The organism is Comamonas testosteroni ATCC 11996, from assembly GCF_000241525.1.
GTDB classification, from domain to species: domain Bacteria; phylum Pseudomonadota; class Gammaproteobacteria; order Burkholderiales; family Burkholderiaceae_C; genus Comamonas; species Comamonas testosteroni.
On record NZ_AHIL01000012.1, the window covers coordinates 57672 to 170127 of the forward strand.

Here is a 112456-nt window from a genome sequence, read left to right on the forward strand (position 1 = left end):
TGTGCCTGCAGCTCATGCCATAGGCGCTGCGGCCCCATCTGGTCCAGCATCCATTTCTCGAGGAATGGCTTGGCCGTGCTCCACAGATCGAGGTTGGGGTCGAGCTGGCGCCCCAGACCCTCGATATTGAGCAGCGTCTTTTGCAGCAGCACCAGCTGGGGCTGGATCTCGACCTGGAAACGGCGCGAGGTCTGGAACAGGCGCATCAGCACCATGCCCAGCGAGATTTCGGCCAGCGGCCGGTCAAAATAGGGCTCGCAGACGGCGCGGATGGCTGCCTCCAGCTCCTCGACGCGCGTCGTGGCAGGTACCCAGCCGCTTTCCACATGCAAGGCGGCAACGCGCTTGTAGTCGCGGCGAAAGAAGGCCAGGAAGTTCTGCGCCAGATATTCCTTGTCGAACTCGGTCAGCGTGCCGACGATGCCGAAGTCCAGCGAGATATAGCGCCCGAAGGTATCGGGCTCCAGGCTGACCATGATGTTGCCCGGGTGCATGTCGGCATGAAAGAAGCCGTCACGGAACACCTGGGTAAAGAAGATGGTCACGCCATCGCGCGCCAGCTTCGGGATATCCACGCCAGCTTCGCGCAGGCGCTCGACCTGGCTGATGGGCACGCCCTTCATGCGCTCCATCACCATCACATCCGTGTGGCAGTAATCCCAGTGGATCTCGGGGATCAGCACCAGATCCAGCCCATCCATATTGCGGCGCAGTTGCGCGGCATTGGAGGCTTCGCGGATCAGGTCCAGCTCGTCATGCAGATAGTTGTCGAACTCGGCAACCACTTCCCTGGGCTTGAGCCGCTTGCCATCATGGGAGAGCCTTTCCAGCCAGCTCGCCATCATGTGCATCAGCGCCAGATCCTTGTCGATCACGGACTTCATGCCCGGGCGCAGCACCTTGACGGCGACATCGTGCTCGACGCCAGCCTTGTCGCGAACCCTGGCAAAGTGCACCTGGGCGATGGACGCGCTGGCCACGGGCTCACGCTCGAAGCTGATGAAGATCTGCTCCAGCGGCTTGCGAAAGGAACGCTCGATGGTGTCCACCGCGATCTGGGAATCGAACGGCGGCACGCGATCCTGCAGCTTGGCCAGTTCCTCGGCCACATCGGGCGGCATCAGGTCGCTGCGGGTGGACAGAACCTGACCGAACTTCACGAAGATGGGCCCCAGCTCCTCCAGCGCTTCGCGCAGGCGCACGCCACGTGGCTTGTCCAGCTTGCGACCGAAGGTCAGCACGCCGCGCAAGCTGCGCAGGCGCGGATGCGGAATCCCGGAGAGCACCAGCTCGTCGAGTCCATAACGAAACACCACCCAGAGGATGGCCCAGCCTCGCAGAAAGCGGCTCATGGCTGTGTGTAATCGGCTCCGGGCATGGCTGCCACGGGTGCCGTGCCGGCAGGATTGGCCACATCGGCAGCAGAGGCAGACTTGCTGCCCATGCGTGCGCCGACGAACTGACGCAGCCCCTGTGCGGCCGTGCGTGCAACCTTGCCAATGGTGTGGGCCGGCACATCGCCAATCAGGCGAGCCAGATCTTCCTCCACATCCCACTTGACGTTATCCACCAGCCAATTGATCTCGGCGGCAAACTGCACATCGCCTTCAATGCGAATGCTGGGCTTGTCGCCACGCAAGGCCGTCTGAGCCAGCGACAGAGGTGAGGTCTCGGTGACTTCCAGCATCAGATCGGGGGCTGCCTCGGCAGGAGCCACGTCGAACAGGCCTGCAGGAGTGACCAGCAAGGCGACCGAATACTGGCGCCATTGCACACGCGCAATACGCCCCTTCTGGCGCACGAGGCGATCCGTGGCCTCTTTTTCCTGCATCAGCACATGATTGAGGAAAAGCACCAGACGCTGGTGCATTTCACTCACCAGCCATTCAGGAGCTTGGGGACCGGCCATCACGCGTTCGACGAGACCGCCCAGAAAAGAAAAAGGGGACTGTGTTGCCATAGTCCCCGATTATTCATGAAATTGATTCCCCCCTGTGGCGCTTTGCGCCTTCCCCCTGAGGGGGACGGCAGCTTCGCTGCGCGGCGGCGCTTGCTTGCTGCCTCTGGCACAGGGTGCGCCAGACAGTAGGGCTTACTGCAGCGCCTGCACGCCGGCGACCAGCCAGCCGCTGGTGCCACTCTTGGGCTTGGTCATGTTCCAGACTTCACGGAAGGGGCTGGGGCCTGCCGATGCCTCCTCGCGGATCATGCCGGAGAACTCGACGCTGGCCATATAGCCATTGCCCAGGTCTTCGATGCCCAGCAGTTGCGCATCGATCATCAACACATCGGTGTGGTTGGGCTCGCCCGCGCGCTGCGTCTCGCGCTCGGACAGCTGGCCGCGGATTTCCGTGAGCATCTCGTCGGTCATCATGGAGCGCAAAGTGGTGATGTCGGAACGATCCCAGGCCGACTGCAGCGTCACGAAGTTGCGCTTGGCTGCAGTGAGAAAGCCTTCGGCATCGAAGTCTGCAGGCACGCCCCAGTTCTGCGAACCCGACAGGGCAGAGCCGATCATGGAGCCGCCAGCTGCAGCTGCGGCTTCAGGAATATGGTTCTGTTCCCAAGGACGAGCCGACGCATCATTGCCCACTTTTTCGGGGTTGTACTGACGTGCCTGAGGTGCATTCACATCACCGCCCAGATTGCCTGCGCCCTGAAAGGCGAATGGACTGCTAGCGCTTTGCACGGCAGGCGCTGCCTTGCGACGGCGCATGATCATGCCGACCACCACCATGATCACCATGGCCAGCAGACCGAACATCAGCATATTGGCAAAGGCTTCGCCCATGCCCAGCGAGTTGGCCAGCCAGGCCAGGCCCAGGCCTGCGGCCAGGCCGCCCAGCATGGCGCCCCATGGCTTCTTGGGTGCAGCGGCCGGAGCCGCTGCAGGTGGAGCAGCACGGTTTTGCTGCGCTGCATTCTGCTGCCCAGCCTGCTGGGCATTCTGAGCGGGAGCACGAGACGCTTCGCGTTGAGTGACGTTGCCCGACTGCTTGCCCAACGATGAGCCACCGCCCATGCGTTTTGCATCGGCCTGACCATGTGCCACCACCAGCATTGCCACCAAGGCGATTGACCAAAGTTTCTTCATCTCATCTCCCTTCTTATAGAAAGTCGCTACAAATCTGCGCACAGGGCGCACTTAACACTTGATTCCCACATGCAAGGCACAGACGCCTCCTGTCATGTTGTGATAGTCCACATGGCCAAAGCCGCATTGCTGCATCAGGGCCTTGAGCTCCTTCTGGCCCGGGTGCATGCGGATGGACTCAGCCAGATAGCGATAGCTTTCGGCGTCGCCGGCAATCATCTTGCCCATGGTCGGCAAAATCTTGAACGAGTACCAGTCATAGACCTTCTCCAGCGGTTTGGCCACCTTGGAGAACTCCAGCACCAGCAGCTTGCCGCCGGGGCGCAGCACGCGGTTCATTTCCTTGAGCGCTGCATCCTTGTGCGTCATATTGCGCAGGCCGAAGGCCACGCTGACCAGATCGAAATAGTTGTCGGGGAAGGGCAGCTTTTCAGCATCGCAGACCAGCGTGGGCAGGATCACACCCTTGTCGGTCAGACGGTCACGCCCCACGCGCAGCATGGCTTCATTGATGTCGGTGTGCACCACCTGACCGCTGGCCCCCACCTTCTTGGAAAAAGCCAGGGACAGATCCCCTGTGCCGCCCGCGATGTCCAACGCCTTGTCGCCTTCCTTGAGGTTGGCCACCATCAGCGTGTAAGCCTTCCAGGCGCGGTGCAGTCCACCCGACATCACGTCGTTCATGACGTCGTACTTGGACGCCACAGAGTCGAACACACCGCGTACGCGCGATGCCTTCTCGCTTTCATCAACAGTCTGGAATCCGAAGTGTGTGGAGCTCATAACAAAGAATGCTAAGCAGGCAGTGCTTGCGCGTACAGCGACAACCCCGTATGGCTACAGGCTTTGAAGCACTATGGTTTTTTGAAAGAATTCGCCTTGAGCGCTTATTTCACGAGCGCTTAAAGCTATTGGAAATATAGCACCAGCCTCAATAACCCTGTGCCGTACGCATGGGCTATGTGGCGTGTACGGGACGTTGCTGCCGGCTTTTGAGCCGACATGCAAGCCCCTGACAGTCAAAGCTCAATGCACGCTGCAGCCATGACCGCCGGCGCCCTTCTCGGGCATGGGCGTATCGCGATCCATCCCGGCTTCTTCAAGGCGCTGCAGATATTGCTGCCACAGAGCATCCTGCTGGCTACCCAACTGGTAGAGGTATTCCCAGGTGTACAGACCGCTTTCGTGCCCATCGCTGAAGAACGGCTTGATGGCGTAGTTGCCCACCGGCTCTATGGTGTTGATGCCCACATCGCGCTTGCCGGTCTGCAGCACTTCCTGGCCCGGGCCATGACCTTGCACCTCGGCCGAGGGCGAGTACACGCGCAGCAACTCGAACGGGATGCGGAAAGTCTTGCCGTCCGAATAAGAGACCTCCAGCACGCGCGATGCACCATGCACGGTCAGCGACTGGGGGGTGGGAGTGTTGGCTTGCAGTCCTGCCATGGCTTTCTCCTAATCAATGCATAAAAGGGCAGCCTCAAGCTGCCCTTTGAATCTCCCGACGGAGACGAAAAACATCACGCGGCCCAGAGGGTCAACGCCTTTTGCAGCACTTCATCCACCTGCGGCAGCTGGCGGGCAATCTCAGCTTCGCGCTCTTCATTGCGCTCGCGCTGGGCCGCAGCCCAGACCGAAGCGGGAAAGTGGCTGTCCCAGTCATAGCGCGCAATCACATGCCAGTGCAGATGCGCCACCATGTTACCGAGAGCCGCCAGGTTGATCTTGGTCGGGGCCAGCTGCTCGCGCAGCACGCGCTCCACCAGGGCCACGGCATCCATGCAGACAATGCGATCCGTCGCGCTCAGATCCGAGAACTCGGCCGCATGATCATTCCAGACCACGCGATAGAAGGCCGGAAAGCCCTGCTCGGCGGCCCGGATCACACGCAGCTTGTCGCCGCGCCAGACCAGCGCACCGCCGTCGGCAGTGCACAGAGGACAATTTTCAACCAACATCTGAAATCTCCATTGCAATGCGTCTTACCCACATCACTGCGATGTGACCCCTGCGCAGGCCACAGACACCGAGCAAGGGCCTATGCCGGCCCCGCCGCCCCGCGCCGAGGGTGTCGCCCTCCTTTGGGAGAAGGCGCGAAGCGACTCAAGGGGCATCACACCAGCACGCGCTCGATACCGCCCTGGTTGGCGCGATTGACATACTCGGCCATCCAGTTCTCGCCCAGAATGTCGCGCGCCATCTCGACCACGATGTAGTCGGCTTCGAGCAGCCCGTTGTTCAGGTCGTTGCCATAGCGGCTCAGGCCCTGCAGGCAGCTGGGGCAGCTGGTCAGGATCTTGACGTTGTCCTGAGCGCCCAGCTGACCGTTGTCGCGCAGCGCGGCCTCGCCCTTGCGGATTTCCTCGGTCTTGCGGAAGCGGATCTGCGTGGAGATGTCGGGACGCGTCACGCCCAGCGTGCCGGACTCGCCGCAGCAGCGCTCGCTCTTGAGCACGTTGTCACCCATCAAGGCCTTGACGGTCTTCATCGGGTCCTGCTGCTTCATGGGCGTATGGCAGGGGTCGTGGTACAGGTACGAGCCCTTGTTCTGCAGCGTGATACCCTTTTCGAGCAGATATTCGTGGATGTCGATGATGCGGCAGCCGGGGAAAATCTTGTCGAACTGGTAGCCCTGCAGCTGGTCATAGCAGGTACCGCAGCTCACCACCACGGTCTTGATGTCCAGATAGTTGAGCGTGGTCGCCACACGGTGGAAGAGCACACGGTTGTCCGTGATCATCTTCTCGGCCTTGTCGAACTGACCCGAGCCGCGCTGTGGATAGCCGCAGCACAGATAGCCGGGCGGCAGCACGGTCTGCACGCCGGCATGCCAGAGCATGGCCTGCGTGGCCAGACCCACCTGACTGAACAGGCGCTCGGAGCCGCAACCAGGGAAGTAGAACACCGCCTCGGTATCCGACTTGGTGGCCTGCGGGTCGCGGATGATGGGCACGTAATCCTTGTCTTCGATATCCAGCAAGGCGCGCGCCGTCTTGGTGGGCAGACCACCGGGCAGCTTCTTGTTGATGAAGTGGATCACCTGCTCCTTGATGGGAGCCGTACCCACCGATGCGGGCGGATGCGCGGTCTGCTTCTTGGCAACAGCCCCCAGCACGTCGGCCGCCAGGCGCTGGGCCTTGAAGCCCACGCCCACCATGGCCGTGCGCATGAACTTGATGGTGTCGGGGTTGGTGGCATTGAGCATGGCCATGGCCAGCTTGTTGCCGGGACGGAAGCTCTTCTTGTCCATCTTGCGCAGCAGATTGCGCATATTCATGGTCACGTCGCCGAAGTCGATCTTGACCGGGCAGGGGTTGAAGCACTTGTGGCAGACCGTGCAGTGGTCGGCCACATCTTCGAATTCCTGCCAGTGCTTGATGGACACGCCACGGCGTGTCTGCTCTTCGTAGAGGAAGGCCTCCACCAGCAGCGAGGTGGCCAGGATCTTGTTGCGCGGCGAGTACAGCAGATTGGCGCGCGGCACATGGGTGGCGCACACGGGCTTGCACTTGCCGCAGCGCAGGCAGTCCTTGACGGAGTTGGCGATGGCGCCGATGTCCGACTGCTGCATGATGATGGATTCATAACCCATCAGGCCAAAGCTGGGCGTGTAGGCGTTGGTCAGGTCGGCAAACATCAGCGACTCGCGCGGCGAGCGACCGTCGTGACTCTGGTGCGCCAGGGCATCCCACTCTTCGTTGCGGATCAGCTTGCCCTTGTTGAAGCGGCCTTCGGGGTCCACACGCTTCTTGTAATCGGCAAACGGTGCCAGCTCGGCATCCGAGAGGAATTCCAGCTTGGTGATGCCGATGCCGTGCTCACCCGAGATCACGCCGTCCAGACTGCGCGCCAGCTCCATGATGCGGGCCACGGCTTCGTGCGCGGTCTGCAGCATTTCATAGTCGTCGGAGTTGACAGGGATGTTGGTGTGCACATTGCCGTCACCGGCGTGCATGTGCAGCGCCACCCAGACACGGCCCTTGAGCACCTTCTGGTGAATCTCGTTGACGGACTCGCGCAGCGGCTGGAAGGCAGCGCCCGCGAAAATCTTGGACAGCGGCTCCTTGAGCTGGGTCTTCCAGCTCGCACGCAGGCGGTGATCCTGCAGCTCGGGGAACAGCGTGGCCACGCCGTCCAGCCAGCCCTGCCAGAGCTCGCGCACCTCGGCCACCAGCGCCAGAGCCTGCTGCACGCGGTCTTCCAGCAGCTCGGCGCTGGGGATGTCTCCGGCATCGTCGCTCTTGCCCAGAGGCAGGTCGGAGTGCCTGAAGAAACCGCTCAGCTCGTCGCAGAGCTTGAGCTTGTTGCGCAGCGACAGCTCGATATTGATGCGCTCGATGCCATCGGTGTACTCGGCCATGCGCGGCAGAGGAATCACCACGTCTTCGTTGATCTTGAAGGCGTTGGTGTGGCGCGAGATCGCGGCCGTGCGCTTGCGGTCCAGCCAGAACTTCTTGCGCGCCTCGGCGCTGACGGCGGTAAAGCCTTCGCCGTTGCGCGAATTGGCAATGCGCACCACCTCGGCCGCCACGCGGGCCACTTCGTCGGCGTCGTCACCGGCGATATCGCCCAGCAACACCATCTTGGGCAGATGGCCGTTGCCCTTCTTGCTCTTGGTCGCGTAGCCCACGGCCTTGAGGTAGCGGTCGTCCAGGTGTTCGAGACCGGCAAGCAGCACGCCCGAGCGCTTTTGCTCGGCGAACATGTAGTCCTTGATCTCGACGATGGAGGGCACGGCATCCTTGGCATTGCCGAAGAATTCCATGCACACGGTACGCGTATGCGCCGGCATGCGGTGGACCACCCAGCGCGCGCTGGTGATCAGGCCGTCCGTACCTTCCTTCTGGATGCCGGGCAGACCCGAGAGGAATTTGTCGGTCACGTCCTTGCCCAGGCCTTCCTTGCGGAAGGTGTGGCCGGGAATGTCCAGGCGCTCGGTGCGCACATGGGTCTTGCCGTCCGCCTCGAAGTACTTCAGCTCGAAGCAGGCCATCTCGGCATCGTGAATCTTGCCGAGGTTGTGATCCAGACGCGTGACTTCCAGCCACTGCGCATCGGGCGTGACCATGCGCCAGGACACCAGATTGTCCAGGGCCGTGCCCCAGAGCACGGCCTTTTTGCCGCCCGCGTTCATGGCGATGTTGCCGCCGATGCAGGAGGCCTCGATGGAGGTCGGATCCACGGCAAACACAAAGCCGCCGCGCTCGGCCGCATCGGCCACGCGCTGTGTCACCACCCCGGCTTCGGAGTAGATGGTGGGCACTTCGTGATCCACGCCGGGAATCATGCGCATCTCGACTTCGCTCAGCGCTTCCAGCTTCTCGGTGTTGATGACCACCGAGCGCCAGGTCAAAGGTATGGCGCCACCCGTATAGCCGGTACCGCCTCCGCGCGGAATGATGGTCAGACCGAGTTCGATACAGCCCTTGACCAGACCGGCCATCTCGGCTTCGGTATCGGGCGTCAGCACGACAAACGGGTACTCGACGCGCCAGTCGGTCGCATCGGTCACATGGGCCACGCGCGACAGACCGTCGAACTTGATGTTGTCCTTGGCGGTGTATCGACGCAGCGTCTTCTGCGCACGGCGGCGCAGCTGCTCTGCCTCGACAAAAGTGGCGTTGAATTCATGCACGGCGCGGTGGGCCGCTTCCACCAGCTGGCCCACCAGCTGATCGCGCAGCGCATCCTCATTGGGCTCGCGACGCTTGTCGATCTCGGCCAGGCGATGCTCCAGCGCCTCGACCAGCGACTTGCGGCGGTCGGGGTTGTGGATCAGATCGTCCTGAAGATAGGGATTGCGCTGCACAACCCAGATATCCCCCAGCACTTCGTAGAGCATGCGGGCAGATCGGCCGGTTCGGCGTTCCTGACGCAGCTGATTGAGCACATCCCACATGGATGAGCCCAGCAGACGAATCACAATCTCACGGTCAGAGAACGATGTGTAGTTATAGGGAATCTCGCGCAGTCGTGCGGGTTCGGCAGCCTGTGCCTGGAGGGCGGCAGCCAACGCAATCGGTACATTCATGGGGGTAGACCGTGTCGGGCGCCCTCTGTGTGGCACCCCTAAGCCAGTGGGATGACGATTTTAAGCGACGGCGGCTCAGCCATGCTTTGCTATGGGTTCTGAGTGGCCAGCCCTGCTATCGCCAAAGCAGCAAGCCCCTCCGGCATTCCCCAGGCGATTCGCCGCATGGCAGTGCACAAAGGCGCTGCGAACCCGTTCACCGCTGCACGCAGCCCAATGGTAGATGAATCTTCCATAGGCTATTTAGACAAAAATCATACATTTCCGAATCAAAAACAACTCAATACGAAAGACTACCAACAACAAACGAAATGCCGTTGACCTAGAATGGCGCAGCTTCGCGCACCATCAGATGTCACCGGATCGTCATACAAAGGCTTGTGACTGCGGGTTCTGCCCATGGTGCGGCGCGTTGCCCATGCAAACAATGACATCCATATGTCATACGGATGACTTAGTGTGCATCACCGCATATTTCGTCAACGATCGTTAGAGGAGCCTTCATGCAATTCAAGCAACTGGCCATGGCCGCCGCCGTCGCCGCTACTACTTTCTCGGCACAAGCCGTCACCGAAATCCAATGGTGGCACTCGATGACTGCCGTGAATAACGAGTGGGTCAATGACCTGGCCAAGCAGTTCAACGAAAGCCAGAAGGATTACAAGGTCGTGCCCACGTTCAAGGGCGTGTACGACGAATCCATGACAGCCGCGATTGCAGCCTTCCGCTCGGGCAACGCCCCTCACATCCTGCAGGTGTTTGAAGTGGGTACAGCCACCATGATGGCCTCCAAGGGCGCGACCGTGCCCGTGGGCAAGGTGATGCAGGACGCCGGCGTCGCTTTCGACCCCAAGGCCTATATCCCCGCCGTGGCCGGTTACTACACGGCCCCCAACGGCCAGATGCTGAGCTTCCCCTTCAACAGCTCGACAACCATCTTCTACTACAACAAGGACGCCTTCAAGAAGGCCGGCCTGAACCCCGACGTCGCCCCCAAGACCTGGCCCGAAGTCTTTGCTGCCGCCAAGAAGCTCAAGGAAAGCGGCCACAGCTGCCCCATGACCCTGGCATGGCAAGGCTGGACCCAGCTGGAGTCCTTCTCCACCTGGCACAACGTGGAATTCGCCACCGAGCACAACGGTCTGAGCGCCAACGGCTACAAGGCGCGCATGAAGATCAACTCGCCTTTGCACGTCAAGCACATCGACAACCTGGCCGCAGCGGCCAAGGCCGGCGAGTTTGTCTACAAGGGTCGCGCCTCCACTTCCCAGGCTTCGTTCACCGCGGGTGAATGCGCCATGATCCAGACTTCGTCCGGCTTCTACGGCGATGTGGCCAAGAACGCCAAGTTCAACTACGCCCTGGCTCCCCTGCCCTACTATCCCGATGTCAAGGGCGCTCCCCAGAACACCGTGATCGGCGGCGCTTCGCTGTGGGTCATGGCCGGCAAGAAGGCCGAAGAGTACAAGGGCGTGGCCAAGTTCTTCGAATTCCTGTCGCAGACCAAGGTGCAGGCCGCTTCGCACCAGCGCACCGGCTACCTGCCCGTGACCATGGCGGCCTATGACCTGACCGAAAAGTCCGGTTTCTACGCCAAGCACCCCGGCACCGACACCGCCGTGACGCAGATGATCCGCAAGGTGACCGACAACTCGCGCGGCATCCGTCTGGGCAACTACGTGCAGATCCGTACCATCGAGGATGAAGAACTCGAACAGGTGTGGGCTGGCAAGAAGACCGGCAAGCAGGCGCTGGACTCCATCGTGAGCCGTGGCAACGAACTGCTGGCTCGCTTCGAGCGCTCCTACAAACAGTAAACCCTCCAGGCACCCGCAAGGGTGCCGCCAAGGCCTGCGGGGCCTTCAAACAAGGCTCTGCACCCCCAAATACCCCGTTGACTGCACCCAGGCTCCGGCGGTTTTTTTATTTGTAACTCCTCATGGAAAAACGCGTTCTTTTCCGATCCAAGTGGCTTCCCTGGGTGCTGATCGCCCCCCAGCTACTGATCATCGGCATCTTCTTCTTCTGGCCCGCCGGTCAGGCTGTGCTCCAGTCATTCCAGATGGAAGACGCGTTCGGCATGAGTACCGAATGGGTTGGCCTGGACAACTTCCGCCAGTTGTTCGCCGACCCCACCTATCTGAATTCCTTCAAACGCACGGCACTGTTCTCCGTGCTGGTGGCCGGCGTCGGCATTGCCGTTTCGCTGGCTCTGGCCATCTTTGCGGATCGCATCATCCGCTTTGCCATGGTCTACAAGACCTTGCTGATCATCCCCTACGCAGTGGCTCCCGTGATTGCGGGCGTGCTGTGGGTCTTCATGTTCTCGCCCTCCATCGGTGTGGTGACCCATTACATGGGCAAGCTGGGCTATGAATGGAACCATCTGATGAACGAAAACCAGGCCATGGCCCTGATCGTCATCACCTCGGTGTGGAAACAGATTTCCTACAACTTCCTGTTCTTCCTCGCCGGGCTGCAGTCCATTCCCAAGGCACTGATCGAAGCCGCGTCCATCGACGGTGCCGGCCCATGGCGCCGCTTCTGGAACATCCAACTGCCGCTGCTCTCGCCCACCACCTTCTTCCTGCTGGTGATCAACGTCGTCTACGCCTTCTTCGACACCTTCGGCATCATTGATGCAGCCACGCAGGGCGGCCCCGGCCAGTCGACATCGATTCTGGTCTACAAGGTCTACCAGGACGGTTTCAAGGCGCTGGACCTGGGCGGCTCCGCAGCCCAGTCCGTGATCCTGATGCTGATTGTTGTCGTGCTGACTGTGATCCAGTTCCGCTATGTTGAAAAGAAAGTGCAGTACTGATCATGGTCGATCGTAATCCCTGGCTTGCCTTCATCTCCCACGCCGTGCTGCTGCTGGGTGTGGCCATCGTGGCCTTCCCGCTGTATCTGGCGCTGGTCGCATCCACCCATACGGCGGACGCCATCGTGCAGTCCCCCATGCCGCTGCTGCCCGGCTCGCACATGTGGGAAAACTACCGCGAAGCCCTGCTCGGCTCGGGCAAGCTCGGCTCCAACACCAATGTCGTGCAGATGATGTGGGTGAGCTTTGTCGTGGCCATGGTCATCACCGTGGGCAAGATCGCCATCTCGCTGCTGTCGGCCTTTGCCATCGTCTACTTCCGCTTCCCGTTCAAGATGGTCTGCTTCTGGGCGATTTTCCTGACCCTGATGCTGCCCGTGGAAGTGCGTATCCTGCCCACCTACAAGGTCGTGGCCGAGCTGGGAATGCTCAACAGCTACGCCGGCCTGACCCTGCCGCTGATTGCTTCGGCAACCGCCACCTTCCTGTTCCGTCAGTTCTTCCTGACCGTGCCGGACGAGCTGGTGGAAGCTGCCCGCATCGACGGCGCCGGCGCCATGCGTTTTTTCAAGGACATTCTGGTGCCCTTGTCCAAGACCTCGATTGCCGCGCTGTTCGTGATCCAGTTCATCTACGGCTGGAACCAGTACCTGTGGCCGCTGCTGATGACCACCTCGGAGGACATGTACCCCGTGGTGATCGGCATCAAGCGCATGCTGGCCGGCGGCGAAGCCGCTGTGGACTGGAACATTGTGATGGCGACCGCCATTCTGGCCATGCTGCCCCCGACAGCCGTGGTGATGCTGATGCAAAAGTGGTTCGTCAAAGGCCTGGTGGATACCGAGAAATAAAGCTCGCCCCCACTGCCTCCACCACCTTCTTTTGACCCATTGAACGAATACCTGGAATACCTCTCATGGCATCCATCTCCCTGAAGAACATCGTCAAGCGCTACGGCACCGGCAAGTCCGCCGTACCCGTCATCCACGGCATCAACGTCGAGATCAACGACGGCGAATTCATCGTGCTGGTCGGCCCCTCGGGCTGCGGCAAGTCCACCCTGCTGCGCATGATCGCGGGCCTGGAAGAAATCACCGACGGCGACCTACTGATCGGCAGCAACAAGGTCAACGACCTGGAGCCCGCCAAGCGCAATATCGCCATGGTGTTCCAGAACTACGCGCTCTACCCCCACATGAGCAACTACGAGAACATGGCCTACGGCCTGAAGCTCGCCAAGGTGCCCGAAGACGAGATCAAGCGCCGTGTGGACAAGGCCGCCAAGATTCTGGAACTGAGCCACCTGCTGGACCGCAAGCCCCGCCAACTCTCTGGCGGCCAGCGCCAGCGCGTGGCCATGGGCCGCGCCATCGTGCGCCAGCCCCAGGTGTTCCTGTTCGACGAACCCCTGTCCAATCTGGATGCCAAGCTGCGCGGCCAGACTCGCCTGGAAATCCAGAAGCTGCACGCCGAGCTGGGCATCACCAGCCTGTTCGTGACCCATGACCAGGTCGAGGCCATGACCCTGGCCCAGCGCATGGTGGTGATGAACGGCGGCAATGTGGAGCAGTTCGGCACGCCCGAAGAGGTCTATCACACACCCGCCTCCACCTTTGTGGCGGGCTTTATCGGTTCGCCTCCCATGAACCTGCTCAAGCACTCGCCCAACGGCAAGCCCGGCATGATTCTTGGCATCCGTCCCGAGCATATCGACCTGGTGGAAGCCGGCGGCGTGGAGTTCAAGGTCCAGACCGTGGAACTGCTGGGCGCCGAACGCCTGCTCTACGGCAAGGTGGGCGACGAAGACGTCACCGTCCGTGTGGAAGAAGGCAAGCCCTATCCCAAGCCCGGTGACACAGCCCGCATCTCGGCGCGCGAAGACCGCCTGCACTGGTTCAACGCCGAAACCGGCAAACGCGCCTAAATCGAAACTCCCCCTGAGCGGCTGCGCCGCTTCCCCCTCTCTCGCTACGCGGGAGGGGGACGACACCTTCGCCGCAAGGCGGCTCTTGCTCGGTGTCTCTGAGATGGGTTGCGCCAGTTCTCATCGACGCGCCCAAAGCTACCCTGAAGTATGAAGCCGCAAACTTTGTTGGACTCACTATGACGAATGCTTTGAAACCCTGGCCCTACCCCCGTTGGGTGGCCCACCGCGGCGCCGGCAAGCTGGCACCGGAGAACACCATGAGCGCCTTCCGTCTGGGCGCGCAACATGGCTACCGCTTCTTTGAATGCGATGCCAAGCTCAGCCAGGACGGCGTGCTGTTTCTGATGCATGACGCCACGCTGGAGCGCACCACCAACGGCCACGGCATTGGCGGCGCACTGAGCATGGGCGAGATCGCCCAGCTCGACGCCGGCAGCTGGCACTCACGCGCCTATGCAGGCGAAGCCCTGCCCACGCTGGAAGCCCTGGCGCGCTGGTGCCTGGCCAACCATCTGCACCTGAATGTGGAAATCAAGCCGACCCCGGGCCAGGAGCTGGAAACCGGCCGCGCCTGCGGCGAGCTGATGCAGCGCATCTGGCCGCAAGCCGAGGTGCAGCCGCTGTTCACCTCATTCAAGTCCGAATCGCTCAAGGGCGCCCGCGAGACCGCACCGCATATCCCGCGCGGCCTGCTGGTGGACAAGCTGGCCGACGCCAGCGGCGACGCCGACCTGAAGCTGGCCCTGGAGCTGGACTGCAGCGCCATGGTGCTCAACCATGCGCTGTGGACGCCCGAGCTGGTGGCCAAGGTACATGGCGCAGGCCTCTACTGCAGCAGCTACACCGTCAACGACCAATGGGCCGCACAGCGCCTGATCGACCTGGGCACGGACGGGATCATCACCGACCGCGTGGACCTTTTCAGCCCCGCGCAGACAGGCGAGCAGCTGTAAATCAGTAGCTGCTTACGCAGATCCACTAAGAACTTCAGCATCAATCAATGCTGAATTCCTTTCAAATCAAGCGTAAACAGCTTCTATATTCATAGCAAAACAAAAGCCCGGCCACCCAAAGCGGCCGGGCTTTTTTGCGTTCACCACCTCCAATACTGGCACTGACAAATCAGGGCGGCCGCGCAAGGGCCTAGGCACAGCGCCTCAGGGGGTGTCAATCCAGTTTCGTGCCGGAGGCCTTGACGGCGGCCGCCCAGCGCGGAGTCTCGGTGGCCAGGAACTTGCCGAAGGCCTCGGAGCCCAGGAAGGCCGGATCGGCGCCCTGCTCCACCATGCGGCTCTTCACATCGGGCAGGTTCATGACCTGCTGGAAGGCGTTGCTGAGTTTGGCCGTCACGTCCTTGGGCAGACCGGCAGGGGCGAGAAAGCCATAGAAGCCCACCACCTCGAAGCCCTTGAGGCCAGACTCGATGGCGGTCGGCACCTCCGGCAGTGCGGGGTTGCGCTCCTTGCTGGTCACGGCCAGAGCGCGCACCTTGCCCTGCTTGTGATAGGCGGCCGCCTGCGGAATGCTCTCGGCCATGAACTGCACCTGGCCGCCGATCAGATCGGTGAACGCAGGCGCGCTGCCCTTGTAGGGGATGTGCACCAGATCCACGCCTGCGGCGCTCTTGAACATCTCGGGCACCAGATGGCTGATGCCGCCGTTGCCGGCCGAGCCGAAGTTGATCTTGCCGGGGTTGGCCTTGGCGTAGGTTGTGAACTCGGTCAGCGTCTTGGCCGGCACCTTGTTGTTGACCAGCAGCGCCAGCGGCTGCATAGCAGTGCGGGCAATCGGCGTGAAGTCCTTGAGCGTGTTGTAGGGCAGCTTGCTGTAGAGCGCAGGGTTGATGACCATCACGCCGGTGTTGGCCAGCATCAGCGTGTAGCCGTCGGCGGGCGAGCGCATCACGTCCTGCGCCCCCACGGAGCCGCCCGCTCCTGGCTTGTAATCCACCACCAGCGGCTGACCGAGCACGCCCTGCAGCTTGTCGGTCAGCAAACGGGCATGCTGGTCCAGCGGGCCGCCGGCGGGAAAGCCCAGCACGATGCGAATCGGCTTGGTCGGAAAGGCGTCCTGAGCCTGTGCGCCTGCGGACAAAAGCAGGCCTGCGCCAGCCATCAGGCCGGCCAGTATGTTCATTGAAGTCTTGTTCATTGTTGTCTCCTTGGTTTTAGAAATCATCGGCCGCACAAAACGCTGTCCGGGAAGTCTGATCGGCAGCCTGCCTGCGCTGGATAACGGCATTCGAGCCATGATTTGAACCATGACGGGAGCCGGCCGGCATAAAAAAGCGCTTCTCGAGGGAAGCGCTTGGGTGCCTGAGTGCAAAGCGGCAATCAGCGCTTGGGTTGCCAGGCCAGCGCCTTGTTCTGCTGCTCGGCCACCTGGGCAATGCTGAGCTTGTTGGCTGCTTCATCGCGGCGCTTGGCGGCATCACCACCCAGCTCCATGGCCGCCAGGTTGTACCAGAAGTAGGCCCTGGCATTGTCACGCGCCACGCCCTGGCCCTGTGCATAGACCATGCCCAGGTTGTACTGGGCAGCGGCATCGCCCTGCTCGGCCGCACGCTGATACCACTGCACGGCCTTGCCGTAATCGCGCGCAGCGCCCTGGCCTTCGGCGTACATCACGCCCAGGCGGTTCTGCGCACCGGAATGGCCTTGCTCGGCTGCCGCGGCATACCACTTCATCGCCTGAGCAGGGCTGGCTGCACTGCCCTGGCCGTCCGCATACAGACGCGCCAGATTGAACTGAGCCGAGGCATCGCCCTTGTCGGCCGCGCGGCGGAACCACTGCATGGCCGTCGCATAGTTCTGCGCAACGCCACGGCCTTCGGCGTACAAGGTGCCCACGTTGTTGATGGCCGCTGCATGGCCTTGCTCGGCCGCCTTCTGATACCACTGCAGGGCCGTGCCGTAGTTCTGGGGTGTGCCCAGACCTTCGGCATAGATGGTGCCCAGGTTGTACTGGGCATCGGCGTGATTCTGGTCGGCCGCGCGCTGGAACCATTGCGCCGCATAGGCTGGGCTTTGTTCCACACCCAGACCGTAGAGATAGAGACGGCCCAGATGGTTCTGACCGTCGGCATTCCACTGCTCGGCACTCTTCTGGAACCAGGATGCCGCCAGCTTGTAGTCACGCGGCACACCCACGCCATCCATATACATGCGGCCCAGGCTGTTCTGGGCCCTGGCGTCGCCCTGCTCGGCAGCGCGCTGCAGCCACTGGGCGGCCTGAACGGGATCCAGCTTCACGCCCACGCCGTCGGACAGCATGGAGCCCAGCTGGTTCTGCGCTTCCGCATGACCTTGATCGGCGGCTTTCTTGAACCAGTCTGCAGCCGTCATGTAGTTCACGGCCACGCCATTGCCCTTGATGTAGCGCTGACCCAGCTCGAACTGGGCCGTCACATGGCCTTGCGCAGCGGATTTTTCCAGCCACTGGGCAGCGGTGCTGAAGCTCTGGGGAACGCCCAGGCCTTCCTGATAGAGGTGGGACAGGTTGTACTGCGCCACGGCATTGTTCTGCTGCGCCGCGCGGCCGTACCACTGGGCAGCCTCGCGGTAGTTCTGCGGCAGACCCTGGCCGTTGGCATACAGCGCACCCAGGCTGTTCTGGGCGCCCGCATGTCCCTGGGCTGCGGCCTTGCGGAACCACTGGGCAGCGGTGGCTGCATTCTGGGGCACACCCTGGCCATGCACATACATCTCGCCCAGCTGGTTCTGCGCCTTGGCATCGCCGCGCTCGGCAGCCTGCAGCGGACCGGCCGTGGAGGCCACGCGCGCGCCTGCAATCGGCAGCGGGCCGTATTGCAGACGGCTGAATTCAAACTGGGGGCCCGATGTGGCGGCTCTGGAATCGCGCAAAAAATTCATGCGACCTTCCGCACCGGTTTGCGCTGATGCGCTCTGGGCAAAGGCCGCCAGACTCGACATGACCAGCGCTGCGATGGGAGTGAACTTCATTCCGGTACGATTCCTAGACGCTTGTTGTTACATCAGACATACGATGACACCAACCTGCGAGCGTAACTGATTCTGATAGCAGCTTCGATAAGGAATCCCTCAATCGCGGCATCCTAGCCACAGTTTTTTGACATTTGGCCGTGACATGAAAAAGCCCGGCAAAGCCGGGCCTGGAGCGATGGACAGGTTTCAGCCTCTGCTCATCTGCTGGCGCACATAGTCCGCCAGCACCTGCATGAGCTCGGCAAAATGCATGCGCAGCGGCTCGAAGCCCGCATTCGGCTCGCGCGTGTCCTCATCCATATAGACGGGGCGACGGATCTCGATCTGCATCGAGTGGCGATTGAGCTGCGGCTGGCCTATGCGCCCGATCAGCTCCACGCCCTTGTAGGGCTCGTTATAGGCCACGCTGTAGCCAAAGCCCTTGAGCGTATCGCCCACCAGATGGATGAACTCGGGCGCACAGGTCGTGCCGTCGCGGTCGCCCAGCACGAAGTCGGCCAGCGGCGGTGCATCGCTGCGTCCCAGTCGCTGATACACATCATTGGGCATGGAGTGCAGATTCAGATGCCACACAGCCCCGAAGCGGGCCACGCTGTCGTCGATGGCCTGCGCCAGCGCCGCGTGATAGGGGCGCCAGTAGCGCTCGATACGGTGCTGCACCTCGGCAACGGTGCGCTTGCGTTCATACAGGGGCGTGGCCACACCGGCCTTGCTGATGCGCTGCCAGATCAGGCCCAGCCCCTGCTGGGTCTTGATGCTGGGCGACAGCGGCACCGGCCACTCGCCCTCGATCTGCGCGGGGTCCAGGTCAGACTCGTTGCGGTTCGGATCGACATAGGTACGCGGAAAAGTCGCTTCCAGCAGCGTGGCACCAAACTCGGGCCAGCGCTCCCAGAGCGCGGCCACATGCGTGTCCTCGCCACGGCGCAGCAGACTCATGGGCACGACGGCGCCGAAGTCCTCGGGATAGGCCGTGCCGCTGTGCGGCGAGTCGCAGACTATGGGCAGAACCTCGCCCCGGGCCGGGTGCACCAGCACCGGCTCGGCCGGTCTGGCTTGCAGAAAATCAGGCAAAGACATTGATGCCTTCATCAGTCCAGCTTGATATTGGCGCGCTTGGCCACGGCCGTGTAGCGCTCGATCGCAGTCTTGATCTGCTTGGCAAACTGCTCGGGCGTGTTGCCCATGGACTCGCCGGAGATGGACTTCTGCTTTTCCAGGTAGTCGGGCGAAGCCATGACCTTGTGGGCCGCAGCATTGAGCTTGTCGATGATGGGCTTGGGTGTGCCCGCAGGCGCCACCAGGCCGAACCAGCCGCCGTCGCCCATCTGGGGATAGCCCAGCTCGGTATAGGTGGGCACATCGGGCAGCACATCGCTGCGCTTGAGGGCCAGCACGGCCAGGGGACGCAGCTGGCCAGCCTTGATATGCGGCAGGGTCGAAGGCAGGTTGTCCGTCATGGCATTGACCTGTCCGCCCAGCGCATCGGTAATGGCCTGGCCCGCTCCCTTGTAAGGAATGTGCAGCAGCTGGATGCCCGCCAGGTTCATGAAGTTCTCGATATTGGCATGACCGAGCGATCCCGTGCCCGGCGAGGCAAAGGTGTACTTGTCGGGGTTGGCCTTGGCCAGCGCGATGAATTCCTTCATGGTCTTGGCGGGCACGCTGGCGTTCACCACGAAGACGCTGGGCACGCTCATCACATTGGTGATGGGAGCAAAGTCCTTGATCGCGTCATAGGGCAGCTTGCGGAAGATGGCCGGGTTGGAGCCATGGGTGGACACCGTGGCCATACCGATGGTGTAGCCGTCGGGAGCGGCCTTGGCGATTTCCGAAGCGCCGATGGAGCCGCCGGCTCCGCCGCGGTTGTCCACCACCACGGCCTTGCCCAGTATCTGGCCCATCTTGTCGGCCAGCAGACGCGCCACCATATCGGTGGAGCCGCCCGCGCCAAAGGGCACGATCAGGCGGATGGGGCGATTGGGGTAGTCCGCTGCTGCATTGGCAGCGAACGCGGGGGACAGCGCGGCGGCCGCTGCGCAGGCGGCAATGGACGACAGAACGGTACGACGAATGGCCATGCGGCTTCTCCTTGGATCTCGTGAAAGACTGGTTATGGGTCGGCTCGGAGCGCTTCACCGAACGCTCCGACCTTTGTTTCATTCTGTGCCGCAGGCCGCATGGCGAAAAGCGACAAGACGGCACGCAAGTATTACCAACCGTCATAATTCAAGCCGTCATGCGCATGCACTCTCCGTCCCTGTCCGAACTTCACGCCTTTGCCGCGGCCGCCCGCCTGGGCAGTTACTCGCTCGCCGCGCAGGAGCTGTATGTGACGCAGGGCGGCATCAGCCGGGCCATTGCCAGGCTTGAGGAGCATCTGGGTTTTGCCCTGTTCGAGCGTCTGGGCAGACGCAACGCGCTCACTGCGGCAGGACAGGACTATCTGCAGGCGATAGAGCCTGCCGTGATGGCGATCGAGGCCGCATCAGCCGCCGCGCGCAGGCGCCGCCACGGGCCCCAGCTGCGTCTGTCGGTCATTCCCACGCTGTTCAGCCACTGGCTGATTCCGCGCCTGCCCGACTTCAACCGCCGTCATCCGCAAATCATGCTCTCCTTCGCGCCCTACCGGCGCGACGATCCGCTCAATGCGCCGGAGATCGATGCCTGGATTCGCGTCGGCAGCCAGCACTGGCCGGCAGGCGTGGAGGCCGAATATGTGATCGGCCGCGACCTGATACCCATCTGCCACCCGCGCGAGCTGCAGGGGCCGAACCCCATCCGCAGCGAGCAGGATTTGCTGAACCGCCCGCTGCTGTTCCACACCAACTACCCGGGCAACTGGGCCAGCTGGATGCAGGCCCGGGGCCTGAGCCAGCCCTGCCCCGCCCCGGTCGCGGACTTTGAGACCGTGGCCCTGCTGGTGCAGGCCGTGGCAGCCGGCATGGGCACAGCCATGGTTCAGCGCTGCCTGGTGGAAGAAGATCTGGCATCGGGGCGCGTGGCTCTGGCGCTGGATGCCCCGGTGCATATCGAGCGCGGCTACTTTCTATGCCAGCAAGGCAGCCGCCCTCCGACGGAGGCCTTAAAGCAGTTTCGCCGCTGGATACTGGAGCAGGCCGGTCCCGGCGCCGTCAGCGACTGAGGCCCGGCCGGACACTGGCGCGAATACAACAGACACTCTTGAGTCATATCAAGATTTCACGCAAAACTGCTTTCCAGCCAATGCGCCAATCAGCGCCAGGCTCTGGAAAGCACCCACTGGCAACAGGCACTTGTGCAGACCAGTGCGGCATAGCCGAGCATCTTGCCATCGCGTGAAAACAGCCAGAGACTGGCCAGCAAAACCGCCGCACCCAATATGAAATTGATAGCTACCTGCACAATGAAGGATTGGGCTCCAGCCTTGTTTTTCTTGAATATTCGAGCGCAGACCGCCAGGCCCAGCGCGAGAAAAAAAGCCGGGGCGACGAAGTTGAGTAAATGATTCACGCTCGCAACAAAATCCATGGCAACAATCGATTCCAAGGCTTTGAGACCGGGGGGTGCCCAATCCGGTTCTAAATTTTATAATCCCCTGTTATGGCAGTCTGGGCTTTAGGTATCAATCACCACACGGCGCCGCTCGATATGCGGGGCCGTTTTGCGTTCGCGCTCGATCAGATCGCGCCGACGCTGCAAGGCCTGCGCGCATCCCTGTCCCACGCGGGCCGGGCTCACAGTGCCGTGGAAACCGCCATCCTCTCCACCTGCAACCGCACCGAGATCTACTGCGCTGCCGACGCCCCCGCCATGGATCACACCATGCACTGGCTGGCCAGCAGCGGCGGCGTAGCGCCTGAGCTGCTGCGCCAGCACTCGTATCTGCTGCAGGACGGCTCGGTCGCCCGTCACGCCTTCCGCGTGGCCTCGGGCCTGGACTCCATGGTGCTGGGCGAGGCCCAGATCCTTGGCCAGATGAAGAACGCCGTGCGCGCTGCCGAGACCGCAGGTGCCCTGGGCACCACGCTCAACCAGCTGTTCCAACGCAGCTTTGCCGTGGCCAAGGAAGTGCGCAGCTCTACCGAGATCGGTGCGCACAGCATCTCCATGGCTGCCGCTGCCGTGCGTCTGGCCGGCCAGCTGTTCGAAGACCTGAGCAAGATCCGCGTGCTGTTCGTGGGCGCGGGCGAGATGATCGAGCTGGTCTCCACCCACTTTGCCGCCCGCAACCCCAGGCAGATCACCATCGCCAACCGCACCATGGAGCGTGGCGAAAAGCTGGCGGCCCAGTTCGGCGCCGGCACCATGCGCCTGGCCGACCTGCCCGAGCATCTGCACGAGTACGACGCCATCATCAGCTGCACGGCATCCACCCTGCCCATCATCGGCCTGGGTGCCGTGGAGTCCGCTCTCAAGAAGCGCAAGCGCCGCCCCATCTTCATGGTGGACCTGGCCGTGCCGCGCGATATCGAATCCGAGGTCAAGAACCTCAACGACGTCTATCTCTATACCGTGGACGATCTGGCAACCGTCGTGCGCACCGGTCAGGCCCAGCGCCAGGCCGCCGTGCAGCAGGCCGAGGTCATCATCGACACCGGCGTGCAGAGCTTTATGCAATGGATGGACCAGCGCAACCCCGTGGGCGGCGCGGTCTCGCTGATCCAGCAGGTCAATGCCCAGGCCGACGAATGGCGTGCGCTGGAAATTGCCCGCGCCAAAAAGCTGCTGGCCAAGGGCGAAGACATTGACACCGTGCTGGAAGCGCTCTCGCGCGGCCTCACACAGAAAATGCTGCACGGCACCATGGCCGAGCTGCACAAGGGCGACGCCGAAGAGCGCGCCCAGACAGCGGACACCGTCTCCCGTCTGTTCCTGCGCGCCAGCCGCAACCCCAGCAAGCTTTAGCGGCGCTCGCCCGCTTTGGCGCTGCCGTCCTCGTGCAGCGCATGGCCCGGCCGTGGCCTGCCCTCCCTCCTTCCTGACTCCACAAAGGTGAGCACCCTCACCTTTCTCAAGCCCTAGGTACCCCCTATGCAAGACTTTTTGCGCAACCAGCTCGAACGCTACGCCCAACGCCTGCAGGAGCTGGATTTCCTGCTCTCGCGCGAAGACATCATGGGCGACATGAAGCAGTACCGCACCATCTCGCGCGAACATGCCGATGTGACGGCCATTGCCAGCCGCTACACCCGCTACCTGCAGACCGAAGCCGACATCGCCGCTGCGCGTGAAATGCTGGACGACCCCGACATGGCCGAAATGGCGCAGGAAGAGATCGGCAGCGGCGAGGCCGAGCTGATCAAGCTCGAGGACGAGCTGCAGCGCCTGCTGCTGCCCAAGGACCCCGACGATGCCCGCCCCGCCTTTGTCGAAATCCGCGCCGGCACGGGTGGCGACGAGTCGGCCCTGTTTGCCGGCGACCTGATCCGCATGTACACCCGCTACGCCGCCAACGTGGGCTGGAAGGTGGAAGTGATGAGCGCCAGCGAAAACGAAATCGGCGGCTACAAGGAAGTCGTGCTGCGCATCGAGGGCGACAATGTGTACGGCGCGCTGCGCTTCGAGTCGGGCGGCCACCGCGTGCAGCGTGTGCCCGCCACCGAAACCCAGGGACGCATCCACACCAGCGCATGCACCGTGGCCGTGATGCCGGAGCCCGACGAGGCCGAGGCCATCACGCTCAATCCTGCCGATCTACGCATCGACACCTTTCGCGCCAGCGGTGCCGGCGGCCAGCATATCAACAAGACCGACTCCGCCGTGCGCGTGGTCCACCTGCCCACAGGCATCGTGGCCGAATGCCAGGACGGCCGCAGCCAGCACAGCAACAAGGCCAAGGCCCTGCAGGTGCTGCAGGCCCGCATCCAGGAAAAGGAACGCAGCGAGCGGGCCGCCAAGGAAGCGGCCATGCGCAAGGGCCTGATCGGCTCGGGCGACCGCAGCGACCGCATCCGCACCTACAACTTCCCCCAGGGCCGCCTCACCGACCACCGCATCAACCTCACGCTGTACAAGCTGCTGGCCGTGATGGAAGGCGATCTGGGCGATGTGATCCAGGCCCTGCAACATGCGCGCGAGGCCGAGCTGCTGGCGGAGCTGGCCGCATCCTGAGGCCACAGGCATTGCCCTGCGACAGGGGCCAGCCAGGCTGCAGCCGGCTCGAACCCGGCCCACTCGAACGACTCGCCAGAAATGGGGACAATTTCAAGATGACACAGCGCTTTTTGCCGGTTCTGGTTTCTGCCCTGCTATCGGGCCTGTTGTTCGCATCGACCGCCGCCCAGGCCCAGGCCTTGCGCAAGCCATCGGCCTATGACTCGGGTGCGGGCAGCCCGGTCGACGCCAGCGGCAACCGCAACGCTCCTGCCAGCCTTCCGGCCCTGGCCAGCCGCGCCGATTTCGACCGCGTGGCCCGCATCTTCGACCCAGCCAGCGCCATGCCCCATGTGCTGTTTGTGATCGACCGCCAAAGCAAAAGCACGCCGCTGCATTTCATCAACACGCCGCGCTATGCGTTTCACGAAGATTTTCTGCGCGCCAAAGGCCTGCTGCAGGGCGGCAAGCCTGCGCTCAACCGCAATTACCGCGAACCGGGCCGCCGTTTCATTCTCGGCACTCTGAGCTGGCAGCCCGCGCTCAAGGACTACAGCTACGAGTTCTGGGAGGGCGACCAACTCACGCCCGAGCTGCTGCAGACCACGGCGGCTGCACTGAAAACCGGCTTCTTCGCCCCTGTGCGCTTCAAGGCCAACTCCACTCAGCAGGAAGCCGTGGCCCAGCAGGCCGGTGTTGCAGCAGTCACCCAGGCCCAGTTGCTGGGTGCCCAGACCTATCTGCCGCTGAATCAGGGCCAGGCCGTGGGCCGGCTGCGCATCCTGAACCAGGACGAAGAGGTGAATGATCTTGAGCCCAGGGACATCGTGCTGCTGCGCGAAGTGCCCATCAGCCTGCCGCCCGTGGCCGGCGTGGTGACGGAAAGGCCGTCAACCGTGCTGTCTCATGTCAATTTGCTGGCGCGCGGCTGGGGCGTACCCAATGCCTATGTGCAAAAAGCTGCCGAGCAATATGCTGCCTTCAACGGCCGCTGGGTGCATATCGACGTACAGCCCACCGGCTTTGCGCTGCGCGCCGCCACGGCCGCCGAACAGCAGAGCGCCGAAAAGCAGGCCCTGCACCACCCCGCCAAGCGCCGCAAGGTCTTGCTTCAGCCCGATCTGCGCCGCAGCGAGCTGGTTCCCCTGGCCGCCCTGCGCAGCGCAGATCGCCGCCGCTGCGGTGCCAAGGCCGCCAATCTGGGCGAGATCCAGTCCGCTCGTCTGGCAGACGTCAGCGTGCCCGATGGCTTTTGCATTCCGTTTGCTGCCTATGCCGACTTCATGCGCGCCAACGGCCTGGCCGAGCGCATTGCCCGCATGCGCCAGCAGCCCGGCTTCGCGGCGGATGCAGGCATCCGAAGGCAAGCCCTGTCCGCGCTGCAGGCCGAAATCGAGCAATGGCCCGTCAGCCCGGCCGTGGCCGATGCCTGGACCCAGCGCTGGTCCGCCCAGCTAGGCAGCCAGGGCGTGTTCGTACGCAGCTCTTCCAGCTCCGAAGACCTGCCCAACTTCAGCGGAGCAGGCCTGTACACCACCGTGCCCAATGTGCGCAGCGGCACGGATCTGGCCGCCGCCGTGCGCAAGGTCTGGGCCTCGGTCTACAACTTCGAGGCCTGGGAAGCCAGACAGGCAGCGGGCATAGACGACGCGCAGGTGATGATGTCGGTGTTTGTGCAAAAAGCCGTGGACTCCTCTGCATCGGGCGTGATGATCACCCGCGACCCCTTCGATGCCTCGCACCGCTACATGAGCTATATCGCCGCCAAGCGCGGCATAGGCATCCGCGTGGTCGAGGGCCGGCGGGTTGCAGAGCAGATCCTCTACTCCAGCCGTAGCAAGGCTGTGCAGGTGCTCAACCGCTCCCAGGACGATGTGGCGCTGCAGCTGGATGCCAAGGGCGGCGTGCGTGAAGTGGCGGTAACTGCCGGCCGCGCCGTGCTCAGCGACGCACTGGTGCAGCGACTGGCCCGCGCCGGAGCCGGTATCAAGCAGCGCTTTGGCGGCAAGGACCAGGACATCGAGTGGGCCGTGCAGGGCGATCAGCTCATCATCCTGCAGGCGCGCCCCTTCATCTCGGCGCCCGGACGTTAAGAGTTCGCCATGCTGAAATTCGACTCACCTGTCGTGGTTGAGCTGCTGCAAGCCCAGGGCTGGACCTCGCAGCGAGAGGTCGCCATACCCGCGCCTGTGCAAAGCGCTCTGGACCGTCAGCCCCGACTGGCCGGCCATCCTGCCGTGGCTGCACTGCAGAACCTGGCGGGCTTGCACATCGGCCAGGTGGGCAAGGGCCGGGAATGCGCAAGCAGCGATATAGAGTTTGACTGGCTCGAAGCGCATTTCACCGGCGAAGATGCGGACGACGCCCTGCTCTCTTGGGAACAGCGCCTGAACACCCGGCTGATACCACTTGCCGAAGTTCACCATGCGCACGGCCAGCTGCTGATGGCGGGCGATGGACGCTGCTTTTCCTGGTCCTTTGTAGGTATGAGCTTCGAGGGCGAGAATCTTCAGCAGGCGCTGGAGCATCTGTTGCTGGGCATACGTTCGCGCCCCATGCTGGAGCCCGGCCAGCCATCGTCCCAGCTGTACGGCACGCTCTACAAGGCGGACGCCCCCGAGATATACCCTTACTGAATTTCCGAAGAAGATGGCCGCCGGCCAAGCCATGACCGAATTCTCGCCCCCCTCTTTCTCCGTCGCTCAAGCCCTGCAGCAAGCCGCCAGCCAGGGTCTGGCGCGTGTCGATGCACAGATGCTGCTGCTGCACTTGATGCAGCAGCCAGCGCATGCCCGCGCCTGGCTCATCACCCATGACGGTGATCTACTGAACGCAGAGCAACAGGCCCGCTGGAGCCAGCTGTGCGCCCTGCGCCAGCAAGGCACGCCAGTCGCCTATCTGACGGGAAGCAAGGAGTTCTACGGCCTGGATCTGGCCGTGGACAGCAGGGTGCTGGACCCGCGCCCCGATACCGAGACCCTGGTGGACTGGGCGCTGGAACTCATGCCCCAAGGGCAGCCCGCTCGCGTCGTAGATCTGGGCACGGGTAGCGGTGCCATTGCCCTGGCCCTGCAAAGCCAGCGCCCCGCAGCCCGGGTCATCGCCGTGGATGCCAGCGCCGATGCCCTGGCCGTGGCCCGCAGCAACGCCGCCCGGCTCCAACTGCCCGTGCAGTTCGCCCATGGCAGCTGGCTGGAGCCTTTGGACGGGCATGAACCTGTCGATCTGATCGTCAGCAATCCGCCCTATATCCGCGCCGACGACCCGCACCTGGCGGCGCTGACCCACGAACCGCTGTCGGCCCTGGCCAGCGGCGCGGACGGACTGGAGGACATACGCAGCATCATCGACCAGGCTCCGGAGCGACTGAAGGCGGGCGGCTGGCTGCTCTTCGAGCATGGCTGGGATCAGGCCGAAGACGTGGCGCGGCTCATGCAAGCGGCCGGCTTCGAGCAAGTGCAGCACCGCCACGACCTGGCCGGCATTGCGCGCTGCACAGGCGGCTGCCGAAGCGGCAAGGCTTGATTTCCAGACCTCCACCCCAAAATATCCAGTCAGCAAGATTTCCTCACAGCATCGCATTGCTTGCGGTCGGTGAAATAATTGCAGACATCGCGGCTGGTACCGCCATTTCCAAAATCCGGAGCCCACTATGAGCAACACTCAACAACGCATCGACGACCTGGTCAAGAACAACGACATCCTGCTGTTCATGAAGGGCAACGCCAGCTTCCCTCAGTGCGGCTTCTCCGGCCGTGCCATCCAGATCCTCAAGGCCTGCGGCGTGGATGCCAAGTCCATCGCCACCGTGAACGTGCTGGAAGATCAGGAAATCCGCCAGGGCATCAAGGACTACAGCCAGTGGCCCACCATCCCCCAGCTCTACATCAAGGGCGAATTCATCGGCGGCTCGGACATCATGATGGAGATGTACGAATCGGGCGAGCTGCAGCAAGTGCTGGCCGCCAAGTAAGCCCAAGCTGTCTGCAAGCCACCGGCCCCCGGTGGCTTTTTTCATGCCGCCCCCCAAACCCGCGCCTGCCCATCACTGCTGTATCCATATCGATGGCAGCGCCCTGCCCAACCCCGGCCCCATGAGCCTGGGCGTGTTGCTGCAGCTGCCCGACGGCAGCCGCCATACGCTGTCGCAGGATCTGCACCGCAGCGGCTGCAACAACGAAGCCGAGCTGCGGGCCCTGATGGCAGCCCTGACGCTGGCACGCGATCTCGGCGCGCGCAGCCTGACCGTGCGCACCGACTCCCAGGTGCTGCTGGAGCAGCTCGGCCCGCCCACGGCCAAGCCGACGCGGCCGATTGCACGGCTCAGCCAGCTGTTCGAAGCCGCCCGTGCACAGATGCAGGGCTTTGACGAGCTGGTGCTGCAATGGGTGCCCAGGCACCGCAATACCGAGGCCGATGCGCTGGCACGCATGGCCCATTCAGCAGCCGCGCTTCAGCACTGAAGCCAGTACAGCTGCCTGCCACAGGCTTTATGTGGTCGAATAGAGACTCCTTGATAACCGGCCGCAGGCACGTCGGCGTGCCGCAGCAGCCCTGCCTATGAGTGTGTCCCAAAGCCTTGCGGTGATTGTTCTGCTGATTGTGCTCAGCGCCTTTTTCTCTGTGGCGGAGATTTCTCTGGCCGCCTCCCGTCGCCTGCGCCTGCGCCAGATGGCCGACGACGGCAACGAGGGAGCCGAGCATGCGCTGCGCGTACAGGAGCAGCCGGGCGAATATTTCACCGTGGTGCAAGTGGGACAGAATGCCGTCGCCATCCTCGGCGGCATCGTAGGCGAGGGTGCGTTCAGCCCTGCGCTGACCGAGTTCTTTTCGATATGGTGTTCGCCCAGCCTCTCGACAACGCTCGGCTTCCTGCTCTCGTTTTTCATAGTCACCTCGGCCTTCATCCTGCTGGCCGATCTGTTGCCGCGCCGCATCAGCATGAACGAGCCCGAGCGCTATGTGGTGCGCGTGCTGGCGCCCATGCGCTGGTTTGTGGTGATCTTCAAGCCCATCATCTGGTTCTACAACCTGGCGACCGACACCCTGTTTCGCCTGCTGGGCCTGCCTGCCACGCGCGACGAGCGCATCACCAGCGACGACATCCTGGCCATGACCGAAGCGGGCACCAAGGCCGGCGTGCTGGCCGCCCGCGAGCAGCAGGTGATTGCCAATGTGTTCGAGCTGGACTCGCGCACCGTGGCCTCGGCCATGACCCAGCGTGACAGCGTGGCCTTTTTCTACCGCGACGACAGCGACGCCATCATTCGCGCCCGCATTGCCGAAGAGCCCTTCTCCACCTACCCGGTCTGCGACGGCGATATCGACCATGTGATCGGCTATGTGGATGCCAAGGACCTGTTCCAGCGCGCGCTCAACAACCAGCCGCTGTCGCTCAGAGACGACAGCCTGATCCGCAAGGTGCTCATCGTGCCCGACCGCCTGACGCTGGCCGAGGTGCTGGAGCAGTTCCGCATGGTGCACGAGGACTTTGCCGTCATCGTCAACGAATACAGCCTGGTCGTGGGCGTGGTGACGCTCAACGACGTGATGAGCACGGTGATGGGAGATCTGGTCGGCCCGACCGACGAGGAACAGATCATCCGCCGCGACGAGCATTCCTGGCTGATCGACGGCATCACGCCCATCGAGGACGTGATGCGCGTGCTGCATCTGGACGATATGCCGCATGACGACGAGTACGAAACGCTGGCCGGCTTTCTCATGGTCATGCTGCGCCGCGTGCCGCGCCGCACCGATACCGTTACCTGGGGCGGCTTCAAGTTCGAGGTGCTGGACGTGGACAGCTACCGCATCGACCAGGTCATGGTGACCCAGCTGCCCGAGCCCGCGGCCGAATCTGCCGCACCTTCGGCGGCCGCTGCGGCCAAGGTACAGGGCAGCGCTGCCCAGGCCCAGGCTGGCAAAAGCAGCCACTCCTAAATCAGCAGCATCTTTCGCTTACCCCAAAAGGACTTCAGGTTCTTTTCTTGCTGAAAACAATGAAAAGAGAGCGCTAGGTGCTCTCTTTTTTTCTGTATATCGCCACGGTATCAGGCCGACTGGGGCTCTTCCACCAGCCAACGCCGCTGGGCGCCGAACACGGCATTCGGATACTGGGGCTGGCCCCGGCTGCCGTTGTAGCGGCCCAGTGCCATATAGGCATCGCCCTTTTCGCGATCCATGTAGTGGCGCAGGATCACGCAGCCGAAGCGCAGATTGGTCTGCATGTGGAACAGCTTGCCGATATCGCCGTCACCGATCAGCCGCATCCAGAACGGCATGATCTGCATATAGCCTCGCGCACCCACACTGGAGATGGCGTATTTGCGATAGCCGCTCTCCACCTGAATCAGGCCCATGACCATGGACACATCGAGGCCCGCGCGCTTGGACTCATACCAGACGGTCTGCAAGAACTCGCGCCGGGCCTGAGGATCAGGCTTGCGCTTGGCCAGCTTGTCGCTGCAAGCCACCAGCCAGCGCAGATAGCTCATGCGCGCCTCGGTGGAGGTGAATTCCAGCTCGGGCGGAGCCCCTGAGCCAGCCACCGCTGCACTCAGAGCCGTACGTACCGAATCCGCCAGCGGCTCCTCGAGCTGCCCGCCGGCCCATGCCGTTTGCGGCAGCAGCCAGCTTGCCGACGGAACGGCAAACGAGGCTGCGGCAGTCAGGCAGGAGCGACGGTTGAGAAGGGCTGCTGGCATTGATACGGCAGCTTACAGGCCCAGGCGGCTCTTGAGGTGGCTCAGCACCTCATTCGTCGCCAGCTTTGTGGCTTCCGTGTCGCGGCGCTGCTGGTACTCGACCACGCCTTCCTTCAGGCCACGGTCGCCCAGCACCACGCGGTGGGGCACGCCGATCAGCTCCCAGTCGGCCAGCATGGCACCTGGGCGCTCGTCGCGGTCGTCGAGGATCACGTCCACGCCCAGTGCCAGCAGCTCGCCATAGAGCTTCTCGGCCTCGGTCTTCACGGCCTCGCTGCGCCCCATGCCGATGGGGCAGATCACCACGGTGAACGGCGCAATCGCATCGGGCCAGATCATGCCGCGCTCGTCGTGGTTCTGCTCCACGGCAGCAGCGGGCAGGCGGGTCACGCCAATGCCGTAGCAACCCATCTCGAAGTGCTGGGGCTTGCCGTTGTCGCCCAGGAAAGTGGCGTCCATGGCCTTGGAGTACTTGGTGCCCAGGTAGAACACATGGCCGATTTCAATGCCGCGCTCGATCGCCAGCTCGCCCGCGCCGTCGGGCGAGCGGTCGCCAGCCACCACATTGCGCAGATCCGCCACCACGGCGGGCTCGGGCAGGTCGCGGCCGAAGTTCACGCCGGTGATGTGGAAGTCTTCCTCGTTGGCACCGCAGACCCAGTCGGCCATCACGGCCACATCGCGGTCCACCACGATGTTCACGGGCTTCTTCAGACCGATGGGGCCCAGATAGCCGGGCTTGGTGCCGAAATGCTCCTCGATCTCGCCCACGGTCGCGAAACGGAAGCCCGCCAGGCCTTCGACCTTGCCGACCTTGATCTCGTTCATCTCGTGGTCGCCGCGCAGCAGCAGCAGCCACACCTGTGTCTTGACGATCAGACCCTTGTCGTCGAGCTCGTCCGTGGCCAGCACCAGCGACTTCACGGTCTGCGTCAGGGGCAGACCCAGCTGCTCGGCCACGGCTTCGCAGGTGCTGTTGCCGGGTGTGGCGACCTTTTGCAGGGCCTGGGCGGCGGCAGGACGGACCTGGGCGGGCGCCAGGCTCTCGGCCTTCTCGATATTGGCTGCGTAGTCGCTGTTCGGGCAGTAGACGATGGCGTCCTCGCCCGTTGAAGCGATGACCTGGAACTCTTCGCTCAGATCGCCGCCAATGGCGCCCGAATCGGCACGCACGGCGCGGTACTGCAGGCCGAAGCGGTCGAAGATGCGCTTATAGGCTTCGCGCATGGTCTGGTAGCTGATCTGGGCCGCATCGCGATCCTTGTCGAAGGAATAGGCGTCCTTCATGATGAACTCGCGACCGCGCATCAGGCCGAAGCGCGGACGACGCTCGTCGCGGAACTTGGTCTGGATCTGGTAGAGGTTCTTGGGCAGCTGCTTGTAGCTCTTGAACTCCTGGCGCGCGATATCGGTGACCACCTCTTCGGAAGTGGGCTGGATCACGAAATCACGGCCATGGCGATCCTGGATGCGCAGCAGCTCGGGGCCCATCTTCTCGAAGCGACCGGTTTCCTGCCACAGCTCGGCAGGCTGCACCACGGGCATAGTGGTTTCGATGGCGCCGGCGCGGTTCATTTCCTCGCGCACGATGGCCTCGACCTTGCGGATCACGCGCAGGCCCATGGGCATGTAGTTGTAAATGCCAGCACCCAGCTTTTTGATCATGCCAGCCCGCATCATGAGCTTGTGGCTGACCACTTCGGCGTCGGCCGGAGCTTCTTTCAGGGTGGAGATGAGAAATTGGGAGGCTTTCATGGAACTGGCAATTCAGTGGAAATAGGCATGGCCCGCTTGTCGATCACAAGGGGCCATGCATAATGAACACAATTCAAAAATTTGGGGTTTGATTATGCTTGACCGGGACGGATTTCGCCCGAACGTCGGCATCATCCTGCTCAACCAAAGAAACCAGGTGTTCTGGGGAAAACGCATTCGCACCCACAGCTGGCAGTTTCCGCAAGGTGGCATTGATCGGGGTGAGACACCCGAGCAAGCCATGTTCCGCGAGCTGCACGAGGAAGTGGGGCTGAAGCCCAATCACGTTCGCGTGGTTGCCCGCACCAGGGACTGGTTGCGCTACGAGGTGCCAGACAGGTACATCCGCCGCGACGCGCGCGGGCATTACAAAGGCCAGAAGCAGATATGGTTTTTGCTTCAACTGGTCGGGCATGACTGGGACTTGAACCTGCGTGCCACCGACCACCCTGAGTTTGATGCCTGGCGCTGGAATGACTACTGGGTTCCTCTGGATGTGGTGGTCGAATTCAAACGCGGCGTCTATGAAATGGCGTTGACCGAGCTGGCGCGCTTTCTGCCGCGCGGCGAGCAGCAGCGCAACCGCTATCTGCGCAGCGGCATGCGGCCGCGCGAGCAGGAGGCAGGCCAGAGCACTGGCGGCACTGCCCATCCGGGGCAGCACCATCAGGTCATGTACCCTGCCCGTACAGGGAGCTTTCGCATCAACCCCGGCATAGAGCTGCCGCCTGGTGCCAGTTTTGACCCGGACCCGCAGACCGGCATAGACAATCCACCCGATCACAAGCCTCTGCAATGAACAAAGCCGTAATGCCTCGCAGCATTACGGCTTTTTTGTCGGCGGCCTAGGCTCAGTGTCCGGCCACCACCATATTGTCGCGGTGCATCATTTCGGGACCGGCCGAGTAGCCCAGCAGCGCTTCGATCTCCGAGGAGCTCTTGCGGCACAGCAGCCGCGCCTCGGCGCTGGCATAGCTGGCCAGACCACGGGCGATCTCGGCGCCGTTCTCATCACGCACTGCAATCACTTCACCACGCGAGAAATCGCCTTCCACGGTGATCATGCCTATGGGCAGCAGGCTCTTGCCTTCATCACGCAGCTTGGAGACGGCACCTGCATCCACGGTCACCGAACCACGCAGTTGCAGATGGTCGGCAATCCACTGCTTGCGCGCCTGCATTTTGTGCGTGTTGGCAACCAGCAGCGTGCCAATGGACTCGCCACGCGTCAAGCGCAGCAGCACGTCTTTCTCACGCCCCCAGGCAATCACGGTGGAAGCACCGGAGCCCGCCGCACGCTTGGCCGCCAGGATCTTGGTGATCATGCCGCCGGTGCCGATGGACAGACCCGCTCCGCCGGCCATGGCTTCCAGCTCGGGGTTGCCGGCTTCGGCCACGTCGATGAACCTGGCATCGGGGTTCTTGCGCGGATCGGCGCTGTACAGGCCTCGCTGATCGGTCAGGATGACCAGTGCATCGGCCTCGACCAGATTGGCCACCAGCGCGCCCAGGGTGTCGTTGTCGCCAAAGCGGATCTCGTCGATCACCACCGTGTCGTTTTCGTTGATGACGGGCACCACGCCCAGTTGCAGCAGCGTCAGCAGCGTGGTGCGGGCGTTCAGATAGCGCTCGCGATCGGCCAGATCCGCATGGGTCAGCAGCACCTGGGCACTGGGCACGCCTTCGCCGCGCAGCTTGGTCTCGTACATCTGGGCCAGCCCCATCTGACCGACGGCAGCAGCGGCCTGCAACTCATGCACCTCGGTCGGACGCGTGGCCCAGCCCAGTCGCTTCATGCCTTCGGCAATGGCGCCGCTGGAGACCATAATGACTTCGCGCTTGACGCCGTCTTCACCATTCACCAAGGCCGCCAGCTGGCGACTCCACTCTTCAATGGCGGCCTCATCCAGACCACGACCTTCATTCGTAACCAGGCTGGAGCCGACTTTGACGACGATGCGACGGGCATCACGCAGCACATTGGAAGACATGAGAATTTACAGTGTTTTAAGCCTCTAATGCTTATGGGAAAAGCGCAAGAAGCTATTAAATTCAAAGCAAAACAGCGCACCAAGTGCGCTGCTGGGTTATACCCTCTAGCTTATTCCGGATCGTAAGAGGCGAAACGCGGATCGGTCATATCCAGACCAGAATCCTCACCTCCCGCAAAACGAGGATCGATCTCCTTGGGAGCCTGCTCGGCCAGCTGCTGGTTGTGCACATGCTCGTAGATCTTGCGGATCAGCGGTTCGCAGCCTTCGCGGGTCAGCGCCGAGATCTCGTAGACCGGACCCTTCCACTTGAAGCGCTTGACGAAGTCCTTGACCTTGGCGGCACGCTCTTCCACGGGAACCATGTCCAGCTTGTTGAGCACCAGCCAGCGCGGCTTGTCGTAGAGCTCGGCGTCGTACTTCTTGAGCTCGGCCACGATGGCCCTGGCCTGCTCGACCGGGTCCACGCCCTCGTCGAACGGTGCAATGTCCACGATATGCAGCAACAGTCGGGTGCGCTGCAGATGGCGCAGGAACTGGTGACCCAGGCCCGCACCTTCGGAGGCGCCCTCGATCAGACCCGGGATGTCGGCCACCACAAAGCTCTGCTCGGCAGCCACGCGCACCACGCCCAGATTGGGATGCAAGGTGGTGAAGGGATAGTCGGCAATCTTGGGACGGGCGTTGGAGACAGCCGTGATGAAGGTGGACTTTCCCGCATTGGGCATGCCCAGCAGACCCACATCGGCCAGCACCTTGAGCTCCAGCTTGAGGTTGCGGCGCTCGCCGGGATAGCCGGGAGTCTTCTGGCGCGGCGCACGGTTGATGGCGCTCTTGAAACGCAGATTGCCGAAACCGCCGTCACCGCCCTTGGCAATGGTGATGACCTGGCCGGGCTCGAGCAGCTCGAACAGCACCTCACCGGTATCCGCATCGCTGATGATGGTGCCCACAGGCATGTTCAGTGTGATGTCGTCGCCGGCTGCGCCGAACATGTCGGAGCCCATGCCGTGCTGGCCGCGCTTGGCCTCGTGGCGACGCGAATAGCGGTAATCCACCAGCGTGTTCAGGTTCACATCGGCCACGGCGTACACATGACCGCCACGGCCGCCGTCACCACCGTCGGGGCCGCCAAATTCCTTGTATTTCTCGTGCCGGAAAGACACGCAACCATTGCCGCCGTCACCGGCTGCAATGTCGATAAAAGCTTCGTCAACGAACTTCATGAGGCATCCAGTCTACAAAATCGGTGCGCCCCAGAAGCCCCGGGCCACACTTGAGTGCTCTATTACCATGCCCCATCTGCCAGAAATCTGCTGCCTGGAGCCTTTTCAAACAACAAAGCCCCGACAAGTCGGGGCTTTGTTGGAGTCACAGACGACTTATGCAGCCGTGATGTTGACTGTTTGCTTGGACAGAGCGCCCTTCACACCGAACGACACGTGGCCGTCAACCAGTGCAAACAGGGTGTGATCCTTGCCCACGCCAACGTTCTCACCGGGGTGGAACTTGGTGCCGCGCTGACGCACGATGATGGAACCAGCTGTCACCAGCTCGCCACCAAAGGCCTTCACGCCCAGCATTTTTGGCTTGGAATCACGTCCGTTACGCGTAGAGCCGCCGCCTTTTTTCTGTGCCATGACTTAGCTCCTAAAATTAAGCAGCGATTGCCACGATTTGCAGTTCGGTGAACTGCTGACGATGGCCTTGGCGCTTTTGATAGTGCTTACGACGGCGCATCTTGAAGATGTGCACTTTGTCGTGCTTGCCGTGAGCAACCACAGTTGCCTTTACAGATGCACCGGACACCAGGGGGGCACCAACCTTGATTTCAGCGCCGTTGCCGACGGCCAAAACTTGGTCGATCACGATTTCCTGGCCTACGTCCGCAGCAATCTGTTCTACCTTGATCTTTTCGCCAGCTGCAACGCGATACTGCTTGCCGCCGGTTTTTATGACTGCGTACATTGAAAACCTCTAAAGTCTGAGAGTTCCATGAAATGATTTCCACGGAGCCGGCAATTCTAGCACGCATGCATTTTCTCTGCTGCCATACCCCCAGGAAGCGCTTCGAGATCTCCGCAAGCGCGACCGTGGCCGCGCACAACGGGATGCCAGGCGCAAGCATGCGGCAAGGCCTGCTCCTTGTAAGCGACTGCAATGCCACAGACCGCCCGCAAAGCCTCTGTTCACTTGAACGGGCTCTGAGGACACCACGCAAAACCCTGTTGCATCTTCCTATAATCGTGAGTCCACTTGGCGGTTCATCACCTTGACTACAGAAATTTCCACATCCAATCCGCTTGCCTTGATCGCAGATGACATGCGCGAAGTGGATATCGTCATTGCTCAGCGACTGACAACCAGCGTCCCCCTGATCGCACAGATCTCCCAATACATCATTGCCGCCGGCGGCAAGCGCCTGCGTCCGGCGCTGCTGCTGCTGATCGCCGGCGCCCTGGGCCATCAGGCCAAGAGCAAATACATCCTGGCCGCCGTGGTGGAGCTGATTCACACCGCGACCTTGCTGCACGACGATGTGGTGGACGAATCCACGCTGCGTCGTGGCAGGGCCACGGCCAACGAGACCTTTGGCAACCCTGCCAGCGTTCTGGTCGGAGACTTTCTGCACACCCGTTCCTTCCAGATGATGGTGGAAGTGGGCAGCATGCGTGTGCTGCAGATTCTGTCCGACGCCACCAACGTGATCGCAGAAGGCGAAGTCCAGCAGCTCATCAACACTCATGATGCTTCGCTGAATGAAGCCGGCTATCTGCACGTCATCCGCTCCAAGACCGCCCAGCTATTCGAGGCCAGCGCACAACTGGCAGCCGTGCTGGCCGATGCCACGCCTGAAGTGGAGCAAGCCTGTGCAGCCTATGGCCAGGCACTTGGAACGGCATTCCAGATCATTGACGATGTGCTCGACTACACCGGCAACGCTCAGGAAATGGGCAAGAACCTGGGCGATGACCTGCGCGAAGGCAAATGCACCCTGCCCCTGATCGCTGCCATGCAACGCGGCAACGCCGAGCAGGCCGCTATCGTGCGCAACGCCATCGAACAAGGCTCTACGGATCAGCTGGATGCCGTGGTGGAAATCGTGCGCAGCACCGGCGCCCTGGACGTTGCCCGAGCCGCCGCGCACGCAGAAGCCCAGCGCGCCATTGATGCTTTGACTGCGCTGCCAAGCAATGCATACACCGCAAGTTTGCTACAATTGGCTTCTCAGCTTTTGGAGCGCCGCACCTGAATCGCCAGGTGCACCACGGTGCTCGGCAAACAAAGCCTGCGGGGTGTAGCTTAGCCTGGTAGAGCGCTACGTTCGGGACGTAGAGGCCGGAGGTTCGAATCCTCTCACCCCGACCAATTTCATTTTTTTCACAGTTTCTTGCGCCATGTTCAATGACGCGGCATTGGCGCATGCCTGCGCCTCTGGCGAGCTGCCGTTTGTCACAACAAGAATGGTAGGATAGGTCCTCTCCCACCTCTCCCAGACTTGGATACATGGCCGCTGCCGACAATCTGCAAAAGAACGCCTCTGCGCCCATCGCCATCCCAGGTTTAGGCAGAGCCCTGATTTCTGCAGGAAAGGTTTCGCAGCAAGCCGCCGAGAACGCCGCCAAGAAAGCCGCCACAGGCAAGACCCCGTTCATTACCGAGCTCAGCCAGTCTGGCGAAATCAGCGCACTGGAAATTGCCGAAACCATTTCCATGATGTTCAGCACTCCGCTGCTGGACCTCAACGCCATCGACGTCCAGCAACTTCCGCGCGAACTGCTGGACCCGAAGATCAGCAACGCCTATCGCGTGCTGGCACTCAGCAAGCGCGGCAATCGGCTCACTATCGCCACGGCAGACCCCACTCAGCAGGAAGCTGCCGAACAGATCAAATTCACGACCCAGTTGCTGGTGGACTGGGTGGTTGTCGAGGCCGACAAGCTGCAAAAGCTCGTCGAGCAGACCAGCAAGGGCGTCAGCGAATCCCTGGACTCCTATTCCAGCTCCGGGGACTTTGACTTTGACGACGTCAAGATCGAGGATGCCCCCGAGGAAAAGGACAATGCCGTCGGCGCCGAGGTCGAGGATGCGCCGGTCGTCAAGTTTCTGCACAAGATGCTGCTGGACGCCTTCAATATGCGCGCGTCCGACTTGCACTTCGAGCCCTACGAACACAATTACCGCGTGCGCTTTCGCATCGACGGCGAGCTGCGCGAGATTGCCTCTCCCCCAATTGCGATCAAGGACAAGCTGGCTTCGCGCATCAAGGTGATCTCGCGCCTGGACATCTCGGAGAAACGCGTTCCGCAGGACGGCCGCATGAAGCTCAAGGTCGGCCCCGACCGCGTCATCGACTTTCGTGTCAGCACCTTGCCTACGCTTTTTGGCGAGAAGATCGTGATCCGTATCCTGGATCCGAGCTCGGCCAAGATGGGCATCGACGCCCTGGGATACGAGCCCGAGGAAAAAGAGCGCCTGCTCAAGGCCATCAACCGCCCCTACGGCATGATTCTGGTCACCGGCCCCACGGGCTCGGGCAAGACCGTGTCGCTCTACACCTGCCTGAACCTGCTCAACCAGCCGGGCGTGAACATTGCCACCGCCGAAGACCCCTCCGAAATCAACATGCCTGGCGTCAACCAGGTCAATGTGAACGAGAAGGCAGGCCTGACCTTTGCCGCTGCGCTCAAATCCTTTCTGCGCCAGGACCCGGACATCATCATGGTCGGCGAAATCCGCGACCTGGAAACCGCCGACATCTCGATCAAGGCTGCCCAGACCGGGCACCTGGTGCTGTCCACGCTGCACACCAATGACGCTCCGACCACGCTGACGCGCATGCGCAATATGGGCATCGCCCCTTTCAATATTGCCTCCAGCGTGATTTTGATCACCGCCCAGCGCCTGGCGCGACGCCTGTGCGCGCAGTGCAAGGAGCCTGCCGACATACCGCATGACGCCCTGATCGAGGCGGGCTACGATGAAGCCGAACTCGACGGCAGCTGGGTCAGCTACAAGCCTGTCGGCTGCCCGGCCTGCAACAACGGTTACAAGGGACGTGTCGGTATCTATCAGGTGATGCCCATCAGCGAAGAAATTCAACGCATCATCTTGCGTGACGGCAGCGCCCTGGAGATTGCCGAACAGGCCAAGGCCGAAGGAGTACGCTCTTTGCGCGGCTCGGGCCTGCATAAAGTCAAGCTGGGTCTGACCTCACTCGAAGAAGTGCTGGCGGTCACCAACGAATAAAACCAGTATCAGTGAGGGAACGCCATGGCAAGCGCAGCGTCCAAGGGAATCAAGGAATTTCTCTTCGAGTGGGAAGGCAAGGACCGCAACGGCAAGATCGTTCGCGGCGAGACTCGTGCCGGTGGAGAAAACCAGATCCAGGCCATGCTGCGCCGCCAGGGCGTGACTCCGTCCAAGATCAAGAAGCGCAGGACCCGCGGCGGCAAGAAGATCAAGCCCAAGGACATTGCGCTGTTCACGCGCCAGCTGGCCACCATGATGAAGGCCGGCGTGCCGCTGCTGCAGTCTTTCGACATCGTGGGCCGGGGCAACACCAACCCCAATGTCACCAAGCTGCTCAACGACATCCGCTCAGACGTGGAAACCGGCACCTCGCTGAGCGCGGCCTTTCGCAAGTTTCCGCTCTATTTCAACAACCTCTACTGCAACCTGGTGGAGGCCGGCGAGGCCGCAGGTATTCTGGAATCGCTGCTGGACCGTCTTGCCACCTATATGGAAAAGACGGAGGCCATCAAGTCCAAGATCAAGTCGGCGCTGATGTACCCCACGTCGGTCATGATCGTGGCCTTTGTCGTGGTGACCGTGATCATGATCTTCGTGATCCCGGCCTTCAAGGAGGTCTTCACCTCCTTTGGCGCCGACCTGCCCGCGCCCACGCTGCTGGTGATGGGCATCAGCGATTACTTTGTCCAGTACTGGTGGCTGATCTTCGGCGTGCTGGGTGGCGGCATCTATTTCTTCATGCAGGCCTGGAAGCGCAACGAGCGCGTGCAGCAGTTCATGGACCGCACCATACTCAAGCTGCCCGTCTTCGGCGTGCTGATTGAAAAGTCCTGCGTGGCCCGCTGGACGCGTACGCTGTCCACCATGTTTGCTGCCGGCGTGCCGCTGGTCGAGGCGCTGGACTCCGTGGGAGGCGCCTCGGGCAACTATCTCTACAAAAACGCCACCGACAGGATTCAGTCGGAAGTCTCCACGGGCACCAGCCTCACGGTTGCCATGGCCAATGCCAATATCTTCCCTTCCATGGTGCTGCAGATGTGTGCCATCGGCGAGGAGTCGGGCGCCATCGACCACATGCTGGGCAAGGCCGCCGATTTCTATGAGAGCGAAGTCGACGAAATGGTGGCGGGTCTGTCCAGCCTCATGGAGCCCATCATCATCGTCTTCCTTGGCACCTTGATCGGCGGCATCGTGGTGTCCATGTATCTGCCTATCTTCAAGTTGGGTCAAGTGGTCTGATGATTTCCGAACTGGTGTTGAATGCCGCTGCCGGCGGCGTCCTGGGCTTGCTGATCGGCAGCTTTCTGAATGTGGTCATCCACCGCCTGCCGCTGATGATGGAGCAGGAATGGCATGCCGAAGGCGCGCAATGGGCCGAAGAACAAAAGGACAAGGGCGCCAGGATCGAGCTGCCGCCGGCCAAGCCTGCTGTCACGCTGAGCCAGCCTCGTTCGCGCTGCCCGCATTGCGGCCATCAGATTGCCTGGTACGAGAACATTCCCGTGCTGAGCTATCTGTTCCTGCGCGGGCGCTGTGCCGAGTGCAAAAAGCCCATCAGCCTGCGCTACCCTGTGGTTGAACTGGTCTGCGCCGCGCTGTTTGCCTTCTGTCTGGGCCGCGACGGCCTGACCGTCACCGGCTTTGCCTGGTGCGGCTTCAGCGCGGCGCTGCTGGCGCTTGCACTGATCGACTGGGACACCACGTTCTTGCCGGATTCCATCACTCTGCCCCTGCTCTGGGCCGGCCTGATCGCCTCCGCACTGCAATGGACCAGCGTGCCTCTGCAGCAATCGCTGTGGGGCGCCGTCGCAGGTTATATGTCGCTATGGCTTATCTTCTGGGCCTTCAAGCTGGCAACGGGCAAGGAAGGCATGGGCTACGGCGACTTCAAGCTGTTTGCCGCACTCGGTGCCTGGTTTGGTTGGCAGGCACTGGTACCCATCATTCTCATGGCATCGGTCGTGGGCGCCGTCATCGGTATTGCGCTCAAGATCAACAGCAAGCTGCGCGAAGGTGGCTATGTACCCTTCGGCCCCTTCCTCGCCGGCGGCGGTTTCGTCAGCCTGATCTGGGGCCCGCAAGCGGTGCTCAGCTTTGCAGGCCTGTAAGCCATGAAAGTCGCACCTGAGCGCTCACCATTCAGACTGGGGCTGACGGGCGGCATCGGCAGCGGCAAAAGCACGGTTGCGGCCAGGCTGCAGGCACGCGGCGCAACGCTGATTGATGCCGACCATATCTCGCGCAGCCTGACGGCAAGCAGCGGCATCGCCCTGCCCCTTATCGCCCAGGCTTTTGGTGCCGATCTGATCGACGCGCAGGGCGCCCTCAACCGCGTCCGCATGCGCGAGCTGGTCTTCGCCGACCCGTCCGCGCGGCAACGCCTAGAGGCCATACTCCACCCCCTGATCGCCGATCAGACCCGGCAGCAGCATGAAGCGGCCGTTGCAGCCGGCAGCAAGCTCGTCGTGCACGACATTCCGCTGCTGGTCGAGTCCGGCCACTGGCGAACACGCCTGGATGGCGTGCTGGTCGTGGACTGCCGCGAGAGCACGCAGACAGAGCGTGTCATGGCGCGCAGCGCCCTCACACACGAGGCCGTGCAGGCCATCATCGACGCCCAGGCCACGCGCACCCAGCGTCTGGCCACGGCCGACTGGGTCATCTATAACGATGACGGGGTCACAATCGAAACTCTCCACGCATATACCGATCAAATCGCTGCATGGTTCGGGCTATGATGCAGGCCATGGCTTGGCCTGTGCGTGTGATCGCCGCATGTGCACGTTGACCGCTGATTCCTGTGCACCCCGAGGAGCCCAGCAAACGTGATCCTGTACGAATATCCTTTTAACGAGCGTCTGAGAACTTATCTGCGCCTTGAGCAGCTGTATCGCCGTCTGCGCGAGCTGCTGACCCGCGCGCATTCGGTCGATCATCATTTCGCCCTGATCACCATCTTCGAGATCATGGACGTGGCCTCGCGCAGCGATCTGCGAGCCGACATCATCAAGGATCTGGAGCGCCAGAAGCACCTGCTGGACGTGTTGCGCGACAACCCCGATATTTCCCAGCACATGCTGCATCAGGTGGCGCGCCAGGTGGAGAGCTGCTTTGCCACCATCAATGCACAGACCGGCAAGACCGGCCAGGCGCTGACCGAGAACGAATGGCTGATGTCCATACGCAGCCGTGTGGGCATACCCGGCGGCACCTGCAGCTTTGACCTGCCGGCCTATCACGCCTGGCAGAACCTCGATCCGCGCTATCGCCAGCGCGACCTCGAAGACTGGGCCGGCGAACTGACCCCGCTGGGTCAGGCGCTTGAGCTGATCCTGCAACTGCTGCGTGAAACCGGCATTCCCCAGCGCGTGGTGGCCGAGCAAGGCGTGTTCCAGCAGGCCATGCCGGCCGGCCGCAGCTTCCAGCTGCTGCGCCTGCGCATAGACCCGCACCTGAATCTGGTGCCGGAGATCAGCGGCAACCGCCTGCTGGTGTCGGTGCGCCTGCTCAAGCTGGCCCATGGCAGCAAGCCCCAGCCCAGCAATGACGACGCCACTTTCGAGCTCACGCTCTGCGCATAAGCAAGTCCCCGACAGTCTTCTCGCCCCCGATTGAGCCGCACATTGCGGCTCAATGGCTTTCAGGGTCGGCCACCCGTGTTTTCCAGCTGTGATACATCTACGCCATGAGCACTGACAAGCAATCCCCCACCATGGTGAAATGCCCGACCTGCGGCGGCCCCAGCGTTTTTTTGCCCAGCAACAAATTCCGCCCCTTCTGCAGCGAGCGCTGCCGCAATATCGATCTGGGCGCCTGGGGCAATGAAGAGTTCCGCGTTCCGGCTCAGACGCCTCCCGAAGATGCGCCGTTTGGTGATCCACGCACCGAAAACCAATAGTCTCTAACAGAAAAACAAGAGCGCCTTCCACCCGTCACCTCTTGATTTCAGCTTGTTTATCCAAGCAAATCGAGACTCAACAGGCGCAAGGCGCTCTCCATTCAGGAGCGTAACGCTTCAATTCTCAGGCTGCTGCGCCTCGTAATGGCTTTGATCAAAGACCAGGCCGCGCTCCTCGCTCAGCCATTGCAGCACGGGATAGGCGCCCGGCAGGACGGGGTGCACATCAAGCGGCAACTGCTGCCAGGCCATCTGCTGGCCCTCGCGCATCTCGAACTCGCCCGTCCACTGCGTCACCTTGCACCAGTGCAGACGGACCAGCGCATGCGGGTAGTCATGCTCCGTCACCTTCCAGGCATGGGCCTGGCCGATGGTCACGCCCAGCTCTTCGATCAGCTCGCGGCGCAGAGCCTGCTCCACGCTCTCGCCTGCCTCCAGCTTGCCGCCAGGAAACTCCCAGTAGCCCGCATAAGGCTTGCCTGCAGGGCGGCTTGAAATCAGCAGCGCCCCATCGGATTCGCGCAACAGCACGCCCACGGCCACTTCCGTGTGCTTGCGCTGCGCCTGTGTTTCAGCAGTCACTTCCACAAGGCTCTTTCTTCATTCCAGGTCTGCTTCTTCAGCCAGACCGTCCACATCTTCAATGCGCTTCTTGACCGTCACGGGACGCTCGTTGCGGCCCGCATAGTCGCGCGCGAACTGGTGGGCCACACGGCCGCTGCGCGAGCCGCGCTCCAGCGCCCAGACCAGGGCTTCGGGCCTGGCCGCCTCAATGGTGGCCTGGTCCATGCCCAGCGCGGACAGCCACTGCGCCACCACGCGCAGGTATTCGTCCTGGCTGAAGGGGTAGAAGCTCACCCAGAGACCGAAGCGCTCGGACAGGGAGATTTTCTCCTCCACCACCTCGCCGGGGTGGATCTCGCCGTTCTCGCTTTTTTGCTGCGCAAGGTTGTCCGTCATGTACTCGGGCAGCAGATGGCGGCGGTTGCTGGTGGCATAGACCAGCACATTGGGCGTGGCCGCGGAAACCGAGCCGTCCAGCATGGATTTCATGGCCTTGTAGCCGGGCTCGCCCTCTTCAAAGCTCAGATCGTCGCAATAGATGATGAATTTCTCGCTCCGGCCGGCGACCACGTCGACGATGTCGGGCAGATCGGTCAGATCGGCCTTGTCCACCTCGATCAGACGCAGACCCTGGGGCGCATAGCTGTGCAGGCAGGCACGGATCAGCGAGGACTTGCCCGTGCCACGCGCACCCGTCAGCAGCACGTTGTTGGCCGTGCGACCGCTGACGAACTGCTCGGTATTGCGCGCAATCTTTTCCTTTTGCACATCGATGTTCTGCAGATCGGACAGCTGCATGGCGCCCACATGGCGCACCGGCTCCAGCACGCCGCAGCCGTTCGCGCGCTTGCGGTAGCGCCAGGCAATCGCCGCATCCCAGTCGGCAGGCGCCTGCAGGGGCTGGGGCAGCACGGACTCGATGCGCTGCATCAATTGCTCAGCCCGCTCGACCAGGCGCTCCAAAGGGTTCATCACATCTTGCACGACCAAATCTCCATCTGTTTTTATAGCTGCTAGCGCTTGATGGATATTGATTTCAGATTAAAAAGCAATCAAAACTCAATATAGACAAGCGAAAACAGCTCCTGAAATTAAAGCACCCAAATAGGGGCGCTCACCAGCAAGGGACAGCGAGCAAGCGCCGCCGCGCAGCGAGGCTGTCGTCCCCCTCCCATAGCGCGCAGCGCGTAGAGAGAGGGGGAAGCGGCGGGGCCACCCAGGCGCCGCCGCTCAGGGGGTGCTCAATTACGACCGGTAATCCGCATTGATGGTCACATATTCGTGACTCAGATCGCAGGTCCACACCGTCTGCGCGGCATCGCCACGACCCAGCACCACGCGCACCACGATCTCCTGCTGCTTCATCACGCGCTGACCGTCTTCTTCCTTGTAGGAAGGGTTGCGTCCGCCGTCGACCACCACATGCACGTCGTCCAGGTACAGATCGATCTTGGTCTGATCCAGATCGGCAATGCCGGCATAGCCCACAGCGGCCAGGATGCGGCCCAGGTTGGGGTCCGAAGCAAAAAAGGCCGTCTTGACCAGGGGCGAGTGGGCAATGGAGTAAGCGACCAGGCGGCACTCATCCTCATTCTTGCCGCCCTCGACCTTGACGCTGATGAACTTGGTGGCGCCCTCGCCATCGCGAACAATGGCCTGCGCGAGCTTTTGCGCCACTTCCAGCAATGCAGCCTTGAGCTGCTCGCCCTCGGCGCTGGAGAGCGCCGTGATTTGTGCGTTGCCTGCCTTGTGGGTGGCGATCAGCACAAACGAGTCATTGGTGGAAGTGTCGCCATCAATGGTCACGCGGTTGAAGGAGCCGTCTGCCAGCTCCTTGACCAGGGGCTGCAGCAGCTCGGGTGCGATCGCCGCATCGGTAGCCAGAAAGCCCAGCATGGTCGCCATATTGGGACGGATCATGCCCGCACCCTTGCTGATGCCGGTGATGGAGACCGTCTTGCCGCCAATGCTGACGCTGCGGCTGAAAGCCTTGGGCAAGGTGTCGGTGGTCATGATGCCTTCGGCTGCCGTGGCCCAGTTATCAGCCTTGGCGGCAGCAATGGCCTTGGGCATGCCCGCCACGATGCGGTCCACGGGCAGCTCTTCCATGATCACGCCGGTGGAGAAAGGCAGGATCTGGCCCGCGCTCAGGTCCAGCTCCTTGGCCAGAGCCGCGCAGGTGGCACGGGCATTGGCCAGACCGGCTGTGCCGGTGCCGGCATTGGCATTGCCGGTGTTGATGACCATGGCGCGGATGCCGGTGCCGGCCGCCAGATGATCGCGGCAGATCTGCACGGGAGCGGCGCAGAAACGGTTCTGGGTGAACACGCCGGCCACCGAGGCGCCTTCGTCGAGCAGGAACACCGTCAGGTCCTTGCGATTAGCCTTGCGCACGCCGGCTTCGGTAACACCAATGCGAACGCCATTGATCGCCAGCAGATCAGCGGCGACGGGAGCGGAAAGATTCACGGACATCTCTGTATGTTCCTAGAAAAGTAGAAGACACCCCCTGAGCCGCTGCGCGGCTTCCCCCTCTCTCGCCTGGCGGGAGGGGGACGACATCCTCGCTGCGGGGCGGCCCTTGCTCGATGTCTCTCGCCTGGAGCACGCCACTGATTCACAGTCCGCGGGGCAAGTTCGGACTGCAAGCAAAACGTTCCCCATTATCGGAACAAACAGAGGCCTGATCGGACTTGCCGGATTTTGTTGCGCAAAAAGCTGCGCCCCAATGCAAACACGGGCCGCAGCCCGTGTTGTTCGATAACGCATGCTCCAAGCCAGAGACGGCCAGCAAGAGACGCCCCACAGCAATGAGCCCCCTTCAAGGGGAAGGCGCCCAGCGCCTCAGGGAGTCAGGACAGCTTGCCGTGGCAAAGCTTGAACTTCTTGCCGCTGCCGCAGGGGCAAGGGTCGTTGCGGCCCACATGCACGCCTTCGGGCATGGCCAGAGGCTCGGCCAGCATCACGTCGTCTTCGATGCTCATGCCTTCGGTTTCCGAGGGCGAGGCATAGTTCATGTGCTCCAGGCTCTGCGCGCCGCGCTCGTTCATGGCAACGGCGGCTTCGTCCATCTCTTCGCGAGAGCGGACCTGCACCGTCATCAGCACGCGGGTGACTTCGGTCTTGACCTGATCGATCAGCTGGCGGAACAGCTCGAAAGCCTCGCGCTTGTATTCCTGCTTGGGCTGCTTCTGGGCATAGCCGCGCAGGTGAATGCCCTGGCGCAGATAGTCCAGCGCAGCCAGGTGGTCGCGCCAGTTAGTGTCGAAGCTCTGCAGCAGCACGGCACGCTGGAATTGCGTGAAGTTCTCCTGACCGATCAAGGCCACCTTGGCATCGAACAGATCGTGGGCTGCCTTGACGACCTTTTCCAGAATGTCTTCGTCGGTGATGGATTCCGAACCCGCCACGTCCTGCTGCAAGGAAAGATCGATCTGCCATTCGCTGGCCAGAGCCTTCTCCAGGCCGGGCACATCCCACTGCTCTTCCATGGAATCGGCCGGCACATACTGGCGCACCAGGTCGGTGATCACGTCCTCGCGCATGGCGGCCAGCATGCCGCCCAGATCGGTCGAATCCAGAATGTCGTTGCGCTGCTGGTAGATCACCTTGCGCTGGTCGTTGGCCACGTCGTCGTATTCCAGCAACTGCTTGCGCATGTCGAAGTTGCGTGCTTCGACCTTGCGCTGCGCCGACTCGATGGAGCGGGTCACGATGCCTGCCTCGATGGCTTCGCCTTCGGGCATCTTCAGGCGGTCCATGATGGCCTTGACTCGGTCCCCCGCGAAGATGCGCATCAGCTGGTCGTCCAGGCTCAGATAGAAGCGCGAGGAACCGGGGTCGCCCTGGCGGCCCGAGCGGCCACGCAGCTGGTTGTCGATACGGCGCGACTCATGACGCTCGGTGGCGATGATGCGCAGACCGCCCAGCGCCACGATCTTGTCGTGGGCCACCTGCCAGTCGGCACGCAGCTGCTCGATCTGCTGCTGGCGCTCGGTCTCGCTGAGTGCCTCGTTGCTCTCGATGGCCTTGAGCTGCTTGTCGATATTGCCGCCCAGCACGATGTCGGTACCACGACCGGCCATATTGGTGGCGATGGTGATCATGCCTTCACTGCCCGCCTGGGCAATGATGTCGGCCTCGCGCTCATGCTGCTTGGCGTTGAGCACCTGATGAGGCAGCTTTTCGCGGGTCAGCAGCTGGTCGATGATTTCAGAGTTCTCGATCGAGGTCGTGCCGACCAGCACGGGCTGGCCGCGCTCGTAGCACTCGCGGATGTCCTTGATCGCCGCGTCGTACTTTTCCTTGGTGGTCTTGTAGACGCGATCGAGCTGGTCCTGGCGCTTGCTGGGCTTGTTGGGCGGCACCACCACGGTTTCCAGGCCATAGATTTCCTGGAATTCGTAGGCTTCTGTGTCGGCAGTACCGGTCATGCCCGACAGCTTCTTGTACAGACGGAAGTAGTTCTGGAAGGTGATCGAGGCCATGGTCTGGTTCTCGGCCTGAATGGCCACACCTTCCTTGGCTTCCACGGCCTGGTGCAGGCCATCGCTCCAGCGGCGGCCTGCCATCAGACGGCCGGTGAACTCGTCCACGATCACGATTTCGTCGTTCTGCACCACATAGTGCTGATCGCGGAAATACAACTGGTTGGCACGCAGCGCGGCGTACAGATGGTGCACCAGAGAGATATTGGAGGGGTCGTACAGGGACGAGCCTTCGGCGATCAGGCCGGCATGGGCCAGCAAGCGCTCGGCCGCTTCATAGCCTTGATCGGTCAGGTAAACCTGATGGGATTTCTCATCGACCGTGAAATCGCCGGGCTTGGTCACGCCTTCACCCGTGCGGGGATCGGCTTCGCCCTCCTGGCGCACCAGATTCGGCACGATCTGGTTCATGGCCACGTACATGGCCGTGTGATCTTCAGCCGGGCCGGAGATGATCAGCGGAGTACGCGCCTCGTCGATCAGGATGGAGTCCACCTCGTCGACGATGGCGTAGTTCAGCACGCGCTGCACGCGGTCGCCGGGCTCGTACACCATGTTGTCACGCAGGTAGTCGAAGCCGTATTCGTTGTTCGTGCCGTAGGTGATGTCGGAGTTGTAAGCCTGCTGCTTTTGCTCGCGCGACAGATTGGGCAGATTGATGCCCACCGACAGACCGAGGAAGTTGTACAGGCGAGCCATGGTCATGGCATCGCGATTGGCCAGGTAATCGTTGACGGTCACGACATGCACGCCCTCGCCCGACAGGGCATTGAGGTACACGGGCAGCGTCGCGGTCAGCGTCTTGCCTTCACCGGTGCGCATTTCGGCAATCTTGCCATCATGCAGCGCCATGGCGCCCAGCATCTGTACATCGAAGTGACGCATCTTCATGACGCGCTTGGAGCCTTCACGCACTACGGCAAAGGCTTCGGGCAACAACTCGTCCAGCGCCTCGCCCTTGGCAACGCGGTCCTTGAACTCCTGCGTCTTGGCGCGCAATGCCTCATCGCTGAGCTTTTCGTACTCAGGCTCCATCGCATTGATGCGAGCGACTGTTTTACGGTATTGCTTGAGCAGCCGGTCATTGCGGCTGCCGAACAGTTTGGTGAGGAAATTGGTGGCCATGCGTGCGAAGGCACATTGCTTTTTTGCATGTTGCGCAAAGCAATGTGTCCAGAATCCCTTGATTGTTGGTCTTCAGATGGGGCCGTCCCTGCGGCAGTCAAGAGCCACACCCGAAATGGGTGAAAAAACCTCCTGACGCACCCCAAACAGGGACAGGACCAAAAAATGATTCTAACCGCGCAAGCCGGCCTTGGCTTTTCGCTACTCCAGAGCACGTATGGGATTGCACTGCACGCGCAAATAGCCAGCACTGCGGCGTTCATTCCCGGCTGAGCTAAGCTCGGGCTTGCCCTTGCCCAACTGTTTGCCGCTCGCATGACCATTGTTCGCCGCCATCACGCCGTAACTGCCATCAATGCCATGGAGTCTTCTCCCACATTGGCGCGCCTGGCAGCACTGACTCAGGACTCCAGCAACCGGCTCAAAGCCGTTTTGCCCCTGGTTCCGCCCATGCTGCGCGCCAGCTTGCAGGCTGGCCCCATCGATGAAGACGGCTGGTGCCTGATCGTGAAAAACAACGCAGCGGCAGCCAAAGTGCGCCAACTGCTGCCAGCCATGGCGGCTCATCTGCGCACCAAGGGATGGGCTGTCACCAGCATCCGCATCAAAGTTCAGGCCCGATAAGGCTTTTTAGGTACTAAAAAACAAAAAAGGCCTCCGAAGAGACCTATTTGTTTGGTGCCGGTTGTCGGATTCGAACTGACGACCTACCGCTTACAAGGCGGGTGCTCTACCAACTGAGCTAAACCGGCGAAGACTGAATTCTAACGTAGAAATTCAGCCCCAAAAGAAGAATCCTGAAATTTCCCGATCTACCGGCAAAAACACTGGCCGGACTACTTCACACGCTTGAGCGCCGGACGGCCGCCTGCGGGTGGCGGCGTACGAGGCGCATCATCTTCGTCGGAAGCTTCTGCTTCCGCCTTGACAGGAACCAGTTGCACCACGCGCTCGGCCGAGGACTCCTCTTCCGACTCCATATCGGGCTCGACATCCTCCATCGATGGCGCATCGCCATCCTCGGGGACTTCGTTCTCCTCGGGCGGGAAGGCCATGCCCTGGCCGGTCTCGCGGGCATAGATGGCCATGACGTTCGCCACAGGCACCATGATTTCCCGGGGCTGGCCGCCAAAGCGCGCCTTGAATTCAACATATTCATTGCCGATCAGCAGGCCGCTGGTCGCGTCATAGCTGATGTTGAGCACGATCTGACCATCACGCACAAACTCCATGGGCACCTGGGTGCTGCGATCCACACGCACGGCGATATGCGGCGTCAAACCATTATCGGTACACCATTCAAACAGAGCCCGCAGCAGATACGGACGGGTTGAAGTCGTTTCAGGGGCTGTCATCTCGTTTCCTGACGAATCAAATCCAGAAGATTGCAAAGACAAAAAAGCGGGCAGATGAAGGAAATCCCTTCAGCATGCCCGCTCTGCGCTCATGTGCAATTACTTGCGCATGACCTTTTCCGAAGGCGTCAGCGCTTCAATGTAAGCGGGACGCGAGAAGATGCGCTCGGCATACTTGAGCAAAGGAGCGGCATTCTTGGACAGCTCGATGCCGTAGTAGTCCAGGCGCCACAGCAGCGGAGCAATGGCCACATCCAGCATGGAGAAGTTCTCGCCCATGATGTACTTGTTCTTCAGGAAGATGGGGGCCATCTGGGTCAGGCGGTCACGGATATGGGCACGAGCCTTTTCCAGAGCCTTTTCATTGCCCTTGACGTTGCGCTCTTCCAGAGCGCTCACGTGCACGAACAGTTCCTTTTCGAAGTTCAGCAGGAACAGGCGCACACGGGCACGGTCCACAGGGTCGCCAGGCATCAGCTGAGGATGGGGAAAGCGCTCGTCGATGTACTCGTTGATGATGTTGGACTCGTACAGAATCAGGTCGCGCTCGACCAGGATTGGCACTTGACCATAGGGGTTCATCACGGCGATTTCTTCGGGCTTGCTGAACAAGTCCACATCGCGGATCTCGAAATCCATGCCTTTTTCAAACAGCACAAAGCGGCAGCGGTGTGAGAAGGGGCAAGTCGTTCCCGAATAAAGCACCATCATGGTGGAGACTCCTAAAAATCAAAAAGAGTGGGTTGCCCACGGCACCCCACTCTGCACTAACACGGTTTGGCTGCAGACAACTTCTGCACGGCGGCAAAGCTTATTTCACGTCTTTCCAGAACGCGGCATTCAGGCGCCAAGCGATAAAGATGAAGAAGGCCAGGAAAATCAACACGCCCACCCCGATACGGGTTCGGGTGTTCTGAGCCGGCTCCCCCATCCATTGCAGGTAATTCACCAGATCGCCAACTGCCTGATCGTACTGCACTGCGCTCATCTTGCCAGGAGACACCTGCTCCCAACCCTTGAAGACCTGGGTCTTAGTTCCATGGTCGTCATGTTCTTCGAAGATGGCGCGACGCTCGCCCTGCAGCTCCCACAGCGCATGCGGCATGCCTACGCTGGGAAAGGCGAGATTATTCCAGCCTGTGGCCTTGGTGTCATCCCTGTAGAAAGTACGCAAGAAGGTATACAGGTAATCAGCTCCCGAGCCGCCCGAGCCGGCGCGCGAGCGCGCGATCACGGTCAAATCGGGAGGGTTGGCACCGAACCACTCCTTGGCTTCCTTGGGATTGATGGCTGCCTTCATGGTCTCGCCCACCTTGTCGGTGGAGAACAACAGGTTGTCCTTGATGTCCTGATCGGTCAGACCGATGTCCTTCAGGCGGTTGAAACGCATGAAGGCAGCGGAGTGGCAGCTCAGGCAGTAGTTGACAAAGATCTTGGCACCGTTTTGCAGGGATGCCGTGTCGCTGGTGTTGACCGGCGCCTTGTCCCAGTGGATGCCGCCTTCGGAGGCTTGCGCGGCACCGGCAATACCCAGGGCCGCAACCAGGGTCAGAATCAGTTTCTTCATTCTTGTTCTCTCCTGCTTCAGTGAGGCTTGAAGGTCACACGCTCGGGCACGGGCTTGGTCTCGCCCAAGCGACTCCACCAGGGCATGAGCAGGAAGAAGCCGAAGTAGAACAGCGTGCCGACCTGAGACACCTTCTCGCCAATCGGCGATGGAGGCTGCACACCCAGATAGGCCAGGACGACGAAATTCACCACAAACACTGCATACACATATTTGTGCCAGCTGGGACGATAGCGGATCGACTTGACCGGGCTGCAATCGAGCCAGGGCAGGGCAAACAGGATGATGACCGCACCACCCATGACGACCACGCCCCAGAACTTGGCGTCGATGGACAGCATCATGGCGATGGCACCCAGCGCCACGATGGCCACAGCCCCCTTGGCAAAACCGGGCAGGCGCGACTTCAGAATGCCGTAGCCGGCACCCAGCACCACGCAGGCGATCAGCACATACATCATCTCGCCGGTGATGGCACGCAGCATCGAATAGAAGGGCGTGAAGTACCAGACAGGGGCAATGTGATTGGGCGTCTTGAGCGGGTCGGCAGGGATGAAGTTGTTGTACTCCAGGAAGTAGCCGCCGAACTCGGGCGCAAAGAACACCACGGCCGAGAACAGGAACAGGAACACCGTCACGCCAAAGATGTCATGCACCGTGTAGTAAGGGTGGAAGGGCACGCCATCCAGAGGGCGACCCTTTTCATCCTTGGGCGCATTCGGACCCTTGATCTCGATACCGTCGGGATTGTTGGAGCCCACATCGTGCAGCGCCAGCAAATGCGCCACGACCAGACCCAGCAGCACCAGGGGCACGGCGATCACGTGGAAGCTGAAGAAGCGGTTCAGCGTCGCATCGCCCACCACATAGTCGCCGCGAATCAGCAAGGCCAGATCGGGACCGACAAAGGGGATGGCGGAGAACAGGTTCACGATCACCTGGGCGCCCCAGTACGACATCTGGCCCCAGGGCAGCAGATAGCCCATGAAGGCTTCGGCCATCAGCACCAGGAAGATGGCGCAGCCGAAGATCCAGACCAACTCACGCGGTTTGCGGTAAGAGCCGTACAGAAGACCGCGGAACATATGCAGATAGACCACCACAAAGAACGCCGAGGCGCCCGTGGAGTGCATGTAGCGGATCAGCCAGCCCCAGGGCACATCACGCATGATGTATTCCACGGAAGCAAACGCCTTTTCGGCGTCGGGCTTGTAGTGCATCACCAGGAAGATGCCGGTGACGATCTGGATCACCAGCACCAGCAGCGCCAGCGAGCCGAAGATGTACCAGAAGTTGAAGTTCTTGGGAGCGTAGTACTCCGACATATGGACGCGGTACGCATCGAATGCCGTCGGAAACCGGTTCTCCAGCCAGTTCATGGCCTTCGCTCCGGTCGTGGAGTTCGGGTCGATTTGCTTGAATTCGTGGGCCATTGTTCTTGTCTCCCTCAGGCTGCCTTGGTGTCTTCACCAATCAGCAGCTTGGTGTCGGACAGATACATATGTGGCGGCACCTGCAGGTTGTCCGGCGCTGGCTTGTTCTTGAACACCCGGCCGGCCATGTCAAAGGTGGAGCCATGGCATGGGCACAGGAAACCGCCCTTCCAGTCTGCGGGCAGCGAAGGCTGGGGCCCGGCAACGAACTTGTCGGTGGGTGAGCAGCCCAGGTGGGTGCAGATGCCCACGACTACCAGGATTTCAGGCTTGATGGAGCGCGCTTCATTTTGCGCATAGGGAGGCGTGAACTCTTCGGGATGACGCGCCGATTTCGGGTCCGCCAGTTCGCCATCGAGGCCAGGCAGGTCCTTGAGCTGCTCGGGTGTGCGCTTGATGATCCACACCGGCTTGCCACGCCACTCGACGGTGAGCTTCTCACCATCCTTGAGATTGGAGATATCCACCTCTACCGCAGCACCTGCTGCTTTGGCTTTTTCAGAAGGCTGGAAGGAGCTCACAAAAGGGACGGCCGTTGCCATACCGCCCACGGCACCAGCACATGCTGACGTGATGATCCACGTGCGCTTGCTGGAGTCGACTGGAGAGTCACTCATGGATTTCCTCGAAGTACATCGCTTGATTTGGGGTCAACTGCAAATTCTAGCGGTGGGGTTATGGTTATTCCAGCCCCAGTCCGACGTTGACAACCGCCAAAGTCACGCAATACTGCGCTATCTCAAACTCTTAGTGACTGGAACTGCTTATGGGCATGATGCAAGAATTCCGTGAGTTCGCAATCAAGGGAAACGTCATGGATCTGGCCGTGGGCGTGATCATCGGCGGCGCGTTCGGGAAAATCGTTGACTCCGTGGTCAACGACCTCATCATGCCTCTGGTGGGCCTGTTCTTTGGCAAGCTGGATTTCTCCAACCTGTTCGTCGTTCTGGGCACCATGCCCGAGGGAGTTCCTCGTACTCTGGATGCACTGAAAAAAGCCGGCATTCCTGTGTTTGCCTACGGCAACTTCATCACGGTTGCCGTGAATTTCGTGATTCTGGCGTTCATCATTTTCATGATGGTCAAGCAGATCAACCGCCTCAAGCGCGAGGCACCTGCGGCACCGGAGCAAGCACCCGCTACCCCTGAAGACATTCAGCTGCTACGCGAGATCCGCGACAGCCTCAATCGCAAGGCTTGAGATCCTTCAGGTCTGATGACTGCAAGCCTGCCGGCCCGGCAGGCTTTTTTCATGGGAGCGCATGCCGTGCATGCATCCGGACGGCCAACGCACTGAGCCGCCGCTGAGCAAGCGTCAGCTCGCCAGACTGCGGGCCATGTGCACGGCTTCGAGCAGGCTGGCCTCGTCGGCCACGCCCAGGCCGGCAATGTCAAAGGCTGTGCCATGGTCGGGACTGGTGCGCACCAGCGGCAAACCCAGGGTCACGTTGACACCTTTTTCCACACCCAAATATTTGACTGGGATCAACCCTTGGTCGTGGTACATCGCCAACACCGCATCGAATTCACCCGGGTGATCTGGCGTATTTCGCGCCCGCATGAAGACCGTGTCCGGCGCAAACGGCCCCTGCACATCCATGCCTTCGGCCTGCGCTGCCGAGATCGCTGGGGCAATGATCTCGATTTCTTCACGTCCGAAGATGCCGCCCTCGCCCGCATGCGGATTGAGCCCTGCCACGGCAATGCGAGGCGCACGCCCCAGGCTCCTGCTCAGCGCCTGATGCGTGATGCGCAAGGTCTGCAGGATCTGCGGCCCGGTCACGGCCTCAATGGCCTCGCGCAGCGAGACATGGATGCTGACCAGCACGGTGCGCAACTCGTCGTTCGCCAGCATCATGCGCACCGGCATCTGCTCGAGCGAAACGCCCGCATGGGCGGCCGCCTCGGCCTGCAGGAGTTCCGTGTGCCCGGGGAAAGTCACGCCTGCCAGATGCAGCGCCTCCTTATGCAAGGGCGCCGTGACCAGGGCGGCAATCTCGCCACGCAAAGCTGCTTGCGCGGCCCAGACCACGCATTGCGCAGCGGCCTGCCCGGCCGCTGCGCAAATCTGGCCATAGGGCTGAGGCCCCGCCAGCCCCGGCAGGTTCAGCAGTGCGACAGCACCTTCTGGAACAGACCAGGCTTCGCCCGGCTCATCGATCACCACCACGGGCTGGGCGATGGCCTGATCGCCGTCGGCGGCCCGGGCTGCCAGCGCTGTCGCCCGGCGCAGAGTCTGCAACTCGCCCACTACAAAGCAGCCGCGCATGGCCTGTGGTGCAGCCCGAAAAGCCTTGGCGATGATTTCAGGCCCTATGCCTGCGCAGTCGCCCTGGGTGATGGCGATGGTTTGGGTTGAAGCAATGACGGACATAGGCATCCAAAGCGCCGCAAGCTCCTCGGTTCCCAAGTGCTTGCAGCCATCAAAAGTGAGAGACGAAGGTCCGGGAACTGATCAGGCCGGGTTGTCGATATCGATGAAGCAGTGCTCCAGCCCGCACTCCTGGGCCACATGGGCCGCCACGGCAGGCGCGCCGTAGCGCTCAGTGGCGTGATGGCCGGCAGCGATAAAGCTCACGCCCATCTCTCGCGCCAGATGCATCTGGGGCTCGGAGATCTCGCCAGTGATATAGGCATCGGCGCCGGCGGCAATCGCGGACTCGAAAAAGCCTTGAGCACCTCCGGTACACCAGGCCAGCTTGCGAATCGGCCTGCGCTCTTGCGCACCGGCCAGCGTCACCTTGCGCCCCAGCACGCCTTGCACATGTTCGGCCAGAGCGGCGGCATCGGCAAAATCCACATCGGCCAGCCAGCCCAGGTTCTGATCGCCGAATGCGGCCTGACCCTGCGCGCCCAGCCTGGCACCCAGTTGCGCGTTGTTGCCCAGTTCAGCATGGGCATCCAGCGGCAGGTGATAGGCAAACAGATTGATGTCATGCGCCAGCAGCAGGCGGATGCGCTCCTTGAGCCAGCCCGTGATGCGCCCATCCATGCCGCGCCAGAACAGGCCGTGATGCACGAAGATGGCATCGGCCCCGGCCTCGATCGCAGCTTCGATCAAGGCGCGGCTGGCCGTCACACCGCTGACGATGCGACGAATCTCGCTCTTGCCTTCGACCTGCAGGCCATTGGGTCCGTAGTCCTTGAAGCGTTCGGGCTGCAGCAAGGCATCGAAGGCCTGCAACATGTCTTGGCGGGTGGTCATCATGACCATGATTGTCGCACCCTGATTGTTTCAAAGTAAGGAGCATCTATCGCATGCCGTACAAGCATTTCAACACTGATAATTGCTGAAAATATTGGACAGCATGCGACAGCAGCTATGCTTTTCAAGTGAACAGACTTTGGTACTGGTCACGCAGCAGGTTTTTCTGCACCTTGCCCATGGCATTGCGCGGCAGCTCCGTCACGACAAAGCAGCGCTTGGGAATCTTGAAGTTGGCGAGCTGCGCTTTCAGTTGCGCGACGATCGCCTCGCTGCCGGGCGAATGCCCCGGCCTGGCGACCACCACCGCCACACCCACCTCACCGAAATCCGGGTGCGGCACACCGACCAGAGCGCTCTCAGCCACACCGGGCATGTCGTTGATAAAGCCTTCGACCTCCGCCGGGTAGACGTTGTAGCCGCCGCTGATGATCAGATCCTTGCTGCGACCCACAATGGTGATATAGCCGCGCTCATCCACCCTGCCGACGTCGCCGGTCCTGAACCAGCCGTCTGCAGTGAACTCCTGCGCTGTTTTTTCAGGCATGCGCCAATAACCTTTGAAGATATTGGGTCCGCTGACCTCGATGGCACCGACTTCGCCCGTGGGCAGCGGCTGGCCGCTGTCGCCCGCCACGCGTACCCCCACACCGGGCAGCGCAAAGCCCACGGTGCCGCCGCGGCGCTCGTCCTGCCCGCCGTGGCGAGCATCGGGACCGTAGGGATTGGAGGTAAGCATGATGGTCTCGCTCATGCCATAGCGCTCGAGAATGGTGTGGCCGGTGCGCTGGCGCCACTCGCCAAAGGTCTCGATGAGCAGCGGTGCCGAGCCCGAGATGAACAGCCGCATCCGGCTGGCCGCCGCCCTGGTCAGCGTCGGCTCGGCCAGCATGCGCACATACAGCGTGGGCACGCCCATGAACACGGTGGCGCGCGGCATGGCCGCGATCACGGCCCTGGCATCGAATTTCGCCATCCAGATGATCTTGCTGCCATTGATCAGCGCGCCATGGATGGCGACGAACAGCCCGTGCGCATGAAAGATCGGCAAGGCGTGGATCAGCACGTCGCCGCCCTGCTCGCGCGTGCGCCAGCCCCAGTACTGCTTGAGGATGAGCGCGTTCGAGAGCAGATTGCCATGCGAGAGCATCGCTCCCTTGCTGCGCCCTGTGGTGCCACTGGTGTAGAGGATGGCGGCCAGATCGTCGGCCTGGCGCGGCACAGGCGCATGCTCCTCGTCGAAGCGCAGCGCCTGCTCCAGCAGGCTGCCGTCCTGCGCTTCGCCCAGCGTGAAGACATGCTGAGTGCCGCAGTCCGCCGCCACCTTTGCCACCCAGTCCGCATTGGCGGGCGTACAGACCACCACGGCGGGCTCGGCATTGCCGATGAAATATTCGATTTCGGCGCTCTGGTAGGCAGTGTTGAGCGGCAGGAACACATGGCCGGCGCGCAAGGTGGCCAGATACAGCATCAGCGCCTCGACCGATTTTTCCACCTGCACCGCGATACGGCTGGCGGCGGGCAGATCGAGCGAGGCCAGTAGATTCGCCATGCGTGCGCTCATGCGGTCCAGGTCGCGCCAGGTATAGAGAAGCGGCGCGTCGGCCGGAGCCTGGGGCGATACGGCCTCGATGGCGACCTCGTCCAGATCGGCCGGGAAAGCCGCGCGCAGTGCGGCGAACATGTTCATGTCAGACATATGGATAACTCTCTTTGCTGGAAACCGCTTCATTGCCCCGCCATGGCGCGCTCGGCCACGGCTTTTTGCTTCTTGCCGTCGGCCTGGGCCCAGGCCTCGAACTCCTGGGGCGATGCCGAGGGATAGGCCACGACGCCCTGCTTTTCGAGCTTGGCCTTGACTTCCGGGTCGCTCAAGGCCTGGCGGCTGGCCTCGAACAGCTTTTGCGTGATCTCCCTGGGCAGCTTGGCCGGCCCGTAGAGACCGAACCAGAGCGTGAAGTCCGCCCCATCGATGCCGGACTCCTGCATGGCCGGCAGATCGGGGAACAGCTGCGAGCGCTGGGCCGTCGTCACGGCCATGATGCGCAGCTTGCCGCCAGCGGCCATGGGCATCACCGAAGGCGGCGTGCCGAAGGTCATGTCCACATCGCCCGCACCCACGGCCTGAATCGACGGCGCGCCGCCCTTGAACGGCACATGCAGCATGTCGATGCCGGCGGCATGTGCAAACGAAGCCCCTGCCAGATGCGTGACCACGCCCGTGCCAGACGAGGAATAGCTGAGCTTGCCGGGGTTCTTGCGCGCCCGCTCTATCAGGCCGGCCACGGATTTCTCGGGAAAGTCCTTTTTCACCGCCAGCAGCATCGGCGAATCGCTCCAGCGCATGATGGGCGTGAAACTTTTGACGCCGTCATAGCGCGCACTCTTATAGAGAATCTGGTCCGTGCCATAGAGATTGGCGGAGCCCAGCAGCAGGGTATAGCCATCCGCAGGTGCCCGCGCCACCATATCCGACGCAATCGTCGTGCCTGCACCGGGGCGGTTGTCCACCACCACCGCCTGGTTCAGCACCCGCCCCAGCTTCTCGCTGACGATGCGCGCCACCGCGTCGGCACCGCCGCCGGGCGGAAAACCCACCATCAGCGTGATGGGGCGCGACGGGTAGGCGTCCGCCAGCGCCAGGGCGCTGGCGCTCAGCAGGCAGGCCGATACCAATGCTTTCTTGAACATGCTTGTCTCCTTGATGGAAGCTAGGGTTGTTTTTTCGGCGCCAGTGAGGCGCTAGCAGCCTTTGAAAACCGGTACGCGCTTCTCGCGCCAGGCCAGGCCGCCTTCGCGCAGGTCCGCGGACTCGACCGAGCGCTGCACGTCGCGCGCAATCGCCTCGCGATCTTGGCGACCACTTGCAATCAGGTTCAGGTGTTTCTTCATGCCGGACAAAGCCAGGGGCGCCATTGCGCTGATCGTCTCGGCCAGAGCCGCCACGGTCTCGTCGAGCTGCTGCGGCGCCGCCAGATGCGTCAGAAAGCCGCAGGCTTTCATCTGCTCGGCATCCAGGCGCTCGCCGGTCAGGAACAGGCGCTTGGCGGTATCGAGTCCCAGGCGGCTGACATAGCGCTCCATTCCCGAGGCATAGAAATGCAGGCCCAGCCGCGCTGCAGGCATGAACATGTCCGCCGCCATCGAGCCCACGCGAAAGTCGCAAGCCAGCGCCAGATCGGTCGCGCCGCCATAGACGCCGCCCTGGATGGCGGCGATGGTCACCGCACGGCACTGCTCCACCACGTCCACCATCTCGCCGAAGCTGCTGCCTTCGCTCTGGCTGTTTTCGATTTGTGATATATCGTAGCCACTGCAGAAATACTTGCCTTCGCTACGCAGTACCAGCACCCGTACATCCTTTCTGCGATTGACGCTCTGGATGGATTCCATGAGCACCGGCAAGTCATCGGGCGCCAGGCGGTTTGCCACCGTGGGACGCTGGAGAGTAATGGTTGCGATATGGTCTTGGTAGTGCAGCCTTGGATTCATGCGTATCAGACATATAAATAGATATATCTAATATTGAACAATGAACCTCAAATCTTCACCAAGGGAAGAAACCCTAGACGCACCCAGCATGCAGGACCGCATCCGCCTGGCGCTGGAGCAGGATCTGCGCAACGGCGCGCTGCTGCCCGGCGCTGCCATCGACGAGCAGGCACTGTGCGAGCGCTTCCAGGCTTCGCGCACGCCGGTCCGCGAGGCCTTGCTGCTGCTGTCCGCCAAGGGGATGGTGAGCATTCTTCCGCGCGTGGGCATTTATGTACGCCATCTCGATCCCCGCGAACTGGTCGCGATGATGGAGGGGCTTGCCGAGCTGGAAGGCGTGCTGGCGCGCCTAGCGGCCCGGCGCATCAATGCCGAGCAGAGAGCGCAGTTGCAGGCAGCTCTCGCGCAGACTGCGGCCCATGCCCAGAAGGCCGATTCGATAGCCTATGAGCAAGCGAATGCCAGGCTGCATGATCTGATATATCAATCCAGCGGCAACACCTTTATCGTCGAGCAAACCCGCGAGGCCAGACTCCGGGTCGCACCGTACCGCAGCAAGATGTTCGAAAAGCCAGAGCGGCTGCTGCACTCCCAGGCCGAGCATGAAGCCGTGGTGGCCGCCATTCTGGCGGGCCACAGCGAAGTCGCTGCCGAGGCCATGCGCAACCATATATCGGCGGGCGGCAGCGCCTTTGCCGACATGGTGCTGAGCGCCGTGTCGGCACAGGTCATACAGCCGCGCCGCCGCAAACGCGCGAGCAGTGAAAAAAAAGGCAGCCACTGCTGACTGCCTTTTTCATCCGTCTGTGCAGACTCACGCCTTGCGCGGCTGCCAGCCCTTGCAGGCCAGCGGCCAGAAGCCCATGGCCATGCCCAGCACGCCCATGGCCGCCACATAGTGGGCAGGAGCCATCACATCCACCTGCTGCCACACGGACACCAGCATCGGGGTCAGGCCGCCAAACACGGCATAGGCCATGTTGTAGGAGAAGGACAGACCGGTGAAGCGCACTTCAGGCGGGAAGGCCCGCACGCCCACCACAGGCAGCAGCGAGATGGAGCCCACGAAGAAGCCCACGGTCGCATAGTTGCAGATCAGCGATGCCTCGTTGCCGGGCAGGTTCAGATAGAACAGATAGGCAGTGGCCGTCATGCCGCCCCAGCCGATGAGCATGGTCAGCTTGGTGCCGATCTTGTCGGACAGCCAGCCCCAGAACACGCAGCCGATGGTCAGCGTCACGGTCGCCACGGCATTGGCCTTCAGGGCCATGGCAGGCTCGATGTGGAACACCTTTTGCAGATAGGCCGGCGTGAACAGGATCACCACCACGATCGCCGTGGACAGCACCCAGGTCATCAGCGCCACGACAACACAGGCTTCGCGGTGGTCGCGCAAGATGGTCTTGATCGGCAGTTCGCGGTCAGCGGCCTTGCGGGCCTGCAACTCCTGGAAGATGGGGGTCTCGTGCAGGAACTTGCGCAGATACACCGACACCAGACCGAAGACACCGCCCAGAATGAAGGGCAGACGCCAGGCCCAGTCGTGGATCTCGCCCTGGCTGTAGGTGCTGTTGAGCCAGACCCCGATGATGGAGCCCAGGAAAATGCCGCCGGTAATGCCGGAGGTCAGTGCGCCGATCGCAAAGCCGTAACGCTTCTGGGGAGCATGCTCGGCCACGAACACCCAGGCACCGGGCATTTCACCGCCGATGGCAGCACCTTGCATCACGCGCATCAGCAGCAGCAGGATGGGAGCGGCCAGGCCGATGGTTTCATAAGTCGGCAGCAGGCCGATGACCAGGGTGGGCACGGCCATCAGGAACACCGACAGCGTGAACATCTTCTTGCGGCCCAGGATGTCGCCGAAGTGGGCAATCAAGATGCCGCCGATGGGGCGCGCCAGATAGCCGGCCGCAAAAATGCCCAGAGTCTGCAGCTGGCGCATCCACTCCGGCAGCGAAGCAGGAAAGAACAGACTGCCAATCACATTGGCAAAAAAGACGAACACCACGAAGTCATAAAACTCCAGCGTTCCGCCCAGGGCCGATAAGCCCAGGGTCTTGTAGTCCTCCCGGTTCAGGAGACGATTCGTCGCTGCAGCCGGCGTGTCAGCCGATGCAGCGTGGTCAAGCGTAGTCATGGTGTTTCCTAGATCGAACAGCAGGACAGCGCGGATAAGGCCGCTGATCACGGGTCAACGTGCAGTGGCAGACCGATTGCGGCGGGCTTCAGATACAAAGCCACACCAGACCGAATATGAGCACCTTGTGGGCAGTCACTTCAGTAACGGCGGCGTAAGCGCAGTCGAAAAAACATTCTAGGGTTTTCACTCATAGCTCCTGGCCGCGCAAAACTACAGATGCCTGCAGTCCTATAGCCATCGCTCCTGCAATCTGCAAAGCTTTGCGTTAAGCAATTGCGTGCAAGCAAATGTTCGCTTCGACGCCCGGTGCAGCCATGCTTCACAATGTGGGCTTGTTCCCCTCACTACCTATACGCATTACATGAAACGCACCTGGTTGCTGTTTTCGCAGGTCGTCACCGTACTGGTGGCTATCTATTTTGTAGTGGCTACCCTACAGCCCACATGGCTTCAGCGCGGAAACATCCGCAGCAGTGCCGGTGTTTCGCTGCTGCAGGCTCCATCCACTCCGGCTGGTGAAGTCGCTCCCGGCAGCTTTGCGCCTGCCGCGCGCAAGGCTTCGCCCGCCGTGGTCAGCATCAACACCAGCAAGGCGGTTCGCCACCCGCGCGCCAACGATCCCTGGTTCCAGTTCTTCTTTGGCGATCAGGGTCCGCAAGAGCAATCTGGTTTGGGTAGCGGCGTCATCATCAGTCAAGATGGCTACATCCTCACCAACAACCATGTGGTGGAAGGCGCCGACGATATCGAGGTCACGCTGACCGATAGTCGTCAGGCCAAGGCCAAGATCATAGGCACAGACCCAGAGACCGATCTGGCCATTCTCAAGATCGAGCTCGACAAGTTGCCCGTCATCGTGCTGGGCAACTCCGATCAGGTCGCCGTGGGCGACCGCGTGCTGGCCATCGGCAACCCCTTCGGCGTGGGCCAGACCGTGACCAGCGGCATCATCAGCGCTCTGGGCCGCAGCCAGCTGGGCATCAACACCTTCGAGAACTTCATCCAGACCGACGCTGCCATCAACCCGGGCAACTCCGGCGGGGCGCTGGTGGATGCCAACGGCAATCTGCTGGGCATCAACACGGCCATCTACTCGCGCTCGGGCGGCAGCATGGGCATCGGTTTCGCGATTCCCGTCTCCACAGCCAAGATGGTGCTGGACGGCATCGTCAAGGACGGCAAGGTCACGCGCGGCTGGATCGGCGTGGAACCCAACGAGCTCTCGCCCGAGCTGGCCGAGACCTTTGGCGTCAAGGCCGATGCCGGCGTCATCATCACCGGCGTGCTGCAGGCCGGCCCCGCCGCCCAGGCCGGCATGCGCCCTGGCGACGTGATCGTCAAGGTGGGCGAGACTGCGACCCGCAATGTCTCCGAACTGCTGACGGCCGTGGCCTCGCTCAAGCCCGGCGAAGCCGCCAAGTTCGATGTGCGCCGCGGCGACAGCGAAGTGGTGCTGAACATCACTCCGGGTGCCCGCCCTGCAGCCAGCACCCTGCAGCAGCAGAGCCGCCCACGACGCTGAGTGCAGTGTCATTGAGCCCACAAGCCAGCGCTAGTCGCTGGCTTTTTTCATGCTCCGGCCGGGCCAGACACCACTTCTCCAACAGGACTCGTCAAGAAAAATGGCTAAAGCGCCGATGGAAAAAGCACCGGTAGCCATCAAAACAAAAGCCCTTGAATTGCTTCAAGGGCTTTGCAGGAGGTCGGGGCGAAGATCAGTGGCCGTCCGTGGATTTCTCCACTTCCGTGCCTGTGCCTTCCTCGGCATCGGGCGCACGCGATACCCGGCTGAACCAGCCGGCTCCCAGAATGCCGATCTCGTAGAGCAGGCACATGGGCAAGGCCAGGGCCAGCTGGGAAATCACATCGGGCGGCGTGATGACAGCAGCAATCACAAAGGCCAGCACCACGAAATAGCCGCGGAAGGCCTTGAGCTTCTCGATCTCCACCAGACCAAAGCGCACCAGCAGCATCACCACGATGGGCACCTGAAAGGCCGCCGCAAAAGCGATGTAGAGCGACAGAATCGCTTCCACATACGAGGCGATGTCGGGCGTGGCCGCCACGCTGGCCGGCGTGAAGTGCTGGATGAACTTGAACATATTGCCCAGCACAAAGAACTGCACGAAGGCAATGCCGGCGTAGGCCAGCAGGCTGCCGAACATGATCAGCGGCAGGGCGAACTTCTTCTCGTGGCTGTACAGGCCCGGCGCCACAAAGGCCCAGATCTGGTACATGATCCAGGGCAGCGCCAGCAGCACGGCCACCATCATCAACACCTTGAGCGGCACGAAGAAGGGCGAGAAAACGCCCACCGCAATCAGCTTGGCGCCGGGCGGCATGTGCTCCTTGATGGGCAGGGCGATGAAGTCGATCAGGCCATCAGGGCCCGGCCAGAACATCAGCAGCCCGACGCCGATCAAAACGCCATACAGGCTGTAGAGCAGGCGATCACGCAGCTCCATCAGGTGCTGGACAAACGGCTGCTCCGTGCCGGCGAGTTCGTCTTCTTTAGAGGGTTCGGACATGGTGCAAAACCGCGTCGGAGCCCGATCGGCTCCACACGCTTGAGAAACAACAACGCCCGCGGATCACGGGCAAAGAGCGACATGCGGGCAGCCAAGCCGGCCCACTGGGGCCGGCCATGGCCGACCTTGCGGCCGGCAGGCTGCTGAGCTGCATGTTCAATGGAACTTCTTGGGGCGAAAGCGCGCCACGCGTGCCGCGCCCGACTGGACCTTGCTGCGTACCCCCGCACGGGCCTTGTACCACTGGGGCACGGCACCGCGCTTGACGCGCCAGTTCTTGCGCGGATGGCGATAGCTGGGCACCACGCTGCTGTGCGTATCCAGACCTGTGTAGCCACCTTCCGCGTCATAGGAGCCGAAGGACGAAGCCGAAGTCATGTTCGAGTCGTCGCGCAGATCCTTGGTCGCATCGCTCCAATCCTTTTCAAGATCGGAGGCCTGATTGCGCATGCTGGACTCCACGTCCCGCGCGGCGGTCTCGACCGTGTCCTTCATCTTGCGCAGCTCATCGAGCTCCATGGAGCGGTTGACCTCGGCCTTGACGTCGGACACATAGCGCTGTGCCCTGCCAAGCAAGGTGCCCACCATGCGGGCCACGCGCGGCAACTTCTCGGGACCGATGACCACCAGGGCCACGGCACCGATCAGCGCCATTTTGGACAGGCCAATATCAAACATCTAAATGTCAGTCCTGCCGCGATCAGCTCTTTTGCTTGGCTTCCACGTCGATGGTGGCCTTTTCGGCGGCCTGCTGGTTGGCCACTTGGCCGGCTGCAGCGTTGGCGTCGGCGTCAGTCGCGCCGTCCTTCATGCCGTCCTTGAAGCCCTTGACGGCACCGCCCAGGTCGGAGCCGATGTTCTTGAGCTTCTTGGTGCCGAACACCAGAACCACGATGAGCAGCACGATCGCCCAGTGCCAGATAGAAAACGAGCCCATGAGAATCTCCTAGAAATTGCAAACCATTTTAGACGGGGCTTGTGACAGATACGAATCAATCACCCAAAAAGCCTGCAACGCACGGCTCTATCGCCGTGTGCAGCCCTCGCCTGCGCCTGATCAGCCCTTGAGCCAGGGGCGCGGGCCGCCCATGACGTGCAGGTGCAGATGGTGCACTTCCTGGCCGCCTTCGCTGCCGGTATTGACCACGATGCGGAAACCGCCATCGGGATAAGGGTTGCAGCCCTGCTCCATCGCCAGTTTTGGCGCCAGCGCCATCATGCGGCCCAGCAGGGGTGCATCCTCGGCACCAACCTGGGCCATGGAGCGGATGTGCTTCTTGGGAATCACCAGGAAGTGCACGGGCGCACCCGGGTGAATGTCATGAAAGGCGAACAGTTCCTCGTCCTCATACACCTTGCGCGAAGGAATCTCCCCCTTGGCGATGCGGCAGAAAATGCAATTGGCGTCGTGATCGTGATCGTGATCGTGATCGTGGTCGTGGTCGTGGTCGTGGTCGTGGTCGTGGTCGTGCATGGTCTCTTGTATCTCTACGGTTCGGTACTCCGGGCGCCCTGCCCATGACCCGGGAAGCCAGAAAGCAGGCAATGGCGTCGCCCCCTGCGGAGGCTACCCCTTATTCTCGTTGAATCGCAGCGTCTGCTTGACGCCAAGGTGCTCGCGGTTGAGCTGCAGCCATTGCTGGCCGCGCTCGCGCCCCAGCTCGAACAGCTTGCGCACCATGCCCATGTCTGCGCGCACCTTGCTCGAGGCGCCAAAGGGCTTGAGCACCGAGCCGCCATCGATGCGGTGCATCAGCACATGCTTGTAGCGCTCGGGGTCCAGGCGCTTTTGCTCCAGCAGCTTGACCACGAACTCGATGGCCCGCAGCTCGGCCAGCAAGCTGGCGTTGAAGGTTATTTCGTTCATGCGGTCCATGATCTCGCGTGCCGTATCGGGCGAGACATCGGACTCCTTGGGATTGATCTGCACCAGCAGGATGTCCCGGCTCCTGGTCTCGTAGATCAGCGGATACAGGGCCGGATTGCCCGAAAACCCGCCGTCCCAGTAGCACTCTCCGTCAATCTCCACCGCCTTGAACAGCTGCGGCAGGCAGGCCGAAGCCATGATGGCGTCTGCCGTCACCTGCTCGCCCTTGAAGATCTTGCCGGCGCCCGTGCGCACATTGGTGGCGCAGATGAAAAGTTTGGGCACCACGCTGGGGTGCTCGGGATGCGCCAGCATCTCGAAGTCCACCACCCGGGTGAGCAACTGGCGCAGCGGGTTGATATTGAGTGGATTGGTCTGATAGGGCGACAGAAACTGGTTGAGCACGCCCATGAACTGCTTGCTGCCCGGCAACGGCGCGGCCCAGAACATCTTGCCCACGCTGCCCATGGTGCCCACGCCCTCCCACAGCTCGCGCAGAGACTGGCGCGCCAGCTGCCGCCCCAGGTAACGGGCATCGTCCACCTTTTTTTCCTGCGCGGCCGCCTGCGCGAAGCCATGGGCCAGCGCCACGGCATTCATGGCACCGGCGCTGGTGCCGCTGATGCCTTCGAAGATCAGGCCGTCATCGTCGAGCAATGCATCCAGCACGCCCCAGGTCAGCGCACCATGCGATCCCCCACCTTGCAGGGCCAGGTTGAGGGTATGGGAAGTCTCTGCAGCCATGGCACGATCCTGTGAAGGTTGAGGAACCAGGTAAGGGGCTTGGAACTGTCGCTACGAACGCACAGCGGACATATCCAGCGAATCTGCGCAATTTCCGCAGCTTATCCAGCACTGCGAGCATTGCACAGGCCCGGCACCCGTGTCAGCCTGCCGTTCCGAATCTGTTGCAGTGCAGCAAAACCGCTTGCAAAAACAAAAAAGCCCCGGCCGTAAAGCAGGGGCTTGGGTGTCTGGCAAGTTCTGCTCAGGGCTGGATCGCACGATTCTTGTTCATGGCGATCATGCCGCTGACGATGCGGTAGAGGAACCAGATGGAGATCAGCACCCAGGCGGGGTTGAAGATCAAGAGGCCCAGCAGGAAGAACGGGAAGGTCACGGCATAGAGCACGATGGCCCAGAGCACGCTGCGCAGGCGCCAGGAGAAATGGCTCTCCTGCCAGGTGCCGCGCGCATCGTCGCGCTTGACCAGATCGATGACGACTGCAATCAGCAACAGCAGCACACTGACCTGCGCGCCCGGCAGCACTGCGGCCACGGCCACGATCAGGTGCAGCAGATAGCTGACCCAGCCCCAGGCCTTCAAGCCCTCGACCTCGGCAGAGCCGCTGCTGTTTACATCGATGATGTCGCGATCGTCATTCATGCGCTTCCTCCTTATTGCTTGGCCGCCCCTTCCTGAGCAGCGCGTTCCTGGGCCTTGCGCAGGGCTTTTTCCTCCAGACCGCTGGTGCCCTCGCGGCGCTCCAGCTCGGCCACCACCTCTGCGGGTGTCAATCCGTAGTGCGACAACGCAATCATGGAGTGAAACCACAGATCCGCCACTTCATAGAGGATCTTGCCCTTGTCCGCGCCATGATCGACATCCTTGGCGGCCATGACCACTTCGGTTGCCTCTTCGCCGATCTTCTTCAGAAAGGCATCGGGCCCCTTGTGCAGCAGGCGCGCGACATAGCTTTTTTCGGGATCGCCACCGTTGGCGACCTTGCGGCTTTCGATCACGGCAGCCAGACGGGCCAGTGCGCCCTCGACCGACGCGGTGTTTTGTTCAGACATGACTTTATTTATAGATGGAAGCAGGATCTTTCAAGACCGGATCGACAGCCAGCCACTGTCCGTCCTTGAAAACGCTGTAGAAGCAGGAGTGGCGACCGGTATGGCAGGCAATACCGGGATCATGCCCCTCTTGCGTGATCTTGAGCAAAACCACGTCGTTGTCGCAGTCGATGCGCATCTCATGCACGGTCTGCACATGGCCGGACTCCTCGCCCTTGAACCACAGCTTGTTGCGCGAGCGGCTGAAGTAGACGGCACGCCCGAGCTCGGCGGTCTTCTCCAGTGCCTCACGGTTCATCCAGGCGAACATGACCACGTCGCCGCTGCTTTGCTCCTGTGCAATCACGGGCACCAGCCCCTGCGCATCCCATTTGACTTGATCGAGCCAGCTCATTGCAGACCTTTGTTTTGTATAGCTGCCAGCGCAGGCTGACAAACAATTTCAACCACAAAACATACGGAAAGCCGCTTGTAGCCTGCGCAAGCTGCTCTCAAAATAATCTTATAAACGCACGGGAATGCCACGTGCGCGCATGCATTCCTTGGCCTGCTGCACGGTGTATTCACCGTAGTGGAAGATGCTGGCGGCCAGCACGGCATCGGCGCCGCCAATGGTCACGCCATCGGCCAGATCTTCCAGATTGCCGACACCGCCCGATGCGATCACGGGCACGGCCACGGCATCGGCCACGGCACGCGTGAGCTTCAGATCGAAGCCGCTCTTGGTGCCGTCCTTGTCCATGCTGGTCAGCAGGATCTCGCCGGCACCACGCCTGGCCATCTCCTCGGCCCAGCGCACCACGTCCAGCCCCACGTTCTTGCGCCCGCCATGGCTGTACACATCCCAGCCCGGCCCCATGGGTGTGCCGCCGGGGCCGATGCGCTGCTCGTCCTCTGGCGTGCGGCGTTTGGCGTCGATAGCCACCACGATGCATTGCGCGCCGTACTTGTCGCTGCAGGCATTGATGGTGTCCGGGTTGGCAATGGCGGCGGAGTTGAAGCTGGTCTTGTCGGCTCCGGCATTGAGCAGGCGGCGCACATCTTCGACGCTGCGCACGCCACCGCCCACGGTCAGCGGAATAAAGACCTGCGAAGCCACGGCCTCGATGATGGGCAGGATCAGGTCGCGACCATCGCTGGTGGCCGTGATGTCCAGAAAAGTCAGCTCATCCGCACCCTGGGCGTTGTAGCGTGCGGCAATTTCCACCGGGTCGCCCGCATCGCGCAGCTCCAGAAAATTGACGCCCTTGACCACGCGGCCGCCGGTCACGTCAAGGCAGGGAATGATGCGTTTGGCAAGCATGGACCAGTCTCGGAATATCTACGAACAAGGAGGCCAAAGATACCACGGCATCGCCGCTGCCCAGGGCATCTGCCGACGGCGCCCCCTTGCCGCTGCCATGGCATTGCCACCCGGCCACAGCCATCGCATCGCGAGTCAAACCTGCTCGATTTGAAACGTTTCAACTGAGCAGCAGCCCCTATACATAAAGCGGCACAAAATCCCTGCGCTCCCAATTGAATAACAGCAAACACAGAGCAGGCTTCAGGATTTATTGTTTTCAGCCGCAATTCCTTCCTTGATCAATATTCCGGCTGCGATTAATGGTCGCACATAGGACCATCGCCCACTCCTGAGCAGGCATGCCACTGGCGATCCCAAAGTAAAGGCACTGATATTCTCAATGCGCGGCCTCCACACCTGCGAGAAGCTGCACTGCCGAGAGCGGCACACGTCTGAATGACAAGCAAAGCTATTGCAGACTATGCTTCGGCAAGCTGCCTGATGTCAGGGTTGACAGCAATGCAAAGCAGTCTCGCCCGGGAAGCGAAATACCTTAAATATTGTGTATAAAACCCCAATTCGGAATCCAAATATTCATAGCGTAAAAAGATGTTTCTTTTTACGCTGCTTTCTTGTTCGGATTGTTTTTGCTAGTGAAACTATGAAAAAAATAAATCAATAGTTTTTAATACTGTGACAGTGTTGCATCCCTAAATAATTGACCGAACCCGGAAACCCATCCCGTTCGATGACTGTATTGAGGCACAGGTGATCATCATGGATATGAGACGCCAATATTTCGGTACCGACGGAATCCGTGGGCGGGCTGGGTATTTCCCCATCACGCCGGACTTCGCTCTGCATCTCGCCCATGTCGTCGGACGAATGCTTCATCGCAACGAAGAGCGCCCGACGGTGCTGATCGGCAAGGACACGCGCATCTCAGGGCATATGCTCGAAAGCGCCTTGGTGTCAGGCTTCAATTCCTCTGGCGCGGATGTGGTGCTGCTTGGGACGCTGCCTACACCGGGGGTGGCCTATCTCACGCGGGCCTTGCGGGCCAGCCTGGGAGTGGTCATCAGCGCCAGCCACAACACCTTCGAGGACAACGGCATCAAATTCTTCAGTGCCAAAGGCACCAAGCTGCCCTACGTCTGGGAGGTAGCAGTCGAGCAAATGCTGCTCGATGAGCCGCATTGGGTCCCGGCGATCGCACTCGGAAAGACCCAGCTCCTGGAAGACGCCGCCGGTCGCTATATCGAGTTTTGCAAGAGCACTTGCGACCATGCATTCACCTTGCGAGGACTGAAGATCGTGGTCGATGCCGGCCATGGTGCGGCCTATCAGATAGCGCCCATGGTCTTGCATGAACTCGGGGCCGAAGTGGTGGCCATAGGCTGCGCTCCCGATGGCATGAATATCAACCAGGGGGCCGGAGCCGCACATCCGGAGCTCCTGGCCACGACAGTTTCCGGTTGCGGTGCAGATTTCGGCATTGCCCTGGATGGCGATGCGGATCGCCTGCTGGTCGTCGATGCCGCCGGGCGGCTCTATAACGGGGACGAGTTGCTGTACCTGATCGTCGCCGACCGCCTGGAGCATGACGAGAGCATTGCGGGCGCCGTGGGCACGCTGATGACGAATATGGCGGTGGAACGGGCATTCGGGGTGCTGGATGTGGACTTCATGCGCACCAAGGTCGGCGACCGCTATGTGCTTGAGGAACTCAGCCGCAGGGGCTGGACCTTCGGCGGCGAGGGGTCAGGCCATCTGCTGATACTGGATCGGCACAGCACGGGCGACGGTCTGGTGAATGCCCTGCAGATATTGCAAGCCTGTGTGCGCACCGGCCGCACGCTGTCGCAATGGCTGCTGCCGGTGCAGCTCTACCCCCAGGCCTTGCTCAATGTGCACTGGTCGCCAGACCGGGATTGGCGCAGCAATGCCTTGCTGGCACGAGTGCAGGCACAGGTCGAGGCCGAGCTGGGCTCTACCGGGCGTGTGCTGGTTCGTCACAGCGGCACGGAGCCGCTGCTGCATGTGATGGTGGAAGCGCAGGATGGCGATCAGGCCAGTCGCTGTGCCGAGCGACTGGTCACGGCTGCCAGAGACGGTTAGCCCGTTGATGCGGTCGCGCCGCTCATGCTGCAGACAAAGCCGGCACCGATGGCGACCAGCATGAGGAGCTGGCTGACATACCCGAAGCAGCGCGTGAAAGATGATTTTGAGCAGGTACGAATGAAGAACGTCTGATACCAATTGACTCAAAGGGAGAACGCAATGAATCAGGACTCCGAGGCTCTTCACGCCAAGCCAGACATCGTGCAGTTGCTCATCGTGTCCGGGACCAGGCCCGAAATCATCAAGCTGGCCCCTGTCTATCACGCACTGAAACAGACGCACTGGGCGCGCCCCATCTGGCTGCACACCGGCCAGCATGGCGACATGGCCGCGCAAATGCTGGATTGCTTTCATATCCAGCCCGATCATGTACTGCAAAGGCAAGGAAGCTCACTGCTGGAATTCGCTACAGGCTGCCGGACTCAACTGGAGTCCGTGCTCACGGATACGAGCTGTGAGGCAGTGATCGTGCAGGGCGACACAGAAAGCGCGTTTCAGGGGGCATTGGCCGGCTTCTACCTCAAGGTGCCCGTCGTCCATGTCGAGGCCGGCCTGCGCACCTACAACCTGCACCGACCTTTTCCGGAAGAAGGCCTGCGGCAGATGATAGGGCGCATCGCCAGCCTGCATCTGGCCCCCACCCTCAGAGCCCAGCAGGCACTGGAGCGCGAAAACGTGGGCAAGGAAAAAATCGAGCTCACCGGCAACACCGTCGTCGACGCCCAGCTCTGGGCCAGCCAGCATCACCACATCCATCGCCGCATGCAGGGCCGAGGCCATATCCTGGTGACCATGCACAGGCGAGAGAACTGGGGCCCCGATGTGGACCATGTGTGCGAAGCCATTGCCGATATCGCGCGCGAGTTTCCCCAGATGCCGGTGCTGTTTCCGGTCCACCTCAATCCGGTGGTCAAGGAGCCCGTATACCGGCTGCTGGGCGGACTGCCCAATGTCAAGCTGACAGAACCGCTGGATTACCTGGCCATGCAGCAGGCCCTGGCCGATGCCTGGCTGGTGCTGACCGATTCCGGCGGACTGCAGGAGGAGGCGCCGACCTTCAAGGTACCTGTGCTGGTCTTGCGCGACGAGACCGAGCGTCCCGAGGTTCTGGAAGCCGGTTGCGCCGCCTTGGTTGGGGCTGACAGAAGCAGGATCGTTCAGTCCGTGCGCCACCTGATGCATGACGATGCTGCCTACCGGAGCATGCAGGCCAGCAGCAACCCGTTTGGTGACGGGACTGCAGCACAGCGCACCGTAAAAAGACTGCACCAGATGCTGAGGCCTGATCAAGCTGACCTGGCACAGAAAGCCGCAGAAAGGACGCCTCATGTCCTGGCTTGACCTGTTCACCGGATACCTCTATGTCCTCAAGAGCATCGCCATCGTCATTGCGGTAGTGATCTTCATCAGCGGACTGGACGATCTGTTCATCGACCTCTTTTACTGGGGGCGGCGCACCTGGCGTGCACTGACCGTGTACTCGCGCCATGAGCAGATGAATCACAAGGCCTTGCTCGGGGTGGACGAGAAGCCGCTGGCCATCATGGTGCCCGCCTGGCAGGAGCATGGCGTGATCGGCAAGATGGCGCAGCTGGCGGCAACCACGCTGGACTATGAGAACTACCACATCTTCATCGGCACCTACCCCAACGACCCCCAGACCCACGCCGATGTGGAGCAGGTCAGAGCCCATTTCCCGAATGTGCACAGCGTGGTCTGCGCACGCCCCGGGCCGACCAGCAAGGCCGACTGCCTCAACAACGTGCTCGATGCCATCTTCCAGTTCGAGCAGCGCTCGGGCATCGAGTTTGCAGGTTTCATCCTTCACGACTCGGAAGACGTGCTGTCCAGGTTGGAGCTGAGACTGTTCAACTTTCTCGTGGATCGCAAGGATCTGATCCAGCTGCCGGTCTACCCCCTGGAGCGGCCGCTGCGCGAGTTCACCGGCGGGCATTATCTGGACGAGTTTGCCGAGCTGCATGCCAAGGACATCGTGGTGCGCGAGGCCCTGGTGGGTCAGGTGCCCAGCGCCGGGGTCGGCACCTGCTTCAGCCGCCGCGCCATCACGGCGCTGCTGGAGATGGGCGACGGCGTGGCCTTCGACACCCAGAGCCTGACCGAGGACTACGACATCGGTTTCCGGCTCAAGCAGCTGGGTATGCGCGAGATCTTCGTGCGCTTTCCCGTGCACGATGCGGACCAGCCTGCCGACCCTGACCAGCCACGCCGCCCCGGGCGCAGCGCGCGCGAAGCCAGCGTCATCTGCGTGCGGGAGTTCTTCCCCGATACGCTGAATGCGGCGGTGCGACAGAAGTCCCGCTGGATCACGGGCATCGTGATCCAGGGCTTCAAGACCCTGCGCTGGACCAAGAGCGGCGTGCTGAACTATTTTCTCTGGCGTGACCGCAAGGGAGCTCTCACCAATTTCGCCAGCTTTCTGGCCATGCTGCTGGCGATGCAGCTGATTGCCATCTGGCTCTACCAGCGCCTGGTACCGGACAGCTACCGGTTTCTCTCCATCTTCCAGGGTGACTGGTGGCTGTATGCGCTGCTGGCCGCGAACTTCGTGCTGATGCTCAACCGCATTGCCCAGCGCATGTTCTTCGTCACCAGCTACTACGGCGTCGTCCAGGGATTGATGTCGCTTCCGCGCCTGCTATGGGGCAATTTAGTGAACTTTCTGGCCAACTGGCGGGCCATCGCCCAGGCGCTGCAGGCCAAGGATATCCGGCGCATGGCCTGGGCCAAGACCGACCATGACTTCCCCATGCTGGGAGAGGGACCCCGACTGCGCCAGCCCCTGGGACAGATACTGATCGCCCAAGGCGCCTTGACCGAGAGCCAGTTGCAGGAAGCGCTGTTGCGCCCCACTCCCGGCCTGCGCCTGGGCAGTGCGCTGGTGCACAAGGACCTGATCAGCACCGCACAGCTGGCCGCTGCAGTGGCCCAGCAAGCTGGCGTTTCCTGGGAGTTTCTGGGAGAGCCCCTGATCCCCGACGAGATCGCGGCGCTGCTGCCGCCACATCTGGCACTGCATTACAGCGTGGTGCCGCTGCGCGAGGAGGGAAAGACGCTGGTCCTGGCCAGCGAGTCGGTCATAGACCCGGTCTCGCACGCGGCCCTGGAGCGCAAGCTGGAGAGGCCTGTGCGCTACCTCATTGCCCCCAAGGGAGAGGTCACGGTCGAGCTGCGGCGTCTGTATGCAAGACAGCATGGGGAGCCGGCTCGCGAACTGCTGGCCTGGGCCGTGGAGCGCAAGCGCGTATCCGCCGAACAGGCGAAAGAGCTGTGGAAATTCTATGTGTCGCGGCAGCTGATGCTGGGCGAAGTGCTTCAGGCCCTGGGCCGCATCGACACGGCCGTGCTGAATGCCTTGCTGCTCAGACAGGAGCAAAGCGACGACAGCCTGGGCCTGTTCCTGGTGAACCAGGGGGCGTTGACACAGGCAACGCTGGATGAAGCACTACGACTGCAGCAACAGCTGCAGGTCACCATGGCGCAACTTTTGCGCCGCCTTGATGCCGCCCCGATCGTGTCTGTTGCTGCTTAGGTGCCAATATATGAAGCTTTCTCGTCCTATTCTGGTTCTTTCCCTGGCATGCGCCACCCCATACGATGGTCTGGCGCAGACGGTGGATCTAGGTCCGGATATCACTCCCAGACAGCGCTTTCAGGTCTACCCCCGGATCGACAAGGCGTATGAGGCCATGGCGCGCGGCGATGGCCAGCGCGCCATCTCCGAGCTGCAGCAGGCTCAGCGTCTGGCACCGGACAACACCGAGATCGCCTTGCAGCTGGCGGCAGCCCATCGCCGCTTTGGCCAACCCGCACAGGCCGAAGCCGTATTGAAAACCCAGCTTCAGCGCCATCCTGGCGATGCGCGTCTGGCCCAGGCTCTGCGCGACATGCATCAGGGAGCCGTTCCAGCCAGACAGCCCGAGTCTCAAGCTCTGCCCGCTCCTGCGGCCAAGGAGCCGCCGAAGACGCCAGGCACGGCCACGCCTTCAGCAGCGACAACACAGGAGCCGGCAAAGGCGGCGGCCTCGACAGCGGACACCACGCCGCGCCCGCGCAAGAGCCCGGCTGCACAGGCAATGCCTGCTGGTTACGCCAAGGCCAGCCAGGCCTATGCCGCCACCGAGCGGCGCGACTTCGCCACGGCCTTGCCTCTGGCAAGGCAGGCCGTAGCTGCGGCCCCCGGGCATCTGGACTACCAGCGCCTGCTGGTCTATCTGCTGGTGGAGAACGGGCGCTTCGACGAGGCTGAGGCCCGTGCAGCAAGACTGGACAACGTGAAACAGCTGCAGTCAGATGCCGATTGGCAGATGCTGCGTACCTCCATACGCCAGCGCCAGGCTCTGCGCCCTTTCGAGCAAGCCTTGCAGGCCCGCGAGCAAGGCGATATGGCCAAGGCCCTGCGCCATGCCGAGTCCAGCGTGCGTCTGGCACCGCAGGCGCTGGCGCCGCGCCTGCAATGGCTGGGCCTGCTGCTTCAGGATGGGCAGGCGGCCCAGGCACAGCGTGTGGCAGAGCAAGGGCTGGCGCTGCAGCATGATCCTGCACTGCAGGTACTGCAGGGCGTGGCCCTGCATCTCCAAGGTCGCGGCATGGCCTCCGAACAGGCTTTCGACGCAGCGCTTGCCGCCCCCCATCTGTCGCGGTCGGAGCGGCAGAACTACGGCGTGATAGCCCTGGATGCAGCGCTGGCCGCCGGCCAGACAGAACGAGCCCAGCGGCTGGTGCAGGCGCTGGAGGCGGACAGCAATGCCGACGTCAACAGGCGCCGGGAACAGCTCAAGACGCTGCGCTCCTCAACCATGTCACGCAGCTACGAGCTGCCGCTGCCCCTGGTCAACTGCTTCAGCGCCGGCGATGTGCCCGGCTGCGAAATCTGGCCCGGTCAGCAAGCGCCGGACCCGGCATACAAAGTCGCACATGAGGCCTATCAAGCCTACAGCGATGGGCAATATGCCTTGGCGGCAGACAAGGCCGCTGCTGCGATACAACTCAACCCCGGACAACTGCCCTATCGCCAGTTGCGCCTGCAGGCATTGCTGGCTGCAGGCCAGAAGGCACAGGCACTTGAGGAGGCCGATCAAACACTGCAGCTTCAGCCCGATGCAGTCGAAGTGCTGGCCTTGCGCAGTCGTCTGCGTCGCGAGCAGGGTATGACCGAGGCTGCCAACGCCGATGCACAGACGGCCTTGCAGATGGGCGGCCTGTCCCTGTCCAGCGAGGTGGATCTGCTGCTTCAGCTAGGGCGGCGAGACGAGGCGGCAGCACGCTTTGCCCAGGCCACCGCAGAGCCCGAGATGCAGCAAAGCGCCGACCCCAATCTGGCCTATCTGGCCGTCCGCGTGGGGGACGATCGCAGTGCCTTGTCCATCTTCAACCGCGCACGTGACCAGAGCCGTCTGCCTGACACGGCACTGCGCGATGGAGCCTACGCGGCCAGCAGGCTGGCCGAGAACGATCAGTCCATCGACTACTTCAAGCAGGCCATTGCCGCAGCACATGACGGCAGACTCGCCATGACGCCGCAGCAGCTGTATGAGACGCGGCGTGAAGTTGCCGACCGGGACCGCTCCTGGGGCATCAACACGTTGCTAGGCTATCGGGGCATTTCCCTGGGCGCGGCGGGCGCCCAGCCCGGCCTCTATGGCGACGTGGCCCAGCTCGTCAGCGAGGTGTACTGGCGCCCGCAGAAGTTCGGCGACGGCCGCTTCTGGGAGGTGTACGGAGGCGCTGCACAAACGGTCTACAGCCGCCACGATGTGCCCACGGGCGGAGAGACCACCCAGGGTGCCATCGGTATTCGAGCCAAGCCGCTGAGCGATCACAACCTCATACTCGCGGCCGAACGGCGCGTGCGCATCGGCTCGCTGTCCAGCAACGACTGGTTGCTGCGCATGGGATATTCGGGCGGCATGGGCACCGACCTGCGCGTGGATGTGCCCAGCTGGAACACGTTCAATATGTACGCCGAAGTGGGCCGTTTTATTCATCGCAAGCAGAACTACGCGACGTTCGAAGCCCAAGCAGGGCGCAGTTTCCGAATGGGGGGGGGCGACTCAAGACTGGTGCTGTTTCCGCATGCAGTCCTGGGCGCTGATTACAACTCTGAACGCACAGCCTCGGGCAAGCAAAGCTCGGTTGGCGCTGGCGTTGGTGTGAGCATGCGTTTCTGGTTCCGCGAGGACCGTGACCATGCGCCCCGCTCCTACCTCGACCTCTCCCTGCAGTATCGCGCCCGGCTTGCCGGGGACGACAGAGGGAAAGGCGTGTTTCTACGTGCCGCCTTGGTGTTTTGAGATGGCACGCCTTTAAGGCCCGAACCCATCGCCATTCTTAGAGTTTATGGAGATGGTGTTGTTCGACACTTTTTCTTTCTGCACTCCAGAAAGGAGACTCTCATGCACTCCCATGATCAAAGGCAGGCCACGCGCGCGCTGCTCGCGTTGGCGCTGCTGACCTGGGCCAACTGGACCCTGGCCTCCAACGTCATGCCGCCGCCATTGCCACCTGGGGCCTCCCAGATCCGCATGGATGTCGGTGCGTCCCCCGTAGAGCGCAAGCGCAACGAACGCGCGCACCACCACAAAGGACATTTCAAGAAGGATTTCACACGGGATGACACGCTGGACGAGCCGCCTGTCAAACCTGGCAACCCCTCCCCCGGCAATCCGCCGAAAGGCAAGCCCAATCCGGGCAGTCCATTCCGTGACCAGTAGCAATAAGCCTCACCGTGTAATGATCTCAGGAGAGTCTCATGAAAACCCTAGGACGCCTTCTTGGGGCATGGCTGCTGGCCATGCTCTTTGCGAGCCCTGGCGCCTTTGCGCAAACAGGTCCCCGCACACTGATCCTTTATGACGCGCCGCCCAATACGGCCTACACCAAGCTCGGCATGGGCTATGCCATCATGCTGCGCAATCTGCTGGGACATTTCGACAGCAAGGTCGATATGGTCGCGGTGCAGAACTACACGGCAGGGCAGCTCAGCGGCTACGACGCCACGTTCTATCTGGGCGCGTATTACGACAACCCGGTTCCTGCCGCCTTCATGACCGATGCTGCCAACTCGAGCAAGACCATCGTCTGGTTCAAGTACAACCTCTGGCAGTTTGCCTGGGATCCGGCCTACGGCTTCCAGTCCCGCTATGGCTTCAACCTGACGGCACTGCGCGGACTCAATGCCGCTCCGACATCAAGCAACACCACACCGGGGTTCTTCGACACCATCACCTACAAAAGCCTGCCCTTTGTCAAATACTACGCATACGACAGCAGCACTGGCGCCGTGAATGCGGATCCCGATGTGGGGCTGACGGCCATCACCGATACCACCAAGGCCCAGAACCTGGTCTCCATGTCCAATCCAAAGACCGGCGAGCAGGCGCCCTATGTGGTGAGGTCGGGCAACTTCTGGTATGTGGCGGATCTGCCCTTCAGCTATATCGGACCACGCGATCGCTATCTCGTGCTGGCAGACATGCTGCATGACATGCTGGGGGTGAACCATGCCGAAAGCCACAAGGCCATGGTCCGTCTTGAAGATGTGAGCGCCTTGGTCAGTGTGACGGCAATGAAATCACTGACGGACTACCTCTACCAGCAACGGATCCCGTTTTCGATTGCGACCATTCCGTACTACAAGGATCCTCTTGGCGTCTACAACTCGGGAGTGCCGATGCAGGTGCCCATGTCACTGGCGACCAATCTGAAGAGAGCTCTCAACTACGCACTGGTGCGCGGCGGCGAAATCGTGATGCATGGCTACACACACCAGTACAGCAATGTGCGCAATCGCTATACGGCCGTGAGTGGCGATGACTACGAGTTCTGGGACATTGTCAACAACAAGCCCGTGCCGGAAGACTCGACATCCTGGGCGTTGGGACGTTATCGAGCCGGCCTGCTGGAGCTGTCTCTCAATGGATATCGCGCGACAGCCTGGGAAACCCCGCACTACCAGGGCTCGGCGCTGGCATCCAAGGCCAGTACGCAGGTCTTCCCCAAGACTTATCAACGCGTGGTGTACTACACCGCAGACAAGCCCAATTTCACTGCATCGGTGGAGAAGGATTTTGCTGTGGGCCAGATCTTCCCCTACCCCATCCAGACCGACTACTACGGCCAGAAGGTGTTGCCGGAAAGCCTGGGTAACATCGAATACGACATTCATCAGATCGACCCGACTTCCTCCTTCAACTACACATGGCAGGACATTCTCACCAATGCCCAGTATGTGAAGACGGTACGTGACGGCTATGCCTCGTTCTTCTTCCACCCGTTCTGGCTTGAGCCGCAGGTTGGAACCCCTGGCCTGGCGGACTTCAAGAGCCTTGTCAGCGGCATCTCCAATCTGGGCTTCACCTGGACGGTTCCGAGTCAGCTGCCATGAAAGAAAAGCGCTTTCTCCGAAAGGAGAAAGCGGCTCGATCCATAGATATGACGATGGAACAATGCACCAGACGCGAGGCACTGGGCCTGGCCTGGGCGCTGACCTGCAGCCTGCCCGAGGCACAGGCCAAGCCCGGCCTGCGTCTGCCTGGCATGGTCTGGCAGCCCAGTGCCGGCACGCTACGCCCTCAAGGCACATGGCAACGCCTGGGCATCCGCCGCCTGCTGGTGCAATGGACGGCCGTGGACAATCTGAGCCTGGTGCCCGGCACTTACCTGCCCTCCATGAGCCGCAATCTCCCGGACTGGGAGCGCATCGCGGCCGAGCCCTGGGCGCAGGAGCTGATTCTCGGCCTGGCCGGCATGCATGACGAGGCCAAGGCCCGCGCCAGTCTCGCGGATCTGGCAATGCAGTCCTATGCCTTGAAGGCAGCGATCACAGCGCTGCCACTGCGGGTTGCCGGCTGGTACTTCCCGGTCGAAGTCGATCCGACCTGGGCTGCGCCCAGTCTTCTCACCGAGGTTCTCAACAAGCTGCCGCGTCCGCTGTGGATCAGCGCCTATGACAATGCCAACATGGGTCCCCAGGCGCTGGTTGACTGGATCATGCGCTGGATACCTGAAGATGTGGGCGTGTTTTTCCAGGATGGAGTTGGCGTGCACGCGCGCACTCCCAGCGTGGCACGCGAATACCTGCAGATGCTGACCGCCCATCTGGGCCTGGCGCGGGTGCGGGTGATTGCCGAAGCCTTCCGGCCTGCGCCGGGCGGCGGCTTTCGCAGCGCCATGGCAGAGGAGTTTCTGCCGCAGCTGACGGCCTATCAGGGCTGGACGGTCTTCGCCTTCGACGGCCCGCATTATCTGAACCCGCCTCTGGTCGATGCCTTGGCGGATGCCCTGGGCAGCAAACCCCGCTGAGCCGCCTTCCGCCCTGCTACTGCGGCTTGGGCCCATGGAGCCGGCGACAGGATTGAACAGGCTGGCGGCCTGCAGGTCTGCGCACGTGGACCGATCCAGGCTCGGGGCGGCATCGCCCCTGCCCGTTCAGTGCTTCAAAAGCATTCGAAGGTCTGCGCCGCCTGCCAACGCTGGTCGGCTGCAAGAACCACAGGCGCATCAATGGCCGCAGCCTCCACGCACAGCATCTGCTGCCAGCTGTCGGCCTCCATGTCCTTGAGCGTGGCGCACAGAGCAGGGCCTGGATTCCAGACCACGGTTTCGCTCCAGGGCATATCCTGGGCAAGCTGCAGCCAGGGCTGGCCCGAGCTTTGCAGCTGCAGGGCTGCCGCCGCACGGGGATAGACGCGATCGGTCTCCGCGCCGAAGGCTACAGAACCCGCCTGCGTGACATGGGTGTCCGGCAAGGCCGCAGCCGCGTCCCAGTAGCTCAGCCCTTCAAGACCGTGCAGGCTGGCCTGCTCGACCTGAGCCACGCGCAGATAGCCGTGCAAGGCGGCGGTAAAGGACAGGTCCTGCCGGCCACGGTTATGCACGGCCAGCTCCACACGCAACGCGCCGGGCCTGAGCTGAATTGTGAGCACTGCTTCAAAGGCGTGCGGCCAGACGGCGCGCGATGCTTCGCTGTCCGTCAGGCGCAAGGAGATCTGCACACCATCCTCGCCCAATGGGCGCGCAGCATCGGCCAGCCAGTGGCTGATGCGCGCAAAGCCATGCTTGACCAGGGGGCCACGCTGATTGAACTGGGGAAAACAGACCGGAATGCCGCCGCGAATGGCGCTCTTGCCGTCATGGGCTGCCCTGGGACTGAGGAACAGGCGCTCCTGCCCCCGGCCGATCCAGGACAGCACCTGGGCGCCCTGCTGGCAGATCAGCACAGAATCGCCCTGCCCCAGCTTCAGGGCAATGGCAGGGAGTCCTTTCCAGTCAACGGCCTGGACCTGAAACGTCAAATCACTCACCCGTGAGTTCGTCCGCACGCTCCTGGCCGGCGGCGAAGTCCAGATCGCCGGTATAGATGGCGCGACCACAGATCACGCCTTCCACGCCCTCGTCCTGCACCTTGCACAGCGCTTCGATGTCGGCCATGCCGGCCAGACCGCCCGAGGCGATGACCGGAATCTTCAGCGACTGGGCCAGCTTGACGGTGGCGTCGATGTTGATGCCGCTGAGCATGCCGTCACGACCGATGTCGGTGTAGATGATGGATTCCACGCCCCAGTCCTCGAAGCGCTTGGCAGTCTCGATCACATCCTGGCCGGTGAGCTTGCTCCAGCCGTCGATCGCCACCTTGCCGTCCTTGGCGTCCAGGCCCACGATGATGTGGCCGGGAAAGGCGCTGCAGGCATCCTGCAGGAAGCCGGGATTCTTCACGGCAGCGGTGCCGATGATCAGGTACTCGATGCCCAGATCGATGTAGCGCTCGATGGTGTCCAGATCACGGATGCCGCCGCCCAGCTGCACGGGAATCTCGCCATCGACTTCCTTGAGGATGCTCTTGATGGCCGACAGGTTCTTGGGCTGGCCCGCAAAGGCGCCGTTCAGGTCTACCAGGTGCAGGCGACGGGCGCCCGCATCCAGCCATTTGGCGGCCATGGCTGCGGGGTCTTCACCGAAAGTGGTGGACTGGTCCATATCACCCTGAATCAGGCGAACGCAGTGGCCGTCCTTGAGGTCGATAGCGGGGATGAGCAACATGATGGTGATCTGCTAGCAAGTTTGGCCGTCAGAAATGGCCGGTTAAAAAAACTCGGGTTAACAGTGAATAAGTCCTGCGATGCAGCGGGCACTGGATTGGGATGGGCTGCGAGGCGCAAACCACAGCCGGGCTGATCGCCCGGCGAGGATTTGCAACGCTGCAGACCGCCCAAGCCAGGGATGCGATGCGCGCAAAGACTTGTTCAATGTTGACCTTCAGGGCTTCCAGCCCAGGAAGTTGCGGAACAGCGCCAGTCCCTGGTCCGAGCTTTTCTCGGGGTGGAACTGGGTTGCGAAAATATTATCGCGTGCGACGGCACATGCAAAGAGGCCGCCGTAATCGGTCTCAGCCGCGCAATGCGCGCTTTGTTGCACCTGCGCATAAAAGCTGTGCACAAAGTAGTAGAAGCTGCCGTCTGGAATGCCGGCCCACAGCGCATGGGGCTTGCCGCCCTGCTGCGTCTGCTGCACCTGGTTCCAGCCCATCTGCGGCACTTTGAAACGGCTGCCGTCAGCCTGCATCCTGCCTTCCAGGTCGAACTTGCGCACGTTGCCGGGAATCAGCCCCAGGCCCGGTACATCGCCTTCGTCGCTGTGGTCGAGCAGCATCTGCATGCCCACGCAGACGCCGAACAGCGGCTTGTTGGCGGCGGCATCGAGCACGGCCTGCTGCAGGCCCGATTCGCGCAGCTCGCGCATGCAGTCGGGCATGGCGCCCTGACCGGGCAGGACCACGCGGTTGGCCGCATGGACCACATCGGGATCGGCCGTGACGACCACGTCCCAGTCGGTATCGGCCGCAGCCGTGCGCACCGCCTGCGAGACCGAGCGCAGATTGCCCATGCCGTAATCGACCACGGCAACGGTGTTGTTCTTCAAACTCATAGCAGCTACCGCTTATGGAGATTGGTTTTTAAAGACAAACAGCTTTGAAATGCAGTGTAACAAGGCGTAAGACGCTCCTGATTACAGAGCACCCTTGGTCGAGGGAATCACGCCTGCCATGCGCTCATCATGCTCCAGCGCAAAGCGCATGGCACGCGCAAAGGCCTTGAAGATGGTTTCGCACTGGTGGTGGGCGTTGAAGCCCTTGAGGTTGTCGATGTGCAGCGTCACGCCAGCGTGGTTGACAAAGCCCTGGAAGAACTCAAAGACCAGCTGCGTATCAAGCTGTCCGATGCTGCCGGCGGTGAACTTCACATCCATGTGCAGACCGGGGCGGCCCGAGAAGTCGATGACGACGCGGCTCAGGGCTTCGTCCAGCGGCACATAGGCATGACCGTAGCGGCGAATGCCTTTCTTGTCGCCGATGGCCTTGGCAAAGGCCTGGCCCAGGGTGATGCCGATGTCCTCCACCGTGTGGTGGCCATCGATGTGCAGATCGCCCGCGCATTCGATGTCCATGTCGATCAGACCGTGGCGCGCGATCTGGTCCAGCATGTGGTCGAGAAAGCCGATACCGGAGTTCAGGCTGGCCTTGCCCGTGCCGTCGAGGTTGACGCGCACGGCGACGCGGGTCTCGGCCGTGTTGCGCTGCACTTCGGCAATGCGCGGCAGGTTCTGGGCGATGGAGGGGACGATATTGCTCATAGGCTTTCTTTCAGTGCCGCCAGCATCTGGGCGTTTTCTTCGCGGGTGCCCACGGTCAGGCGCAGGCAGTTGTGCAGCAAGGGGTGCATGGCCGATACGTTCTTGACCAGCACGCCGCGCTGCTTCATCTCGATCTGGGCCTTGCCGGCATCGCGCACGCGCAGCAACACCATATTGGCTTCGGAAGGCCAGACTTTTTGCACGCCGTCCAGCAGGGTCAGGGCATCAATCAGCGGCTGGCGTTCGGCGCGGATGGCAGCGGCCTGCTCGGCATACAGGGACTCGTGCTGCAGCGCAAAAATCGCCGTCTCGCAGTTGAGCACGCTGATGTTGTAGGGCGGGCGCACCTTGTCGATCTCGTTGACGATGGCCGATGGGCCGATCAGATAGCCCAGGCGCGCACCGGCCAGACCGAACTTGGACAGCGTGCGCATCAGCAGCACATGGGCATTGCGCGCGGGGTCGGCCTTCATGCGGGTGATCCAGCTGCGGCTGGCGAAGGGCTGATAGGCCTCGTCCATCACGACCAGACCACCGATCTTGGCCACGGCATCGATCACGGCCTGCACCTTGTCCTCGGCCCACAGCGTGGCCGTGGGATTGTTGGGATAGGCGATGTAGGTGATGGCAGGCTGGTGCTCGGCGATGGCGGCCTGCATGGCCGGCACATCCAGGTCGAAGTCGCTCGTCAGATTCACGCCCACGAAATCCAGGCCCTGCAGCTTGGCAGACAGCGGATACATCACAAAGCCCGGCATGGGCGCCAGCATCTTGGCGCGGGCATTGTTGCAAGGCTGGGCCGTGGCCAGCGCCAGCAGGGTAATGATTTCGTCCGAGCCATTGCCCAGCAGCACCGAGGTGCCGGCGGGGGCACCGGCGTAGTCGGCCAGCATCTGCTTGAGCACTTCCTGACGCTCGCCGGGGTAGCGGTTGATTTCCAGGCCACCCAGATGCTCGCCCAGCTTCTGCTGCAGCTCGGGCGGCAGACGGTAGGGGTTCTCCATCGTGTCCATCTTGAGCAAGCCTTGCGCGGGCTGCACATGGTAGCCCTGCATGGCGCGCACATCGGCGCGGATGCGTTGCAGGGCTTTGGTCTGGATGTCTTGAGCAGTCATGGGTTCACTCCTTCACACGAGGCTTGCGTTGGCCAATGCAGTCGATACCGGTCGCTGCGATTCTGGCGCTCAAGCCTCAAGATTCTGCGTGGCGGCTTGCTCCAGCGGGTGCACCACGGTTACGCCGCCAAACTCCGCCCCGTGGGGCAGATGCAGGCTCAGCATGTGGTTGCAGCCGCTGTGCTGGGCGCAGGCCACGGCCAGGCAGTCGCCAAAATCCAGCGCGTGGCGGGCCTGTACGGCCCAGGCCGTCTCCAGCGTGGCGGCGTCGGTCTTCCAGGGCGTCCAGGTCTGGTAGCGGCGGATGGCGGCGCGGGCATCGCCCTGAGGCAGAGGCAAGGCGGCCGTGGTCGCCTGGTCATAGAACTCCACCAACGCCTGGTTGCTGGTGCGGCCGCTGCGGCTGCGCCACAGCAGATCCAGCCATTGCAGCGTTGCCGCATACAGCGCACCGCCAGCAGCATCTTCTGCGGCGATCAGCACCGAGGTGTCGACAAACACGGGGTTCACTTGGCCACCTCGGTCTCGGCATTTCTTTGAACTGCAGCACGCTTGCTGCTGGCACTGCGCGCCAGGGATTTTGCCGACTGACCGGCAGCTTGCCAGGTGCGCTCATCCGTGCGCCAGGCCAGGTAGGCTCGCTCGTAGGCATCCTCGCGCTGCATCAGCTCGGCCATGAAGTCACCCAGCATGCGCGAGACGCTGCTGCCGCGCCTGGCCGCTTCAATGCGAGCCCAGTCAAGCACGCTGTCTTCGACGGTGATGGTGACGTTCTTCATGAGCCGAATAGTACACGAAATTCGTGCTACACGAAATTCGTGGAGATCAACATCACATCGCACTCAGCATGGAACAGGCAACTTCCCCCACCTGCCGCAAGGCCTGCAGATGCTGCGGCGTCCAGTCGCCGCCCAGACCTACACGGACTCCCTGCCTGAAGCGGCCTGCGGCGCCAAACAGCGCACCAGGAGCGATCAGGATCTGCCGGGACAGACAGGCTTCATGCAAGGCCACGGCATCCAGTGGCGCCGGCAACTCCAGCCACAGCAGCAGTCCCCCCGGCGGATCGCTGACCCGCGTGCCTGGAGGAAAGCTCTGCGCGATCACTTGCCTGGCCTGCTCGACCCGAGCGGCAATGGCAGCACGCAACTGGCGCATGGCCGCATGGTGACCCGCCTGCGAGATCAGGTCCGCCAGAGCCAGCTCCAGCACCGCCGATTGACCACCAGCCTGCATCTCCTTGATGTGGCGTACCTTGTCCGTCCAGCGGCCGGCCTCCAGCCAACCCAGGCGCAGGCCCGGCGCCAACGTTTTGGAAAAGGAATGGCACAGCATCACCTGGCCCGAGCCGTCATAGGACTTGAGGCTGCGCCGGGCAGCATCGCCTTCGGCCAGATCGGCATAGATGGCGTCCTCGATCACCGGCAGTTCATGCTGAACAGCGAGCTGCACCAGCTTTTTGCGCTCGGCCTGGGGCATGCAGCTGCCCAGCGGGTTGCTGAGCGTGGGCACCAGCAGCAAGGCTTTGACAGGCTGGGTTTCCAGTGCCAGTTGCAGCGCATCCAGCGACAGGCCATGGCGTGGGTGACAGGGAATCTCCAGAGCCTTCAGCTGCAAGGCCTGCAGCACCTCCAGAAACGAAAAGTGCGTGGGCGACTCCAGTGCCACTACATCGCCAGGCTGGGTCACGGCACGCAGACACAGGGCAACGCTGTCCATGCAGCCGCCGGTGATGAGAATACGCTCCGGGTCCAGACTGCAGCCCAGCCCCACTGCATAGCGCGCCAGCGCACGGCGTGCCTCTTCATGACCGTCCGAGCCTGGATAGGTGCACAGCAGATGGCGGTGCTTTTGCACGGCACGGGTCAGCGCGCGGCGCACGCGGTCGGGGTTGAGCAGGTCAATGCCCGGCGTGCCGCTGCTGAACGACACCATGCCTTCGGGCTGTTCCCGTCCCAGAACGCGCTGCCCCAGCCAGTCCAGCGATACGGTGCGAGGGCGGCGCATGGGCCGGGAAATCTTGGGTTCGGGCAATTGCACGGCACGTGGCGCCACAAAAAAACCCGAACGCGGGCGTGCCGTGATCTGCCGTGCATCCTCCAGCCAGTGATAGGCCTGCACCACCGTGGTCTGCGCCACACCGTACTGCCGAGCCAGCATGCGCACCGAGGGTAATTTTTGCCCATGGGCCAGCGCTCCCTGACGTATGGCCTGACTCAGTTGCCCGGCAATCTGCAGATATAGCGGTGTCGACGCATCAAAATCCATGACGGGATTCTGTACTGGCGCAGGCGAGCACATACAGCACAGATGAGTGGCAGAACGGGCAGTACAGATGCAAGGCTGTAGTCATCTGTACTCATCCAGATCGGCTGCTGCTGTGACTGGCAGTACAGATCTGCGTTTTGCACAGTCGGAGCATGAACTCAGCTCTCACTTATCCCTTGTGGAAAACCATGTCCCTGCAGGCCGCTGCATCGGTGCAGACCATGCACCTGAGCGCCGGTCAAAGCCTCTGGCTGCAGACACAGAGCGGCATTGTCTGGCTGACCTGCGAGGGGCAGCCCAGGGACTACTTTGTGCGAGCCGGTGAATCGCTGCACTTCGACGGACCGGCCCGGCTGCATCTTGGTACGCAAGGCTCACAGCCGGCGACCCTGCGCTGGAGCAACTCCTGCGAGCGCCCCTCAGCAGCCCCTGCTTCACCAGCAATGCCAGCAACCGCTACGGCCTGAAGCAGTGCATAAAAAAGGCCCTGCAGAGCCGGGCCTTTGACAGGAAAGAAACGGTCTCAGCGCCGATACTGCGGCGGCGGCGCATACTGCCGGCCATCCGCCGGGAAGGCCCTGGGGTCACGAGGATCGCCCGATTCCACCGCAGGCGCAGCGCGGCGAGGCAGATCCGGGTCACGCTCGTCCAGGCGCACATCAAACAGCGCCGTACCGATCACCCCCACATTGCGCGCATCGCCTGCGGGCGTATTGTTGGCATAGGCCCTGCCCTTGTCAGAAAAGCGAAATGCCGCAACCTCGCGGTCGTTTTTGCGAAAGCCGTCAATCACCAGCCGCTCGCCCGGGCGCAGCAGATAACCACTACTCTTGACGCTGCCCGGCTGACCGCTGAGCACATCCAGTCCATCGACAGTCGCCACCACTTCATAGAAGCGATTGCTGCGGTTGGTGTAGACCAGTTCATAGCGTTCGCCATGGCGGCCCGCGACATGGAAGTCCCTGGCTCCGCGTGTGGAGAAAATGCGCAGCACCGACCCGCTTCCGTTGAGCACCTGCAGCTCCACATCTCCATCGGCCAGCAGCGCATTGGTCTGCCGCTCGGCGGAGTTGCCAAGCGCACGCAGAATGCTGTGTTCGTCCGAATAGCGCAGCTGGCCCACATCGCGTGGACGCTCCGGCGTCACGCGAGAGGCTCGCACCACCTTGGTGGCGGACTCGCGCCCCTCACCCCATTGCGTTCCCAGTGTGGACTCGACCCTGGGCGTGCGCGGCGCTGCCGATGCACTCTCTGCGACCTGCGCCGAAGGCGGTGCACCGCAGGCGGCCAGCCCCGCGACCAGCAGCAATCCGCCCAGCAGCCGCCAGCCGCCTCGGCGCCAGAAACTCACGACTTGACTCATCTTCACGCTCCCTTGTTGTGATTGGCTATTGAATGCTTTGCTGCCACGCAGCCCGCCGAGTGTCACAGCAAATCCGCTCTTTCCCGCACCAGGAAACATCTGGAGATGATTTGCCCCGGTATCGGGGGGCATGCGCGAAAATGAAAAAGCCGTGGACGGGCCACGGCTGATAGGGACAGGCAAGCGCCGGCGGGATTTACTTCAGGCGCATTTCGGCAGCCCTGGCGTGGCCCTGCAGGCCTTCGCCATAGGCCAGCACGGCAGCGGTCTTGCCCAGGATCTGGGCGCCGGCCTCGCTGACCTCGATGATGGAGCTGCGCTTCTGGAAGTCGTACACCCCCAGCGGCGAGGAAAAGCGCGCCGTGCCGCTGGTGGGCAGCACGTGATTCGGGCCGGCGCAGTAGTCGCCCAGGCTCTCCGACGTATATGCACCCAGGAAGATGGCGCCGGCGTGCCTGAGCAGAGGCTCCCAGCGGTGCGGGTCGCGGCTGGAGACTTCCAGGTGCTCGGGCGCAATGCGGTTGGAGATGGCACAGGCTTCTTCCATGTCCCGCGTCAAAATCAGCGCGCCGCGGTCGCTCAGGCTCTTGGCGATGATGGCCTTTCGCGGCATCTCTGGCAGCAGGCGGTCGATCGCGGCCTGGACGGCATCGAGATAGGCCGCATCGGGGCAAAGCAGGATGGACTGTGCCAGCTCGTCGTGCTCGGCCTGGCTGAACAGATCCATGGCCACCCAGTCGGGTGGGGTCGTGCCGTCGGCCAGCACCAGAATTTCAGAAGGACCGGCAATCATGTCGATGCCCACGATGCCGAACACGCGCTTCTTGGCGCTGGCCACATAGGCATTGCCGGGGCCTGTGATCTTGTCCACCTTGGGCACGGTGGCCGTGCCGTAGGCCAGCGCCGCCACGGCCTGGGCGCCGCCGACGGTGAAGGCGCGATGCACGCCCGACACATAGGCAGCGGCCAGCACCAGCGGGTTCTTCTGACCCTGGGGCGTGGGCACGACCATGATGATGTCCTGCACACCGGCCACATGGGCGGGAATGGCGTTCATCAGCACGCTGGACGGATAGGCCGCCTTGCCGCCGGGCACGTAGATGCCCACACGGTCCAGCGGCGTGACCTTCTGGCCCAGCAGCGTGCCGTCTTCGTCGCGGTAGCTCCAGCTTTCGCCATTGGCCTTCTTCTGCGCCTCGTGATAGCTGCGCACGCGGCGCGCCGCCGACTCCAGCGCTTCGCGCTCGGCTGCCGGCAGGCTGTCGAAGGCGGCTTTCAGCTCCTGCTTGGTCAGCTCCAGAGCCGCCATGGAATCGGCCTGCAGGCCGTCAAAGCGTGCCGTGTACTCGAGCACGGCGGCATCGCCACGCTGCTGCACATCGGCCAGGATGTCGGCCACGCGCTGCTCGATGGCCGCATCCGTGTCGGCCGACCAATGCAGGCGTTGCGCAAAATCGTGTTCGAAGTTGGCGTCCGCAGTCGACAGGCGGGCAGGGGCAGCTACATATTCCATTGTGGTTTCCTTGGGGTCTAGCAGGCCGTCTCGCAGCCGTGCTTCAGTATCAAGAACAGGCGCGCGCCGTAGTAGCCGTCGCGCAGGGGCCAGTCCTGGTCGCGCAGCAGGGCTTCAGCTATAGGCCACTTCTCATTATCCTTGAGCGCTTCAATGGTGAAATCACCATTCCTCTGCCCGACAAAGAAGCGGAACCAGTGCAGGTCCTTGTCCAGCGCCTCGGCCTCGATCAAGGCCCGCAGGCGCTCTGTGATGCCTTCGGTCAGCGGGGCATCGTTGCGAAGATGCCAGGGGCCCGGATAGGCCTGCCAGTGCCTGCCCTGGACCTGCCAAGCCTCGGCTGGCACCGCATCCTCATCGCGCGCCGTCCACAGGGCGGAGAGCATCACATGCAGGTCGCTGACAGCGAAGTTGCCGAATGCGTCGTGCATTCCCTGCAGGCCTTCGCCCAGGCCCGTGAAATTCTCGATGATCTCGCGCCGGTCCGGCAGGCGGACCACCACAGCCAGGGAACCGACCAGGGGATGGTTGAGGTAGGCACCGCGCCAATCGGCAAGCACGCCCGGTGCCTGGCCGCCAGGCAGCAGCCAGCCGTTGTATTCCTCGCAGGGCAGACCATGCGCGGCGAAACACAGCGCAAGCGCCTCCTTCGCCGGATCGCCGGACTCAGCCCCTGGGGCCATTTACCGCCTCGGCGAAGGCATCGATGATGTGGCGCAGCGGAGCCTGCTTGAGCTTGAGCGACGCCTGGTTGACGACCAGACGCGAGCTGATGTCCATGATGGGCTCGACCTCGACCAGATCGTTGGCCTTGAGCGTGTTGCCGGTGGACACCAGATCGACGATGGCATCGGCCATGCCGGTCAGCGGCGCCAGCTCCATGGAGCCGTAGAGCTTGACCATGTCCACGTGCACGCCCTTCTTGGCAAAGAAGTTGCGGGCAATCTCGGGGTATTTGGTGGCAATGCGCAGACGTGCGCCCTGCTTGACGGCCAGTTGATAGTCAAAGCCGTTGCGCACGGCCACGCTGACGCGGCACTTGGCAATCTGCAGATCCAGCGGCTGGTACAGACCCTGGCCGCCATGCTCGATCAGCGAGTCCAGGCCCGATACGCCCAGATCCGCGCCGCCGTATTGCACATAGACGGGCACGTCTGAAGCGCGCACCAGTACCACGCGCACATCGGGACGGTTGGTGTCGAAAATCAGCTTGCGCGACTTTTCCACATCCTCTGTCACCTCGATGCCGGCAGCGGCCAGCAGGGGCACGGTTTCTTCAAAAATGCGGCCCTTGGACAGGGCGATGGTCACAGGCGTTGCGGTGCTCATGCGGAAATTCTCTCGATATCGGCGCCCAGGGCGCGCAGCTTGTCTTCCATGCGGTCGTAGCCACGATCCAGGTGGTAGATGCGATCGACGATGGTCTCGCCCTCGGCCACCAGACCGGCAATCACCAGGCTGGCCGAAGCGCGCAGATCGGTCGCCATCACGGTGGCACCGGACAGGCGCTTGCCGCCTTCGATGGTCGCCACGCGGCCGTCGGTGGTGATGCGCGCACCCAGGCGCACCATCTCGTTGACATGCATGAAGCGGTTCTCGAAGATGGTCTCGGTCACCATGCTGGTGCCTTCGGCCACCAGGTTCAGCGCCATGAACTGGGCCTGCATATCGGTGGGAAAGCCCGGATATTCGGTGGTGCGAAAGCCCTGCGCCTTGAGCTTGCCCGAGGACGCCACCTTCAGGCCGCCATCCACGCACTCCACGCTCACGCCCGCATCCTTGAGCTTGTCGATCACGGCGCCCAGATGGTCGGCACGCGCGTGGTGCAGCAAGGCTTCACCGCTGGTGGCCGCCACAGCGCAGAGGAAGGTGCCGGCCTCGATACGGTCGGCCACCACCTGATGCTCGCAGCCATGCAGCTTGTCCACGCCCTGAATCACAATATGGCTGGTGCCGTGACCGGTGATCCTGGCCCCCATCTTGATCAGCATCTCGGCCAGATCGGTGATTTCGGGTTCCATGGCGGCGTTTTCCAGCACCGTCTCGCCTTCGGCCAGCGCAGCGGCCATCAGGAAGTTCTCGGTGCCGGTCACGGTCACCATGTCGGTGGTGATGCGTGCGCCCTTCAGGCGCTTCCAGCCTTCGGGCAGGCTGGCATGCATATAGCCGTTTTCCACGGTGATGATGGCACCCATGGCCTGCAGGCCCTTGATGTGCTGATCCACGGGGCGCGAGCCAATCGCGCAGCCGCCGGGCAGCGACACCTTGGCGCGGCCGAAGCGGGCCAGCAGCGGGCCCAGGGCCAGCACCGAGGCGCGCATGGTCTTGACCAGTTCGTAAGGCGCTTCGGGCACCAGGCTGTCGGGCGCCACAAAGCTCATGCCGCCGCGTTCGCCATGGGTTTCGGTCTGCACACCCATATTGGCCAGCAGCTTGCGCATGGTGGCCACATCGTGCAGACGCGGCACATTGTGCAGATGCACGGGCTCGGCCGTGAGCAGTGCGGCACACATTTCAGGCAGAGCGGCGTTTTTGGCGCCGGAAATGATTACTTCGCCCTTGAGGGGACGACCACCGTGGATCTTGAGTTTGTCCATGGCTTCAAGCCTTGAATGTTATGTATAAAAAATGCGCTCAGCGCTTATTTATCAAGCGCTGACAGCTATCAATCTTGCGTCTCGACTCGCATCAGGCCTGGGCAGCCGTCCATTCTGCCGGGGTGTAGGTCTTCATGGACAGGGCATGGACTTCATCGGTGGCCATGCGATTGCCCAGCGTGGCATACACCAGGCGCTGGCGGCCCAGCAGACGCTGACCTTCAAACTGCGCAGAAACAATGGTGGCAAACCAATGTCGGCCATCGCCTTCCAGCGCAATATGCTCGCAGGGCAGGCCGGCGGCGATCAGGTCTTTGAGTTGGTCTGCAGTCATGGGGAACCTTTAAGCGCAAAGCTGGCGAAACCGGTCATTGTCTCGCAAGCAGCCCCGCGTCAATTCTAAAAATCAGTTACGAATCTTGTAGCCGATACGCAGCAGGTGCACGGCCAGCGCGCTCACAGCCAGCCAGGCAGCGCCCACGATGGCAAAGCTGAGCCAGGGCGAGACATCGCTCTGGCCGAAGAAGCCATAGCGGAAGCCGTCAATCATGTAGAAGAACGGATTGACATGGCTGACCGCCTGCCAGAAGCCGGGCAGCGAGTGCACGGAATAGAACACGCCGGACAGAAAGGTCAGGGGCATGATCAGAAAGTTCTGAAAAGCCGCCATCTGGTCGAACTTCTCGGCCCAGAGACCGGCGATCAGACCCAGCGTGCCCATCAGGGCGCAGCCCAGAAAGCCGAACACCAGAATCCACAGCGGCGCGGCAAAGTCGGGCACGGCAAAGTAAAGCGTGACCACAAACACGCCCAGACCGACCAGCAGGCCGCGCAAAATGGCCGCTCCCACATAGGCGCTGAACCAGGCCCAGTGCGACAGCGGCGTGAGCAGCACGAACACCAGCGAGCCCATGATCTTGCTCTGCACCAGGCTGGACGAGCTGTTGGCAAATGCATTCTGCAACATACTCATCATCACCAGACCGGGAATCAGGAACGCGGTGTAGGGGATGCGGTCGTAGACCATGACCCGGCCTTCGAGCACATGACCGAAAACCAGCAGATAGAGCACGGCCGTGAGCACCGGTGCGGCCACGGTCTGAAAGCTCACCTTCCAGAAGCGCAGCACTTCCTTTTTGAGCAGGGTCTGCCAGCCGTTCATTGGACACCTCCTGCAGGAGCCTGTGTCCTGGAGCCTTCATTCATGATGTGGATGAACACATCCTCCAGATCCGCGCGGCGGATTTCCACATCCTCGGGAGTCACGCCCGCTTCGCGCAAAGCGGCCAGCAGCTGCTCCACATCGACGGCATGGGCGGCGGGAATCTGCACGATTCGACCGGTTACACGCGCTCTGTCGGCCACGGCCTTGGGCAGGGCGCTATCGGTCTTGAACTGCAACACATTGCTGGAAGCCGACTTGAGCAGCTCGCTCATGGGCGAGAGCTTGATGATCTCGCCGCGCTTGAGCATGGCCACGCGGCTGCACAGCGCCTCGGCCTCTTCCAGATAGTGAGTGGTCAGCAGAACCGTGTGGCCCTGTTTGTTGAGCTTGGCAATGAAATGCCACAGCGTCTGGCGCAGCTCCACGTCGACACCGGCCGTGGGTTCGTCCAGCACGATGATCGGCGGCTTGTGCACCAGGGCCTGGGCCACCAGCACGCGGCGCTTCATGCCGCCCGAGAGCTGGCGCATATTGTTGTGTGCCTTGTCCGTCAGGCCCAGGCTGTCGAGCAGCTCGTCGATCCAGTCGTCATTGTTCTTGACGCCGAAATACCCGGACTGGAACTTCAAGGCCTCGCGCACATTGAAGAAGGGGTCGAACACCAGCTCCTGCGGCACGATGCCCAGCTTGCGGCGTGCATCGGCGTAGTTCGCCTGCACATCGCTGCCCTGCACCAGCACGCGCCCGCCCGTGGCTTGCGCCAGTCCGGCAAGGATGCTGATCATCGTGGTCTTGCCGGCGCCGTTGGGGCCTAGCAGACCGAAGAACTCGCCTTCCTCGATATCCAGGCTCACCGATTTGAGGGCCTGAAAATCCCCCTTGGGGGTGCGGTAGGTCTTGGAGACGGATTGGAATGAGACTGCGGACATGGAGCCCATGATTCTAGGGCTTGCCCACAGCCTCTGCCTTGGCGGGGCTTAGCCGGACACAGTGATTCGTCAGCCTAGCCCTGCTGAGCGGTGGCGGCCGCATCGGGCACAGGAGCGGGCATCAGCAAGCCGTCCACGCCATACAGCGCGGCCATGGACTGCAGCCCCTTGGGCAGACCTTCGACGATGAGCTGCTTGCCCACCTCCTGCGCCGCGCGCCGGCAGGCCAGCAGCACGGCCAGGGCCGCCGAGTCAAACACCTTGACGGCACTGGCATCCACCACCACCTGGGCATCCGCATGGCCTGTGACCAGCGGACGCAGACGCAGCAGACAGTCGCGCCCCTGACGATAGGTCAGTTCCTTGGGCAGTTGCAGAGGGTTGCTAGCTGAGCGGGCCATGACGTCTGAAGCGCTTTGCTTACTTGGTGGCCGTGGCCGGCATGGAGCTGCGCGAGGCCAGGGTCTTGATCAGGCCATCGATGCCGTTGGCATTGATTTCCTGCGCAAACTGGTTGCGATAGGTTTCCACCAGCCACACACCGAGCACGTTGAAGTTGTAGAGCTTCCAGCCCGTGGCCTGCTTTTCCAGACGGAAATCCAGCTGCACGGGGTCACCACGGCCGTTGACCTGGGTACGTACCAGCACGTCGGTGTCGCCGGCGGCCATGCGCACAGGCTTGACGGTAATGGTCTGATCGCCGACCTGGGACAGGGCCCCCGCATAGGTGCGAATCAGCAGGGCCTTGAACTCATCCTGCAGCTTCTGGCGCTGCTCGGGCGTGGCCTGACGCCAGGCCGGACCGACCGCGGCCGATGTCATGCGGCGAAAGTCCACATAGGGCATGACCTTCTCGTTGACCAGCGCATTGATCTTGCTGGAATCGCCGTTGCGCAGCGATGCATCCTTCTTGATGGTCTCCAGCACATCGGCAGAGACGCGCTTGACCAGTGCATCGGGCGCTTCCTCAGCAGCCTGGGCTGCGGGCAGGCCCAGATTCAGAGCGAGCACGGCACCTGCTGCCATGCCCCACATGCGACGAGTAATCTTCATTGCGTTCTTTCTCCTAGGCCCGCAAGTGTCACCGCACTCACGCAGCCTGTGCATCATGTTTGTAACCAAGCTCTACCGGCTCACTGGCCTTCTGGGGGCAGCTTGCCGGCGTTGTCGTCATCATAGTTTTCGAGACGGCCATCGCCGCCGGACGCCGCGCCGCCAATGCGTGAGCGCAGATAGACATCGCGCACCAGGCTGTATTTGTCGAGCGCAACGGAGTCCAGCACATCGCCGGCCTTGAGCAGATTGGCACGGTTGTTGACCATGCGCAGGCCGAACAGGCTGTTGCGCCAGCGCACATCATCCATGGTGTTGGCAGGATAGCCGAAGGCATCGACCACCAGGCCGGCCGAATCCCGCACCGTGGACGGTCCCCAGAAGGGCAGCACCACATACGGCCCCGTGGGCATGCCCCAGCGACCCAGAGTCTGGCCAAAGTCCTGCTTGCGGCGTTCGATGCCAGCCTCGCTGGCGATGTCGAACAGACCGCCGATGCCCAGCACCGTGTTCACGCTGAAGCGCACCATGGAGTTGTAGGCACCCTGGCCCTGACCCTGCAGCACATTGTTGACGAAGGACCAGGCATCGCCGAGGTTGTCGAAGAAGTTGGTCACACCCTGACGCGCCACGCGCGGCGTCACGGTCTGGTAGGCCGTGGCCACGGGCTTGAAGATCGCCTCGTCCACGCCTTCGTTGAAGGAGTAGATGCTGCGGTTCATGGACTCTAGCGGGTCGGCAGGATTGGCAGGGCCCGCGGTGGTGGTGGCGCAGCCGGACAGCAGTGCGGCTACGCAAACACTGGCAGCCAGCGCAACGCGCCTGAGCGCCTGGTTCTTATCTGACGTCAATTTCGTCTGTGGGCTTGTTGTAGTCATCATTCTTTCGCTCCCCCGTTGGCTCCGTTGGCTGCGCCAGCACCGGAATCACCACCCTGCTCCGCCTTGCTGTAGAGAAACTGACCTATCAGATTCTCCAGCACCACGGCAGACTGGGTGGCCGTCACGCGGTCGCCGGCCTTGAGGTTCTCTTCGCTGGCGCCCGCCTCAATACCAATGTACTGATCGCCCAGCAGACCGCTTGTCAGAATTTTCAGCGAACTATCCTTGGGAAAGGCGTAACGGGTTTCCATGCTCATGGCCACGTTGGCCTGGAAGGTCTGGTCGTTGAAGGTGATGGACTCGATGCGGCCCACAACCACGCCGGCGCTCTTGACCGCGGCCTTGGGCTTGAGCCCGCCGATATTGTCGAAGCGGGCGGTAATCGTATAGGTCTTCTGGAAGTTCAGGCTCAGCAGATTGGCCGACTGCAAGGCCAGGAACACCAGGGCCAGAGCACCGATCAGCACAAACAGGCCAACCCAGAGATCACTTTTCTTTTGCTGCATGATTTTCTACCTTTATCTGCTGTGCAGCCTCAAATGCTGAACATGGTTGCGGTGAGCAGGAAGTCCAGACCCAGCACCGCCAGCGAAGCCACGACCACGGTACGTGTGGTGGCCCGGGAAACCCCTTCGGGCGTAGGCTTGGCGGCATAGCCCTCAAGCAGGGCCACAAAGGTCACGGCCAGACCGAAGACAAAGCTCTTGAGCACGCCATTGCCCAGATCGCTCCACCAGTCCACCCCCTGCTGCATCTGCCCCCAGAAAGCACCGCTGTCGACGCCGATCATCACCACGCCCACCAGCCAGCCGCCCAGCACGCCGACGGCACTGAAGACCGCAGCCAGCAAAGGCATGGTGATCAGACCGGCCCAGAAGCGCGGCGCCAGGATGCGTTTGACGGGGTCAACCGCCATCATCTCCATGGCCGACAGCTGCTCGCCGGCCTTCATCAGGCCGATTTCGGCAGTCAGGGCCGTGCCGGCACGACCCGCGAACAGCAAGGCCGTGACCACAGGTCCCAGCTCGCGCAGCAGGCTCAGGGCCACCATCATGCCCAGCGCCTCGGCCGAGCCATAGCGCTGCAGGATGTAATAGCCCTGCAGACCCAGCACAAAGCCCACGAACAGTCCGGAGACGCCGATGATGGCCAGCGAATAATTGCCCAGAAAGTGAATCTGGTCGCCGATCAGGCGCGGACGCCTGAGCGCCGGCCCCATCAAGCCCAGCAGGCGCCACAGCAGGCGCGCGCCAATCCCCATGTTGACCAGCTGACAGCGCACTGCCAGGCCAATGCGTGCGAGAAAGTTCATGCACGCCTCCTGCTGCCGAAGTCCTCGTCGGCGCTGACCCCGGGATAGTGGAATGGCACAGGCCCCGTGGGTCTGGCATGGATGAACTGCTGCACCAGCGGGTCGGCGCTGGCGCGCACCTCATCGGGTGTGCCCTGAGCGGCAACGCCTCCGGCCCCCAGAATCACCACATGGTCGGCCACGCGGAAGGTTTCCTCCAGGTCGTGGGAAACCAGAATCGAAGTCAGGCCCATGGCATCGTTGAGCTGACGGATCAGCTGCGCCGAGGTCCCCAGTGAAATAGGGTCCAGGCCCGCGAAAGGCTCGTCATACATGATGAGTTCGGGATCCAGCGCAATCGCGCGGGCCAGTGCCACGCGGCGGGCCATGCCGCCCGAGACCTGGGAAGGCATCAGATCGCGCGCACCGCGCAGGCCCACGGCATGCAGCTTCATGAGCACGATGTCGCGGATCAGCTCTTCGGGCAGATCGGTGTGCTCGCGCAGCGGAAAGGCCACGTTGTCGAACACGCTCATGTCGGTGAACAGCGCACCGAACTGAAACAGCATGCCCATGCGGCGACGCGCGGCGTAGAGCTGCTGCGCATCCATGGTGGTCACATCCTGGCCGTCAAACAGTACCTGCCCCTGCTGGGCGTGGTTCTGCCCGCCGATCAGACGCAGCACCGTGGTCTTGCCTCCGCCCGATGCGCCCATCAGCGCCGTGACCTTGCCGCGCGGCACATGCAGGGACAGATCGCGCAGGATGACGCGGTCACCATAGCCAAAGGTGACATTGCGCAGTTCCACAAAGGGGGCGTTGGATGACATGCGTGAATAGCCGCTCAAGAAAAAGCAAACTGGTATTGTGCCGACAAGCTCAGCAAAAAGCTCGGGTTAGCCCCAAGTAAACATACATTCGTGAATGTTTCTTCAAGCCTTGGCCTGGGTCATGGAGTCTTCACTCCTGTTTCAGGAGCTGCCAGCGCTTGTTGTGCATGCGCAAACTGCCTTTTTTGCGATATGAAATCTCATCGGCAGCTGCGACTTATTTACAACATATTCTGCAGAAATGCCTTGGTGCGCTCGTGTTGAGGCGCCACAAAGAATGCTTCGGACGGGCCTTGCTCGACGATGTAGCCACCGTCCATGAAGATGACGCGGTTGGCCACCTCTCGCGCAAAACCCATCTCGTGGGTCACGACCAGCATGGTCATGTGCTCCTCGGCCAGCTCGCGCATGGTGCGCAGCACCTCGCCGGTCAGCTCGGGGTCCAGTGCCGAGGTGGGCTCGTCGAACAGCAGAATGTCCGGCTCCATGGCCAGCGCACGCGCAATCGCCACGCGCTGCTTCTGGCCGCCTGAGAGATGGTTGGGATAGGCATCGCGCTTGGCCGCCAGCCCCACCTTGGCAAGCAGAGCCTCGGCCTTGGGGATGATGTCTTCACGCTTCATGCCCTTGACGATGACGGGCGCCTCGATGATGTTTTCCAGCACCGTGAGATGGGGAAACAGATTGAAGGACTGAAACACCATGCCCATCTTGCGGCCGATCTTGCGGATCTCGGCATCGCTCACATACTGAGCCCTGGCCTCACCCTCGGAGCGGGCCAGCACCTCGCCTTCGATGCTGATGGTGCCGCGGTCAATCGTCTCCAGGTGGTTGAGGCAGCGCAAAAAGGTGCTCTTGCCCGAGCCGGACGGGCCGATCACGGCGACCACCTCGCCGCGCAGCAGCTCCAAAGAGACACCGCGCAGCACTTCGTTGCTGCCAAAGGCCTTGTGGATGCCCTGGGCGGAAATCATCACGTCAGGCGTCGTACTTGGCATATTTTTTCTCAAGATATTGGAAGCCCCAGGTCAGCACCAGGGTCATGATGAGATAGAAGGCCGCAGCCACGATGAAGGGCGTGAAGCTGAAGTCGCGCTGCACCACGCCGCGCGCCACGCGCAGCAGATCGTTGAGTGCCAGCACATAGATCAGCGAGGTGTCCTTGACCAGGGTAATGGTCTCGTTGCTGACGGGCGGCAGGATGCGGGCCCACATCTGGGGCAGCACGATGCGGCGCATGGTCTGGGCATAGGTCATGCCCAGCACCTTGGCGCCCTCGTACTGGCCGCGATCCACGGACTTGATGCCGGCGCGGAAGATCTCCGCAAAGTAGGCCGCGTAGTTCAGCGCAAAGGCCACCACGGCGGCAGGAAAGTCGGGCAGGCGCACACCGATGTAGGGCACAAAGGGCAGCGCGAAGTACACGAACAGCAGCTGCAGCATCAGCGGCGTGCCGCGCATCAGCCAGATATAGGCGCCCACGGCGCTGCTCAGCGGCTTGATGCTGGAGATGCGCATCAGCGCCAGCGCCAGGCCCATGGGAATGGACAGCGCCAGCGTGATGAAGAACAGCTTGAGTGTGACAAGGGCACCAGCCGACATGGGCCCCAGGAGCGAGATTACATAGTCCATCAAATGGCCTTCAGTGTGGCGCTGCAGCTATCGAAAGCCCGCCACAGGCACGGGCGTGCGCAGGAGGAAGTGTTTGCACGCATTGTCGTCGCAAAAAAAACCGGCAATGCCAGGCATTGCCGGTGCAGTACGTCAAAAGGGGATCAGTGCTTGATGACGTCGGCGCCGAACCACTTCTGGGCGATTTCAGCGGCCTTGCCGTCCTTCTTCATTTCGGTCAGCACGTCGTTGACCTTGTTGCGAGTGGCTTCGTCGTCCTTGCGGAAGCCCACGCCGTAGTCTTCGGTACCGAAGTCCTCGGCCAGCACCACGTAGTTGTCGGGCTTCTTGTTGACGTAGTAGCGACCCACCACTTCATCCACCACCACCACGTCCAGACGGCCGGCTTCCAGGTCCATCATGGCAGCGATGTTGTCGCCGAAGAGCTTGGTTTCCTTGAACTTGTCCGACAGCTCCTTGTCCTTGGTCAGGGCCGTCACGGCGCTGGAGCCTTCCTGGGCGCCCACGATCTTGCCGACCATGTCAGCCTTGCCCTTGATGGGCGAGCCGGCCTTCACGATGATGATCTGCTTGTTCACCATGTAGGGGTCGGAGAACAGGATCTTTTCCTTGCGCTCTTCCAGAATCGTCAGGCCGTTCCACAGCGCATCCACACGCTTGCCCAGCAACTCGGCTTCCTTGGCGTTCCAGTCGATGGGCTTGAACTGCACTTCGATATTGGCGCGCTTGGCCACTTCACGGGCCATGTCGATATCGAAACCGACCAGCTCGTTCTTTTCGTCACGGAAACCCATGGGCGGGAAGTTGTCGTCCAGGCCCACCACCAGCTTGGCGGCAACCGCCGCAGGAGCGGGCGCAGGAGCTGCAGCGGTGTTGCTTGCGGGCTCGTTCTTGCCGCAGGCAGCCAAAATTGCAGTCAGGGCCACCGAGGCCAGCAGGGTACGTTTTTTCATGGCGTCAAAATTTGAAGTGGAAAAAGCGGAGACAGCAGGCTTTGTCTCCCGTCCGGGGCCACCGCAGCCGCTCCGAAGCCGGGCTGCCGCCAGCGCCGAATCCGCTATTGTCGCGCAGACGGGACAGAACGTCACTCGCCGGTCGCAAAACCATCACGACTTAGGCAAAACAGGTTCAGGCAAGACGGCTGCCTCAGGAGGCTGGCCGTTGTTGCATTCTTGTTTGCACAAGTCCTCATCATGAGCAGCTTGCAAAATTCCAGACCATGTCATCACCGTCACCAGACACCAGCCAGCTCCCGCCCGCCTTGCAGCAGGCCTATCGCAACGCGCTCTACCAGGTCGACACCACCAAGAGCGCTGTCGCACAGACGCTACGTGTGGGCGAGCGCAATGACTGGCTCGGACGGCAACTGGGAGGGCAGCCCATCCAGGCCGCCTGCTATCTCACGGCCTGCAATCCCTGGGGACAGATCCTAGAGCCGGCGGAGAACGCCGCCCGCATGCGCGCCCTGCGCCAGGAGCTGGACAGCGAGGGCTGGCAGTATCTGGACGGCTCGGGCCAGGACCCGCTCGGCCATTGGCCTGCGGAGGACAGCGTGCTGATCTGGGGCATGGATGCCGACACGGCCATGCAATGGGGCCGGCACTGGCAGCAGAACGCCGTGCTGTGGAGCGATGCCGACGCCCGCCCACGGCTCCTGTGGCTGCGCTGATTGATTTTGATAGCACCTTGCGCTTTACAGCAATCAAAAACCTATTGAAAGCTATCTGAATTCCATTCAAAGCAAGCGCTTGCAGCTATCAAAAACAAAAGGCATTCCGGAGAATGCCTTTTGTGTGATGACCCGCTGCGAATGATCAGCGCGGCAGTTCGCTGGCGCCCATCAGGAACTCGTCCACGGCACGCGCGGCCTGGCGGCCTTCGCGAATCGCCCACACGACCAGCGACTGGCCACGGCGGATGTCGCCGGCAGCGAACACCTTGGGCACGCTGGTGGCATAGCCGCCGATGAAGTCGGTGCTGGCCTTGGCGTTGCCGCGCGCATCCTTGTCGACGCCAAAGGCTTCGAGCACCGTGGCGACAGGGTTCACAAAGCCCATGGCCAGCAGCACCAGATCGGCGGGCCAGACCTTTTCCGTGCCGGGCACTTCGCTCAGCTTGCCGTCCTTGAACTCGACCTGAACGGTGGTCAGGCTCTTGACCTTGCCCTTTTCGCCGCCGAATTCCTTGGTAGAGATGGCGAACTCGCGCACCACGCCTTCGTCGTGGCTGGACGAGGTACGCAGCTTGATCGGCCAGTAAGGCCAGACCAGGGGCTTGTTCTCCTGCTCGGGCGGCATGGGCATGACCTCGAACTGGGTCACGCTCTTGGCGCCATGGCGGTTGGAGGTGCCCACGCAGTCGGAGCCGGTGTCGCCACCGCCGATGACGATGACATGCTTGCCGTCGGCACGGATCTGGCCCTTGAGCTTGTCGCCCGCGTTGACCTTGTTCTGCTGGGGCAGGAACTCCATCGCGAAGTGCACGCCTTCCAGATCGCGGCCGGGAACAGGCAGATCACGCGACTGCTCGGAGCCGCCGGTCAGCAGCACGGCATCGAACTCGGCGTTGAGCTGCTCGGGGCTGATGGTTTCCTTGGCCCAGTTGGTGACCTTGGAATCCTTGCCCAGGCCGTCCTTGCCGGCGATCAGCACGCCGGTGCGGATCTTCAGGCCTTCGGCCACCATCTGCTCGACACGGCGGTCGATCAGGCCCTTGTCCAGCTTGAAGTCGGGGATGCCGTAGCGCAGCAGGCCGCCGACGCGGTCGTTCTTCTCGAACAGGGTCACGTCGTGGCCGGCGCGCACCAGTTGCTGGGCAGCTGCCATGCCTGCAGGGCCGGCACCGACCACAGCCACCTTCTTGCCGCTCTTGTGCTTGGGCAGCAGGGGCTTGACCCAGCCTTCGCTCCAGGCACGGTCGATGATGGAGTGCTCGATGGACTTGATGCCGATGGCGTCGCCATTGATATTGGCCACACAGGCAGCTTCGCAGGGTGCGGGGCAGATGCGGCCCGTGAACTCGGGGAAGTTGTTGGTGCTGTGCAGCGTGGTGATGGCGTTCTTCCAGTCACCCTGGTACACGAGGTCGTTGAAGTCCGGAATGATGTTGTTGACCGGGCAGCCGTTGTTGCAGAACGGCGTGCCGCAGTCCATGCAGCGTGCAGCTTGCACCTTGGCCTGATCGGTGGTCAGGCCGATGACGAATTCCTTGTAGTGCTTGAGACGTTCCGCAACGGGGGCATAGCCCTCTTCGATGCGCTCGTATTCCATGAAGCCGGTGGTCTTTCCCATGATCTTTAATCCTTGAAATCTGTGTTCGCTTGCAGTGCGGTGGCCGCCTGGCCGCCACCGCTTCGAGCCGTGTTTACTTGGCGGCTACTGCTTCTTTTTGAGGAGCTGCTGGCGCTTTCGCAGCTTGCTTTTCCTTCTGTTTGCGTTCAAAGATCTCGCCAAGTGCACGCTGGTACTCGGTCGGGAACACCTTGACAAACTTGGCACGCGCTGCGGCCCAGTTGTCCAGCAGATCACGGGCACGCTTGGAACCCGTCCAGCGGCTGTGAGCCTCCACCATATTGCGCAGCTGCTGATCGTCGCTCTGGCCGCGGTGCCAGATGCCGGGATCGACACGAGAGACAAACTCGTCGTGCGGCAGCACCTTTTCCAGCTTCACCGAAGCGGTGTTGCAACGCTCGGCAAACTTGCCGTCCTCGTCGTAGACATAGGCCACGCCGCCGCTCATGCCGGCCGCGAAGTTGCGGCCAGTCTTGCCCAGCACGACCACGGTACCGCCGGTCATGTATTCGCAGCCGTGGTCACCCACGCCTTCGACCACGGCCGTGGCGCCGGACAGGCGCACGGCAAAGCGCTCGCCGGCCACGCCGCTGAAGAAGGCTTCACCGCTGGTGGCGCCGAACATCACGGTGTTGCCCACGATGGTGTTGGTCGTGGTCGAGCCACGGAATTCATGGCTGGGATGCACCACCACACGGCCGCCGGACAGGCCCTTGCCGGTGTAGTCGTTGGCTTCGCCGCTGAGGTTCAGCGTGATGCCGTTGCACAGGAAGGCACCAAAGGACTGGCCGCCCGTACCTTCGAAGTGGATGCGGATGGTATCGTCTGGCAGGCCTTCGGCGTGATGCTTGGTCACCGCGCCCGAGAGCATGGCACCGACGGAGCGGTTGACGTTGCGCGCCACTTCCATGATGCGCACCTTCTCGCCGTTTTCGATGGCGGGCTTGCAGCGCTCGATGAGCTTGACGTCCAGCGCCTTGTCCAGCAGGTGATCCTGGCTTTCCACGTGATAGCGGGCCACGTCGGCAGGCACTTCGGGCTGGGCAAACAGACGGCTGAAGTCCAGGCCCTGAGCCTTCCAGTGTTCGATGCCCTTGCGGGTGTCGAGCAGGTCAGAGCGGCCGATCAGGTCGTCGAACTTGGCAATGCCCAGCTGGGCCATGATCTGGCGCACTTCTTCAGCGATGAAGAAGAAATAGTTCACCACATGCTCGGGCTTGCCGGTGAACTTGGCACGCAGCACGGGGTCTTGCGTGGCCACGCCCACGGGGCAGGTGTTGAGGTGGCATTTGCGCATCATGATGCAGCCTTCCACCACCAGCGGAGCCGTGGCGAAGCCGAACTCGTCGGCACCCAGCAGAGCGCCGATGATCACGTCGCGACCGGTCTTCATCTGGCCGTCGGCCTGCACACGCACACGGCCGCGCAGACGGTTCAGCACCAAGGTCTGCTGGGTCTCGGCCAGGCCGATTTCCCAGGGACCGCCAGCATGCTTGATGGAGGACCAGGGCGAAGCGCCGGTGCCGCCGTCGTGCCCTGCGATCACCAGGTGGTCGCTCTTGCACTTGGTCACGCCTGCGGCAATCGTGCCCACACCGACTTCGGACACCAGCTTGGTGCTGATGCTGGCGTGCGGAGCCACGTTCTTCAGATCGTGGATCAGCTGTGCCAGGTCTTCGATCGAGTAGATGTCGTGGTGGGGAGGAGGCGAGATCAGGCCCACACCCGGCACCGAGTGACGCAGTGCACCGATGTAGTCGGAGACTTTGCCGCCGGGCAGCTGACCGCCTTCACCGGGCTTGGCGCCCTGAGCCATCTTGATCTGGATCTGGTCCGAAGAAGCCAGATATTCGGCAGTCACACCGAAACGACCGGACGCGACCTGCTTGATCTTGGAGCGCAGCGAGTCGCCGGCCTGCAGTTCGATATCGGACTCGACCTTGTCCTTGCCGATGATGGAAGCCAGGGTTTCACCCTTGCTGATGGGGATGCCCTTGAGCTCGTTGCGATAGCGCTTGGGATCTTCGCCGCCTTCGCCGGTGTTGCTCTTGCCGCCGATGCGGTTCATGGCCACGGCCAGCGTGGCATGGGCTTCGGTGGAGATGGAGCCCAGCGACATGGCACCCGTGGCAAAGCGCTTGACGATTTCCTTGGCCGACTCGACCTGGTCCACGGGAATCGCCTTGGCGGGATCGAACTTGAACTCGAACAGGCCGCGCAGCGTCATGTGGCGCTTGGTCTGGTCGTTGATCAGCTGGGCGTATTCCTTGTAGGTGCTGAAGTTGTTGGCACGTGTGGAGTGCTGCAGCTTGGCGATCACGTCAGGCGTCCACATATGCTCTTCGCCACGGGCACGCCAAGCGTACTCGCCGCCGGCATCCAGCATGGTTTCCAGCACGGGGTCGTCGCTGAAGGCAGCCTCGTGGTTGCGGATGGTTTCCTCGGCAATCTCGAAGACGCCGATACCTTCCACACGGCTGGCCGTGCCCGTGAAGTACTTGTCCACGGTCTCGCTGTTCAGGCCCACGGCTTCGAACAGCTGGGCGCCGCAGTAGGACATATAGGTGGACACGCCCATCTTGGACATGATCTTGGACAGACCCTTGCCGATGGCCTTCACATAGTGATAGATGGCCTTGTCGGCAGTGATGGGCGCAGCTTCGCGGCTGAAGATGTCGACCAGGGTCTCCATCGCCAGATAGGGGTGCACGGCTTCCGCACCGTAGCCGGCCAGCACGGCGAAGTGATGCACTTCGCGGGCGGTGCCGGTTTCCACCACCAGACCGGCGGTGGTGCGCAGACCTTCACGCACCAGATGCTGGTGGATGGCGGACAGCGCCAGCAGCGCAGGGATGGCCACTTGCGTGGCGCTCATGTTGCGGTCGCTGATGATCAGGATGTTGGCACCGCCCTTGATCTCGTCCACGGCGTGGGCGCACAGCGAGGCCAGCTTGGCTTCCACGCCCTGCTTGCCCCAGGACAGCGGGTAGGTGATGTCGATCGTCGAGCTCTTGAACTTGCCGTTGGTGCGCTTTTCGATATCACGCAGCCTGGCCATGCCTTCGAAGTCGAGCACGGGCTGCTGCAGCTCCAGGCGCATGGGCGGGTTGACCTGGTTGATGTCCAGCAGGTTGGGCTTGGGACCCACGAACGACACCAGCGACATCACGATCGCTTCGCGGATCGGGTCGATGGGGGGGTTCGTCACCTGGGCGAACATCTGACGGAAGTAGTTGTACAGCGGCTTGTTCTTGTCGGACAGCACGGCCAGCGGGCTGTCGTTGCCCATGGAGCCAATGCCTTCCTCGCCCTTTTCGGCCATGGGGGTCAGCAGGAACTTGATGTCTTCCTGCGTGAAGCCGAAGGCTTGCTGGCGGTCCAGCAGGGACAGCTCGGTCTTGGCTGCGGGTGCCTTGAAGTCGGCGGGGATTTCCACCTCGTCGAGCTTGATGCGCAGGTTCTCGATCCACTGCTTGTAGGGCTTGGTGTTGACGACGTTGGCCTTGAGCTCTTCGTCTTCGATCATGCGACCTTGCTCCAGGTCGATCAGCAGCATCTTGCCGGGCTGCAGGCGCCACTTGCGCACGATCTTGCTATCGGGCACGGGCAGCACGCCGGCTTCGGAAGCCAGGATCACCATATCGTCATCGGTGATGCAGTAGCGCGAGGGACGCAGACCGTTGCGGTCCAGCGTGGCGCCGATCTGGCGGCCATCGGTGAACACGATGGAGGCGGGGCCGTCCCAGGGCTCGATCATCGCAGCGTGGTACTCATAGAAGGCGCGGCGGCGTTCGTCCATGGCTTCGTGCTGCTCCCAGGGCTCGGGAATCATCATCATCACGGCCTGGCTGATGGGGTAGCCGGCCATGGTCAGCAGTTCCAGGCAGTTGTCGAAGGTGGCGGTGTCGGACTGGCCGGCAAAGCTGATCGGATAGAGCTTTTGCAGGTCTTCGCCCAGCACGGGAGAGGCCATCACGCCTTCGCGCGCCAGCATCCAGTTGTAGTTGCCGCGCACGGTGTTGATTTCACCGTTGTGGGCCACATAGCGGTAGGGGTGAGCCAGAGGCCACTCGGGGAAGGTGTTGGTGGAGAAACGCTGGTGCACCAGGCCGATGGCCGAGACGCAGCGCTCGTCGGCCAGATCGCGGTAGTACACGCCCACCTGATCGGCCAGCAGCAGGCCCTTGTAGACCACGGTGCGGCTGCTCATGCTGGGAACGTAGTATTCCTTGCTGTGCTTGAGGCCCAGGTTCTGGATGGCAGCCGAGGCCGTCTTGCGGATCACGTACAGCTTGCGCTCCAGCGCGTCCTGCACGATGACATCGGCGCCACGGCCGATGAAGACCTGGCGCAGGATGGGTTCCTTTTCCTGCACGGTGGGCGACATGGGCATGTCGCGGTTCACCGGCACATCGCGCCAGCCCAGCAGCACCTGACCTTCGGCCTTGATGGCGCGCTCCATCTCCTGCTGGCAAGCCAGACGAGAGGCATGCTCCTTGGGCAGGAAGATCATGCCCACGCCATATTCGCCGGCAGGAGGCAGTGCCACGCCCTGCTTGGCCATTTCTTCGCGGTAGAGCTGATCCGGGATCTGGATCAGGATACCGGCGCCGTCGCCCATCAGTGGGTCCGCGCCCACCGCACCGCGATGGTCGATGTTTTCGAGGATCTTCAGTGCCCCCAGCACGATGTCATGGCGCTTCTGACCCTTGATATGGGCCACAAAGCCCAGACCACAGGCATCGTGTTCGTTGCTCTTGGAGTACAGACCGTGGTCCTGGAGATACTTGATCTCGGCAGCAGTCGTCATGGGGGAATCCTCTTATATCAATCGCGGGGAACGCAAGATTACGACAGGACATGAAGTTATGCAATAAGTTTTAATTGGGGTCAGATTCCAATTAATTCCCAACTTTTTTTATTTGCATTTAATTAGGGACATATAAAAACAGAACAAAGCAATTCAATAAAAACAAGGGGTTGAAGGAACCCCCTAGTCCTCATGCACCGAAGCTGTGCGTGCTGCAGGCCTTCCGGCCTTCTGCCGCTTCACGCGCCGCTCGGTTTTCTGTTGCAAATTTTCAATGAAATCGGGCTCGCCCAGAGCCCAGCCACGCAGTGCCGCATGGCTGATCTGCGCCTGGGTATCGGCATCCAGACCGGCCTCCACGGCCCTGACATAAGCGGCATCACGGGCAAACGGCGTGTTGCCCAGAGCCCAGAAAAGCGCGTGCGGGCTGATGAGTGCATCGCTTTGCAGGCCTGCGTTGTGCGCATAGCTGGACCAGGGCCAGTCGACCGCGCGCTGCACCAATCCGTCGCGCACGGGATTGAGATCCATGGAGACCATGGTGGCCATCAGCCATTGCTCGGCCTGCAGCACGGTGCAGCGGTAGCGCCCCTCCCAGAGGGTGCCGGTACGCCCGTGCCGGTTGTTGAAGTAGCGCACATAGCTGCGCCCCACGGCCTGCATGAACTGGGGCACGCCCTGCTCGGTCCTGGGCGTCAGCAGCAGATGGAAGTGATTGGGCATGAGCACATAGGCATGCACATCGACCTCGAAGCGCCGCGCCATCTCACGCATCAGATCCAGCATGACCAGGCGATCCTGCGCGTCCACAAAGATCTCGCCGCTGTTGTTGCCACGCTGGATGATGTGGTGCGGCATGTTTGCCAGCGTGAGACGGGGAAGACGGGCCATGGAGCGGACTTGTTCAGGGCGAGGGGGAAGGCGTTCGGTCATTATGAAGCGTCGCGCCAGGGCCGACGCCTCCTCAGGCGCCAGACATCACAGATGCATGCGGCCCGAAGCACTCAGCAACTGGCTGATGTGGCGCGTAGCGGCCAGCAGTTGAGGCAGCAGCCGCTCGCGCATCATCTGCTCGCTGGTGCGGTTGGCCTGGCCACTGATATTGAGCGCCGCCACGGTCTGGCCGCGCGCATTGCGTATGGGGGCGGCAATCGAGATCAGGCCCTCCTCCAGCTCCTGGTTGAGCAGGGCCCAGCCCTGCTCGCGCACGCGGGCAATCTCGGCATGCAGCTCGTCGTCGCTGGTCAGCGTGTGGCGCGTGAAGGCGCGCTTCTCGCGCCGGGCCATCAGCGCCCGCAGTTCATCGGGGGGCAGTGCCGCCAGCAGCACCCGGCCCATGGATGTCCAGAAGGCGGGCAGTCGCGAGCCCACGCCCAGATTGGTGCTCATGATCTTGTGCGTGTGCACGCGAAGCACATAGACCACGTCCAGGCCTTCGAGTACGGCGGCCGAGCATGACTCCTTGACCTCGTCCACCAGCGCCTCCATGGCCGGCTCGGCCAGATTCCACAGCGGCGTGGAGCTCAGATAGGCAAAGCCCAGATCCAGGATGCGCGGCGTGAGTGCGTAGTACTTGCCGTCGCTGCGCACATAGCCCAGCGTCTGCAGCGTCAGCAGGATGCGCCTTGCACCGGCTCGCGTCAGACCCGTGGCGGCAGCCACCTCGCTGAGCGTCTGCTCCGGCGCCCTGGCGCTGAACGAGCGTATGACTTCCAGCCCCCGGGCAAAGGACTGCACATAGCTGTCGCCGGGCTTGAGCGGGGCCGCATCGGCCTCCCCAGGGGTTTTCCCTGATGTGGTTTTTACAGTCTCCATTTTCTTCATCCTTTCCTACAATTCTTTTAGCGAACAAATGTTCTATATGCGAACATTTTAGCGCCAATGGCGCAAGTCTTTGTATTGAAAATTGGAGACACCCATGATCAACAAGATCGCCGACTCGGTCGCTCAGGCCCTGTCAGGCATTCAAGATGGCTCCACCGTGCTCATCGGCGGCTTCGGCACCTCGGGCATCCCCGGCGAGCTGATCGACGGCCTGATCGCACAGGGTGCACGCGAGCTTACCGTGGTCAACAACAATGCCGGTAATGGCGACACCGGTCTGGCCGCCCTGCTCAAGACCGGCCAGGTACGCAAGATCATCTGCAGCTTCCCGCGCCAGGTGGACAGTTGGGTCTTCGACGAGCTGTACCGCAGCGGCAAGATCGAGCTCGAGCTGGTGGCCCAGGGCAATCTGGCCGAGCGCATGCGCGCCGCCGCCGCAGGCATAGGCGCTTTCTTCTGCCCCACGGCCTATGGCACCGAACTCGCCAAAGGCAAGGAAACGCGCGAGATCAACGGCAAGCACTATGTGCTGGAGTACCCGATCCATGGCGATGTGGCGCTGATCAAGGCCGAAAAAGGCGATCGCTGGGGCAATCTGACCTACCGCATGTCGGCGCGCAACTTCGGCCCCGTGATGGCTTCGGCCGCCAAGTTCACCGTGGCCACCGTGCATGACATCGTGGAGCTCGGCCAGCTTGACCCCGAATCCGTGGTCACCCCGGGCATCTATGTGAGCCAGGTGGTGAAGATCGAGCGCGTGG

Annotated in this window: 109 protein-coding genes and 2 tRNA genes (2 of these 111 only partly in view); 39 read left to right on the plus strand and 72 right to left on the minus strand. The window is 62.1% G+C overall.

The window, feature by feature from the left end; genetic code table 11:
• The 7 genes from ubiB to CTATCC11996_RS05510 form a co-directional block, all read right to left on the minus strand.
• Positions 1 to 1352, minus strand: the 5' portion of a protein-coding gene (gene ubiB, locus CTATCC11996_RS05480) for a ubiquinone biosynthesis regulatory protein kinase UbiB (RefSeq protein ID WP_003073945.1). It extends 217 nt beyond the left edge of the window; the window shows 1352 of its 1569 coding nt (coding positions 1-1352); the start codon lies at positions 1350 to 1352; its stop codon lies off the left edge, out of view.
• Positions 1349 to 1960, minus strand: a complete 612-nt coding sequence (locus CTATCC11996_RS05485; RefSeq protein WP_003073946.1) for a hypothetical protein — start codon at positions 1958 to 1960, stop codon at positions 1349 to 1351. The genes ubiB and CTATCC11996_RS05485 overlap by 4 nt, the downstream gene beginning before the upstream one ends.
• Before the next feature lie 132 nt (positions 1961 to 2092).
• Positions 2093 to 3094 (minus strand): Tim44 domain-containing protein, encoded by a 1002-nt coding sequence (locus CTATCC11996_RS05490; RefSeq protein WP_003073948.1) that lies wholly within the window; start codon positions 3092 to 3094, stop codon positions 2093 to 2095.
• Between the two features lie 51 nt (positions 3095 to 3145).
• Complete coding sequence (ubiE, locus tag CTATCC11996_RS05495; RefSeq protein WP_003065997.1) at positions 3146 to 3877, minus strand: bifunctional demethylmenaquinone methyltransferase/2-methoxy-6-polyprenyl-1,4-benzoquinol methylase UbiE; 732 nt, start codon at positions 3875 to 3877, stop codon at positions 3146 to 3148.
• A 243-nt stretch (positions 3878 to 4120) separates the two neighbouring features.
• Positions 4121 to 4540: a gamma-butyrobetaine hydroxylase family protein gene (locus CTATCC11996_RS05500; protein ID WP_003073951.1), complete on the minus strand. Its 420-nt coding sequence runs from the start codon at positions 4538 to 4540 to the stop codon at positions 4121 to 4123.
• Between the two features lie 74 nt (positions 4541 to 4614).
• On the minus strand, positions 4615 to 5052 hold the full coding sequence (locus CTATCC11996_RS05505) for an HIT family protein (RefSeq protein ID WP_003073954.1): 438 nt from the start codon (positions 5050 to 5052) through the stop codon (positions 4615 to 4617).
• A 155-nt stretch (positions 5053 to 5207) separates the two neighbouring features.
• Complete coding sequence (locus CTATCC11996_RS05510) at positions 5208 to 9125, minus strand: DUF3683 domain-containing protein (RefSeq protein ID WP_034348261.1); 3918 nt, start codon at positions 9123 to 9125, stop codon at positions 5208 to 5210.
• A gap of 102 nt (positions 9126 to 9227) precedes the next feature.
• Here CTATCC11996_RS05510 and CTATCC11996_RS25435 point away from each other — a divergent pair, with 102 nt between their 5' ends.
• The 6 genes from CTATCC11996_RS25435 to ugpQ all read left to right on the plus strand — a co-directional run bounded on the left by CTATCC11996_RS25435 (position 9228) and on the right by ugpQ (position 14826).
• Positions 9228 to 9446, plus strand: a complete 219-nt coding sequence (locus tag CTATCC11996_RS25435; RefSeq protein ID WP_138983837.1) for a hypothetical protein — start codon at positions 9228 to 9230, stop codon at positions 9444 to 9446.
• Positions 9447 to 9628: 182 nt separating this feature from the next.
• Positions 9629 to 10942 carry a sn-glycerol-3-phosphate ABC transporter substrate-binding protein UgpB gene (gene ugpB, locus CTATCC11996_RS05515; RefSeq protein ID WP_003073957.1) on the plus strand — a complete coding sequence of 438 codons (1314 nt, stop codon included), beginning with the start codon at positions 9629 to 9631 and terminating at the stop codon, positions 10940 to 10942.
• Between the two features lie 122 nt (positions 10943 to 11064).
• Positions 11065 to 11946 carry a sn-glycerol-3-phosphate ABC transporter permease UgpA gene (gene ugpA / locus CTATCC11996_RS05520; protein WP_003065988.1) on the plus strand — a complete coding sequence of 294 codons (882 nt, stop codon included), beginning with the start codon at positions 11065 to 11067 and terminating at the stop codon, positions 11944 to 11946.
• Between the two features lie 2 nt (positions 11947 to 11948).
• The gene (gene ugpE / locus CTATCC11996_RS05525) at positions 11949 to 12797 is read left to right on the plus strand and encodes a sn-glycerol-3-phosphate ABC transporter permease UgpE (RefSeq protein WP_003065986.1); all 849 of its coding nucleotides are present in this window, start codon (positions 11949 to 11951) and stop codon (positions 12795 to 12797) included.
• A gap of 65 nt (positions 12798 to 12862) precedes the next feature.
• Positions 12863 to 13870 carry a sn-glycerol-3-phosphate import ATP-binding protein UgpC gene (locus CTATCC11996_RS05530; protein WP_003073959.1) on the plus strand — a complete coding sequence of 336 codons (1008 nt, stop codon included), beginning with the start codon at positions 12863 to 12865 and terminating at the stop codon, positions 13868 to 13870.
• Positions 13871 to 14049: 179 nt separating this feature from the next.
• A complete protein-coding gene (gene ugpQ / locus CTATCC11996_RS05535) occupies positions 14050 to 14826 on the plus strand; it encodes a glycerophosphodiester phosphodiesterase (RefSeq protein ID WP_003073960.1) in 777 nt (258 codons plus the stop codon).
• A 214-nt stretch (positions 14827 to 15040) separates the two neighbouring features.
• On the opposite strand, the gene CTATCC11996_RS05540 is transcribed toward ugpQ, so the two are convergent.
• The 4 genes from CTATCC11996_RS05540 to CTATCC11996_RS05555 form a co-directional block, all read right to left on the minus strand.
• Positions 15041 to 16024, minus strand: a complete 984-nt coding sequence (locus CTATCC11996_RS05540) for a Bug family tripartite tricarboxylate transporter substrate binding protein (protein WP_172590525.1) — start codon at positions 16022 to 16024, stop codon at positions 15041 to 15043.
• Between the two features lie 182 nt (positions 16025 to 16206).
• Positions 16207 to 17835, minus strand: coding sequence for an SEL1-like repeat protein (locus CTATCC11996_RS05545; RefSeq protein ID WP_003073964.1), 1629 nt, complete (start codon positions 17833 to 17835; stop codon positions 16207 to 16209).
• Positions 17836 to 18024: 189 nt separating this feature from the next.
• Complete coding sequence (locus CTATCC11996_RS05550; protein WP_003073966.1) at positions 18025 to 18918, minus strand: N-formylglutamate amidohydrolase; 894 nt, start codon at positions 18916 to 18918, stop codon at positions 18025 to 18027.
• Between the two features lie 11 nt (positions 18919 to 18929).
• Complete coding sequence (locus CTATCC11996_RS05555) at positions 18930 to 19919, minus strand: tripartite tricarboxylate transporter substrate binding protein BugE (RefSeq protein WP_003058506.1); 990 nt, start codon at positions 19917 to 19919, stop codon at positions 18930 to 18932.
• 158 nt (positions 19920 to 20077) lie between these two features.
• Here CTATCC11996_RS05555 and CTATCC11996_RS05560 point away from each other — a divergent pair, with 158 nt between their 5' ends.
• A complete protein-coding gene (locus CTATCC11996_RS05560) occupies positions 20078 to 20983 on the plus strand; it encodes a LysR substrate-binding domain-containing protein (protein WP_003073968.1) in 906 nt (301 codons plus the stop codon).
• A gap of 89 nt (positions 20984 to 21072) precedes the next feature.
• Here CTATCC11996_RS05560 and CTATCC11996_RS05565 read toward each other — a convergent pair whose 3' ends face one another.
• Entirely contained in the window at positions 21073 to 21348 is a 276-nt protein-coding gene (locus CTATCC11996_RS05565) for a hypothetical protein (protein WP_003073970.1), read from the minus strand.
• Positions 21349 to 21420: 72 nt separating this feature from the next.
• Here CTATCC11996_RS05565 and hemA point away from each other — a divergent pair, with 72 nt between their 5' ends.
• The 8 genes from hemA to paeA all read left to right on the plus strand — a co-directional run bounded on the left by hemA (position 21421) and on the right by paeA (position 29856).
• Positions 21421 to 22725 (plus strand): glutamyl-tRNA reductase, encoded by a 1305-nt coding sequence (gene hemA / locus CTATCC11996_RS05570; protein ID WP_003073973.1) that lies wholly within the window; start codon positions 21421 to 21423, stop codon positions 22723 to 22725.
• Positions 22726 to 22851: 126 nt separating this feature from the next.
• A complete protein-coding gene (gene prfA, locus CTATCC11996_RS05575; protein WP_003073974.1) occupies positions 22852 to 23931 on the plus strand; it encodes a peptide chain release factor 1 in 1080 nt (359 codons plus the stop codon).
• 98 nt (positions 23932 to 24029) lie between these two features.
• Positions 24030 to 26006: a PEP/pyruvate-binding domain-containing protein gene (locus CTATCC11996_RS05580; protein ID WP_003073976.1), complete on the plus strand. Its 1977-nt coding sequence runs from the start codon at positions 24030 to 24032 to the stop codon at positions 26004 to 26006.
• 9 nt (positions 26007 to 26015) lie between these two features.
• Positions 26016 to 26549 (plus strand): SUKH-3 domain-containing protein, encoded by a 534-nt coding sequence (locus CTATCC11996_RS05585; RefSeq protein ID WP_003073977.1) that lies wholly within the window; start codon positions 26016 to 26018, stop codon positions 26547 to 26549.
• Positions 26550 to 26562: 13 nt separating this feature from the next.
• The gene (prmC, locus tag CTATCC11996_RS05590) at positions 26563 to 27438 is read left to right on the plus strand and encodes a peptide chain release factor N(5)-glutamine methyltransferase (RefSeq protein WP_003073979.1); all 876 of its coding nucleotides are present in this window, start codon (positions 26563 to 26565) and stop codon (positions 27436 to 27438) included.
• 127 nt (positions 27439 to 27565) lie between these two features.
• Entirely contained in the window at positions 27566 to 27886 is a 321-nt protein-coding gene (gene grxD / locus CTATCC11996_RS05595) for a Grx4 family monothiol glutaredoxin (RefSeq protein ID WP_003058519.1), read from the plus strand.
• A gap of 31 nt (positions 27887 to 27917) precedes the next feature.
• Complete coding sequence (locus CTATCC11996_RS05600) at positions 27918 to 28376, plus strand: ribonuclease HI family protein (RefSeq protein WP_003073982.1); 459 nt, start codon at positions 27918 to 27920, stop codon at positions 28374 to 28376.
• A gap of 97 nt (positions 28377 to 28473) precedes the next feature.
• Positions 28474 to 29856: a polyamine export protein PaeA gene (gene paeA, locus CTATCC11996_RS05605; protein ID WP_003073984.1), complete on the plus strand. Its 1383-nt coding sequence runs from the start codon at positions 28474 to 28476 to the stop codon at positions 29854 to 29856.
• 110 nt (positions 29857 to 29966) lie between these two features.
• On the opposite strand, the gene CTATCC11996_RS05610 is transcribed toward paeA, so the two are convergent.
• Both CTATCC11996_RS05610 and CTATCC11996_RS05615 read right to left on the minus strand, forming a co-directional pair.
• Complete coding sequence (locus tag CTATCC11996_RS05610; protein ID WP_003073986.1) at positions 29967 to 30620, minus strand: lytic transglycosylase domain-containing protein; 654 nt, start codon at positions 30618 to 30620, stop codon at positions 29967 to 29969.
• Between the two features lie 12 nt (positions 30621 to 30632).
• Positions 30633 to 32375: a proline--tRNA ligase gene (locus CTATCC11996_RS05615; RefSeq protein WP_003073988.1), complete on the minus strand. Its 1743-nt coding sequence runs from the start codon at positions 32373 to 32375 to the stop codon at positions 30633 to 30635.
• Positions 32376 to 32469: 94 nt separating this feature from the next.
• Here CTATCC11996_RS05615 and CTATCC11996_RS05620 point away from each other — a divergent pair, with 94 nt between their 5' ends.
• Positions 32470 to 33174: an RNA pyrophosphohydrolase gene (locus CTATCC11996_RS05620; RefSeq protein WP_003073989.1), complete on the plus strand. Its 705-nt coding sequence runs from the start codon at positions 32470 to 32472 to the stop codon at positions 33172 to 33174.
• Positions 33175 to 33226: 52 nt separating this feature from the next.
• On the opposite strand, the gene proB is transcribed toward CTATCC11996_RS05620, so the two are convergent.
• The 4 genes from proB to rplU all read right to left on the minus strand — a co-directional run bounded on the left by proB (position 33227) and on the right by rplU (position 36334).
• Positions 33227 to 34366 (minus strand): glutamate 5-kinase, encoded by a 1140-nt coding sequence (proB, locus tag CTATCC11996_RS05625; RefSeq protein ID WP_003073991.1) that lies wholly within the window; start codon positions 34364 to 34366, stop codon positions 33227 to 33229.
• A gap of 110 nt (positions 34367 to 34476) precedes the next feature.
• Positions 34477 to 35592 carry an Obg family GTPase CgtA gene (gene cgtA / locus CTATCC11996_RS05630; protein ID WP_003073993.1) on the minus strand — a complete coding sequence of 372 codons (1116 nt, stop codon included), beginning with the start codon at positions 35590 to 35592 and terminating at the stop codon, positions 34477 to 34479.
• A 156-nt stretch (positions 35593 to 35748) separates the two neighbouring features.
• Positions 35749 to 36006, minus strand: coding sequence for a 50S ribosomal protein L27 (gene rpmA, locus CTATCC11996_RS05635; RefSeq protein WP_003058534.1), 258 nt, complete (start codon positions 36004 to 36006; stop codon positions 35749 to 35751).
• A gap of 16 nt (positions 36007 to 36022) precedes the next feature.
• Positions 36023 to 36334 carry a 50S ribosomal protein L21 gene (gene rplU / locus CTATCC11996_RS05640; RefSeq protein ID WP_003058536.1) on the minus strand — a complete coding sequence of 104 codons (312 nt, stop codon included), beginning with the start codon at positions 36332 to 36334 and terminating at the stop codon, positions 36023 to 36025.
• A 355-nt stretch (positions 36335 to 36689) separates the two neighbouring features.
• Here rplU and CTATCC11996_RS05645 point away from each other — a divergent pair, with 355 nt between their 5' ends.
• From CTATCC11996_RS05645 to CTATCC11996_RS05680, 8 genes are all read left to right on the plus strand, one after another.
• Entirely contained in the window at positions 36690 to 37619 is a 930-nt protein-coding gene (locus CTATCC11996_RS05645) for a polyprenyl synthetase family protein (RefSeq protein ID WP_034348301.1), read from the plus strand.
• Positions 37620 to 37658: 39 nt separating this feature from the next.
• Positions 37659 to 37735 (plus strand) — tRNA-Pro (locus CTATCC11996_RS05650).
• Positions 37736 to 37873: 138 nt separating this feature from the next.
• Positions 37874 to 39616, plus strand: coding sequence for a type IV-A pilus assembly ATPase PilB (gene pilB / locus CTATCC11996_RS05655; RefSeq protein ID WP_003073997.1), 1743 nt, complete (start codon positions 37874 to 37876; stop codon positions 39614 to 39616).
• Between the two features lie 24 nt (positions 39617 to 39640).
• Entirely contained in the window at positions 39641 to 40858 is a 1218-nt protein-coding gene (locus CTATCC11996_RS05660; protein WP_003073999.1) for a type II secretion system F family protein, read from the plus strand.
• A complete protein-coding gene (locus CTATCC11996_RS05665; RefSeq protein WP_003074002.1) occupies positions 40858 to 41727 on the plus strand; it encodes a prepilin peptidase in 870 nt (289 codons plus the stop codon). The genes CTATCC11996_RS05660 and CTATCC11996_RS05665 overlap by 1 nt, the downstream gene beginning before the upstream one ends.
• A gap of 3 nt (positions 41728 to 41730) precedes the next feature.
• Complete coding sequence (coaE, locus tag CTATCC11996_RS05670; RefSeq protein WP_003074004.1) at positions 41731 to 42357, plus strand: dephospho-CoA kinase; 627 nt, start codon at positions 41731 to 41733, stop codon at positions 42355 to 42357.
• An 87-nt stretch (positions 42358 to 42444) separates the two neighbouring features.
• Positions 42445 to 43200, plus strand: a complete 756-nt coding sequence (gene zapD, locus CTATCC11996_RS05675) for a cell division protein ZapD (protein WP_003074005.1) — start codon at positions 42445 to 42447, stop codon at positions 43198 to 43200.
• A gap of 104 nt (positions 43201 to 43304) precedes the next feature.
• Positions 43305 to 43517, plus strand: coding sequence for a DNA gyrase inhibitor YacG (locus CTATCC11996_RS05680; protein WP_003058551.1), 213 nt, complete (start codon positions 43305 to 43307; stop codon positions 43515 to 43517).
• A gap of 117 nt (positions 43518 to 43634) precedes the next feature.
• Here the strand turns inward: CTATCC11996_RS05680 and CTATCC11996_RS05685 are convergent, their stop codons facing one another.
• The 4 genes from CTATCC11996_RS05685 to secA all read right to left on the minus strand — a co-directional run bounded on the left by CTATCC11996_RS05685 (position 43635) and on the right by secA (position 49693).
• A complete protein-coding gene (locus tag CTATCC11996_RS05685; protein ID WP_003074008.1) occupies positions 43635 to 44105 on the minus strand; it encodes an NUDIX domain-containing protein in 471 nt (156 codons plus the stop codon).
• Between the two features lie 12 nt (positions 44106 to 44117).
• Positions 44118 to 45053, minus strand: a complete 936-nt coding sequence (locus CTATCC11996_RS05690) for an ATP-binding protein (RefSeq protein WP_034348267.1) — start codon at positions 45051 to 45053, stop codon at positions 44118 to 44120.
• A 273-nt stretch (positions 45054 to 45326) separates the two neighbouring features.
• A complete protein-coding gene (argJ, locus tag CTATCC11996_RS05695; protein ID WP_003074012.1) occupies positions 45327 to 46556 on the minus strand; it encodes a bifunctional glutamate N-acetyltransferase/amino-acid acetyltransferase ArgJ in 1230 nt (409 codons plus the stop codon).
• Between the two features lie 377 nt (positions 46557 to 46933).
• On the minus strand, positions 46934 to 49693 hold the full coding sequence (gene secA / locus CTATCC11996_RS05700) for a preprotein translocase subunit SecA (protein ID WP_003074014.1): 2760 nt from the start codon (positions 49691 to 49693) through the stop codon (positions 46934 to 46936).
• 315 nt (positions 49694 to 50008) lie between these two features.
• On the opposite strand from secA, the gene CTATCC11996_RS05705 reads away from it, so the two are divergent.
• Positions 50009 to 50317 (plus strand): hypothetical protein, encoded by a 309-nt coding sequence (locus tag CTATCC11996_RS05705; RefSeq protein WP_003074017.1) that lies wholly within the window; start codon positions 50009 to 50011, stop codon positions 50315 to 50317.
• A gap of 52 nt (positions 50318 to 50369) precedes the next feature.
• Here CTATCC11996_RS05705 and CTATCC11996_RS05710 read toward each other — a convergent pair.
• The 6 genes from CTATCC11996_RS05710 to petA all read right to left on the minus strand — a co-directional run bounded on the left by CTATCC11996_RS05710 (position 50370) and on the right by petA (position 54665).
• Positions 50370 to 50445 (minus strand) — tRNA-Thr (locus CTATCC11996_RS05710).
• 84 nt (positions 50446 to 50529) lie between these two features.
• The gene (locus CTATCC11996_RS05715) at positions 50530 to 51048 is read right to left on the minus strand and encodes a ClpXP protease specificity-enhancing factor (RefSeq protein ID WP_034348268.1); all 519 of its coding nucleotides are present in this window, start codon (positions 51046 to 51048) and stop codon (positions 50530 to 50532) included.
• Positions 51049 to 51147: 99 nt separating this feature from the next.
• A complete protein-coding gene (locus tag CTATCC11996_RS05720) occupies positions 51148 to 51759 on the minus strand; it encodes a glutathione S-transferase N-terminal domain-containing protein (RefSeq protein ID WP_003058564.1) in 612 nt (203 codons plus the stop codon).
• A 100-nt stretch (positions 51760 to 51859) separates the two neighbouring features.
• Positions 51860 to 52615 (minus strand): cytochrome c1, encoded by a 756-nt coding sequence (locus CTATCC11996_RS05725; RefSeq protein WP_003074021.1) that lies wholly within the window; start codon positions 52613 to 52615, stop codon positions 51860 to 51862.
• A 17-nt stretch (positions 52616 to 52632) separates the two neighbouring features.
• Positions 52633 to 54048, minus strand: a complete 1416-nt coding sequence (locus CTATCC11996_RS05730; protein WP_003074023.1) for a cytochrome b — start codon at positions 54046 to 54048, stop codon at positions 52633 to 52635.
• Between the two features lie 14 nt (positions 54049 to 54062).
• Positions 54063 to 54665 (minus strand): ubiquinol-cytochrome c reductase iron-sulfur subunit, encoded by a 603-nt coding sequence (gene petA, locus CTATCC11996_RS05735; RefSeq protein WP_003074025.1) that lies wholly within the window; start codon positions 54663 to 54665, stop codon positions 54063 to 54065.
• On the opposite strand from petA, the gene CTATCC11996_RS26110 reads away from it, so the two are divergent.
• Together CTATCC11996_RS26110 and mscL are read left to right on the plus strand one after the other, a co-directional pair.
• Positions 54664 to 54840, plus strand: a complete 177-nt coding sequence (locus CTATCC11996_RS26110) for a hypothetical protein (protein WP_167006308.1) — start codon at positions 54664 to 54666, stop codon at positions 54838 to 54840. The genes petA and CTATCC11996_RS26110 overlap by 2 nt on opposite strands.
• A complete protein-coding gene (mscL, locus tag CTATCC11996_RS05740; RefSeq protein WP_003058572.1) occupies positions 54815 to 55249 on the plus strand; it encodes a large conductance mechanosensitive channel protein MscL in 435 nt (144 codons plus the stop codon). Before CTATCC11996_RS26110 ends, mscL begins: the two co-directional genes overlap by 26 nt.
• A 114-nt stretch (positions 55250 to 55363) precedes the next feature.
• On the opposite strand, the gene pdxA is transcribed toward mscL, so the two are convergent.
• From pdxA to CTATCC11996_RS05765, 5 genes are all read right to left on the minus strand, one after another.
• Positions 55364 to 56422, minus strand: a complete 1059-nt coding sequence (pdxA, locus tag CTATCC11996_RS05745) for a 4-hydroxythreonine-4-phosphate dehydrogenase PdxA (RefSeq protein ID WP_003074028.1) — start codon at positions 56420 to 56422, stop codon at positions 55364 to 55366.
• An 81-nt stretch (positions 56423 to 56503) separates the two neighbouring features.
• Positions 56504 to 57262: a Nif3-like dinuclear metal center hexameric protein gene (locus CTATCC11996_RS05750; protein ID WP_003074029.1), complete on the minus strand. Its 759-nt coding sequence runs from the start codon at positions 57260 to 57262 to the stop codon at positions 56504 to 56506.
• A 115-nt stretch (positions 57263 to 57377) separates the two neighbouring features.
• Complete coding sequence (locus CTATCC11996_RS05755) at positions 57378 to 58952, minus strand: malonate--CoA ligase (RefSeq protein ID WP_003074031.1); 1575 nt, start codon at positions 58950 to 58952, stop codon at positions 57378 to 57380.
• Positions 58953 to 58981: 29 nt separating this feature from the next.
• On the minus strand, positions 58982 to 59944 hold the full coding sequence (locus tag CTATCC11996_RS05760; protein WP_003074033.1) for a tripartite tricarboxylate transporter substrate binding protein: 963 nt from the start codon (positions 59942 to 59944) through the stop codon (positions 58982 to 58984).
• A gap of 51 nt (positions 59945 to 59995) precedes the next feature.
• Entirely contained in the window at positions 59996 to 60745 is a 750-nt protein-coding gene (locus tag CTATCC11996_RS05765; protein ID WP_003074035.1) for an enoyl-CoA hydratase/isomerase family protein, read from the minus strand.
• 88 nt (positions 60746 to 60833) lie between these two features.
• Here CTATCC11996_RS05765 and CTATCC11996_RS05770 point away from each other — a divergent pair, with 88 nt between their 5' ends.
• Positions 60834 to 61532 carry a GntR family transcriptional regulator gene (locus CTATCC11996_RS05770; protein WP_003074036.1) on the plus strand — a complete coding sequence of 233 codons (699 nt, stop codon included), beginning with the start codon at positions 60834 to 60836 and terminating at the stop codon, positions 61530 to 61532.
• 27 nt (positions 61533 to 61559) lie between these two features.
• On the opposite strand, the gene CTATCC11996_RS05775 is transcribed toward CTATCC11996_RS05770, so the two are convergent.
• On the minus strand, positions 61560 to 62885 hold the full coding sequence (locus CTATCC11996_RS05775) for an MFS transporter (protein WP_003074038.1): 1326 nt from the start codon (positions 62883 to 62885) through the stop codon (positions 61560 to 61562).
• A 364-nt stretch (positions 62886 to 63249) separates the two neighbouring features.
• Here CTATCC11996_RS05775 and CTATCC11996_RS05780 point away from each other — a divergent pair, with 364 nt between their 5' ends.
• Entirely contained in the window at positions 63250 to 64410 is a 1161-nt protein-coding gene (locus CTATCC11996_RS05780; protein WP_003074040.1) for a Do family serine endopeptidase, read from the plus strand.
• 193 nt (positions 64411 to 64603) lie between these two features.
• Here CTATCC11996_RS05780 and tatC read toward each other — a convergent pair whose 3' ends face one another.
• The 9 genes from tatC to hisF form a co-directional block, all read right to left on the minus strand.
• Entirely contained in the window at positions 64604 to 65416 is an 813-nt protein-coding gene (gene tatC / locus CTATCC11996_RS05785) for a twin-arginine translocase subunit TatC (protein ID WP_034348270.1), read from the minus strand.
• Positions 65417 to 65572: 156 nt separating this feature from the next.
• The gene (tatB, locus tag CTATCC11996_RS05790) at positions 65573 to 66094 is read right to left on the minus strand and encodes a Sec-independent protein translocase protein TatB (protein WP_003062149.1); all 522 of its coding nucleotides are present in this window, start codon (positions 66092 to 66094) and stop codon (positions 65573 to 65575) included.
• Positions 66095 to 66116: 22 nt separating this feature from the next.
• On the minus strand, positions 66117 to 66353 hold the full coding sequence (tatA, locus tag CTATCC11996_RS05795; protein ID WP_003074046.1) for a Sec-independent protein translocase subunit TatA: 237 nt from the start codon (positions 66351 to 66353) through the stop codon (positions 66117 to 66119).
• A gap of 120 nt (positions 66354 to 66473) precedes the next feature.
• A complete protein-coding gene (locus CTATCC11996_RS05800; RefSeq protein WP_003074049.1) occupies positions 66474 to 66890 on the minus strand; it encodes a histidine triad nucleotide-binding protein in 417 nt (138 codons plus the stop codon).
• A 93-nt stretch (positions 66891 to 66983) separates the two neighbouring features.
• Positions 66984 to 68027 (minus strand): patatin-like phospholipase family protein, encoded by a 1044-nt coding sequence (locus tag CTATCC11996_RS05805; protein ID WP_003074052.1) that lies wholly within the window; start codon positions 68025 to 68027, stop codon positions 66984 to 66986.
• Positions 68028 to 68271: 244 nt separating this feature from the next.
• Positions 68272 to 68670 (minus strand): DUF4870 family protein, encoded by a 399-nt coding sequence (locus CTATCC11996_RS05810; protein ID WP_003074054.1) that lies wholly within the window; start codon positions 68668 to 68670, stop codon positions 68272 to 68274.
• An 11-nt stretch (positions 68671 to 68681) separates the two neighbouring features.
• Positions 68682 to 69080 carry a phosphoribosyl-ATP diphosphatase gene (locus CTATCC11996_RS05815; RefSeq protein ID WP_003062137.1) on the minus strand — a complete coding sequence of 133 codons (399 nt, stop codon included), beginning with the start codon at positions 69078 to 69080 and terminating at the stop codon, positions 68682 to 68684.
• A gap of 4 nt (positions 69081 to 69084) precedes the next feature.
• Positions 69085 to 69516 carry a phosphoribosyl-AMP cyclohydrolase gene (gene hisI, locus CTATCC11996_RS05820; protein ID WP_255413073.1) on the minus strand — a complete coding sequence of 144 codons (432 nt, stop codon included), beginning with the start codon at positions 69514 to 69516 and terminating at the stop codon, positions 69085 to 69087.
• Between the two features lie 66 nt (positions 69517 to 69582).
• A complete protein-coding gene (hisF, locus tag CTATCC11996_RS05825; RefSeq protein WP_003058607.1) occupies positions 69583 to 70383 on the minus strand; it encodes an imidazole glycerol phosphate synthase subunit HisF in 801 nt (266 codons plus the stop codon).
• 765 nt (positions 70384 to 71148) lie between these two features.
• On the opposite strand from hisF, the gene glmM reads away from it, so the two are divergent.
• From glmM to CTATCC11996_RS05860, 7 genes are all read left to right on the plus strand, one after another.
• Positions 71149 to 72483, plus strand: a complete 1335-nt coding sequence (glmM, locus tag CTATCC11996_RS05830) for a phosphoglucosamine mutase (RefSeq protein WP_003074055.1) — start codon at positions 71149 to 71151, stop codon at positions 72481 to 72483.
• Positions 72484 to 72645: 162 nt separating this feature from the next.
• Entirely contained in the window at positions 72646 to 73827 is a 1182-nt protein-coding gene (gene wecB, locus CTATCC11996_RS05835) for a non-hydrolyzing UDP-N-acetylglucosamine 2-epimerase (protein ID WP_003074056.1), read from the plus strand.
• Complete coding sequence (gene nfrB, locus CTATCC11996_RS05840) at positions 73814 to 76036, plus strand: cyclic di-3',5'-guanylate-activated glycosyltransferase NfrB (protein WP_003074057.1); 2223 nt, start codon at positions 73814 to 73816, stop codon at positions 76034 to 76036. The genes wecB and nfrB overlap by 14 nt, the downstream gene beginning before the upstream one ends.
• A gap of 10 nt (positions 76037 to 76046) precedes the next feature.
• Positions 76047 to 78797 carry an NfrA family protein gene (locus tag CTATCC11996_RS05845; protein WP_003074058.1) on the plus strand — a complete coding sequence of 917 codons (2751 nt, stop codon included), beginning with the start codon at positions 76047 to 76049 and terminating at the stop codon, positions 78795 to 78797.
• 102 nt (positions 78798 to 78899) lie between these two features.
• Positions 78900 to 79217, plus strand: a complete 318-nt coding sequence (locus tag CTATCC11996_RS05850) for a hypothetical protein (RefSeq protein WP_003074059.1) — start codon at positions 78900 to 78902, stop codon at positions 79215 to 79217.
• A gap of 38 nt (positions 79218 to 79255) precedes the next feature.
• The gene (locus CTATCC11996_RS05855) at positions 79256 to 80890 is read left to right on the plus strand and encodes a DUF2334 domain-containing protein (RefSeq protein WP_003074060.1); all 1635 of its coding nucleotides are present in this window, start codon (positions 79256 to 79258) and stop codon (positions 80888 to 80890) included.
• Between the two features lie 47 nt (positions 80891 to 80937).
• Positions 80938 to 81807 carry an alpha-amylase family protein gene (locus CTATCC11996_RS05860; RefSeq protein WP_003074062.1) on the plus strand — a complete coding sequence of 290 codons (870 nt, stop codon included), beginning with the start codon at positions 80938 to 80940 and terminating at the stop codon, positions 81805 to 81807.
• Positions 81808 to 81941: 134 nt separating this feature from the next.
• Here CTATCC11996_RS05860 and CTATCC11996_RS05865 read toward each other — a convergent pair whose 3' ends face one another.
• The 8 genes from CTATCC11996_RS05865 to CTATCC11996_RS05900 all read right to left on the minus strand — a co-directional run bounded on the left by CTATCC11996_RS05865 (position 81942) and on the right by CTATCC11996_RS05900 (position 88517).
• Positions 81942 to 82808 (minus strand): D-hexose-6-phosphate mutarotase, encoded by an 867-nt coding sequence (locus tag CTATCC11996_RS05865; RefSeq protein WP_003074064.1) that lies wholly within the window; start codon positions 82806 to 82808, stop codon positions 81942 to 81944.
• Complete coding sequence (gene hisA, locus CTATCC11996_RS05870) at positions 82801 to 83544, minus strand: 1-(5-phosphoribosyl)-5-[(5-phosphoribosylamino)methylideneamino]imidazole-4-carboxamide isomerase (protein ID WP_003058631.1); 744 nt, start codon at positions 83542 to 83544, stop codon at positions 82801 to 82803. Before hisA ends, CTATCC11996_RS05865 begins: the two co-directional genes overlap by 8 nt.
• A 216-nt stretch (positions 83545 to 83760) precedes the next feature.
• A complete protein-coding gene (hisH, locus tag CTATCC11996_RS05875) occupies positions 83761 to 84429 on the minus strand; it encodes an imidazole glycerol phosphate synthase subunit HisH (protein WP_003074066.1) in 669 nt (222 codons plus the stop codon).
• 81 nt (positions 84430 to 84510) lie between these two features.
• Positions 84511 to 85134 (minus strand): imidazoleglycerol-phosphate dehydratase HisB, encoded by a 624-nt coding sequence (hisB, locus tag CTATCC11996_RS05880; protein ID WP_003058637.1) that lies wholly within the window; start codon positions 85132 to 85134, stop codon positions 84511 to 84513.
• Positions 85131 to 86249: a histidinol-phosphate transaminase gene (gene hisC, locus CTATCC11996_RS05885; RefSeq protein ID WP_003074068.1), complete on the minus strand. Its 1119-nt coding sequence runs from the start codon at positions 86247 to 86249 to the stop codon at positions 85131 to 85133. The genes hisB and hisC overlap by 4 nt, the downstream gene beginning before the upstream one ends.
• A gap of 69 nt (positions 86250 to 86318) precedes the next feature.
• Entirely contained in the window at positions 86319 to 86759 is a 441-nt protein-coding gene (locus CTATCC11996_RS26115; protein ID WP_034348273.1) for a PIN domain-containing protein, read from the minus strand.
• Positions 86756 to 87028, minus strand: a complete 273-nt coding sequence (locus CTATCC11996_RS26120; RefSeq protein ID WP_034348275.1) for a hypothetical protein — start codon at positions 87026 to 87028, stop codon at positions 86756 to 86758. Before CTATCC11996_RS26120 ends, CTATCC11996_RS26115 begins: the two co-directional genes overlap by 4 nt.
• A gap of 52 nt (positions 87029 to 87080) precedes the next feature.
• Positions 87081 to 88517, minus strand: coding sequence for an aminotransferase-like domain-containing protein (locus CTATCC11996_RS05900; RefSeq protein WP_003074070.1), 1437 nt, complete (start codon positions 88515 to 88517; stop codon positions 87081 to 87083).
• Between the two features lie 152 nt (positions 88518 to 88669).
• Between CTATCC11996_RS05900 and CTATCC11996_RS05905 the strand changes: the two genes are divergently transcribed.
• Positions 88670 to 88984, plus strand: a complete 315-nt coding sequence (locus CTATCC11996_RS05905; protein ID WP_042437477.1) for a DUF2917 domain-containing protein — start codon at positions 88670 to 88672, stop codon at positions 88982 to 88984.
• A 56-nt stretch (positions 88985 to 89040) separates the two neighbouring features.
• Here the strand turns inward: CTATCC11996_RS05905 and CTATCC11996_RS05910 are convergent, their stop codons facing one another.
• From CTATCC11996_RS05910 to CTATCC11996_RS05990, 17 genes are all read right to left on the minus strand, one after another.
• Positions 89041 to 89880: a hypothetical protein gene (locus CTATCC11996_RS05910; protein WP_003074076.1), complete on the minus strand. Its 840-nt coding sequence runs from the start codon at positions 89878 to 89880 to the stop codon at positions 89041 to 89043.
• Between the two features lie 196 nt (positions 89881 to 90076).
• A complete protein-coding gene (hisD, locus tag CTATCC11996_RS05915; protein WP_003074077.1) occupies positions 90077 to 91393 on the minus strand; it encodes a histidinol dehydrogenase in 1317 nt (438 codons plus the stop codon).
• Between the two features lie 17 nt (positions 91394 to 91410).
• Entirely contained in the window at positions 91411 to 92076 is a 666-nt protein-coding gene (locus CTATCC11996_RS05920) for a DUF6348 family protein (protein WP_003074079.1), read from the minus strand.
• Positions 92060 to 92722 (minus strand): ATP phosphoribosyltransferase, encoded by a 663-nt coding sequence (gene hisG, locus CTATCC11996_RS05925; RefSeq protein ID WP_003074081.1) that lies wholly within the window; start codon positions 92720 to 92722, stop codon positions 92060 to 92062. Before hisG ends, CTATCC11996_RS05920 begins: the two co-directional genes overlap by 17 nt.
• Positions 92719 to 93990, minus strand: a complete 1272-nt coding sequence (gene murA, locus CTATCC11996_RS05930) for a UDP-N-acetylglucosamine 1-carboxyvinyltransferase (RefSeq protein ID WP_003074082.1) — start codon at positions 93988 to 93990, stop codon at positions 92719 to 92721. Before murA ends, hisG begins: the two co-directional genes overlap by 4 nt.
• A gap of 91 nt (positions 93991 to 94081) precedes the next feature.
• Positions 94082 to 94324, minus strand: coding sequence for a BolA family protein (locus CTATCC11996_RS05935; RefSeq protein WP_003058653.1), 243 nt, complete (start codon positions 94322 to 94324; stop codon positions 94082 to 94084).
• A gap of 72 nt (positions 94325 to 94396) precedes the next feature.
• Positions 94397 to 95152, minus strand: coding sequence for an ABC transporter permease (locus tag CTATCC11996_RS05940; RefSeq protein WP_003074084.1), 756 nt, complete (start codon positions 95150 to 95152; stop codon positions 94397 to 94399).
• Positions 95149 to 96084: an ABC transporter ATP-binding protein gene (locus CTATCC11996_RS05945; RefSeq protein ID WP_034348309.1), complete on the minus strand. Its 936-nt coding sequence runs from the start codon at positions 96082 to 96084 to the stop codon at positions 95149 to 95151. The genes CTATCC11996_RS05940 and CTATCC11996_RS05945 overlap by 4 nt, the downstream gene beginning before the upstream one ends.
• Before the next feature lie 74 nt (positions 96085 to 96158).
• Positions 96159 to 96485 (minus strand): STAS domain-containing protein, encoded by a 327-nt coding sequence (locus CTATCC11996_RS05950; protein WP_003074086.1) that lies wholly within the window; start codon positions 96483 to 96485, stop codon positions 96159 to 96161.
• A gap of 19 nt (positions 96486 to 96504) precedes the next feature.
• Positions 96505 to 97137 carry an MlaC/ttg2D family ABC transporter substrate-binding protein gene (locus tag CTATCC11996_RS05955; RefSeq protein WP_034348276.1) on the minus strand — a complete coding sequence of 211 codons (633 nt, stop codon included), beginning with the start codon at positions 97135 to 97137 and terminating at the stop codon, positions 96505 to 96507.
• 80 nt (positions 97138 to 97217) lie between these two features.
• Complete coding sequence (locus CTATCC11996_RS05960) at positions 97218 to 98018, minus strand: MlaA family lipoprotein (RefSeq protein ID WP_080569830.1); 801 nt, start codon at positions 98016 to 98018, stop codon at positions 97218 to 97220.
• Positions 98015 to 98524 carry an outer membrane lipid asymmetry maintenance protein MlaD gene (mlaD, locus tag CTATCC11996_RS05965; protein ID WP_003074091.1) on the minus strand — a complete coding sequence of 170 codons (510 nt, stop codon included), beginning with the start codon at positions 98522 to 98524 and terminating at the stop codon, positions 98015 to 98017. Before mlaD ends, CTATCC11996_RS05960 begins: the two co-directional genes overlap by 4 nt.
• A 29-nt stretch (positions 98525 to 98553) precedes the next feature.
• Positions 98554 to 99330, minus strand: coding sequence for a lipid asymmetry maintenance ABC transporter permease subunit MlaE (gene mlaE, locus CTATCC11996_RS05970; protein ID WP_003062071.1), 777 nt, complete (start codon positions 99328 to 99330; stop codon positions 98554 to 98556).
• The gene (locus CTATCC11996_RS05975; protein WP_003074093.1) at positions 99327 to 100139 is read right to left on the minus strand and encodes an ABC transporter ATP-binding protein; all 813 of its coding nucleotides are present in this window, start codon (positions 100137 to 100139) and stop codon (positions 99327 to 99329) included. The genes mlaE and CTATCC11996_RS05975 overlap by 4 nt, the downstream gene beginning before the upstream one ends.
• Before the next feature lie 221 nt (positions 100140 to 100360).
• Positions 100361 to 101137 carry an amino acid ABC transporter ATP-binding protein gene (locus CTATCC11996_RS05980; protein WP_003062063.1) on the minus strand — a complete coding sequence of 259 codons (777 nt, stop codon included), beginning with the start codon at positions 101135 to 101137 and terminating at the stop codon, positions 100361 to 100363.
• On the minus strand, positions 101118 to 101771 hold the full coding sequence (locus tag CTATCC11996_RS05985; RefSeq protein WP_003058677.1) for an amino acid ABC transporter permease: 654 nt from the start codon (positions 101769 to 101771) through the stop codon (positions 101118 to 101120). Before CTATCC11996_RS05985 ends, CTATCC11996_RS05980 begins: the two co-directional genes overlap by 20 nt.
• A 143-nt stretch (positions 101772 to 101914) precedes the next feature.
• The gene (locus CTATCC11996_RS05990; protein WP_003074097.1) at positions 101915 to 102724 is read right to left on the minus strand and encodes an amino acid ABC transporter substrate-binding protein; all 810 of its coding nucleotides are present in this window, start codon (positions 102722 to 102724) and stop codon (positions 101915 to 101917) included.
• A 266-nt stretch (positions 102725 to 102990) separates the two neighbouring features.
• Here CTATCC11996_RS05990 and CTATCC11996_RS05995 point away from each other — a divergent pair, with 266 nt between their 5' ends.
• Entirely contained in the window at positions 102991 to 103440 is a 450-nt protein-coding gene (locus CTATCC11996_RS05995) for a DUF3293 domain-containing protein (RefSeq protein WP_034348277.1), read from the plus strand.
• Positions 103441 to 103585: 145 nt separating this feature from the next.
• Here the strand turns inward: CTATCC11996_RS05995 and CTATCC11996_RS06000 are convergent, their stop codons facing one another.
• From CTATCC11996_RS06000 to CTATCC11996_RS06015, 4 genes are all read right to left on the minus strand, one after another.
• Positions 103586 to 105061 carry a glutamate synthase subunit beta gene (locus tag CTATCC11996_RS06000; protein WP_003074101.1) on the minus strand — a complete coding sequence of 492 codons (1476 nt, stop codon included), beginning with the start codon at positions 105059 to 105061 and terminating at the stop codon, positions 103586 to 103588.
• Between the two features lie 73 nt (positions 105062 to 105134).
• Positions 105135 to 109871 carry a glutamate synthase-related protein gene (locus tag CTATCC11996_RS06005; RefSeq protein WP_003074103.1) on the minus strand — a complete coding sequence of 1579 codons (4737 nt, stop codon included), beginning with the start codon at positions 109869 to 109871 and terminating at the stop codon, positions 105135 to 105137.
• Positions 109872 to 110054: 183 nt separating this feature from the next.
• Complete coding sequence (locus CTATCC11996_RS06010) at positions 110055 to 110762, minus strand: transposase (RefSeq protein ID WP_003062049.1); 708 nt, start codon at positions 110760 to 110762, stop codon at positions 110055 to 110057.
• 87 nt (positions 110763 to 110849) lie between these two features.
• On the minus strand, positions 110850 to 111686 hold the full coding sequence (locus CTATCC11996_RS06015; protein ID WP_003074105.1) for an IclR family transcriptional regulator: 837 nt from the start codon (positions 111684 to 111686) through the stop codon (positions 110850 to 110852).
• Positions 111687 to 111789: 103 nt separating this feature from the next.
• On the opposite strand from CTATCC11996_RS06015, the gene CTATCC11996_RS06020 reads away from it, so the two are divergent.
• Positions 111790 to 112456, plus strand: partial view of a 3-oxoacid CoA-transferase subunit A gene (locus tag CTATCC11996_RS06020; protein WP_003058692.1) — the 5' portion only. Its footprint extends 35 nt past the window's final position; the window shows 667 of its 702 coding nt (coding positions 1-667); its start codon is at positions 111790 to 111792; the stop codon falls past the right edge of the window.

Bases quoted from the DNA above. Each gene is read 5' to 3' on its own strand.
- CTATCC11996_RS05485 (WP_003073946.1), bottom strand. From the start codon at position 1,960: ATGGCAACACAGTCCCCTTTTTCTTTTCTGGGCGGTCTCGTCGAACGC.
- CTATCC11996_RS05490 (WP_003073948.1), bottom strand. From the start codon at position 3,094: ATGAAGAAACTTTGGTCAATCGCCTTGGTGGCAATGCTGGTGGTGGCA.
- ubiE (WP_003065997.1), bottom strand. From the start codon at position 3,877: ATGAGCTCCACACACTTCGGATTCCAGACTGTTGATGAAAGCGAGAAG.
- CTATCC11996_RS05500 (WP_003073951.1), bottom strand. From the start codon at position 4,540: ATGGCAGGACTGCAAGCCAACACTCCCACCCCCCAGTCGCTGACCGTG.
- CTATCC11996_RS05505 (WP_003073954.1), bottom strand. From the start codon at position 5,052: ATGTTGGTTGAAAATTGTCCTCTGTGCACTGCCGACGGCGGTGCGCTG.
- CTATCC11996_RS05510 (WP_034348261.1), bottom strand. From the start codon at position 9,125: ATGAATGTACCGATTGCGTTGGCTGCCGCCCTCCAGGCACAGGCTGCC.
- ugpB (WP_003073957.1), top strand. From the start codon at position 9,629: ATGCAATTCAAGCAACTGGCCATGGCCGCCGCCGTCGCCGCTACTACT.
- ugpA (WP_003065988.1), top strand. From the start codon at position 11,065: ATGGAAAAACGCGTTCTTTTCCGATCCAAGTGGCTTCCCTGGGTGCTG.
- ugpE (WP_003065986.1), top strand. From the start codon at position 11,949: ATGGTCGATCGTAATCCCTGGCTTGCCTTCATCTCCCACGCCGTGCTG.
- CTATCC11996_RS05530 (WP_003073959.1), top strand. From the start codon at position 12,863: ATGGCATCCATCTCCCTGAAGAACATCGTCAAGCGCTACGGCACCGGC.
- ugpQ (WP_003073960.1), top strand. From the start codon at position 14,050: ATGACGAATGCTTTGAAACCCTGGCCCTACCCCCGTTGGGTGGCCCAC.
- CTATCC11996_RS05540 (WP_172590525.1), bottom strand. From the start codon at position 16,024: ATGAACAAGACTTCAATGAACATACTGGCCGGCCTGATGGCTGGCGCA.
- CTATCC11996_RS05545 (WP_003073964.1), bottom strand. From the start codon at position 17,835: ATGAAGTTCACTCCCATCGCAGCGCTGGTCATGTCGAGTCTGGCGGCC.
- CTATCC11996_RS05550 (WP_003073966.1), bottom strand. From the start codon at position 18,918: ATGTCTTTGCCTGATTTTCTGCAAGCCAGACCGGCCGAGCCGGTGCTG.
- CTATCC11996_RS05555 (WP_003058506.1), bottom strand. From the start codon at position 19,919: ATGGCCATTCGTCGTACCGTTCTGTCGTCCATTGCCGCCTGCGCAGCG.
- CTATCC11996_RS05560 (WP_003073968.1), top strand. From the start codon at position 20,078: ATGCGCATGCACTCTCCGTCCCTGTCCGAACTTCACGCCTTTGCCGCG.
- CTATCC11996_RS05565 (WP_003073970.1), bottom strand. From the start codon at position 21,348: ATGGATTTTGTTGCGAGCGTGAATCATTTACTCAACTTCGTCGCCCCG.
- hemA (WP_003073973.1), top strand. From the start codon at position 21,421: ATGGCAGTCTGGGCTTTAGGTATCAATCACCACACGGCGCCGCTCGAT.
- prfA (WP_003073974.1), top strand. From the start codon at position 22,852: ATGCAAGACTTTTTGCGCAACCAGCTCGAACGCTACGCCCAACGCCTG.
- CTATCC11996_RS05580 (WP_003073976.1), top strand. From the start codon at position 24,030: ATGACACAGCGCTTTTTGCCGGTTCTGGTTTCTGCCCTGCTATCGGGC.
- CTATCC11996_RS05585 (WP_003073977.1), top strand. From the start codon at position 26,016: ATGCTGAAATTCGACTCACCTGTCGTGGTTGAGCTGCTGCAAGCCCAG.
- prmC (WP_003073979.1), top strand. From the start codon at position 26,563: ATGGCCGCCGGCCAAGCCATGACCGAATTCTCGCCCCCCTCTTTCTCC.
- grxD (WP_003058519.1), top strand. From the start codon at position 27,566: ATGAGCAACACTCAACAACGCATCGACGACCTGGTCAAGAACAACGAC.
- paeA (WP_003073984.1), top strand. From the start codon at position 28,474: ATGAGTGTGTCCCAAAGCCTTGCGGTGATTGTTCTGCTGATTGTGCTC.
- CTATCC11996_RS05610 (WP_003073986.1), bottom strand. From the start codon at position 30,620: ATGCCAGCAGCCCTTCTCAACCGTCGCTCCTGCCTGACTGCCGCAGCC.
- CTATCC11996_RS05615 (WP_003073988.1), bottom strand. From the start codon at position 32,375: ATGAAAGCCTCCCAATTTCTCATCTCCACCCTGAAAGAAGCTCCGGCC.
- CTATCC11996_RS05620 (WP_003073989.1), top strand. From the start codon at position 32,470: ATGCTTGACCGGGACGGATTTCGCCCGAACGTCGGCATCATCCTGCTC.
- proB (WP_003073991.1), bottom strand. From the start codon at position 34,366: ATGTCTTCCAATGTGCTGCGTGATGCCCGTCGCATCGTCGTCAAAGTC.
- cgtA (WP_003073993.1), bottom strand. From the start codon at position 35,592: ATGAAGTTCGTTGACGAAGCTTTTATCGACATTGCAGCCGGTGACGGC.
- rpmA (WP_003058534.1), bottom strand. From the start codon at position 36,006: ATGGCACAGAAAAAAGGCGGCGGCTCTACGCGTAACGGACGTGATTCC.
- rplU (WP_003058536.1), bottom strand. From the start codon at position 36,334: ATGTACGCAGTCATAAAAACCGGCGGCAAGCAGTATCGCGTTGCAGCT.
- CTATCC11996_RS05645 (WP_034348301.1), top strand. From the start codon at position 36,690: ATGCGCGAAGTGGATATCGTCATTGCTCAGCGACTGACAACCAGCGTC.
- pilB (WP_003073997.1), top strand. From the start codon at position 37,874: ATGGCCGCTGCCGACAATCTGCAAAAGAACGCCTCTGCGCCCATCGCC.
- CTATCC11996_RS05660 (WP_003073999.1), top strand. From the start codon at position 39,641: ATGGCAAGCGCAGCGTCCAAGGGAATCAAGGAATTTCTCTTCGAGTGG.
- CTATCC11996_RS05665 (WP_003074002.1), top strand. From the start codon at position 40,858: ATGATTTCCGAACTGGTGTTGAATGCCGCTGCCGGCGGCGTCCTGGGC.
- coaE (WP_003074004.1), top strand. From the start codon at position 41,731: ATGAAAGTCGCACCTGAGCGCTCACCATTCAGACTGGGGCTGACGGGC.
- CTATCC11996_RS05680 (WP_003058551.1), top strand. From the start codon at position 43,305: ATGAGCACTGACAAGCAATCCCCCACCATGGTGAAATGCCCGACCTGC.
- CTATCC11996_RS05690 (WP_034348267.1), bottom strand. From the start codon at position 45,053: ATGAACCCTTTGGAGCGCCTGGTCGAGCGGGCTGAGCAATTGATGCAG.
- argJ (WP_003074012.1), bottom strand. From the start codon at position 46,556: ATGTCCGTGAATCTTTCCGCTCCCGTCGCCGCTGATCTGCTGGCGATC.
- secA (WP_003074014.1), bottom strand. From the start codon at position 49,693: ATGGCCACCAATTTCCTCACCAAACTGTTCGGCAGCCGCAATGACCGG.
- CTATCC11996_RS05705 (WP_003074017.1), top strand. From the start codon at position 50,009: ATGACCATTGTTCGCCGCCATCACGCCGTAACTGCCATCAATGCCATG.
- CTATCC11996_RS05715 (WP_034348268.1), bottom strand. From the start codon at position 51,048: ATGACAGCCCCTGAAACGACTTCAACCCGTCCGTATCTGCTGCGGGCT.
- CTATCC11996_RS05720 (WP_003058564.1), bottom strand. From the start codon at position 51,759: ATGATGGTGCTTTATTCGGGAACGACTTGCCCCTTCTCACACCGCTGC.
- CTATCC11996_RS05725 (WP_003074021.1), bottom strand. From the start codon at position 52,615: ATGAAGAAACTGATTCTGACCCTGGTTGCGGCCCTGGGTATTGCCGGT.
- CTATCC11996_RS05730 (WP_003074023.1), bottom strand. From the start codon at position 54,048: ATGGCCCACGAATTCAAGCAAATCGACCCGAACTCCACGACCGGAGCG.
- CTATCC11996_RS26110 (WP_167006308.1), top strand. From the start codon at position 54,664: ATGGATTTCCTCGAAGTACATCGCTTGATTTGGGGTCAACTGCAAATT.
- petA (WP_003074025.1), bottom strand. From the start codon at position 54,665: ATGAGTGACTCTCCAGTCGACTCCAGCAAGCGCACGTGGATCATCACG.
- mscL (WP_003058572.1), top strand. From the start codon at position 54,815: ATGGGCATGATGCAAGAATTCCGTGAGTTCGCAATCAAGGGAAACGTC.
- pdxA (WP_003074028.1), bottom strand. From the start codon at position 56,422: ATGTCCGTCATTGCTTCAACCCAAACCATCGCCATCACCCAGGGCGAC.
- CTATCC11996_RS05750 (WP_003074029.1), bottom strand. From the start codon at position 57,262: ATGGTCATGATGACCACCCGCCAAGACATGTTGCAGGCCTTCGATGCC.
- CTATCC11996_RS05755 (WP_003074031.1), bottom strand. From the start codon at position 58,952: ATGTCTGACATGAACATGTTCGCCGCACTGCGCGCGGCTTTCCCGGCC.
- CTATCC11996_RS05760 (WP_003074033.1), bottom strand. From the start codon at position 59,944: ATGTTCAAGAAAGCATTGGTATCGGCCTGCCTGCTGAGCGCCAGCGCC.
- CTATCC11996_RS05765 (WP_003074035.1), bottom strand. From the start codon at position 60,745: ATGAATCCAAGGCTGCACTACCAAGACCATATCGCAACCATTACTCTC.
- CTATCC11996_RS05770 (WP_003074036.1), top strand. From the start codon at position 60,834: ATGCAGGACCGCATCCGCCTGGCGCTGGAGCAGGATCTGCGCAACGGC.
- CTATCC11996_RS05775 (WP_003074038.1), bottom strand. From the start codon at position 62,885: ATGACTACGCTTGACCACGCTGCATCGGCTGACACGCCGGCTGCAGCG.
- CTATCC11996_RS05780 (WP_003074040.1), top strand. From the start codon at position 63,250: ATGAAACGCACCTGGTTGCTGTTTTCGCAGGTCGTCACCGTACTGGTG.
- tatC (WP_034348270.1), bottom strand. From the start codon at position 65,416: ATGTCCGAACCCTCTAAAGAAGACGAACTCGCCGGCACGGAGCAGCCG.
- tatB (WP_003062149.1), bottom strand. From the start codon at position 66,094: ATGTTTGATATTGGCCTGTCCAAAATGGCGCTGATCGGTGCCGTGGCC.
- tatA (WP_003074046.1), bottom strand. From the start codon at position 66,353: ATGGGCTCGTTTTCTATCTGGCACTGGGCGATCGTGCTGCTCATCGTG.
- CTATCC11996_RS05800 (WP_003074049.1), bottom strand. From the start codon at position 66,890: ATGCACGACCACGACCACGACCACGACCACGACCACGACCACGATCAC.
- CTATCC11996_RS05805 (WP_003074052.1), bottom strand. From the start codon at position 68,027: ATGGCTGCAGAGACTTCCCATACCCTCAACCTGGCCCTGCAAGGTGGG.
- CTATCC11996_RS05810 (WP_003074054.1), bottom strand. From the start codon at position 68,670: ATGAATGACGATCGCGACATCATCGATGTAAACAGCAGCGGCTCTGCC.
- CTATCC11996_RS05815 (WP_003062137.1), bottom strand. From the start codon at position 69,080: ATGTCTGAACAAAACACCGCGTCGGTCGAGGGCGCACTGGCCCGTCTG.
- hisF (WP_003058607.1), bottom strand. From the start codon at position 70,383: ATGCTTGCCAAACGCATCATTCCCTGCCTTGACGTGACCGGCGGCCGC.
- glmM (WP_003074055.1), top strand. From the start codon at position 71,149: ATGAGACGCCAATATTTCGGTACCGACGGAATCCGTGGGCGGGCTGGG.
- wecB (WP_003074056.1), top strand. From the start codon at position 72,646: ATGAATCAGGACTCCGAGGCTCTTCACGCCAAGCCAGACATCGTGCAG.
- nfrB (WP_003074057.1), top strand. From the start codon at position 73,814: ATGTCCTGGCTTGACCTGTTCACCGGATACCTCTATGTCCTCAAGAGC.
- CTATCC11996_RS05845 (WP_003074058.1), top strand. From the start codon at position 76,047: ATGAAGCTTTCTCGTCCTATTCTGGTTCTTTCCCTGGCATGCGCCACC.
- CTATCC11996_RS05850 (WP_003074059.1), top strand. From the start codon at position 78,900: ATGCACTCCCATGATCAAAGGCAGGCCACGCGCGCGCTGCTCGCGTTG.
- CTATCC11996_RS05855 (WP_003074060.1), top strand. From the start codon at position 79,256: ATGAAAACCCTAGGACGCCTTCTTGGGGCATGGCTGCTGGCCATGCTC.
- CTATCC11996_RS05860 (WP_003074062.1), top strand. From the start codon at position 80,938: ATGACGATGGAACAATGCACCAGACGCGAGGCACTGGGCCTGGCCTGG.
- hisA (WP_003058631.1), bottom strand. From the start codon at position 83,544: ATGTTGCTCATCCCCGCTATCGACCTCAAGGACGGCCACTGCGTTCGC.
- hisH (WP_003074066.1), bottom strand. From the start codon at position 84,429: ATGAGTTTGAAGAACAACACCGTTGCCGTGGTCGATTACGGCATGGGC.
- hisB (WP_003058637.1), bottom strand. From the start codon at position 85,134: ATGAGCAATATCGTCCCCTCCATCGCCCAGAACCTGCCGCGCATTGCC.
- hisC (WP_003074068.1), bottom strand. From the start codon at position 86,249: ATGACTGCTCAAGACATCCAGACCAAAGCCCTGCAACGCATCCGCGCC.
- CTATCC11996_RS26120 (WP_034348275.1), bottom strand. From the start codon at position 87,028: ATGAAGAACGTCACCATCACCGTCGAAGACAGCGTGCTTGACTGGGCT.
- CTATCC11996_RS05900 (WP_003074070.1), bottom strand. From the start codon at position 88,517: ATGGATTTTGATGCGTCGACACCGCTATATCTGCAGATTGCCGGGCAA.
- CTATCC11996_RS05905 (WP_042437477.1), top strand. From the start codon at position 88,670: ATGAACTCAGCTCTCACTTATCCCTTGTGGAAAACCATGTCCCTGCAG.
- CTATCC11996_RS05910 (WP_003074076.1), bottom strand. From the start codon at position 89,880: ATGAGTCAAGTCGTGAGTTTCTGGCGCCGAGGCGGCTGGCGGCTGCTG.
- hisD (WP_003074077.1), bottom strand. From the start codon at position 91,393: ATGGAATATGTAGCTGCCCCTGCCCGCCTGTCGACTGCGGACGCCAAC.
- CTATCC11996_RS05920 (WP_003074079.1), bottom strand. From the start codon at position 92,076: ATGGCCCCAGGGGCTGAGTCCGGCGATCCGGCGAAGGAGGCGCTTGCG.
- hisG (WP_003074081.1), bottom strand. From the start codon at position 92,722: ATGAGCACCGCAACGCCTGTGACCATCGCCCTGTCCAAGGGCCGCATT.
- murA (WP_003074082.1), bottom strand. From the start codon at position 93,990: ATGGACAAACTCAAGATCCACGGTGGTCGTCCCCTCAAGGGCGAAGTA.
- CTATCC11996_RS05935 (WP_003058653.1), bottom strand. From the start codon at position 94,324: ATGACTGCAGACCAACTCAAAGACCTGATCGCCGCCGGCCTGCCCTGC.
- CTATCC11996_RS05940 (WP_003074084.1), bottom strand. From the start codon at position 95,152: ATGAACGGCTGGCAGACCCTGCTCAAAAAGGAAGTGCTGCGCTTCTGG.
- CTATCC11996_RS05945 (WP_034348309.1), bottom strand. From the start codon at position 96,084: ATGTCCGCAGTCTCATTCCAATCCGTCTCCAAGACCTACCGCACCCCC.
- CTATCC11996_RS05950 (WP_003074086.1), bottom strand. From the start codon at position 96,485: ATGGCCCGCTCAGCTAGCAACCCTCTGCAACTGCCCAAGGAACTGACC.
- CTATCC11996_RS05955 (WP_034348276.1), bottom strand. From the start codon at position 97,137: ATGAAGATTACTCGTCGCATGTGGGGCATGGCAGCAGGTGCCGTGCTC.
- CTATCC11996_RS05960 (WP_080569830.1), bottom strand. From the start codon at position 98,018: ATGATGACTACAACAAGCCCACAGACGAAATTGACGTCAGATAAGAAC.
- mlaD (WP_003074091.1), bottom strand. From the start codon at position 98,524: ATGCAGCAAAAGAAAAGTGATCTCTGGGTTGGCCTGTTTGTGCTGATC.
- mlaE (WP_003062071.1), bottom strand. From the start codon at position 99,330: ATGAACTTTCTCGCACGCATTGGCCTGGCAGTGCGCTGTCAGCTGGTC.
- CTATCC11996_RS05975 (WP_003074093.1), bottom strand. From the start codon at position 100,139: ATGTCATCCAACGCCCCCTTTGTGGAACTGCGCAATGTCACCTTTGGC.
- CTATCC11996_RS05980 (WP_003062063.1), bottom strand. From the start codon at position 101,137: ATGCCAAGTACGACGCCTGACGTGATGATTTCCGCCCAGGGCATCCAC.
- CTATCC11996_RS05985 (WP_003058677.1), bottom strand. From the start codon at position 101,771: ATGGACTATGTAATCTCGCTCCTGGGGCCCATGTCGGCTGGTGCCCTT.
- CTATCC11996_RS05990 (WP_003074097.1), bottom strand. From the start codon at position 102,724: ATGAAAAAACGTACCCTGCTGGCCTCGGTGGCCCTGACTGCAATTTTG.
- CTATCC11996_RS05995 (WP_034348277.1), top strand. From the start codon at position 102,991: ATGTCATCACCGTCACCAGACACCAGCCAGCTCCCGCCCGCCTTGCAG.
- CTATCC11996_RS06000 (WP_003074101.1), bottom strand. From the start codon at position 105,061: ATGGGAAAGACCACCGGCTTCATGGAATACGAGCGCATCGAAGAGGGC.
- CTATCC11996_RS06005 (WP_003074103.1), bottom strand. From the start codon at position 109,871: ATGACGACTGCTGCCGAGATCAAGTATCTCCAGGACCACGGTCTGTAC.
- CTATCC11996_RS06010 (WP_003062049.1), bottom strand. From the start codon at position 110,762: ATGGCCCGTCTTCCCCGTCTCACGCTGGCAAACATGCCGCACCACATC.
- CTATCC11996_RS06015 (WP_003074105.1), bottom strand. From the start codon at position 111,686: ATGGAGACTGTAAAAACCACATCAGGGAAAACCCCTGGGGAGGCCGAT.